The following is a 115,343-nucleotide window of genomic DNA, read 5'->3' on the forward strand; positions in this document are numbered from 1 at the left end:
CGATTCGTCGTGGTATCATTGATGAGTTCGGTACACTTTCGTCGGCGGATACCGTTGACGATGGAGTCAATCCCGCACTTCTGGCTACCCTGTACTTCGAAGCGATCGCGTCAGGAACGGCAACTGTTGTCGGTTCACCTGCCGATTCATCGCCATTCCAAGATACGTTGCTGTTCGGCGAAGATGAGCCCATTGAAGTTAGCCAGATTCGCTACGACAAACTTTCGATCACCATCGGCGGAGGATCGGGCGAAGGCGAAGCTGTGCAAAACCCAGTGCTTGCTCCAGACGTCAATAACGACGGCTCTGTGTCGCCAATCGACGCGCTTCTCATCATTAACGAAATGAGCCGTCTGCCAGCCGAAGGCGAAGCCGGCAGTAGCACACGTAGCAGTTACTTCACCGATGTGAACGGTGACCGACGCACATCGGCGATCGACGCGTTGCAGGTGATCAATTATCTCACCCGAATGAACAACTCACGTGAGTCCGAGGGCGAGGCGATTGTGGCACCGCTTGCGGCATCGACATCGACTGATTTGGGTTCGACCGTGGCCAGCGACAGCATTTTCACGGACCTCAGCCAGTCCGACCAAGTGCTATCAACGGACTCGCCATCTGTGGCGGCATCGTTGGGACCCGTAGTCGCCAGCACGGACTCTAGCATCAGTGACGATGACGAGACTGACATCCTAGATCTGTTGGCCGACGACGTTCAAGGTTTGTGGAATTAGACTCGCAAACGACTGAGTAATCCGTAGCCAAAATAGCGTTGGCTGACGGACTTGCGAAAATTGTCGTTCGACGCGATACTCTTGCCCAACAGGCCGAAGTGGCGGAATTGGCAGACGCGCTGGATTCAAAATCCAGTTGGTTCACACCAGTGAGGGTTCGAGTCCCTCCTTCGGTACTTGTTACAACAAAAGGACTTAGAGCAGCCGCTCTAAGTCCTTTTTTCGTAGGGGCTTGAGGTTGGTTGCATGTTGCATGTTGCTCGGGCCTCGGGGCTCGATGGCTGATCGCCACGAGGGCTCGGCGGACGGTTCTCGGATGCATCGCAAGTCAACCTGCGCGAGGACATGGCCAACACGGGGCGAGAGATTGCCGAGTGTGCAGAATCCCATTGGCGTTCCGCTTGTCGATTTAGGTAGGCTGGAGCGGCTGGCTGAGCGGAATACCCCAGTTTCACGGTATGGGGTTCATCAAGCATCGCTTCACTCAAACCAAAATTTCCATGCCTATTCGTCGTTTGCTAATAGCGCCCGTCGTCCATCGCCTATTGGTGGTGTGGATATTGGTATGCAGTTTCACCCAATGCCAGGCCCAGGAACCTCCGGCCAAGCCCGCTAAAGCGCAGCCTCAGGGAAAGCCACGGTATTGGACGACTCACTGGTCCTTGGACAATATCAACGTCGGAAAGTTGGCCGATCGGCTGGAGATGATCGGAATTGAAACCGGTCTGGATCTCGAGGGCGAAGTCAGTGTCGAGTTCGAAGTGGGCGTCCCCCTAACCTCTTTGCGAGACGCTGCGGCGTACCGATTTGATGGCACGCTGACGAGTTCATCTTTGGTGGTCGATGGTGTCCAGTTTCAAAACCTAAGCACCAACATTGCCTACCGTGATGGGATTGCCACACTACGTGAACTGAAGTCAGAAGTGATTGATCGAACGGCCGCGCGCAAGGTACCCGGGGCAATTCGCGGAAGCGGAACAGCAGAGCTTGTTCCGCGAGGAAAGATCGACGCGAATAGTGAGGTGACCGACGTGTCGCTCGCCCCAATAAGCGATTTGATCTCAAAGCTGACGGGACAGGTCGATGAAGACGCACTGTCCGACGGCACGCTATCGGGCAACATCAGCGTGAGCGTGCCACTAGACACCCTCAATCAAATCGAAACCTATCAACTCACCGGATCATTCCAGGGAAAAGGATTGAAAGTTCCGGGGTTGCCGACCGCAGACTTCGATGCCAAGGAAGTTCAGATTGCCGACGAAATTCTATTCATTAACGATTTTGATTTGGTCGCGGTCAATCAGGTTAGTGGTTCTCGAGTCGGCATATCCAAAAGCAATAATGGTGACAGTCCGACGTCAACGCTTGCCGGGCTAGCGGACGTTGCCGGGGCAATTCGCGTACGAGGCAAGGGACAAGTCCCCTTATCGGGCGTAGGCGAATTCCAGTTTGAAATGACAGGCGACGATGTTCCAGCGGAGTCTCTCGTTGAGATCGCCTCTCGTTCGTCGCTCGCAGATTCTCAAACTGAAACCGGTTCAAACGTCGCGTCAGGGAAGTTCGACTTTCGCGTTCTCGGCTCAGGAAAGTTGAACAACGAGATCAAAGATTCAACTTGGGAGATCCGCGGTTTAGTCGCTTCACCAAGGCTTCGAGTTGCCGGAATTAATCTCGGGACGATTGAGCACGACATAGAGCTGACACCTGAGAAGTTCACCGTCGTTCCCAGGCGGAACGAAGCCGATTTGCCGAAGTCGTTTCGGCTTGGTCGTCTTCAGGCATTCTACGCTATCACTGCTGATCAATTGGACCTTCGTTCGCTCGATGCATCGGTGTTTGGAGGCGAAATTCATGGTTCTGCGCAAATTCCATTCGCGACTGAAGGAACGCTTTCGTTGACAGGATCCGTATCGGATGTTGCACCCAAGTTGACGGTGCCGATCGCGGGACGCAACGTCGACCTTTCAGTCGTCCTGGTTGGCGAAGTGGATTGGCAAGTTCCCCTTAATGCGCTCGATCAACCCGTCTCGCACCAAGGAAATGCCAAGTTGTCGATGAAGCAGGTGCGATTGGGCGAAGCCGAGATGGGTGATTTGACCGTTGATGTGACCGCACGATCCGGTCGCATTGCACTCGTCGCTCAAGGAGAAGTTTTTGATGGGAAGTTCAGCATCGATACCATTGCCGAGATGCAGGCTGCGGATCGCTGGCCTGACCTGACACGACGGTTCGCGAAAACGGAATTCACATTTGACGGTATGTCTTTGGGAAGACTGCTGAGCGTCACGTCTGCGGCGCGCAGCGACTTAGCGGGAACAGTGTCAGGTGTTATTACGGTCTTAGCAGCGAAGGACCAGAACGATCAGACTCGACTTCCGGATGCTGACGTTCAACTGGAACTTCGTGAAGTTAGTCATCGCTCTGCGTTGTTGTCACGTTCCGCTCGCCTACGTGGAAAAGTCAGAAACAACATTTTCGAGCTAGAGTCACTCGTTGGGTCTTACGCTGGAGGCACGGCAAGAGCGACGGGGCGGGTGTACTTGGTTGATTCGAGCCAGAAGATTCATCCTCGATCTGACCTTTGGATATCGGCCAATCGAATTGTGTTAGATCGTGGTCTCTGGTTTCTGGGGGACGTCGCGGAAGACTACCGCGGTCGAGGATCGTTAACGGCAACGGTGAATGGGTATCAGGAATCTGTTCGCGTTCGAGGCAGCGCCAATGGAACTGACTTATCTCTTTTTGGACTGCCGCTGGGAAAAGCACATAGTGGAATCGCGGCGGACGCTAATTTGACTCAAATGAGTTGGACGCTGCGTTTCCCTTCGGTTCGGTCCACGCAAGGTGGCGGACAGGTTCAAGGTGAGCTTGCGTTATCCTCGACGCGTCGCGGCGGCCGTGGCGTGGATCTTGAAAGTCGCTGGAGAACGCGGCGAGTGGATTTTTCTAAACTCACCAAGCAACTCGGACGGTCTTCGTCGTTCGCTCAAGGTGAGTTAACAGGCGACCTAACACTTAACGGGAAATCAATTCAGTCACTTGACGACTTGAGAGGACGATTCGCTTTTCAACTCGGTCAGACACGCGGTGCGTCAATTCCGGGACTCGTGGGTGTCTCGCAGTTCCTCGGTCCGATTTCGTTGGTGAACCAAACTTTCGATGTTGGTGAAGTGAACGGAGTCATCGGTGGCGGTGCAATCACGATTGACGAGTTTTGGATTGGGTCGGACACGGCGCTGGTGCAAGCAGATGGAAAAGTGTTTATCCGCAGCGGACGTATGGACTTGAATGCGTTGATCGCGACAGGCGACTATCGAGACATCGCGGCCGATTTCTCGCAGCTAGCGAGACGGTATGCACTGCGGTCGTTGCTTCCCACTTCGGCAATACTGGACATTACCGAGCTGCTACGAGATCGCACCTTGGTGGTTCGCGTCATAGGTACGGTCCAAGATCCAATCGTTCGTGTGCAACCCATTGATACGTTTCGCGAGGAGGCTGCTCGGTTCCTGCTAAGAGAGGGCCAACGGCTGATTGTCGCTGGTGTGACCGCCGGGGCTGCGAGCGAACTCGACATGAAGTGAGCTGTGTGTTTCACAACCGCTTGCAGTTTTCTAGTCGTTCCGATTGTGACGGTCCTGACTGTCGCATCGCATATGTCTTATAAGCCACGCTAAGCGTGTCGCGCGCGCCGATTATTCGTGTAGGAAGGATTTCACCACACGAGGCGACATGATGCATCGAAACGGTTCTAGCAAGCTAGCAAAGATCACGACTCGAAGACTTATGCAGGGCTATGCCATGTTGGCTTGCCTATGGATGACCGGGTGCAGCACCCTAGGGTTATCCCTGTTCCCTTCGGATTCAATGTTAACGAAGGACGCCGAGTCAGTCCTTGATGCGTCGAAGATTCCATTTGGGATCGCTCGAGAGAATGCCAAGACGGTGCTACCACCGCATGCTCTCGAACCTGGTGACGCTTTGCTGATCGAACCGGTCAACCTAGAGCGAGACCTGCGGCTTCCAGCCGACCAAGTGGTTTTGGCTGATGGAACGGTTGACCTGGGACCGTACGGTCGTGTCGTTGTCGCTGGTCAGGATCTTGAGCAAGCAGAATCGTTGATCGAACGTCAGATCGCGTATCAGATTCGACTGCAGCAAGAAACGTGCAAGCCGCTGTTGGCCGACGAAACCGGCGAATTGAATCAAGCACGTGATTTGCCCGAGGATTGTGACGCGATCGCGGTCAACGTGCGAATGTTGGAACCCGTACATCGCTTCTATGTACTCGGTGAAGTCAATGCACCGGGCGCTTACCCGCTATCCGGGTTTGAAACCGTTCTCGACGCGATCGTCACGGCAGGTGGCCTGACCAGCGCAGCAAACCCGTGCAAAATTCTGCTGGCCCGTCCGACGGATCCATGTGAGTGCCGAGTGACATTGCCCGTCTGTTATCGCTCCATTGTTCAAATGGGAAACACATCGTCGAACTATCAACTGCAACCCGGTGACCGAATCTTCGTTTCATCGAGGTCGTGCATGGATGAATTGATGTTCTGGCGAGCCAGTCGAACCTGCGATCGTTGCCAGGGCTGTAATCGCGCTTGCAAGGTACCGCCTACCTACACGGCTCAACCAATGCTGGGCGTCGCGAATACCATGATCTCGCCGGGAAGCGTTGGATTGATGCGGCTATCAAACGACCCGCTGCGGCCCAATGACTTGTTGGAACGAGACTCACCTGACTTTCAAAGCAGCGAAGGCAATTCATCGCAAGGTCTGAGTGACTATCTCAATCAATCGCCTGAGGCTCCTTTTTCATCCGAACGGTCCCGCGAGAGTGACGTCGATGGTGAACTTGATTTCCGCGATAACTAACGGCATCACTGATGCTTGCTAAGTCAATCGTTCAGGCAATTGATAAGAATGAGTCCCACTGAAAACGATCACTAAGGTTGTGCACCACGCAGATGCCGCCGAGCGCATCACGCAGTTGCCGAGTGCATCACGCAGTTGCCGGTCAAACGGTGGCATTCATGTGCATTCGAACGGCGCCGGGGACGACGTCAAAACGCACTGGTTCCCGATCCACAAACTCGCCGTCGAGGGTAAACCGCATCGGTGGATTGGATTGCAATTGAAGCGATTTAACTTGCCGAAAGATAACTTGCTCGCATTCGAGGAAGTCACCCAGCAAGTTGTTCGCAACAATCTCAATCATGTCTCCCACCGTACCATCGCGAATGATAACGATATCGATCAGTCCATCGACCGGCGAAGCCTTCGGCGCGACTTGGATTCGTCCAGCATTTGTTTTTCCGTTGGCAACCAAGACCGCCCAAGAATCAAGTTTCTGAAAAACTTCTCCATCGCAATTCAGGTCGATACAGTAGGAAGTCATATCAGGCAGAACGTCGATAGCCCCGCGAACGTAGCTAAACGCTCCCCAACGCGCCTTTAATTCATCGGTCATGACTTCGCTGACCCGAACACAGTTTCCACCCGCGGCGATGTTGGCATAGTAGCGTTCCATGTTCTCACCCTGAATACGAACCACGTCGACCGGAATCGCTTCCTGCGCGAGTATCTCGACCGCCAATGAGATGTCATCGGGAATCTCGAGCGTGCCGGCGAAATCGTTGGCAGTGCCTAGGGGAATGATTCCCATGCTCGGTCGCTGAGCCGCTTCGATAGTCATCAACGCATTGACGACGGCATTCACCGTTCCATCACCACCAGCAGCGACGACGGTGGACTTCGGCGTATTAGAAGAAGCCTTGATCTCGTCCACCAAGTCCGAGGTTTCGGATAGATCAATCCAAGTAGTAGCGTGATGGTCCAGATGAGTTCGTAGTGTATCTGTTTCGCTCGCCCTTCCCGAACCAGAGTTCCAGACGACGGTTTTCATGAGGGAACGCCTTCGGAATTGACGGCCTTCTCCCCAAGCAACTCACTGATCTGGCTGAACAGTCGTTTGAAGTCGACGGGTTTGGAGTGGAACGCATCGCAACCGGCGGCAATCGCCCGCGTCTCATCATCCGGAAGCGCGTGAGCGGTCAGCGCGATCACAGGAATTCGTTTTTCAACTTCGGCAGCTCGAATTTGCATGGTAGCTTCAATCCCATCAAGTTCTGGCATGTTGACATCCATCAAAATTAACGACGGTGCAGCTTGGGCGGTCGCCAGAACAGCCTCGAGGCCGTTACTAGCCGTGACCACTGCATAACCACGCTTACGCAAATGTTGAGCCATCATCTCGCGAATATCGTCGTGGTCGTCGACTAGCAAAATTGTGGTCATGGTGTGCTCAATCAATTGAAGGTTGAAGAAAGGTAGTTCAAAGCGAACTCGTGGAAATGGTGTCAGGCGTTTCAGAGCGGTGGAACGATTGGTCTGGCGCCGGAGATTGCCGTTGCAGTATCGATTCGATCTTGGCTCGTGTTTGCGAATACGAGGTCGTCATGCCGGTCGCGCCGGCCTTGCGAAACTTCACAAACAACTTGTCGAAGTTCTTGAACTTGCCCATGCAAGCGATCAACACTGGGCCGGTGTAACCTTCGCTACGAATGGATCTGCAAAGATAGCGAGCTTGCGCGAAGCCTCCTTTGGGTAGCACAACGATGACCACGATGGAGGGTGCACTATCTGCAATCTGCCGGCCTATTTCTTCCGGGAGAGTTTCGTCATCAATGCTGGTCAGTTCGTACTTCCCACGGCCACCTATTCGAAGCAAGTTCAATAGCAAGAATTCGCTGAAGTGATGCGACGTGCAGCCGACCACCGTAGGTAAAGTCGTGGCCGTGGTTTCCTCATCCAATGGTTCGCCATCTACCGGTTCAGCCTTTGCCGGTGAAGTGTCCAATTCTTCACCCAGGCTGGCGATCAATCCCCCGGACATCGCAAATAAGCGATTGGCGTCAACATCACTTAAATGACTAGCGTCGTGGTCGAGACGGATACGTTTGAGTGTGGGAACAATCACTTCATCACTGACACCGGACAAATCCGACTCAGCGACGTATTGCCTGAGTAACTCACCAGCTCGATGTTCGTCACCGGCTAGTAGCCGCTGGTAAAACCGCATTGATTTTTTGATTTCGACTTCCTCGCCCAACAAAGTGGAAAGGATTTTGAAGCGAGGAACGTAGCGTCCGAGCACCACCAAACAAACGGTGAGCGGGGTCGAAAGGAGCAAACCGACCGGCCCCCACAACCAACCCCAAAACACGGCCGCAACAATCACCGCGACAGCCGAGATGCCGGTGCTGGCACCATACAACCATGGCTCCAAAACGTTGTTGCTGAATAATTCCATCGTGATGATTAGGACCAACACGGCTAACGCAACGCCATAGCCCGGAAAGACCGACAAAGCGATCGCGAGTGGGAAAACGGCAGCAGCGGTCGGGCCGATGTAGGGTACAAATCGGAGCGATGTCGCCAGCACACCCCATAAGATCACGTTGGGAAAACTACCGCCTGGGGTCATGGTCGCCCCGATCAACGCCAAACCAACGGTTAATACGAACCCGTACGAAGTGTTCACAATCGTTTGAGCGATCAGGTATCGGCTGATTCGCCCGGCCGCCTCGTCCAACGCTTCGGTTGTTGTGACGTAGTTTCCGTGACTGACCACCGCGATGATGCGGTCTCTTAAGTCTTCTCGGTGGATCAACATGAACAACGCGAACACACTCACAAGACCCGCCGTGGCCAGTGGCCCCAGCACGGTACCCGCTGTGGTTGCCCATGAAGCCAACGGCAAGTCATCTCGCACTTCTTGGACGTAAAGGGGCGTGCGGGTGGACGTACCGTCGTGAGGCAAGTCTTTGCGGCCGTCAGAGTTCTCTGGCAGGATTCGGTTGGTCCATGTCGTCCACAAAGACGTGTCTGCGTCTTCTTGATCATCTATCTTGACCGCTGCACCCTCTTCCATCGCCTCGGTCACTTCACTTGCGAGTTGGTCGAGGGATCCGCCAACGCCGCTTGTCATCCCCGAAAGACTGCGTGCTTTTGCGACGAGCTCTCCTTTATGCTTTGGCAGGTCGCCGACCAAGGTGGTCAGTTCGCGGCCAATCAGAGTGAAGCCGCCTGCAAGAAGGACGAACGCGAGCGCCGCAGTTGCTACAACTGCCATGACGTTGGGGATACCTAGTCGTTGCAGCCGGTTTACGATCGGACTCAGGAGGAACGACAGCAACAATCCGAGTGCCAGCGGAATGAAAACATCACGGGCGAAATACAATGCTGCGACGGTTAATATAACCGCAAGCAACTGAGCGACCGCAGAGATCATCGCAAGGTCGGATTTTTGTTGTGTCATTCAGTAGGTCAATAGTTCATTCAAGGGACTAAAAGTGCGTAGGTCGTTGGCGATCGCTTGAGTCGTCAATCAGCTAGGTCACACGAAGTGATTTTGAGCGAAATGTTGCGTTATCAATTACTACTGGGATCATCTAACTCGTTGTAACGTGCAGGTGGGCTTGTGGCTTCCAAGGCCACAATAGGTTCAAGCACGCGGTAACGGTGATTTGCACCCGCGGGCACTAACCAAGAGTCTCCCCCTTGTAACGTGACCACTTCACCGTCCAAGTCCAATTCCAGGACCCCACTGAGCAAGTAGCCAACGGTCTCATAGTCACGAGAGCGGGGCGAATCGTAATCCGCTTTACCCTCCTGCCAACGCCGTAAAGCAACGTGCTTTCCCGATGCCAAGTACTTCTGGCCCATCTCGCCAGTCTCTGCAGTCGACTTCGAGGTAATTTGAGGAATGTCCATTCGAATGTCCTTATTTGAAGGGTGTAGTTTCGTCGCAGTTCGTTTACTTGTTGCTTGTTCGTTTACTTAAATACTGTGACGCAAACGCTATGCCGTTGTCAGGCAAAGCAGCGTGTCAGCACCTGGCGCAACAATTGCTTGTACGAGCCTTCAAATTGACACGTGACAAACTTCACCGTCAGTGATGCGGGATGTCACAAGAATAGGCTGACGCGGTTGTCGCTCGCCTAGTTTCAGAGTGGTTGTTGGGACTGTCGTACAGTTCAGCAACCCTTTCGGTTCACCTAAGAGGTAATTGATCATGCGCGTCGTCGTATTAATCTTGGTTTTGGTCCTTGTTCTTGGATTGATCGGCTGGCTTCAATTCAGTTCACCCAATGGCAATCCAACCATAGAGGTCGACACGGATAAGGTCCGACAGGACACATCGACCATTGTCGAGAAAACCAAGAATGCCGTAGACAGCGCGGCTGGCAAGATCGATGCGAGCATTGATCGTGAGCCGGTAGCACCAGTCGATCCAGTGGCTCCGTAGTTAATCAATCTGTGCTGTTTCGACATTCGGCACTTTGCGATCGGCATTCGGCAAACGTTCAATTCTGTGTTTGCCTGAGCGGAGCGACGACGCGAGGTGCACGAGAGCCGTTTGGGCAGTCTCGTGAGTTAAGACTGGGGAGTTCGTTCTAGGGAATTCAGACTAGGGAGTTCAGTCTAAGTCATTCAACAACGAGCCGTTGATAGGATGGAGTGTTAGAGCGATCGTTACGATCGAACGCTCTTTGCAAATGCTCTTTGCAAAACACGCGTATCGCCTAAGTTGGCGACACGGTGTCTGCATCTAAGTACTGGACGTACTATTCTTCACCAACATCCACGTTGACTCCGCCATCACCTACTTCAACGTCGACGCCGTCAACTGCGTCTCGCAAGTTTTCGCGTCTTTCCTCACGGCGTTCCATTCGATTTTCAACCGGGGTGTCGTTGACGTCAACATTGACGCCATCAGTGTCATCAGGCAGAGTGCCACGTTCATGGACGTCAACGTCGCAACCCGCAAAGCTAAGGACTAGGGCTAGAGTAGCGACGAACAGGGAAGTCTTCATAATTCAACTTTCGTAAATAGGGTTTGCGGTGTCAGCAATCTCGTTGCTCAGCGAGCTTCCTCGATTTATCGGCGAAGCGAAGGGGCGAACAAGTTCTGGCGGTTAAATGTGTAGGCGCAAAAAAAGCCGACGCGTCGTTATTGCCGCGTCGGCCATAGGAACAATAAAGCTTACTGATTGACGTTTCGACGGTTTTCACGCATTAGACGATCCTTCTCGTCCATGTTGCGTTTGACGCCGTATCGTTTGTCGAGGTCGGCTGCCCATTGTGAGTCAGCCATGTTTGGCCAACTGTCTTCATCAAATCCCTGTTGGCCCTCAAGCTGTTGCTGGGTGACATCCAAGACTAAGACATAGTCATCTGAGTCGATGTCATCGTCGCCCACTTCATCCGGATCGGCTTGGACACGGAACGCTTCGAATGGCACGGCAAACATCTTGTTACCTACTCCCAAGAAGCCGCCGTAGGTTACCGCCGCGTAGCGAACCTTTCCGGTCTTTGAATCGAGAACAATGTCGTTGATTTCACCGACGCTCTCTCCTCGTGAATTCTGAATGTTGTAGCCAATCAATTGGCTAACCCGGATATTGGTTCCGCTTGTCTTGGAATCCAGTCTCCCAGCGTCGGTTTGCTGGTTTACACCGTTAGTTTGATAACGGTCTTGAGTAGCTGCGTCCTGGGCCATAACGTTGCCCAGGGTGACGCATGAAAGGACCGCAGCAGCGGTCGCGTATTGGAATGCACGTTTCATAGTAATTTCTCCAAGTGTTGATATGAGTAAGAAGATTCGGTTATCGAACTAGGTGTTTAGCCTGATGTTCGTTCATCTGAATTCAACTGGTTTGCGAGTTCGTTCAATGGATGCCTTGCGGCAGCAACTCTGCTAGCAGTTGCATGAACTCTCGAATTCCTTGACTTGCTTTTCTGCTTCGTCCTTGGCGATGCCATAGCGTTCTTGAACCTTGCCAACCAGCTCTTCTCGCTTGCCAGCGACAACGTCAAGATCGTCTTCCGTCAGGTCGCCCCATTTTTGTTGGGCTTGGCCTTTGACCTGTTTCCATTTGCCTTGTATTTGGTCCCAGTTCATTGTTCTTTCTCCAGACTGAGTCAGATAAGTATGCCGCTCTACTTAGCGGACATTTAATAAGAACACTTAGCTGCACGTCGTGGACCAATCAACGAGATAAGAGAGCTGGCGATGCGTCTTTCGCACGTTTTGACGCTTACTTCCTACTTCAAAAGAAAGAAGCGACGAATCAACGATTCGTCGCTAGTGGCGTGTGATCGGTTGGCGAACGAACAGGTAGCTTCCCAATCAATCGAAGAGGCTTTCGTTGATGAGAAAACTCTCCCCGTGAATCGACATTGTTGATTGCATATTGAAAAGCAAAGTGTCTGAGCGAGGCAGGCTTTTGTCTCAGCAAGAGAGAAGTGAGACGGTGCCGACTTCTCCCGCTCAACATCAAGAGGCAACCGGGAAGTAGATCAGTAGATCAACAGATCAGCAGATTCGACCGCATCGAATCGGTTACAGTGCACGCTTCCCCTACGACGCCTCTACTTGTTCTTGTACGCGTCTCGCAAATCCCGGATCTTATCGTGGCCTGCCTTCACGGCTGCGTATTGGTCAGTGAGTAGGTCGTTCATGGCGCTGCCTGCGGTTTCCTTCAAGACTTCTTCGTAGGCTGCTTTGATGTGATCTTCGCCTCGCTCGGCTTCGATCAGAATGACGTAGGGATCGCCACCGTTGATCTTGCTGCGAATGTTGATCCAGATTCGGTGAGTCTTGGCGGCTACACTACCGTCGTCTTCTGCTTCTTTTCCATTGAACTCCACGAACTTTTGAAGCTCACTCGCCATGGCGCTACGCTGGTCGCCAATCTCTTTGAACAGAGTCGTAAGTTGTGCATCGTCGATTTCCTCTGCGGATTCGTGGAAGCCGTTGTAGGAATCGATATTGGCACGAATTAGCTTTTGTAGTTTGTTAATCGTGGTTTCATTGAGGTCGGTCTTTGTTTCGAGACTCATGGTTTGCTCCTAAGTAGTTTGAATGAAATGTCTACAAGCATTCAAACGCAAACAGTGTGCCGGAAGCCGACGATCTGCTTTAAGAAGAGCTTTCAGACCCTTCAAACAGACCCTGAAGGAAAGGCACTTCATTGATGGCCGAGCCCGGCCAAAAGACCAGCATAAGAACGCCGCCAATAACAGCGACGCCGAAGGCCGCGGCCACATATAGGCTTAATTTGCGAGTGCCCAGCAGCACAACGGCGCCGGCCTTGAAGATCAGGTTCGATAGCGTTGCGATCACGATCACCCGCCATGCTGTATCTGGGTCGACGCGACCTTCGTTGAACATCTTTGCCGTTGATAGGGTGATGGCATCCACATCCGTCAGTCCTGATATGCCCGCGATTGCATAAAGTGAGTTTTCGCCGAAAATATCTTTAGCTGCTGCGACAGCGAACAAGATGATCGCATAGAGGCCACCAAAGATGATCGCTGGCTTCAATTGAGCAGGGTTGTCGTGATCGGGTGGAGTCGTGGCATGACGGCGAAGCGGCAGATACAAGACAAAACATTCTACGACCATCAGTATCAATAGCGAGGTCATAGGTAGGAACGTAAACTTCAATAAGCTCGGAGATACGATCCCAATCTCAATCAAGATGCGAACGTTCACAACGGTCGACGCGATCAGAATCACCATCGCAGCCATGGTCGTGGCGTCCGGTGAGCTTTTGGTCTGCCTCGCATAACTGACGGTGGTTGCCGTGCTAGAAATCAAACCGCCAAAGATGCCTCCCAGAATAGCTCCGGCTTTGGCTCCCAAGAGTTTATACGCTACGTAGGCAACCATACTGATGCCGACAATGAGGACAACCATTCGCCAAATGTCGTAAGGGTTCAGCACATCGTAAGGACCGAAAGTTTGGTCTGGTAAGATCGGTAAAACGACGAGGCTGATGAGCACTAGGTTCATCAACGCACGTAGATCTTTGTCGGTCATTGACGCGACTAAACCATGCAGTCGCTGTTTCCAATGCAGAAGAACCGCGGCGACGCCTGCGGTAACGATCGCTGGGCCAGTGTTCCCTGTTCCCAACGCGCAGCCAACGGCGAACATCAACAACGCTGCTATTTCCGTTGTCATGCCCGAGTCGAAGTCGCCCGAGCGAATCTTGGCGATGTTTGCGATTGCAAGCAGAACCGCAATTGAAAGAACCCCGGCGGCGATCAGCCAGCCCGACTGATCAGCCATCAGGGTTGAGAGTGTGCCAAACAATGAAATGAGCGGGAACGTCCGTATCCCCGCGATTTCCGACTCTTTCCATTGTCGTTGCAAGCCTACCAGCAGGCCGAGTCCAAGTGAGATCGCGATTGCCTGGTAGGTTTCCATTTATGCTTTGTGCCTATTTCTCAAGACCGTGTCCTAAGTTTGCGTAGTGCAGCTTTTCGGTGCTCAGAGGCATCCATTGTAAGCATGCGAAGTCGAGTGCATCGCTGTATCTAGCGGCGCAGCTTCCAGCCTACGATCACACCAAGGCCGAAGCACCACACGGCTGCAACGTCGGGACGATCCTTCGCGTAATCACGAAGAAGTCCAAAAACGTCCTTCGCGGGGCTCGCGACGTAGTGATTGCCGTACTCCTGGAGGCTTTCACCCGCCGAACGAGTTGCCTCGTCGAATTTGCTGTGCATGTCACGGTTTTGGGATTCAGTGGGTGGCGTCTTAGTTTGTGCATTCATCGTTGAAAAACTTTAATTGGTAGGGTGAAAGGTGAATGGGAAGAGATGACCGCGACGATGATTTGCCTCGTAGCGCGGGTGATCAAATCGCGGCGATCAAATCGCGAAGTTGTCTGGTGTTATCGTCCACTCCAACGCTCGCGCCACGTTGGTTCTCGATAGCGATCAGTTGCAAGCGAATACCCAATGGCGATTCCTGCCAGGATGCCGATACCCAAAGCAGTGGCAACCGATTCCATGGGGTGTCGGGCGACTGCTTTGGTCGAACGCTCGTACCCTTGTCGCAGCTTCTCACCAGTGACTTCCGCATATTCGGAAGCCCGTGAAGTCAAATGCGAACAGCTTTCGCCACATTCTTGATAGATCCTGGTGACGAAGGATTCGACTTCTTCGCGAGCAGCACCAACCTTTTGTTGGATGAGTCCGATCAATTGCTCGCTATCACCTTCGACCTCACGGAGTTCATCATCCGTAATTTGTCCATACTTTTCTTGGACCGCACCGTGAATCGAGTTCCACTTTCCACTCGTTTGTTGTTTCATAACCATCACACACCTCTTGAACGATTTATACGTGGCCGCTTGGGAGTGCATTACTCCCACCGTGAAGCGGACGGGTAAGTGAGAAAGCAAACCATGTGCCAGCAGAACAGTCGAAACAGGGCCGACCTTGACGCTCACGTAATCAACGCAAATTCAAAAGAACCGTCGGTTGGGATCCGCTGATAGCAAAGAAGCTATGCCGATTGGTTTTCGACGTTCGTGGTCGCTAACCGTTCAAGTTCACTAAGCGATTCGACAGCGATCTGTAGGATAGGTTCCAGGTCGTTGCCGTCACCGGACCGCCCCACGGTCGCCGTTTCGCCTGCTTCCGTTCGCCGCGCCAGAATATCGAGCGACATTCCCGCAGTATGCAGATGATTGCAGATATCATGACGGCGTCGTGAAAGTTCTTCGGCGGAAAGGCCGTCGCAGGAAGTCATTGTCCAGGATGACGGCTCGAACTCCCCCTCGAATAAGCCCTCTGGCGCCTCGACATTTATATCCGTCGTGATATCGCCCGATCGCACAATTTCGATCGAGATATTGAGACGTCGAAATTGGATAATTTGCGAATTTTCGCCGACCAGCGTGGTCATAATATGTCTCCCTACATTCGCGCAATTGGTTCAGCGTCTTCCTTCAACGCACCTGTGCAGGTGTGAAGGCAATTTGCGTACCAATATCGCCTGCGCTAATTGACGTGGTAACGTCCTTCGACTTCAATTTGGTGGCAGGATAAGATGAGCCGATTGATGTTTGCCACGGGAAATGAGGATATGGCGTCCTTCTCGATGGATGTTGAGTGCAACAACCTGACTTGTGATGCCTTGGTCAATGTTGCTTTGACCGATGATTCGTTAGTTAGTGGGATCTTGGTCAGTGGAATCTCGATCAGTGGAATTGCGTTGACTCGTGGGCAATCGTGTTGCTTTTTGGGCAATGGGATAACTGTTGGGACCGAGAAAGATCAAGTTGTTCGCAAAGAACACAGGGTGGATTCAAAATCTGATTTCGGATTCGATGCGTCGATATTCAAGACCGATGGTTTTGTTGGGCGCGACGCGTCACTAGTCACTAAAGGTGAATCGCAACGAAGAACTTCCGCCTCCAAAGATAGGGAACCGTCCGCAAAACTCAGGGAACGAAGTGACTAGGCCAAGGCCGCAGTCGAGCCGATATGCCGGAAGCGTGTCACGCGGTCACTCTTGGGGGACAGATACAGGGTTATGAAAAACAAGCGATCACAGTTGAGCGACGCACCCCCAAGCGTTTCGTCTCCCGGCGCCGCGCCGGTCATTGTGGGCGTTGGCGCTTCGGCCGGTGGACTCGATGCGTTTCGAGAATTGTTGAAGCACATCGGTCCAAGTGAGGAAATAGTGCTGGTCTTCGTCCAGCACCATGATCCGGCCAACGAACCTTTGCTTAGGAAGTTGCTGGCCGAGGAGTCTCAGCTTGAGGTTATTGAAATCACAGGGCGTAAGAAGCTGAAAACGGGGTGTGTGTATATCTCGCACGCTCGTCAATTTCTGCAACTTAATAATGGTGTCGTGACACCCATCATGCCCGGGGCTGATGAAAGTCCACTTACCGCGATTGATCGTTTCTTTCATTCACTGGCCGAAGACCAAGGCCAACGAGCGGTTGGCATTGTGCTCTCGGGTGCCGGTAGTGATGGGACTGTTGGAATCAAGGCGATCAGTGACGCCGGCGGATTGACCTTTGCTCAAGACCTCGCATCGGCGTCCTTCGACAGCATGCCCCGAAGTGCCGCCACCACCGGTGTCGCGGACCACGTATGCCGACCTAGCGAGATTGCGGCAGAGTTGTTGCGCTATGCTTCCCATGTACTCGAATTTTCCGACGAGAATGCGGTCGAGAGGATCCAGAAGCAAATCGGTGAAGCGATTCCAAGAATTGCTCAGCATCTTCTGAAGAACACCGGTCACAACTTTCAGCATTACAAGATTACCACGCTAACCCGTCGCATTCAGCGGCGCATGCAGATCTTGAAGATTGCAACGGCAAACGAGTACTTCCTATGGTTGCAGCAACACGAGGACGAAACAAATGCTTTGTTCCGAGAACTGTTGATCGGAGTCACCGCTTTTTTTCGCGACCCTGAAGCATTCGATGCCATTGCCAAGACAGTGTTGCCCAAGATCTTTTCAAACCGCAATAGCAGCGACCCAATTCGTATTTGGGTAGCCGGTTGCAGCACTGGCGAAGAGGCGTATTCCCTTGCGATGTTATGTCGTGAGCAAGCTGATGCCATGGAATCGCCGCCCGAGTTCCAGATCTTTGCAACGGATATCGACGAACGTGCCCTGCAGATTGCACGAGCCGGCACTTACCCGACGGGCATTGCGGATTACGTCAGCCCCGAACGGCTGAAGCGTTTCTTTGTTAAACGAGGAAAGCGATACCACATCACCAGTGAGATTCGCGAACGTGTTTTGTTCTCAAAGCACAACCTGATAAGTGATCCTCCCTTTTCACGTCAGGATTTGATTTCTTGCCGAAATCTTCTGATCTACTTGGGGACTCACCTGCAAGAGAAATTGATTCCGCTGTTTCACTACGCGATTCAGCCGTCGGGATTCTTATTCCTGGGGCCTAGCGAGACCATTTCAACGCATGGCGAACTGTTCAAGGCTCTCGATAGCAAGTTTCGAATTTCTCAGCGAAAGGGCACCGCTACCGATTCGATCAGTGCGTTGGCGATTCGGCAGGGCGAGGTGAAACCTATTCGTGTCGGAGAGAACCAACCGGATTCGACGGTCGACCTCGACTGCCTTCGCCAAAGAATCTTATTGGACGAGTTTGCTCCTAAAGCGGTCGTTATTGATCAGTCCGGGCAAGTGCTCAATGCGTCCGACGGCATTGCGAAGTACTTGGCCGTTTCCGGTGGCGATTTTCAAAACAACATCATCAAGATGGCGGTGTCGGGATTGCGGATCGGCCTGCGGGCGGCCATTAACGAAGCGACGAGGACACGTCGAAAAGTAACGCACGAAAATCTTTCCATCCGTGACGACGACATGATCCAACGCGTCATGTTGACGGTCCAGCCTATGCCAAAGTTGGGCGAGGACGACGAATTGTTGATGGTGGTCTTTCATGACGTCGGTGAGCCAATACGCCGTGAGGATGCCGACACATCGCTGCAGGAAACGACGACAGGTAGTCAAGACGCCGACGCCATCATTGCGCAGATGGAACGTGAGCTCGAAGCAACTCGCAGCGATCTAGAACGCACGCTTCAAGACATGGAAGCGGCGAATGAAGAGATGAAGTCGTCCAATGAAGAACTCTTGTCGATGAATGAAGAACTTCAATCGGCAAACGAGGAACTTGAAACGTCAAAGGAAGAAATTCGATCGGCCAGTGATGCCATTGCTCGTGCTAACACTGACTTGGAAAATCTTCTCCGCAGCACGCAGATTGCCACGGTGTTCTTGGATAGCGATTTAAACATTCGAAGCTTTACACCTGCGATCACTGAAATCTATGGATTACTAGGTACCGACGCCGGCCGTTCGCTTGAGCAGTTTGTGCCGCTGGTTGACCAGATGCCTCCGTTACCGAAACCGGAAACGCTGCACGAAGGCGAAGTGGTTGAGCACACCGTACGCGCAAAGTCGGGCAAGTATTTCATTCGACGAGTCTTGCCGTACCAATCTCACTTGGCTACCCGTGACGGTGTCGTGGTCACGTTCATTAACGTCTCGGATATCGTCGAACGAGAAGCACGGTTGGCATCGTTGATGAGTTCGGCTGCTGAAGGCATCTACGGCATCGATCACGATGGAAATTGCACGTTTGCCAACCAGGCTTGCGCTAGGCTGCTTGGATATGAAAGTCCAAGTGAGTTGCTAGGCAAGCAAATGCATGGGTTGATTCATCACACTCATCGTGACGGAACGAACTACCCTTTCGAGGACTGCAAAATTGCGAGGGCATTCAAGAATGGCCAGCAAGTTCATTCGGATCAAGAAATATATTGGCGGGCCGATGGGACATCGTTTGATGTTGAGTATTGGTCGCATCCGCAAATTCATGATGGATCAACGGTTGGTTGTGTCGTCACGTTCATTGACATTACCGAGCGACGAAAAGCGGAAATCGAACTTGCTGATGCAAAGGCGCGTCTTGAATTGTCTCTCGAAGTCGCCGACGTTGCCCCATGGAATTGGGATATGCAAACCGGTGAACCAATTTCCAATCCGATTCTCAATCGGTTGTTTGGATTTGAGGAGCATGAAAGTCCTCCGCTGAAAGAGTTCATCAACCGCATTGACGAATCCGTTCGAGAAGATATTTCCAACGCTATTGAAAACGCGATCGCGACGGGCGAAACGTACGACCAAGAGTATCCGGTTCGTTGGCCTTCTGGTGAAGTTCGCCATCTGCGAGCTCGCGGTCGGGTTCGGATGTCCAACGAAGGTGTCACACAGGACTTTTTCGGTGTCGTGCTTGATATCACCGAACGTAAGCGTCGTGAACTTCATCTTGCTGATCGCGAATCGCATCTGCGCCGCGTAATTGACCACCAGATAGGGTTGGTTGGTGTGCTTGAACCCGATGGGACCCTCGTGGAAGCCAACGCGACCGCGGTTGATGCTGCGGGCCTGCAGCGTAGCGATGTGATTGGAAAGAAATTCTGGGACTGCTATTGGTGGAACTACGACGCCAAAGTTGCCGCTCGCTTGAAGGACAAATTCGAACAAGCGCTTGCTGGCGAAATTGTCCGGTACGACGAGTACGTGCGGATGGCTGATGACGAAACCATGGCCATTGATTTCATGATTAGCCCGGTTCGAGATACTGACGGAACGATCACACACTTAATTCCTTCCGCTATGGATATCAGTGATCGAAAGAAGGCCGAAGAAGAAGTAGCGCAGCGCGAGCAGCGGTTGCAGCTTGCGTTAGATTCCGGCGGGATGGGGCTTTGGGAATGGGATTGCGGAACCGACCTTATCACTTGGTCGGATCAAATGTACGCAATGTTCGGTTACTCACGCGATGAGTTTGACGCTAGTAAGGCCGGTTTCCTCGACGTGGTCTACCCCGACGACCGTCCGATGCTCGAGAAGATGATTAAGTCGGCGTTTGCGGGCACCTGCCAAACGCACGAAGTTGAATTTCGCGTGGTTCGAGGGACCGACAAATCTATCGTCTGGACGCAAAGTCGCGGTACCATCCATCGTGATGCCGACGGTAATCCGCTATCGATTGTCAGCGTTGCGGTCGACGTTACACGGCGCAAGCGATGGGAAATGGAGTTGGTAGATCGCGAAGCGCATCTTCGTCGCGTCATCAACAATCAACTCGGTTTGGTGGGAGTGATTGATCGTAATGGCATCCTGCTGGAAGTGGATGATCGTTCGCTTGAGATAGCAAGAACTCGGCGGGAAGAGGTGATTGGTAAGCATTTCGCCGAGGCGCCGTGGTGGAACTACGATCCCGCTGTGGCTCAGCAAATGCGAGAAGCCATGCAGCGAGCCCTTAAAGGTGAGGTCGTTCGATACGACGTCTCACTGTTTGCTCACGGCAACAGTGGTGTGATGATTGACTTCATGATCGCGCCAGTATTCGACGCTGATGGAAATGTTGAATACCTGATTCCTTCGGGCGTTGATATTCGCGAGCGAGTGAAGATTGAACAAGAGCAGCGTTCGGTAACGCGTCGAATGAAGATGGCATTACGTGCCGGCGGAATGGCTGCCTGGGAATGGACCCCGAAGAAAAGTATTTGGACTCCAGAATTGTATGAGTTGCTCGGCATTGATCCGCAACAAGAATCAAGTTCGGAATTGTTTTTCTCTTTGGTTCACCCAGAGGATCTTGATCTGCTAAAGCAAGATTGGGAGAGGGCCGTCAATGGTGGCGACGCGTACGATAGTGAGTTTCGAATCATTCGCCCCGATGGCGAGGTTCGCTGGATGAATGGGCTCGGAGAAGTCGTTCGCGATGGGAATGGCAAGGTGATTCGCATGCATGGCGTCAATTGGGATTCCACCCAGGATCACTTGCACGCCGAAGCACTTCGTGAAAGTGAGCGCCGGGCGCACGAAGCTAGCGCATCGAAGAGCGAGTTCCTGGCCAATATGTCTCATGAGATTCGCACTCCCATGACCGCTATTTTGGGCTATGCCGAATTGATTCGCGATTTGGTGGACGACGAAGAAGCTCGGCAGCACCTGCAAACAATTCGACGTAACGGAGATTACTTGCTTGAGATCATCAATGACATCTTGGACCTCTCTAAAATTGAAGCTGGGAAAGTGGATGTCGATATTGAACGATTCGAGCCGGCACGAGTCATCGAAGACGTGCGAAGTATCATGGAGGTTCGAGCTTCGGAAAGCGGACTGGAGCTAGACGTTGAATACGAATCAAAAATTCCTAAGTACATTGAAAGCGACGCAAAACGGCTCAAGCAAATTCTGATCAACTTGGTGGGAAATGCGATCAAGTTCACCCGGAAAGGTGAGGTCCGGATTCGTGTACGGTTCGATGGCTCTCGGTTGAAGTTCGATGTTACCGATACTGGCATTGGAATGACGCCTGAGCAACAACAACGACTATTCAAGCCGTTTTCGCAGGGCGATTCCTTGATCACTCAACAATTCGGTGGAACCGGCCTGGGGTTGGCGATTAGTCAACGCTTGGCTTCCATGTTGGGTGGTGAAATTAGTGTCAGCAGTACGTTTGAGAAGGGCAGCACCTTTACAGTTGCGATATCAACCGGAAATTTGGATGGAGTTCCGTTGGTAAAGCCACTCGACGTTGTCGAACCAGAATTCAACGCCGGCGAAATCAAAGACATTCAAATTTCTGCTCACATCTTGATTGTCGATGATCGCCGCGACATTCGTTTCCTAAGCAAGCACATCATCAACAAGGCAGGTGGTACGGTTACTGAGGCCGAGGATGGTGTGTTGGCCATTCAATCGGTCAAGAAAGCCAACGAACAAGGTCAAGAGTTCAACCTTATTTTGCTCGACATGCAAATGCCCAACATGGACGGTTACGAAACGGCAAGGCGTCTAAGGCAACTAGGGTATGCTGGCCCCATCATTGCTCTGACGGCTGATGCGATGCAGGGAGACATGAATAAGTGCCTCGAAGCTGGTTGCAACGACTACCTTTCTAAACCCATCGACAAGGTCGCGATGTTGCGAAAGATCTCGGAGATGTTGGGCTAGGCGTAGCCCAATTCTGTATCCGCATCTACGTCGCACCTAGCGAACACCCGAGTACGGCAGTTCGCCAATGAAGATAGTACGGCAAACTCTAGGATCGAGTTTTGCTTTGAACGAATGGCAACATGACCATGTTGGTCGATTCCCAAGCAGTGCTTTCGACGAGATCGTTGGCACACGATTCGCTGCTCCCAACCAGCCAGTTAGTTACGGCTGTGAGAGCCTTACGATTCCGTCGCTTGGAGTAGTCGATGTTTGTTTTAGAGACCATTCATACCGAAGGCATATCGCAACTTTCGTATCTCGTTGCCGATACCGCTTCTGGCGTGGCGGCCGTCATAGACCCTCGCACCGACGTCGAGATTTATGAACAGGTGGCGCGGAAGCATGGCGTAAGCATCACTCATGTCTTTGAAACCCACATTCATGCGGACTTTGCGTCCGGCTCTCGATCATTGGCTGACCGCGTAGGTGGAGCAAAGATTTATCTAAGCAGCGTTGATGCCAACTATCAGTTTTCGGCTGAACTAGTAAGCGATGGCGATCGCTTTGACTTCGGATCGTTCAGCTTGATCGGTAGGCACACACCGGGTCATACGCCCGAACACTTATCTTTTTTGCTTTGCGAAGCCGATCATCCTGACCAGCCCTGGGCTGTGTTTACCGGCGACTCGCTGTTCGTTGGTTCAGCCGGTCGGCCTGACTTGCTTGGTTCCGATCAAGCCGATCAGCTCGCGACTTCGCTCTATCAGACGCTATACGATTTCTATCTCACGCTCGAAGACTACGTCACCATCTTCCCCGGTCACGGTGCTGGTTCCGCCTGCGGTGCTGACATTGGTGACCGGCTAAGTAGCACTATCGGATATGAACGTCGAACGAACAAATTTCTTTGCTTTCCCGACTTGGAGGCGTTTCGCGAGTTCGTCATAGGCGATGCCCCGCCTGTACCGGCTCACTATCCGAAACTGAAGGTAGTGAATGCCAACGGGCCGTCCATCATGGATCGGCTGCCGACCATTCCGGCATTGCCGCCAGAAGAGTTTCGAAAGGCTGCTCGCCTATCCGGTATCACAACGATTGATACACGTTCGATGTTGGCTTTCGGGGGCGGGCATGTGCCAGGAAGTATCAACATCGCGGCTCGCCCGGAGATTTCCGTTTGGTTGGGACAGCTATTTGACCTCGATCAAAAGCTCTTGTTGATAGTTGACAGCGATGAGGACGTTGAGCGCATTCAGCGACTGATCGTTCGCAGCGGGCATTGCCAGTTCGCCGGTTACCTTGCCGGTGGAATGAAAGCCTGGGAAACGGCCGGGTTACCTTTAGAGCAAATTGATCAGGTGTCGGTGCATCAGTTGCGACAGCTTATGTCGACCGGTTCGGATTTCACAGTTCTCGATGTGCGTTCGCCCGACGAATGGTCGGGCGGCCATGTCCCCGATGCCCAGCATTATTTCGTCGCTGACATGCGAGACCGCATTTCGGGTTTGGACAAAGAGCATCGCTATGTGACGTATTGCGCGAGCGGTTATCGAGCCAGCATCGCGTCGAGTCTGATGAAATCGCGTGGGTTTAAGCAAGTGTCGAATGTTCCAGGTAGTTGGTCAGCCTGGACCGCCGCGGGCTATCCCGTCGAGCAGGTGAACGAGGTGTCTCATGCTTAGTTCGTCGCCTATGTTTTTCGCAGCTATCGATGTTGACCCGCTTTCGTATCCCGGGCCTGCTTGGTCGCCCTACGTCGTAGGCGGACTCATTGGTCTGTTATCAATGTTCACGTTTTACTTCTCGAACAAACCACTTGGGGCCTCAACCGCATACGCGAGGGTCGCCGGAATCATCGGCTTGAAGATCGCCCCTGGTCATACGAAATCGCTAGCGTACTTCCGCGAAAACCCGCCCAAGGTCGGTTGGGAGTTGATGTTGGTGGGGGCTGTCATTTTGGGTGCATTCATTGCAGCCTGGACCGGCGGTGAATTGACCAATCAATTTCTCCCGGAGATGTGGCAAGCTCGTTTTGGTGAGGATAGCTACTTGTTGCGCGGGGTGACCGCACTTGCGGGCGGCGTGCTGATGGCTTTTGGTGCACGCATGGCTGGTGGTTGTACAAGCGGTCATGGCATCAGCGGGACATTGCAATTGGCGGTCGGTTCGTGGCTGTCTGCTATCTGCTTTTTCATCGGCGGCATCGTGGCCGCGATGTTGATGTACGCGACGTAGTCTCCCATCGAGTGACTTAGTCTTCCACCAAACAAATCAGAAACAAGGCATGCAGATGACCGTTACCGCTGAGAAAGAGAACGACCGAGAGGCACCTGAGTTGCCCCCGAAGTCCGCCGATTTGCAACCCAAAATTGCGACTGGTAGAGCTCTCGTGCTAGGTGTTGTGTTCGGTCTCGTATTCGGCTTTTTGCTTCAGAAAGGCGGCGTAGCAAAGTACCACGTCCTCATCGGCCAACTACTTTTGGTTGACTATACGGTCGTGAAAGTAATGCTATCCGCGGTCGTGGTTGGGGCGTTAGGAATCCACTTCATGCACCGAGCCGGTTTGGTCGAACTGCATATCAAACCTACCCGTTACGCGTCCAATGTAATCGGAGGCTTGCTGTTTGGTATCGGCTTTGCTCTGTCTGCTTACTGTCCTGGCACGGGAGCGGCTGCGCTGGGTCAGGGTAACTACGACGCCATCGCGATGATGGTGGGAATGATCACTGGATCGTATCTATTCGCAGAGATGTCGGGCTACATCACTCGTCGCGTTCATCCCATTGGTGACCGTGGCAAGATCACGTTGGTCGATGTGCTTCCTATGGGCCGAACAGCGGTTGTTCTTGGAACGGTCGTGCTGTTAGTTGCCTGCCTGCTTACGATCGAATACTTAGACGTTCGTTGAGAACTTCTTTCACACTTACTTTTTTGGAGAATAACCATGGCCATTAACCACGAATGCATTGAAGCGTGTCAACGTTGTGCGACAGCTTGTGAGCAATGTCTGAACGCGATGATCGGAATGGACAGTGATAACAACTGCCCTCATTGTTGTCGCGAATGCATCGATATTTGTTTGCTATGCGCTCAGGCAATGGCGCGAGAGAGTCGTTTTTCAGACGCGATTTGCAAGCTATGCGCCGACGTTTGCGATTGGTGTGCTCAGCAATGTGGTGCTCACGATCACGATCATTGTCAGCAGTGCGCTGAAGCTTGTCGCCATTGTGCTGAGTCCTGTCGCGCGATGGCTGCCTAGAACCGATTGTGGAGATAAACGATGGCGAATAAGTCGAAAGAACGCGGAAAGTCCGACAGTGATCAGCAGCGTCCCGCTCAATCGCAAGATCGACAACCAGGACATCAGAATGAAATGGTACCTGAACCGGTTACGCTTCCCGATGGTTATACGGGGAGCGGTAAGTTGGACGGTAAGGTGGCCTTGATCACGGGTGGTGATAGCGGTATCGGTCGTAGCGTTGCGGTTATGTTTGCACGCGAAGGTGCCGATGTCGCGATCGTTTACCTCGATGAAAATTCGGATGCCGCCGAGACAAAGCGCCTCGTCGAAAGTGAAGGCCGCCGCTGTCTCGTCTTTGCGGGGGACATTGGTGATCAAACGTTTTGCGAATCGGTTGTTGCGAATGTTGCAGCCGAGCTCGGCCGGATTGACGTTCTTGTCAACAACGCAGCAGAACAGCACCCCGAAGAGAGTCTAGAACGGATACGTGAGCAACAGCTCGTCCGCACCTTCCGCACGAATATCTTTTCGATGTTCTATATGTCACAGGCTGCTTTGCCCTTTTTGAAAGAACAGTCTGGTAGTTCGATCATCAACACAACGTCGGTAACCGCTTATCGTGGTAGCCCAGGGTTGCTCGACTATTCCGCAACCAAAGGAGCGATCGTCAGCTTCACCCGTTCGCTTTCGCAGAATCTTGTCAAAGATGGGATCCGAGTCAATGCAGTAGCACCGGGACCCATATGGACACCACTCATCCCCGCAACGTTTCCACCCGAGAAGGTTGCCAAGTTCGGGAGTGACGCACCGATGGGACGTGCCGGGCAACCTCATGAATGTGCCAGTTGCTACGTGTTTCTCGCTAGCGACGATTCTTCCTACATGACTGGTCAAGTCCTACATCCCAATGGTGGCGAGGTCATCAACGGCTGAAGTACTCAGTGCATTGTTCGAAAGTCAAGTTCTCAGCCAGTGGGAACTGGTGAGAACGGCTTTCTAGGAAGTGCATCAAGTAACCCGCGGTATTTGGGAACGCAACCAAGTCACCACGACGCACGCCACTAGGGAAATGTAACTTGCGAAGCGTCAATAGTTCGGACTCGGTGCAGTACGATCCCACCAGGTATCCGGTGATCGGATCACGCTTGCCACCACTCGGAATCAGGATTGGATCCACAAGGAAATCGTCGCTTGATGTTCGGCACTGGGTTCTATTCATTGATAATCCCACTAACCATTCACCGTCTGCATTCTGCTTGCGGTATTCGACCCTTGCGAGCGTCAAACCACAGCCATCCATTAAGCTTCGTCCGGGCTCGCAACGCAATTGAAGGTTTGAGTCTTTCAACAGTTTGGAAATCGTTTCGCCGTTGATGCGAGTGTCCAGGATCTTCTTCAACCAATCCGCACGAGTAAGGGATTGAAAGTAAGGGTAGCTGTTTGGCTTGCCAATCACGTCGTCCTTGAAGTTCACCAATCCGAGCCCATGCCCCCGATAAGTTAGAGGTTCACGCTGACCTCGCAATGCGCTTCGCAGTTCGTCCCAGAACCTCTCCCAGTTTTCGCCATCATTGAGGTACGAAATTGGAAATCCGCCTCCCATGTCAATAAAGGTAGGGAGATGACCATGCGAGCGCAGAGCCTTAACCCAATCCATTGCTGCAACGATGCCACTTACTCGTTGGTCCGCGTCATAGCCATCCAAGTGGAAATGGATACCTTCCACGCGGACAGGGTAATCCGACAATTGTGAAGCGAGGTCGATATCCCGTTCCACGTCGAAACCGAAACGCGTCGGAAGCTTCTGCCTTTGATGAACAAATCCGCCGAGGCGTAGTGCAATTTTGGCGGTGTGGCCACTCGAACGAGCGAGTTCGCCGGTGACTTCTAGTTCGTCTCGGTTATCAATCGCCACACATACGTTCTTGTCCAAACACAAACGCAATAATGATTCATCTTTAATGGCGGCTGTGCAGATTAGACTCGAAGAATCAGTGCCTCGATCGAAGCTCTGACGAAGCTCGTTTTCACTAGCTACGTCGACCCCGATGTTCAGAGCGTTTGCAGTGTCGACAAAGTGCAGGCATTTGTTCGACTTGCGAGCAAAGAACACACGAAAGTCTAATCCACGAGATGCCGCGATCTCGTTCAGTTCTTGCACGTTGTCACGCATCGGATTTGATGAGATGACATTCAATGGCGAACCATGTTCAGCGACTAGCTCCGGCAAACGTGGATGTCGCAACAACTGCTCCATCCACGGTTCCAGCCGACCCACCAACGGCACCTCACCATGACAATGTCTTCTGATGTCATGGAACGTTGGATCAGAAGGCAATGCATGATTCATAAGGTTCGCGACCGTAGTGTTGTGATTCGGCTCACTACTGATGCGAACCAAGTTCATTTCAAGGGGAAAGGATTTAAGAACTCGTTGGACAGACGACTTGGGTAGCCAGCTTTTGAGCCCAATTTTCGATCTGTTGATGCAACGTCCTCGAAAGGGTGTCGTTTCCAATAACCCACCCTTCCGTTGCCCTTCCAAATATGGCCAAGCTGCCCGCGTCACCGTTGGCGCATCCTGCTTGATCGACCACCAAGCCACCGGAAATTTGGTCGCGTTTGACCACCCCTGTTTCAACCAAATCTGCCAGAAGCCCCGACGGCTGGAACTCGGACGGAGACGCGAGAACGGCATTCAAACGTCTTTCTGATTCTAGCTGTGCGGCAAGGTTCTCGTCTTCGTTGGCTAGAACGTGACAACAGACATGTTTGCTCCGCAACAGGCTTAAGATCATACCGACGCTTTCCGCAGGTGGTCCAAACGCGATGCGTTCCATCTCGCAGCGTGTTCGATCGTAACATCGCCAACTTTCGGACTCTAATCCCCCGTAGCCGATCAATTCAACGAGTTCCGGATACAGTTTTCGCCATGATTCGCCAATGGCGAAAGGAATATCCTTGGGACGTTGTCCAGTGGCAACCCAGTATGACTGCAGCATCGCTCTTCGCGCACTTGCGGCATCCATCTTGTAGTGCAACCAACCCCGATACCAATTGTCGACATGCTGCGATTGGTAGTTCTGGCCCGCCCGATTAAGCAACGCCGCTGCAGCGGTGGTGACGATACGCCAAACGTCGTTTCGGAAATGCAGTTCGCCGTGGCGAGACTTGCGATGCATCAATTCCTCTTTAAAGGGCTGCCAGAAATCGGATGTAATAGGTTCCACCTTCGCGGTAGGCTTCGCCAGCATCGGGCGTCCTGAGCGTGAATACACGTCAATTCGTGAAGGCTCATCTAGACTTGGAACATACGAGGGCAGTCGCGGACCATCCACAAACTCACCATCTCTTCCTTGAGTCAGCATCAGGATTGCATCGATGGCGGTGAGTCCGAATCCACGGATCGAAACGCGAGATCCCGCAGGAATGCGTTCCTTTGACAATTGTCTTTCCACAGGGAATACGAAGGATTCACAAGGTTCTTCAACGTTCGAATCGCTAACCTTTGACCCGCGTATTCCTTCATGGCCGGTCGTAATGACCACGTGATCGTAGTGCCGCGTATCAGACTCGTCGCCAATCGACCAACCTTTGGAAGTCTTAGCGATTCTTCGTACGACCGTCGGTTTCCATTCCACCAAAGCGTGTTGTGACAAGTTCTTCCAAACGGTCGTGAAGCATTCATGCAAATATTCCCCGACCACTGCTCGAGGTACGAATTGATCCGCGGTCGCCCATTCAGGCCGATGCTTCGAGAGCCAGCCGATCAAAGATTCCGATCGACGTGAGGGAAGGTTCGTGTCTGTTTTCCAAAAGTCAACGAACTGTGTCGCGAAGTTCATCCGCAGGACATGCGATTGAGAAGGATCGTACACTCGGCCAGCGCCTGGCTTGCTAGCTGGTTCGAACAGTGTGATTTCTAAGCAACTTAGCTGGTCCGTTGTAAGTAGCCGAGACATCGCCTCGAGACACTGTAAGCCCCGAGGGCCGCAGCCGACGATTGCAATGCGGAAACGGTCACTATTGGATGTGGACCGCGTTGAATCGACAACGTGACGATTTGTAATTACCGAGCTCATCGTTTGCACACTTCTCTATCTACTAGGAACGAGTCTGATTGAACCAATTCAGCCAGACGATTCGAAGAGCAGCCAAGTGACTGTTCTACCCATTGATCGTTAAACACCGTATCGAGATACCGTTCGCCGGAGTCATGCAGCACTGCGACGCATCGTTTACCCTCAAGTTGATACTGCAAGCGACCGACTGTCATTAGCACTCCTCCGGCAGACCCGCCTACCAGCATCGCTTCCCGATCCGCCACTCTACGGCAACCGACGACGCACTCTAAGTCGGTGACGCGTTCGATCTGGTCAAATGACTGTCCCATCGCAAGCTTGGGAATCTTTCCAGCACCTAACCCGGGAATTCGGCGAGTTCCTGGCGAGCCACCAAAAAGAGCACTACCAATTGAATCCACCGCGATGACTTCGGTGTCGCGTCCCCGATGCCGTAGGTAATCTCGGCATCCTTGTGCGGTACCCGTGCTGCTTGTCGCGACCAGCAGCACGTCAAAGTCGCCATCCAACGCTTCGTCAATTTCTCGGATTGTGCCGTCGTAGTGTGATCGGGGGTTATCCGAGTTGGCGTACTGATTGGGCCAATAACTGTTGGGATCCTCTTCGAGTAACTTGCAAACTCGCGCAATTCTTGCTGCCAGAAAATCGCCATGCAGAGGATCGGAAACCATTTCGATTTGGCCACCGAGAGCTTTGATGATGCTGAGATTCTGCGACTGCGCTCGTGGATCGACCACACAAATAAATCGCAAGCCGTAGTATCGACAGGCTTGGGCTAACCCGATTCCCATATTGCCCGATGATGACTCAATGATGGTCGATTCGGAACCAATGTCGCCACGACGAATTGCCTCTTGAATCATCCGAAAGGCTGGTCGATCCTTTGCGCTGCCGCCCGGATTGGATGATTCCAATTTAACCAGCAGATCGATTGAATTTTGACCAAGAAAAGAATTAAACCGTATCAACGGAGTACAACCAATTGCATCGAGAACGCCATCGGAAATACGTGAACACCGCTGTTTCATTTTGGTAACGATCGCTGGGGTAGATTAACGCTTCGAAGTTAAAGCTAACCCGTTGAACGCAATCGACGTGCCAAACTGTTGGATAAGAGTAGCGATCTGCGTTGGACTCCCTCATGCCATTGACGTTGTTCAATCAAAGAACTGGCGTTTCATGGATTTCGCCTTCCGACACAATCCAGGCCTGATCGCCTTTCGCCAACTCCACCACGTGTGTACCGGTGAACTCACCGATCGCAGGAAGCACCATGCAACCTGCGGAATGCCAAAAACACGAATGCTTGCCAAACGATTCTCTGTTGATGACCAGACGCACCGCCGGGTGAATGTGACCGCATAGGAAGAGGTCAGCACCCGGGGGAACCGGTCCGGGGACGTGGCCTAAAGACACTCCTTCAATCGTGATGCCGGGTTCAACGATTTCGATAGGCCATGATGATGGTAGATCGCCAACTCGAGCATCATGGTTTCCACGCACAAGGGTGATTCCAACATCCGCAAACCGATCCATGAAAGATTCCAGTGAACGCGTCACATCGTGAGATAGTGACGATCTGGCATGAAACATGTCACCCAGAATCGTCAATCGTGATGCTTGGGTTTGCGTCAGCATGCCGGCAATCATCGCCAACGTGCCCTCGGTGCTGCCTACGGGAACGGGGATGCCGTGTCTGCGAAATGTCGCAGCCTTTCCAAAGTGAGTGTCCGAAACGAATAACGTTTGTTGATCGGGCCAATACATTCCTCGATCAGCCAAGAGCTTGAATTGATGATGAGCTAGTTGGACGTTGATCGAGCTTGGCAAAGATATTTCCCCGAAAGATTAGCAATGATAGTTCAATCGCGGCGAAGTCCTCGCCGCAACAAAGACGCGAGCGGATCGCTGATTCGGCTAAGTGCGTGCCGACTCTTCCAGGTCGGCTTGCATGCGGGAAATCCGGTCGGCCAACGTCTCGCTGCTAACTCTCTCGCGAAGTTTGTCGACCAAAAGCGGAAAAGCAAAAGGCGTGATTTTCTCAGGCGTTTCAATCACGATCCGGCTCGCCGCAATTCGATCTAATGCATCCATCATACGTGTGGCCTCAAGCTGGAAATCGAGAACCTCACGTCGACTTTGTTCGATCAGAAGGTTGCCAGGATCGTATTGTGCGAACACGTCAAAGAACAAATTGCTGCTCGCTTGCAAGTGGCTAGAAGATTTGCGTTGGCCAGGAAATCCGGGTTGAATCAATCCGGCAACGCGGGCGATTTGACGAAACTGCCGCTTAGCCATCTCGGTTGCGTTCATGCATCTAAGGATGTCGTCTACAAGGTTTCGCGGCGACAGCACCCCGTGGCTAATTGCGGCAGCAAAGTCGATGTCGTGCGGCGACTGCAGCACGAAACCATGATCATTGCACGCCATCGTGAATGTTGTCTTTCTAAAACGCGAAATACGGTATGCCAACAGCGCGGCAAGCCCCTCGTGAACAAGTCGCCCTTCGAAAGGAAAGATGAAGATCTGGAATCCGTCTCGCGTTTTGATCTTTTCCACCAACAGTTCGTCTTCGCGCGGCAAACTACTCCACCGTTGCTGCACTTCTAGCAATCCGGCCAAAGACTTCATTTCACGCCCTATAAGTTGCCCCTGCGATGCCTCATGAATCTTTCGCCGCAGCGCCGCGCTAAGTTCCGTTGACAGTGGCATTCTTCCGCCCATCCAGCGCGGTACGGTATCGGGACCACCGGTGGCAAGTTTGACGTAGGCGGCGTTGTCACGAATACGCAACATAGAAACCAAACGGCCCGCAAACAGGAAACGATCTCCCGCTTTCAGTTTCGATAGAAAGCTTTCTTCAGCCGTACCAAGTGTTTTGCCTTTTTGAAATTTGACTTGCATCGAAGCATCCGACACGATCGTACCAATGTTCATCCGATGGGCAGTGATCGTTCGACGTTCAGTCACCTGGTGCTTGGCGTCAACGATTTTGACTCGGTGAAAATCCGGGTAAGCAGTCAGGGAGTCGCCACCTCGGACCACAAAATCGAGTACCCATTGCCATTCCTCGTCACTAAGTGATTGATAGGCCACGGTCGTTCGAACCTCGCTATGCAATGCCGACGATTCGAAGCCACCACCTATCGCAATACTGACGACATGCTGGGCGAGTACATCAAGCGGTTTGTTCAGCAGTCTGCGAGCCTCGAGATGTCCTTGTTTGATTGCGTCTTGCGCAGCGGCCAATTCAATCAACTCGATGGCATTCGTTGGTACGAATGCTAATCGACTGGTTGCGTCGGGTTGATGACCACTGCGACCGGCACGTTGCAGCAATCGAGCGGCGCCTTTGGGGCTGCCGATTTGAATCACCAAATCGACGGCCGTAAAGTCGACTCCTAGATCCAAACTGCTGGTGCATACCACCGCACGTAGTGAACCACCACGAAGTCCGTCCTCTACCCAACGGCGAACAGTCGTGTCGAGTGATCCATGGTGAATCGCAATCTGTCCCGCCCAATCAGGTCGTTGCGCAAGGAGGTGTTGATACCAAATTTCAGTCTGCGATCGAGTGTTCGCAAAGACTAGTGTGCTACCAACTTGCTCGATTAGTTCAGCCACCTGCGGAACCATTTTAGTTCCAATGTGACCAGACCAGGGAAAGCGATCAATGCGATTGGGAATCACCGATTCCAACTTTAGTTTCTTCTTGCGGTATCCTTCGACAATTCGAACAGGCCCCATTGGTGAGTTGCCAACCAAAGAGTCCAACGCTTGGTTCAAATTGCCCAGTGTCGCCGATAGGCCCCAGGTCCGAAGTTGCGGATTTAGTTTGCGAAGCCGTGCAAGTGCCAACTCCGTTTGAATACCGCGTTTGGTTCCCAGCAGTTCATGCCATTCGTCGACGATTACCGCCTCAACACCAGAAAGCTGTTCAAGAAGTTTTTCGTGGGTCAGCATTAGCGAGAGACTTTCGGGAGTCGTGACCATCGCTGTGGGCAAGCGTTTCAACTGTCTAGCCTTCATGCTCGCTTTACTGTCGCCGGTGCGGGATTCCAATCGCCACGGAAGCTGCAGGCCGTCGATGGGCTGACGTAAGGAGTTTTCGGTGTCACCGGCGAGTGCACGCAATGGGGTGATCCACAGCACTTTAAGCGGTGGCGGCCGTTTCGGATTCCACTTTGACGGATCCGGGTTCTCACGCATCCATTTGATCAAAGGGCCCATCCAAACGGAGAGCGTCTTTCCCGTTCCGGTGGCGGAATGAACCAATCCGCTGAATCCGTTTTGATAAGCTCGCCAGACGCTGCGTTGAAAACGAAAAGGTTTCCAGCCGATCGACGCGAAGTAATCATCAACTCTTTGAGCTGGTTTCGCTAAGTTCGCTCGTTTCAACATCAATTCGTTGTCGGGGGAATGTTTCCGGTGGGCTACCAATGGTCTGCTCGTTGCTACGAGGTACTCGGTTCGGTAGCTGGCAATAAGTCCATTAACTCTTGCAACGTATTTGCGTCGGCTGGTTTCTTGTCGTGACGCCAGCGAGCGATCCGTGGGAAACGAGTCGCGATTCCGCTTTTGTGGCGAGTCGATCGCCCTAGTCCTTCGAATGCGATCTCCATTACCAAAGTTGGTGTCACGCTTCGAACCGGCCCAAAGGATTCCTTCGTGTTCCGCCTAACGAAATGATCGACTTGTCGAATCTCTTTGTCATCCAATCCGCTATAAGCCTTCGCAACCGGAACAAGGGTGTCACCATCCCACAATGCGAAGGTGTAGTCGGTATACAAACTCGCGCGCCGGCCGTGACCTTTCTGCGCATAGATAAGAACGGCATCGATCGTGTAGGGTGCGACCTTCCATTTCCACCATGTTCCACGAACCCGTCCAACATCATACGGAGCATCAATGCGTTTGAGCATCAATCCTTCGGCGTTAACATCGCGACTGGATTCTCGAATCGCAGACCATTCTTGCCACGTATCCCCCGCAATCAATTCAGTTGCCTTCAGGTGAGGATGTGTAACACCGTCCAGAATCGACTGTAAACGCGAGCGCCGCTGAGCAAATGTCAGCGAACGGATATCCTCGCCATCGTGTTCAAGAAGATCAAATGCTTGAAACACAACGGGGACTTCCGTGAGCAACTTCTTGCCGACCGTCTTTCGATTGATTCGTCTTTGCAACTGCGTGAATGGCAATACTTCTCCATTTGAAAGCGATGCCAAAATTTCACCATCGATCACGGTGCCATCGGGCAATTCTTCAGCAGCGGATTCGATCTCGGGCCAGCGTTTTTCCATCAACTCTTCACCACGCGACCAGATGAAGGTTTGCGAGTCGCGACGAATGACTTGTCCGCGAATGCCATCCCATTTCCATTCCGCCACGAAATCGGTCGCGGGGCCAATCGCACCGACGTCTTGCTGCAAGTCAATCGGATGAGCCAAGCAGAACGGATAAGGCTGGCTCACAATAGCATCGTCGATGTCCTGGCGAATGAGCCGTTGATAGAACTCAATCGTCGGTTTCCAGCTCCCCATCAATCGGTGCGCAATGACATCGATGGGAACTTCACAATGCATTGCAATGGCTCGCGTGACCAATCGTTTGCTCACTCCGACACGGAAACCTCCGGTGACCAACTTCATGATCACCAATCGCAACTTGGTCGGTGTTTGTCGCCAAATATCTATGATCGCGTCGCGTTGCTCGTCTTCACTCATTGATTGCAGCGGATACAAACGGTCTTCAATCCAACGAGTCAAAGAGAGATCATCGACGAGTGAACCCGGCGGAACAACCAAGCATAAGGTCTCAGCCAAATCCCCCACCGCATGATAGGATTCGTCGAACAGCCAATCGGGAATTTGGGCTTCTTCCGCAGCCCATTCGCGAAGCAACTTAGTTGGGACCAATCGGCGCAATTTGTTTCCGGCTAGAAAGTAAATCGCCCAAGCGGCATCATCAGGCGATGCTGCAGCAAAGTAGTTTACCATCGCAGCAATCTTCTCGTTCGTCTTAGTCGTCGAGTCAATCGCTTCGAAAAGATCGGCGAAGCGAATCATTGTGTGTGCCCTTTGATGCAGGGTGATGAAAATTGCGTCGATAGCGGTTGCCAAATGGGAAATAGCATGCTGACCGTCTGGTTAGTGAGATTCATCTTCGTCGTCCTCCATTCGGCTTCGAGAATCGATCACTCTGGCATCACGTCCCTGTTCTTGCAGGTAACGGGCAACGACGGCGCTGTATCCATGCGTAACCCATACCTGTTCAGGATCGCAGAGTGCGATCGCTTTAAGCAACGATGGCCAATCGACATGATCGCTTACCACGAATCCGCGATCGACCGATCGTCGCCGACGGGTGCCACGTACGGCCATCCATCCGCTAGCCATCGCGGTGCTTACGCGGCCAAACTTTCGCATCCATGGGGTGCCATGAGCACTGGGAACCGCGACGACCATTCCGCCTTTCCAATCATGCTTTCCAGTGATTGAGCCAACGTAGGTCGTTGTCGGTAAGGTAATGCCGCTTCTTCGATAGGCATCGGTGCCCTTCTCTACGGCTCCGTGCGTATAGATCGGACCAATCGTCGGATCGAGACCGGCTAGCAAACGCTGGCTCTTCCCGACGGCGTATCCATACAAAACACAACACTTTCCGTCATCGCGGCTTTCCCGCCACCAAGCATTGATCGAATCCGTGATGATTTGGTCATCATCCCAACGATAGACGGGCAAGCCAAAGGTGGACTCCGTCACAAGCAGATCACAAGCAATCGGTTCCCAACTATCGCAGGTTGGATCACTGCCAAGCTTATAGTCACCCGTAATCACAGCAACTTTGCCACGATACTCTAATCGTACCTGCGCCGATCCAAGCATGTGACCAGCAGGATGAAAGCTGACCTTCACGCCATTGATGGTGATCGATTCGCTATATGGCAAGAACTGAAACTCCGCATCCTCGTTCATTCGCATGCGAAGCAATTGTTCGCAAGAGCTTGTGGCCAAATAATGTCGGCAACCCCAGCGGGCATGATCGGCATGAGCATGCGTGATAACAGCACGATCGACCGGACGTTGAGGATCGACGTAAAAGCCACCTGCGGAACAGTAGAGCCCCAGATCGGTTGTCTTGAGTAAGTCATTCATGAACCGGGATGCCCCATCGAGGAATCGGTCGATAAACTCACTTGTCTCAAATCAGAAACCAACTGCTGCCGCATTTGCAGTTGCCGTTGATGGTCCGGCATTCGAAGGATCGCGGCTGGATGCCAAGTCGCAAGCGTGTTCAAGCACCATTCGGTTTGCCGTCGTCGGCCACGATCCTTTGTGATGCGGAAATCTCGCCCGAATAAGGCTTGAGCTGCCGTAGCACCAAGGCAAATCACGAACTCAGGCTTGATGGCAACTAGTTCCGCTTCCAACCACGGTCGACACGCAAAGACTTCACGCGAGTTCGGTTTTTGGTGAAGCCGTCGTTTTCCCCGCGGTGTGTCCGTTTCGGTGAACTTAAAATGCTTCACGACATTCGTAATGTAGATTTCGTCACGTTTAACGCCCGCAATCTGCAAAGATTCGTCTAGCAACTGTCCCGCAGGACCCACAAACGGATGGCCTTCTCGGTCCTCGCGGTCACCCGGTTGTTCACCGACGAAGACAACTCGTGCATTAGGTGGACCCTCGCCGAAAACAGTCTGGGTCGCATGCTGATGCAATGGACATGCTCGACAGCACTCCGCTGCTTTCTGCAGTGCCGGCAGGTCAACAAGTTCTGGCATGAACTTCGTCGCGGTTTCAGCAAAGCCTTCATTCTGCTCAATCATCGTCTCCACACGAGCGGGAGCCTCGCGGAGCAGATCATCAATCAACGAAGCTTCCGGCAACGTCGCCCAATGTCGCACCGGCATCTCTCGCTTCATGGTTGCGACTTTGACACGAGCAGGGTTGAAGATGGATGCGTAGTAGGTCTTCCAAAGCGTTTCCAGTTCATCGCCGCTAGGAGCTTCCGACGATGGCACCCCTGGACGATAAGCAAGAGACTTCTGATCCCAGATTGCTGATTCATCAGGTGTCATGATGGACCAATTCATCGCTTTGAATCTTCGTGCGAAAAAGGGAGCCGCTAAGCGAACGATTCGATGGTCGGGGCGATGCCATGCCACAAATTGTTCGGTAGCGTCGTCGGTGACCAATTTGCGAAAACGTACAAACGCTTTCATCTTGTGAACGTCCCGGGTTACCGCCTTGTTCATCTGGTTCAGGGCGTGAACATCATCGTCCGTCGTGATCTCAAGCAAATGACGCTGGTCGTGAAGGATCCTCCAGAGCGTGCGATAGAGCAAAGACCATCGTCCAGCATCACGATGACAAGCGACCGTTTCCGCCAAAGTGAGGAAAGTCTTGGGCACCGAGAATGGTCGAGTGCCAATCGAAGATGCCTTGGGAATTGAAGCTTCAGGCGACTCAGGCCCAAACAAGGATGGCTGATTCTCGGCGTCGGTCCATTGCACTTCCATGGGCGACACATCGTTGGAAATCAATCGTCGCGCGTGTACTCGCCACTGGTCGAAATTGTCAGCATTTACAAATTCCATTGTCGTTCTCAGACCTCTCCCGAAAGGGCTGAGGCTGCAGCGTCGAACAAAAGCAATTGTTCTTGCTTTGGTTTTGCTTTAGCACGAAGGTCCACCTTGTCTAAATCAAGTAGCGCAGCATTGTGGTCAGCGGTCAGGACGAAGAACTTGGCTCGATTCCAAGCCACCCTCAACTTCTTTAAATCCTCAGTCCGAAGCGATTGATAGCGACGCACCCTTAGGATCCGTTTAACATTACGGGCACCGATACCAGGAATACGAAGCAATTCTTCGCGACTTGCCGTGTTCACATTGACTGGGAAAAAGTGTCGATTTGCCAGAGCCCACGCGAGTTTCGGATCAACGTCGAGGGACAAGTTTTGATCTGCTTCCGCCACAATTTCTGCAGCACTGAATCCGTAGAACCGCATCAGCCAATCTGCCTGATACAAGCGATGTTCGCGAACCAACGGCGGCGATTGACCGGGTAATCTTGCATCGGCATGCGGAATAGGGCTGTACGCTGAATAGTAAACTCGTCGCAGCTTTTGTCCGGTGTACAACTGAGACGCCGTTTTGAGGATCTCAACATCGGGCGTACTGGTCGCTCCGATAATCATCTGCGTGCTTTGCCCAGCCGGCGTGAAGCGAGGTGGCTTGAAACCCGATTTACGTTCTTGAGAAGTCTCGTCGATCTTGTCTCGGATTCCCCGCATCGCGTCCACGATTTGAGGCTTCTTCTTTTCGGGGGCCAACTGAACGAGATCGCTTTCGGTTGGGAGTTCAATATTGACGCTTAGCCGGTCTGCCCACCGCCCAGCCTCCTCAATCAAAGCCTGAGACGCATTCGGGATGGTCTTCAGATGGATGTAACCACCATATTGTTCTTCGTTGCGAAGCTTCTTCGCGACGAGAATCATCTGTTCCATTGTGTAGTCGGATGTTTGAATGATGCCCGAACTTAGGAACAGCCCCTCGATATAGTTCCGCTTATAGAACTCCATGGTCAACGAAACGACTTCTTCGACCGTAAACCTTGCCCGCGGCGTGTCGCTGGAGATTCGATTAACGCAGTACTGACAATCGTAGATGCAGTAGTTCGTCAGCAGCAGCTTCAGTAGCGAAATGCATCGCCCATCCGGGGTGTAGCTGTGGCAAATCCCCATGCCCTCGGTGCTTCCAATTTTGCTTTCCGCTCTGGTCGTTCGCGACCCGCTGCTAGCACACGACGCGTCGTACTTCGCTGCATCTGCAAGGATGGCTAATTTTTCTTTGGCGTCCACAAGACCCGCATTGAATAGAGAAGTTCCTCGCTTGAGGAATACTGAGTGTCATACCGAAGTCAACGACGATAGTGGGGTGCAAGCAATCGTCAGAAATTCCGCCAAAATCGTTCGGTATTCACGTCTGCAGGACCAGCGTTTTTAACCGCAAAGTCGATCAGCGAATAACACCCCGATTTCTAGGAAGCATCTGCCGTTTCGCGGTCGGCTTCGTCGATGGAATCGGCCTCTAATCCGTGCTCATCTTCGGCACGTTCCAAGCGTTCATCGGCCTCGGATTCGTCCGCAGCTTTCTCGGGAAGCGGTTCATGTTCAGCCCGCTTGTCTTGGTCAAGTTGCAAGTCCACGAAAATAGGAAAGTGGTCTGAACCCACGAAGGGCAGTCGTTGCAGATCACGCAAGGAGAAATGCGTCGAGTGAAAGACATGGTCCAAAGGAAAACGCATCCATACGTGGTCAGCGTGGAATGAGTTGTACAAACCTCGGCCACGACGAGGGTCTAAAAGACCGCTGAGCCGCAAAAACAACCGGGTCGTTTCTGACCAAGCGACGTCGTTCAAATCGCCACCGATGACAGTAGGAAGCGGCTCGTCCGCCAACTCTTCACTCCATAGAACCAGTTCGGCGTCACGGGCAGTTGAATCGTTGTCCCGCACGGGTTCCGGCGGTCTCGGGTGGACGCCTACCACGCGAACTCGATCTCCCGACTGCAGCTCAACGATAGCATCGATAGACGGCACGTCGTCCTGGACTAGAAAACGGATATTGCTTTCGAGGATGGGGAGCCGTGAAAGCATCGCAAGCCCGTACCAATTGTCTTGAGGATAGACAATCTGATTGGGATAACTCGACCGCATTTCCTCGATTACCGCTGCCCAACGGTCGTCCACTTCGGCAACAAGGACGACATCTGCATCGGCGGAAAGAATGACCTCTCGCCAACGATCGAACTTGTCGTTTTCCATCTCAAGATTGCTAAGCAAAACTCGCAATCGTTTTTCATTGGTTTGTTGCGGCGATCCCGGTTCGGGTTCCCAAGTTTTGACCTGGGTAGACGCAAGCGGTGTGTAGGGAAGAATACGGAATGTGTGCCATGTGAAGATCGCAACAGACACCACGACAACACCAATTGCGGAAAACTTCGCGAGTTCACCCGCCAAACCATTGACCACAAGGAAAGCAAACGCCGAGACAACCGCAATGGTCACAATTTGAACGCGTGGATAATCCCAGTTCCTAATGAACCAGTGCGGGCTAGACGACAGTGGCAAGAGCGATCCCAATACCAGTACCGAAAGCAGGCTGTAGATTAGAAAGTTAAATACGGTAAGCATTGTTTTCGCTTTCGGTGATAGTGTTGCATCGTCGTGTCGCGGAACAAAAATTTACCCCCTCAAAAAATGAATCAGATCGTCCGCGAGTTGTTCCTTGTGAGTTAACGTGAGCCCGTGAGGTGCTCCTTCGTATTCTTCGTACTTGGCATTGGCAATTGCATTCGCAGCAGCACGTCCACTTGCATCAATCGGTACGGTCTGGTCATCAGTCCCATGAACAATGAGCGTAGGGACATTGATCGCTGGCAACTCGGGACGGAAGTCAGTTGTCGCGAATGAGTTCGCACAGGCAAGCGTTGAGTGAAGGCTTGCTTGCATCGCAACGCTTCGCGTCCACTGCAAATAGGGTTCGCTCACTGGATGAGATGCGACGCCAAAGAAATCCTTAAAGAACTCGCTGAAGAAACGTGGGCGGTCTTCCGTCAATTCCTTAGCTATGCCATCAAAAACCGATTGATCGACGCCATTTGGGTTGTCGTTCGTTTTGAGCATGTAAGGAACGACCGAAGCGATCAGCCCACACTGTTGAACATGACGTCCCGCGTGACGCGACATGTAACGCACCACTTCGCCGCCACCCATCGAAAATCCGATGATGGAGGCGTCCTCGGCACCGCATGCTGTCATCACGTCGCTAAGGTCGTCCGACAAAGTGTCGTAATCATAGGTCCCGTACGGCTGAGTCGAACGTCCGAACCCACGCCGATCATAAGAGATGACACGAAACCCGGCTTCAACAATCTTGATTGCGTGGTAGTCCCAACTGTCGGCTGACAGGGGCCACCCGTGGATTAAGATCACAGGTCGGCCACTTCCCCAATCTTTGGCGTAAATCGCCTGCCCATCTCGAGTCGGTATCATCGTCATGGCTGCTCCGGTGCAATTGCAGGGGACTTAGTCGGAAGGATTAAGCTACGAAAGTCGTCCAACGGATCGTTGAGCGACTAGTTTCTATCTTAGCGTTGGGGTAGGCGTTTGCGAACGCTATTCAAGCGGGTGCTCACGATCAAGCAGCCTCCACCAAACCTGTTCGACCACGATCATCAAAGTGGATGTAGTGGGAATAGCGGGGTTAACGTTCGAGGTTTGGCAAAACAAGTCTGCCGTCGAATCTCTGCTTGGCTTCACAATAGTCGATTGTCACGCAAGAAGACGGCGTTGCTTTTACCGACAACCTCGCGTGACGGATCAACTATCAACTCAATGCCGTTCTTTCCGCTTACGCGACCGGCCCACGACGACCCATCAGCAAGCCAATCACGAATAGGACCAGGAACACGAAGAACAGGATCTTCGCGATGGTTGCAGCGGTACCTGCTACCACTCCAAAGCCAAGCACACCAGCCACCAACGCAATGATAAGAAAAGTTAAAGCCCAGCCTAACATGATCGTCTCCAATATTTGAATTTCAGTTTCAGCGATTCACTCAACCGCTTTGCAGCCAAACAACCACGCGATTGTTGTGCCAAACCGAGTTCAAATCTTCGGTACCTAAGTCTCCCTCAGTTCCCACCGAAATTGGATGTTTGCAAGGTTATCTGTAAGCTCTGCATCAGCATGGACTCGGCGAGTTTCATTCGTTGGGCTGATATCGTTCACGGTGAGGGCAAAGCGAACGATTTTTCGCCCAAGGATTCTGGTCAAGATTGTTTATAGGGTTGGGCACGCGATGTGCTTTCTGTGCTTTCGATGATTCGTTGATCTGCGTTCAACGCCCCAACGACTACGCCCCAACAACGTTGTGTGTCAACGTTGCAAACTATCCGACTTAGTGCCGACCCCGGAGCAAACCCATGACGACCATCAAACCTATTGCTGTCACCCTCGCCTTCCTGTTCAGTGCAATTGCATTCTCACTATCAACTAGAGCCGACGACAAACCTAACGACACAGTCATCGAAAAACTGCAAGGTCGATGGCTCGTTGTATCAGGTGTCAATCAAGGACGTGAACTGAGCGAGGCCGAAGTAGAAGGTACCTACGTCACAATTACAACGAACACGATTGTCACGTACGATCGAGATCAGAGGCAACGATTCCGAGCGGTATTCCGAACGGACGAAGCTAAGGATCCAATCCACATCACGATGACTTCTGTTGCCGATAATGCCTCGACGGATAAGCTCAAGACAGAGCCAAAGCCGTCTCAACCGGTTGCGTCTGGGATCCTGAAGTTGGATGGCGACGACGAATGGACTCTTTGTTACGGATTGCCCGGCGCTGATCGCCCCAAGGCGTTTGAATCGACGGCATCAAACCGAGCCATGCTCTTCAAATTGAAGAAAGAGGAGGTTGATCCATCGACAATTCCTTCAGCGGGCGACGAACAGAAGTAACGGTTCGGGGGCAATGAAATGAATACCAACTTCAAATCGGTTCAGTTCTACGGTGGTCCCTTGGACGGTTATTCAGCGACCGTTCCAACTGAACCGTATCCGATCGTTACATTCGAAACGATGATCGGCAAAAAGCAGAGGCCTCGCTCACTCTTTTCTCAGGTGAGGTCGTGGCTTGGTATGGAGTGCAAGGAAGACGTTCTTACGGTCGTTGCGACCTACCGCATCGACCGTCGAAGGGGCAACAAGGGTTACATTCACGTCGGTTCTTCGACCATGTACGTACGTCAAACCTCTTCGGATACGTGCCACCGCATGAGCCGCGTCTAGGGCATGATAACCGCATGTCCTAACGTCGATTGTTGGGGTTAACGATTCCGCTTGCGGTTTCGCAGCAGGAACGACACGCAATCATTCGCAAGGATCGAACTGCGGAGGTGAATGTTCGCAGACATCTGTCGGGCCAGGTCTCGGCCGGTCACACCTAGGCCACCATATCCCGCTTCATTAACGACGGCCTGGCTTGCCCCGAACGCTATGAACTTGATTCCGGCAATTGCCGCGGTTGACAAGCACATTGGACACGGTTCGGCGGTCGCTACCAACCAATGGTTCGTAAGGCTGGGTTCGCCAATCGCTTGGCATGCCGACGCTATCGCATTAACCTCCGCATGCGCTGCGGGATTGTTGGTTGAACAAACCGTATTACAAGCGACCGATAGCTGTTCTCCTTCGGGCGTGTAAATCGCAGCACCAAACGGGTGCTCACCATTTTCGGTGCCTCGTTCCGCTTCTGCGAGGGCAGCCTTCATCCATCGCTTCAATCGAAGTTCCGTCACACTATCGAGTTTGACGTATTGGTGAGTTTCCAACGGAGACCTCTACTTTATAGCTCGGGTAAAATTAACTTCTTGTCTGAATACTGGGCAACAAAAGACTTCAGTGCTTCAGCTTGCCCAACAACGGCATCCACTGCGGATTGTTGTACTTCGCGGTCGGCCTTGGCCGTGAACATTTGAGGAACTCGCACGTCGACCTGTAGCGAAACCGAAATTGACACGTCGGTCTGGCCGCCATTAGGCCGAGCCTGCAACGTTGTCTCATAATTTCTTAAGTTCCCCGCCGCGGCTTTCGACTTGGTAATAACGTCCATCAGGTCGGCTTGTACATCAGCGTGTTGACTTAGAACCAACCTGTCAGCATCAATCGCCGGATCGTCAAGTTGGACCGTGATCTCTTTCACAGCAGTCACATCGGTTCTGGACTTTCCTCGGATAGCATTGAGGAGTGGGCGGTTGTCATTGCTGGTGTCAAGGTCCATCGCCTCGATCTGTTCATCCACGAGCGTCATTCCAGATTGAGCAACAAGTTTCGCCGTTGCATTTTTGCGGACCATAATTTGCCGAAACTTGTCATAGTCGCAATCCACCGAAAAGGTGGTGGCATGGGTTCCAGAGGCGCTGTGGTCAATCGGGTACATGAACCAAGCGAACAGCGTCGCAAGTGCAATAAGTATTAAAGCGACACCGGCAACGATGGTTCTGTGGTTCATGCTCTATTTCTTAGCCTTCGTACTATCAAAAAAGAAGGTGCTTGGCGGTAAAACGGCCGCCAAGCACTTTCGTCAATCAGTCGTTTTGGGACGAACGATTACTCGTTGTCGACTTCTTCAAGAGCGTCAGCCTTGTTTTCGCCAGCGTCTTCCAATGCGTCGGCTTTTTCTTCCCCAAGGTCTTCCTTACGGTCGGCCTTCATCTCGCCTTGTTCTTCAATCGCATCGGCTCGTTCTTCCGCAGCATCTTGAACGGCGTCGGACGCATTGTCGGTGCGCTCGCGGAGGTTCTCGGCCGCGTTCTGTGACGCGTCGCGTGTGGCTTCAGCAGCGGACTGCGAGCTGTCGCGAATGTCTTCTGCTTGTTGTTGAGTGGTATCACGAATGGCGTCTGCTTCTCGGTCGAGTGCGGTTTCATCGCAGCCAACCATGGCAAACGTGCAAAGGGCCAATACACAGGTGGCTAACGTCTTCATTGTAAATTCCTCGGTTTGAATAGGTTTCATGCTCTTCGAATCTGATGAGCGTTCGAAACAACAGAGAGAGCAACCGGTGTGCCAAAGGCGGTTCTCAAATACGCTGACATTCAACGCCGCCCCCGGTGCAATGTCGTGAATGTCGGCATAACACGTTGAATTGGTCATTGTTCCCGCGTCTGGGTGTGCCGAATCTGTTTCGTGAGCAATGCTGTGGAATGCGCGAGCATATCGACCGCAATGTCGGCGATAATCGCACGGCCTTTGGCTAGCCAGGCGGCTGCAAACGCCCAAACAGCGACCCATTCCATCCAGAACAAGAAGTTGTAGTTGTTGAGCATTCGCTTCCACTCTGGACTCAAAACGAACAGGAATCCGCCCATCGTGACTAAGCTCAGCAAAATTACGATGCCGCTAAGTTGATAGATCCACGCACGTTCGCGCAGATGAGGCTCGTGTTCTATCTGAGAATCTCTTGGAAAATGATAGAGCGAATAGAACGCGAGCGTCAGAAAGAACACGCCACCACTAAACGTATGCAAGTATCCGGTTACTGATCTCTGAAAGAGCGGATCACTGTTGTAGTCCAAGGGAAACAGGGCAACGCCTAGAGCTGAGACGCATCCGAGGTTCGCCGTCCAATTTTCAACTCGGTCGTAGCCTCGGTAACAGAACAAGAAGATGCCGATGGCGGACAACGTGCCAACGAAGATGTCCCGCATCCCCGTGTGATAGTAGCTGCTCATGTTGTCCTGGAAAGGAATCCCTACCAACCAGCCACCGGGGCCGAGCATTAACGGCAGCAGCAACCCACTGACGCCGATCGCCCGCCGAATGGTGATGTAGGAAACCACCAAGATGTTCTTGCGGTCAGGATAATCAAAGGCTTCGGGTTCATCCTTTATCACGTCATTCTTGATCACTTCATTGCACCGTAGGCTTCTCGCACTTGCGATTCACCGTAAGTTCGTTCCAATCGCCGGATCGTAAAATGTGCTCGAGCTAGGTCTTGGTAGTGATCGATGAAGTAGCTATTGATCAGTGCTCCGCCGATAGCCCCAATCACGGGAATCGCTTGAGCTGCAATTTTCTCACTGACCACGACCCCAAAACGCTTGCCGATCTGAGAAACCAATTTCACCAGCACTGGTGCGGTGGTATCAGCCATCCCGTTTTTCAAGAGGTACTGCGACGCGTCGCGGATTTGCACCGCCATCGCGGCTCGAACAGCGAAATAGCCGAATTCAGTGTCATCGTCGACATCCGATTTCTTTCCTGGGTCGAGAGCAAAGACTTGTAAGCATGCCAATCGAGACTCGATTTCCGATAAGTCTTCCCCCTCGCTTCGAGCAATGTCAGCGACGCTGCGTAGGATCAAAACGGTTGATACCGGTAGCTCGACCGCGATCGTTGCACCGCCAAACGCACCGCCGGCAGCTCCGCTTAGTCCTGCAAGCAACTTGTGCGTAAGCAAACGAGGCTTACCGAGTTCTGACGTGGGACCTGATCCGTCTTTTTTGGTGTCAGTTCCCCCACGATCATCGCCGAGGGTTCGCATGGCGACGTCCAATGCAACATTGAGCGATTTGTCGATGGCGGAGTAAACCGTCTTTTCCGCGATGTCCGGCAGCATCTTTAATGACGCTGTGATCGGCGCACCGATGAGTTCGGTCAAGCGATCCGCGATTCCGTGATGCTCAAGCACTCGCTTAGCTTCGCGGAGCTCTTCCACTGCTTCGGGTGGCAGTGTGTCAACTATCAATTCGTTTTTCATGGACCAGTGCCGTGACAGAGGATTAATGTGGCGATTGCGTGTAGGTCATGGACAGCAATTAATCAATGAACTTACCGCGTCTCGCCGAAAGGGCGAGTAAGATGACCGCTCCCACCACTGAGCCGATCCAACCGCTTGATTGAATGAGTGATCCGCCTTGCAATAGGTAACCAATGGCACCGCCCACGAAAGATCCGGCAATGCCAAGAAGGATCGTTCGCATGCATCCCATCGCTTGCTCGCCAGGAATTAACGCGCGAGCAATTAATCCGACCAAGAATCCAAATACGATCCATCCGAGTATCCAAAACATGATGTTCAATCTAAGGGTGTGAGGCAGAGTTCGCCGAAGTTCAGCTATCAGCGAGGTTGATAACTGACCAACCTGACGTCCACTAACGCAATCGCCGTGCCGATGAGCCATGACGTGATAAAGGTAAACATCGTGCGGCAAAGAGATACACGGTGCCCTGCCCTAGAAAGCTCTCGAAAGCCTAGCTTCAAGCGCGTGGGAACTTGGTTGTACAGATTCATCAACGCATTTTAATGAAACCCGATCAGCCGATCTTGATAGCACGGCCTGAGCGGATCGCGTTTTCGCATAACCAGTAGCATTTTTGCCCCCGGTCGCAGTCAGTTGATTTCGATCACGATCGGCCTGGTTGAAATCGTTCCATCACGCTTGGCACGGCAGTTGCTGAATCAGTCTGATCGACAATCGACCTGCTCTTTCCTAAGATTACATAGCCCTGGACTGCCACGATGCCTGCTAGCTCTTCGAATACCGTTTCTGACACTAGCTCGCAAAGCAAACCTCTATCAAAATGGTCGAAACCGATGCCAAGCATTCTCGTCATTGATGACGATCGCACGATCTTGGCGTTGGCAGAAAAGACGCTATCTGCAATCGCTGACGTCGAAACGGCTGCCACAGCGTCCGAAGGGCTCGCCAAACTTCGTCGGGGAAGCTTCGACACAGTTTTGTTAGACATTCAGTTACCTGACCAAAATGGTTTGGCTGTCTATTGTGAGATTCGCGAATTTGACCGACGCATTCCAGTCGTGTTCATGACGATCGAAGCCGCTAGCAGCACCGCTATCGAGGCGATGCAACTTGGAGCATTCGATTACATCGGCAAACCACTATCGGTGGAGCCCCTGCGAGATCTAATCGAAAAAGCAATCGAGCAGCGCCAAATCAGTAGCGTTCCAGTCGCGATTAGTGCCGACGATACTTCCACCAATGATTCAAGCGAATTGTTTATTGGTCGATCGCCGGCCATGCTGGACGTTTTCAAGGCGATTGGGAAAGTGAGTAAGCAGGACGTCCCGATCCTTATTCGAGGCGAAAGTGGTACCGGGAAGGAACTTGTTGCGAGAGCCCTGTATCAGTACAGCCATCGGAGTGAGGAAGTGTTTCTGGCTGTGAACTGCGCGGCCCTCCCCGACAACCTTTTAGAGAGCGAGCTTTTTGGACACGAGAAAGGCTCCTTCACCGGCGCGGAATCACGACGCATCGGTAAGTTTGAACAATGCAATGGTGGAACACTATTCCTTGACGAGATTGGTGACATGGCACCGTCCGTTCAAGCAAAGGTTCTTCGCGTTCTGCAAGAGCAACGCTTTGAGCGTGTGGGTGGTAACAAGGAACTCACAACCGATTGTCGGATCATCGCAGCAACCAATCGACCGCTCGAAGAAATGGTTAAGGATGGCGATTATCGTGAGGACCTTCTCTACCGCCTCAATGGTGTGACGATCGAACTGCCACCTCTGCGAGAGCGGCTCAGTGATGTACCGGCGTTGATCCAGTTCTTTATGTCTCAGGCGAAAAAGGAATTCAATAAGCCAGACCTTGAAGGACTATCGCCTGAAGCAGTTAAATTGTTTTCGGAATACCATTGGCCCGGTAACGTTCGGCAGTTGCGTGCTGTTATTCGTCGATGTGTTCTCGATTCAGTGATGCCGGTGATTACGCCCGATGGATTGCCAATAGAGATCACTAAAAGAGGAGCGGCTCCCACCGCAACCAACCAAGAAACCGTCGACGGAGCCGCCCTTCCCCAACTTGTTAAGCGGTTGTTGGCCGAGAAGTCGACCGACGTGTACGCTCAGTCGATGCAGTACATGGAAAAGTACGTGATCACGGAGGTCTTAAAGTCGACCGATGGCAACCAAAGCCAAGCAGCCGAGATATTGGGCATCACGCGGGGTAAACTTCGGGATCGGATTTCTACCTACAACATTTCGCTAACCAGCAATGTCCAAGTTGGATAGAGCTTTTGGCAGAACCTTATTCTGCCTCGATTAGATGACCTGCGTTTCGTCCGCGAGATGCTGTTTCCATCATCGCGTACTGCACAACCTTGCTGAGGTCGCAATCGTCAAGTTCAGGGTTGCAACCCACGACAGCTCGTTGACGATCCGCACCTGTGCCCGATTGCAGAATTTGGTTGAGATACCCTTTGATGTGCTCACCGTCTCCAGACAAATCGAGCGATGGCCGAACATGGTCCAACAGCATCGCAATTAAGTCTTTGGCCGTGTAGTTCTTGCAGTACAACGGATCGACCAGTTCTTTGGTAACGCCATACCTTGCAGCGTGCCATGTCGCGTAGGAAAGCACGTTGTCGCGAATAGGTCGGTTCAGTTTTCCTTCTCGAAGATCCCGCGTGGCTTGCATTACGATCGCTCGTACCAAACCGGTGTATCCAACGGTTTCTTCGACCGACAACATCACATCGGCACTACGGAATTCAATGGTCGGAACCTTGGTCGGCAAACGGATGTCCCAATAGATGTAGCTCTCGTCTTCGATTGCACCTGATTGGATGAGGTCAGCGACACAAGACTTGTAGTCGTCTACATCTTCAAAATGCGGTGGTGGACCAGCCATTGGCCATTGCGCCCACAGTTCGCGACGATAGCTCGCGTATCCCGTGTCCTCGCCGTCCCAGAAGGGTGAATTCGCCGACAATGCCTGAAGCAGTGGCAACCACCGTCGGGCCTGGTTCATGATCTGCAAACCATCCGATGGGTCTTCGATTGAAACGTGGACATGACAACCGAAGATCAGCATATCACGAGCGATCTGTTGAAACCGTTGACTCATGACGCGATATCGGCGACTCGGTGTGAACGATTCGACTTCTGGTAAAGGAAGTGGGTTCGTGCCCGCAGCAACCAAAGCGGCTCCGGTCTTCTTTGCCGCTTCAATTAATTGACCACGAACTTGCTTGACACGCGTCTGCACTTCATCCAGCGTGTTGCAAACCGTTGACGCCATTTCAATCTGCGTGAGATGCAGTTCATGTTGGATGTCGGCCGTCACATCGTTGCCAACCTGCCTCATGACTTCTTTGCAATTGGGAAGCAAACGACCGGTTTCAGGATCTACCAACTGATACTCTTCTTCAACACCAACCGATGGAATGAATTTACTCACGGTAAGTTTCCTGTGGAGAGTTCGATCGCAGCTAGTGCCAACACAGCAGCACCATGAACAAGAGCTGACTCATCGATGTCGAATGTCGGAGTGTGAAGGGGTTGCGAGCCGACATCCACTCCCGCGACTCCTATCCGCATCATGGCCGCTGGTACCTTCGATGCGAAGAAAGCGAAATCCTCGGCACCCATGCTGGGTTGTTCGATATCACGAACGTTGGCATCGCCCACGATCTTAGATGCAGCGAACCGAAGTAGGCTGTTGACTCTGATGTCATTGACAACAGGCGGAGTGTGCGTACCAAAAGTTAGCTGAGTCGTGACCGAATAAGTTAATTCCAAGGCTTCGGAGATTTGCATCAATTGATGTCTGGCTCGCATAGCACTTTCTGCGGACAACGTTCGCAGCGTCCCACTAAGTTTCACTTCTGCCGGAACGACATTGGCCGCGTGTCCGCCACTGATTTGTCCTACATTCACGACGATTGGTTCACGAGCGTCTTGATGCCTGGGCAACCGTTCGTAGATGGTGCTTATCCAATGGGCCGCCGCACCGACCGTATCGCCGGTCAAGTGAGGTCTCGCACCATGACCAGCCTGACCGTTGATAATCATGCAAAACGAATCACAGCCGGCAGTAAACGCTCCGTCACGGTAGCCGAAAGTACCAACCGGACGGCTCGGATCAACATGAAGAGCGATGGCACTATCGACTCCCTCCAATGCACCAGATTCAATCATATGACGACCGCCGGTACTTGTTTCTTCAGCGGGTTGAAAGATGATGCGAGTCGCGGTGCCGTCGGGAAGCAAGTTGTCGTTAGCCAGTTCGGTCAATATGGCTAGCGCGCCCCAGGCCATGGTTGCATGCGCATCATGTCCGCAGGCATGCATGACACAATCGACTCGGCTTGCGTACGATGTTTCAAGTAGTGTTTGAATGGGTAAGGCATCGATGTCGCCTCGGATCGCGACTCTGTGTTTCTGGTTGCTCACGCTGGCATCAAGATCCACCCAGGCACCCCTGCGGTCGCCGGCTAGATGCGGAGTCAAACCAAGCGTTACGATTAGATCCTCGATGAACTCCGTTGTTTCGTACTCTTGTTCGGAAAGCTCAGGTCGCTGATGCAAATAGCGGCGAATTTCACGCAAGCGAACTGCGAGCGATTGGGCATAGCGTTTCACTATGTCTTGCAGTTCGATTGCCTCGCTTTGCATACGTAACTTCCTAACTTCCGGATAAAGTGAACGCCCGAGTCTTATAGCGACACGGATGCGTTGGTTGACGCGTCGGTTTCTGGTCGTTCCCCTTGCAGGTATGCCTTGCCAGCCTTCAGCAAGTACTTGACGCCCGTTAACCCAGAGTTGTCCCAGTACTCTCCACGAGCAGGCTCCACCCGCAGCAAAGTGATCGACTGACTCGCCTTGCCTTCGGGAAACCAGACTTTCCAAGATTCGTTCCAAAGCTCGTCCAGCTTTGCACGATCATCGACCGCATGTGCGGTGCCTGATAAAGAAACAAACTTGCTCGAGCTTTGCATCGTTACGGCGACTTCGGCATCCAGCATGAGGTCAGCGATCTTTCCCGAGTGAATATCGGTGACGAACCAAATTTGGCCGTCATCTTCCAGTTGTGCTACTGCCATTGGTCGTGCATTAAGCTCACCTCGATCGCTGCGAGTCACCAGCATGGCGTTATCAAAATCTTGAAGCAGGTCAATCAGTTTTTGTTGAGTATTCATGGATCCATCTATCAAAGTTTGTGAATAAAAGTTGAGTGCAAACGAAAGCAGGAACCGCTAGGCAGATAAGCCCAGCGAGCCTACCACTCTCGTTAGCTCGGTGTTATCGAAGCTGAACTCTAAACGGTCTGCTTCGCATGCCTGCCTTCTGCGAATTCTTCAACCGCCTTCTTGCAGAAAGCTGGCAGGTCGTCCGGATATCGGCTCGTTACCAAGCCTTCGTCACACACGCATTCTTTATCAACCCAATCAGCCCCGGCATTCTTCAGGTCCGTTTTCAAGCTGGGCCATGAAGTAACGGTTCGTCCTCGGACAACATCTGCTTCGATGAGCGTCCATGGACCATGGCAGATCGCGGCAACCGGTTTGTGCTGCTTGAAGAAGTCGCGAATGAAACTCACCGAATCTTCGCAGGTACGTAATGAGTCGGGGTTGGCTACACCACCAGGCAACACGAGGCCGTCGAAATTTTCGGCAGAGGCCGTGTGGACCGACTGATTGACCTCAAAGGTGTCGCCCTTTTCGTCATGATGCATTCCTTGGATTGAACCGTCTTTGGGCGAAACCAAAACGACTTCCGCACCGGCTTCTTTGACGGCTTCCCAAGGCTTGGTCAGCTCGACTTGTTCGAACCCATCGGTAGCAAGAAATGCAATTCGTTTGCCTTGAAGGGATTTTTTGTTCATTGTGATCTCCTGATCTTTAGAGGTGTTGTGTTTGTAACAACACTGATGCAGGTTCCATGCCAAACCTGCTTTGCAGCGTTTCGGTCAATCGAATCACCGACACTTACATCAGGAAATAGATAGCTGGTCGCTCAGAGACCGTTGTGCCCTAAGTCTTACCATGCGGAGAATGAAACTACTTCTCGGTGTGTGGACGTTGGTTGATCAACACAACCTTTCCACGGTCGATACCGGACTCAACTCGGCGATGTGCTGCTGCAACATCATCAAGGGAAAAACGGCTATCAATTGTCACCGACATCTTTCCCGATTCGTAAAGCTGAATTAGCTCACGCAAATCTTCAGCATTGGGCTTAGCAAGCATGACTTTGCCGGATTTCGATAGAGGCCAAGTTAGCAGCGTGACAAGCATGCCCTTCACATCAGGCTCCGTTGAAACATATCTACCGTTTTCGGTAAGCACGTCGCGTGAATCGAAGTACCCCGACTTTCCAGCCGCGTCAAAAATGAGATCCCACTGCTTGGAAAGTTCAGTGAAATCTGTGTTGTGGTAGTCGTAAAACTTGTCGGCTCCCAAACTTACGCAAAAGGACTCGTTGTCGCCGCTTGCGACTGCGGTCACTATGGCACCGTACGCTTTGGCGATTTGAATTGCGAAGGCTCCGACGCCGCCGCTCGCACCATTGATAAGCACACGTTTTCCCGCAGCGATCTGGCCGTGATCTCTTAGTGATTGTAGCGCTGTTGTCCCTGCCAACGGAATTGCGGCTGCTTCATCGAAGGGCATTGAATCAGGTAGTTTGGCGGTCACGTCGGTTGCGCAGACCGCAAACTCAGCACACGCACCACCTCTGGCATGATCGAGGAACGCCATGACACGATCGCCGATTCGAAAGATTGAATCCGACGCACAGTCCGCAATCGTTCCGGCAACGTCATAGCCAGGAATGCGAGGAAAGCCAAACGGAAGTAGACCCTTCATCTCCCCTCGCCTCAGGCGGTAATCGATTGGATTTACGCTGGAGGCTTGAACTTTAATCAAAACTTGTCCCGGCAACCGATGCGGCACAGGGACTTCGGCGATTTTTAGAACACTCGCATCACCGTAGTCTTCATAGGTTGTTGCACGCATCGTTGATGGCGAACGAACATCCGAATCCACGATACCGGCTTGTTCAATGGAAGTAGAATGCGACATCAGAAAGTTTCCAGACTTGTCATTTCAAAAAAAAACAGGCTGGCAGTGACTGCCAGCCTGTGGAAAAAAATCAGTGCTATTTCACTGAAGTGTGGTTTTCATCAGCGATTAAAACCACTCGATCGCCCAACTTCACTGGCACTCCAGTTACGGTAAGCTTGCTGCCTTCCTTCAGTTGGTTTTGCGAGTCTGGATTGCCCAAGTCGACTGTGAGCATTTTGCCCGAATCGGTTTCTAGCTTGGCCATCATGTGTTTCTCGCCACGCACTTGGGCGGTCTTGGTCGACTTGACGGTGCCGCTATAGCGACGACCGTTTCGTTCGATCGAACGTTGTTGCCCATCCAGTTCAACAGTCGTCGCCACAAGCACTTGCTTGTTGCCACGCTTTGTGACGGGGCCATATACCGTTACGGCATCGTCCTTGAATACTTGCATTGTCGAGGCGTCTGGACCGAAATCAACCCAAATGGACTTTCCATCGTCAGCGTTGACATGCGTCAGCAAGCTTACCTCACCGTAGCGCTTAACCATCTTAGTCTCCTTTACTTTGCCTGAGACGCGTACAGCTTTTCCACTCAAACCTTTTTGGGTGGTCTGAGCAACGCTGCTGCTTTGGACGGCGTTCTTCCCTGCGATCGCATTGAAGTCGTAGTCTTCATACAAGCCATCGCCGTCGTCATCTCGGTACGTGGCATAGCTATCGTTCAAGCGATCGCCATCGGTATCGTGGTAACGAGACATTCGCTCGTAGTTGCCGTCTTTGTCGGCGTCGTAGTACCGGGCGTATCCGTGATCGTAGTCCTCGCCATAGAACTCTTCGACATCGACTGCTTCGATATCATTGTCGTTGTCGGTGCTTGTCTGCTTGTCGTAGTAGTCGAACTTTTCATCGTCCCATCGGCCGATCGCTTCGTCAGTGGGATTGTAGTCATTGCCATCAAACCACTCGCTGACGTCGTACCATGCGTCGTCTTCATAGCGACCACCGACGTCCTCAGACTCTCGCGTGGTCTGAGCCACGGCGCTGGACGCGACTAGAATCGGCAGCGCAAAAACAGTGAATTTCCAGGGTTTCATCTCTATTCTCCAAATAGGCGGGGTGGGTGAAGGGCGAAGCCTTCGTGTACATTTTCACCATCACTAACCACGCAATCGCCGTGCCAGTACGCCTTTTGGGTTAGGCGACCGCACCTTCCCACGCAAGCAACGCAACTTTGCCGGGACTATTGGTGTAGCGGACACTTGCATCGAACGGCATGCAACCAAAGCGCCCGACAATCAATCAATTCAAAGAACGAAGACATGTTTTCAGAAACCGATGGCAGCCGGAAGACAATTGGCGATGTAGACGTGCTCTATCACGATGGCCTGTACCATCTCTTTCATTTGGTGTTGCCCAACCATGATTTCATCGCTCACGCCGTCAGCACAGACGCGTTGAATTGGCGAAGAGTTAACAACGCCTTGTTCATTGGTGATCCAGGTAGCTGGGACGACTTGATGCTGTGGACGATGCATGTATCACGAGACCCCCATCACAGCAGGCGTTGGCGGATGTTCTACACAGGGCTATCGCGACGGGACCAAGGGAACTTCCAACGCTTAGGAATGGCAGTAAGTGAGGATCTGTTCCATTGGCAAAAGACTCCAGTCCACTGGGAAGACCATCGCGGTCCAAACGACCCCGACCGGGTAAAACGCGCAGTGAAACAGAGTCGATCAAATCAAGCGGGACCGTGTCATGCAATGTACGACAAAGAAAGTTGCTTCCCCTTGGAACCGGATCCACGCCATTACGAGGCATCGTTGACTGAGGGGCGGCACTGGGTCAGTTTCCGTGACCCGTTCTATTATCACGATGGCAAAGACGGTTGGTTAATGGCGGCTGGACGAGTTAACGATGGGCCAATCGTCCGACGAGGTTGCGTTGCGCTAATGAAGGAAGTGGAACCGAATCATTTCGTCAGCCAACCTCCATTGCACCATCCTCGGTTGTACGACGATGTCGAAGTGCCAAACCTTATCGAGGTGGACCAGGATCACTATTTGATCGGTAGCATTCGCGAGGACGCCAAGATCCGTTATTGGCACGCCGACGAAATCGGTGATCCGTGGCAGTCCTATCACGACAACGTGCTGCTTCCGCAAGGCAACTATGCGGGAAGAGTTTGCCGGGATGAAAAAGGTTGGCTGCTGTGGAATTTCTATTCGATGAATTTGGTAGATCGAACTGCGGAAAATCTAATGCCGCCGCCTAAACGTTTGGTGAAAAACAACCAGGGTTTACTAAGAGCCGTAACTTTCGAGGGGATCGAGGATTATCTAAGGGAGTCTGTCGAAACAAAGTGCATACACGGTTTGATAGAGGAAGGAGGTCCACACATTCAGAACTGCCGTGTCGAAGATGGCACACTTGATCTGATTTGCAAAAGTGGCTTTCAAGCCTTCGTGTTTGATGAACCGCTCGAGCATTTTCGATTTCAGGTCAAAATCAGTATGTGTGGGCTAGGTAAGTGTGGACTCGTGTTTCGGATCGATCCTGAATGCCGAGATGGATACTATCTTTCGCTGGACTTACTCAAGGGGGTCGCGCAATTGCGAGCTTGGGGTACAGGCGAAGACGGTAGTGGAGAACACATGATGCAGTTCAAGTCGCTGCAATCTGGATTTTGGTACTCCGAAGTAAGAGAAGAGGCGGCGGTGCAACTCATTGCGTTTGGTAGCTACATCGAGTTGTCGGTCAATGGGCGGGTGGTGCTGTCACTGGCGGATCAGAGTTTCGACACAGGACAACTGGGCGTTTATCTTGATACTGCCGAAGTACGCCTATCTGAGATAAAGCTCAATAGACTTGCATCGCCAAGTCAAAGCGACGAACACTTAGCCAGTGGCTAGATCAGATTCGTATCCTCGACTTTCCTAGGTGAGAAAGCTTAAGGCTAGGTGAGAACACTTAATGAATGACGCCTATTGAAGTAGTGATTGACCACCATCGATCCACACCGGCGTCCCGGTAATATGACTGGCAAAGTCGCTCATTAGAAAGGTAGCCAGATTGGCAACTTGTTCGGGTGAACCGAATTCTCCACCGGTCAGAGGAATGGTGCCGTCAGGGAAAATTGCGGGTGTTTCGATTCGTTCAAGATGTTTGCGTTTTGTCTTGTCGTGAATGTTCGACTCAATAGCGCCCGGGCAAATAACATTGACACGTATTCGTGATGGAGCCAATTCTAAAGCGAGCATTTTTGCAAAGGCGAATTGTCCGGCCTTACTCGACGCGTACGCGGATGCTCCTTCGTTACTAAACGTTCGAGTCCCGTTGATGGACGCCATAATCACGATGCTTCCACCACCACCCTTTCTCAAGTGAGGCACGCAGTGATGGACTGCCAAAAAGGTTCCGGTGAGGTTGACGTCAATGGTCTTCCTCCACTCTTCCGGCGTAATCTCGTCGACTGGTGCCCAGGTTCCATTGATTCCAGCGTTAGCAACTAAACCGTCAATTCTTCCGTAGCGTTCTATTGCCGTTTGCACGGCTGCAGCCACTTGGTCGGATTGAGTCACATCCGCCCGTGCCCATGATGCCTCTCCACCATCGGATTTGATGTCGTCAACAACAGATTGCATTTCTTCTTCGTCGCGACTGACAATCAAAACCTTTCCACCACAGGTGGCTATGCCTTTGGCAATACCAGCACCGATTCCCTCGCTACCACCGGTAACCATCACGACTCGATCATTGAGCTCGATATTCACGTTCATTCCTTTCACTATCACTCACTTGCGAAGTAGTTCCTATCGACGCCAGCTACATCTCGTTTATGCCGGCAAGGCACGTTAGGCATCACGCTGGCTGTTGATGGAACTGAGCTATTGATGCACTGAGCTATCAGCACAGAGACCTATTAACGCACGGTGCTATTAATGCACGGTGCTATTAATGCACGGTGCTACTAATGCACGGTGCTACTAATGCACAGGGCTTAAGCGTCAGTTGCCGAGCTGATGTTTGCTGCCTTTGGCGGAGTGTGTTCCTCCGGCTGCTTCGATTCCCACTGCGACAGCTCTTCAAATTGTTTGTGCCACTGCCCTGTGATGCTCGACAACGCACCACCGCGATTGGTCACTGTTTCCTGGCACTGTTTCTTCACTCTTGCTTCAATATCACTTTGAAGCATGCCTTTGCGTTTGCGTGCGTAGCCGCTCATCAACAACGTCTTTAATAGACTCTCGACTGTCTCAGCGTTGCTGCTCACCGACGCTTCTTCGCCGCTAAGTTTTTCGCAACAAATGGATGCAAGTTTGTCGAGCTGCTTCTCGATCTGTGGATTTGTATCGCTCATGACTACCCTTTGTCGTTGTGTTTCAAATGATTTTCTTGTCACTAAGAGCAAGGTTCATGCCACAGCAATTGCCACTGCAAACCAAGATTGTCAACTGAGGTTTCCGATTTCGGAAACTAGTTCGCGAAGTCTCGGCTGAGCGCTCTTAAACAGCACTGCGACTTCGCCAGAGTCACCCGACCTTGCGGCTTCGATAATTGGCTGCAGATCGCTAACGGGCTGTCCGGTTTCAAAGGTGCTTAGCAAGCCTTTCAACGCATGTCCCGTCTGTGCAACGTCTTCAAGCTTTCCTGAGTCGATCTCCGACTCTAGCTGCGCAACCATTGTGGGTGCATCTTCGGTTACCATCTCGGCGAGCATGACCAATGTGTCTTCATCACCGTCAAGTCGCGTTAACGCGGCCGAAAAGCGTTGTCGTTGATCAGCAGTCAATCCAGCCATACAACTTTCTCTTCCTTAGGCACAGGTTGCCAGCCTGTGCAATTTTCTATGACGTCCGCAAGTCGTCGGCCCTCGACTTTAAACCACAATTCACCAAGGTTACGGTTTCAGCTTCCACCCAACGAGCACTCCAATACCGAATGCCCAGCACGCAGCAACATCAGGATTATCCTTCGCGTATGCTTTCGCTAGGCTAAAGAGATCGGCTGCAGGTTCTTGAACATAATGCTTGGCCGCGTCGGATGCTATTTCGCCTGCACCTGCTGCGACACGATTCGCTGCTTCTTTTGCTTGTTCTGACATGTTTTTACCGTTCGAGGTTGGAGTAGTTGCGTTGGACATAGGATTACCGCGTGTAGGAAGTAGGTTGAGATTGGTTTGGCCGTGTTGAGGCCCAACCATCAGATTGGGATAGTTCGACATCGGTTTCTTGGAAGGTTTCCCTGCGCAATTGATTACGAGCTGATGAGTTAGGAGACACCAGTGTTGCCTTCAACCAACGTAAGTTTTCAGCAAACTCTGACTTTGTCTCGCTCATTGCTGAAGCCGCAGCTTTGGTAAGCGTTAACGCGATCCATCCGAGTACAGCGACTAGAACAAAGAAAGCAACACCGACAACGAGCATGGCACCGCCGATCGAGAGCTCAGTGAACTCGCCTAGCAATAGGCCGCTGGCAATCATGACGACGGTTAATGCTGATCCTGCAATGGTCGCTGCAAGTCCACCGAAAATGCCAGCGCGAACAAGTTTGCGTTTCGCCTCTTGGCTGTCGACCGAAAGCAGTTCAAGTTGGAGCTCGAAAAGATCGAGGACGTCCTGAGTTACTTTTTGGAAGCTTGATTGTTGGGTTGTTGCATGAGTGGGCATGGCACTTACCACTCCCTTCGTTTGACGAGCCATCCGAGTGCCAGCCCTGTCGCGAACGCGGTCGCTACAGCGATTTCAGGTTTGGATTCGACAAACTGTACAAAGCGGTTAGATAGTGAGCGTTGCTGCGCTTCGATCGCAAGCGAATGATCTCGTTGAACTTGACCTCGACCAGAATTGACTTGGTCATCGATCGAACGTTGGGGGGCAGGAGCAATCATCGTGGAGCATTCCTCATTTCGTGTGTCCTGGTGTCACTGGTTCGTGCATTGGTGCGAGATGCACCGGTGAAATGGCTGGCCAATTCTCTCGCGGCCATCGACGTCGCTTGGCGGAGTAGCAGTGTCATTGCGGCACCTGCTATTCCGGCAAACATCCCACGTTTTGCTGGAGTGTCCGCAGAAGCATCCGCACGACGATAGTGTGGAACAGCTATCTGCTTGCTCTTCTTCGGGACGACTAGAAATCCAGCAACCGCGACCGCGGCCAATATCGGTACGGAGTGACGCGACATGTGGTATTTCCAGTCCGATAGCTGCTTAACACGCTCGCGTGCATCATCCACGTCGTAAGGCAACTCAGATCGGATCTGTTGCATACGATCGCGAATCGCGGCAGCCTGCTTACGGGTTGCAAGTGTGCTAGTCATGTCTATCGCTTTCGACCAAGAAACAACAAAGCGCCCGCAGCGATTCCAAGCCCGAACACGATTGCCAATGATTCCGTCGGACGTGCACGCACGGTGTCTACCACCCGTGCTGAGTAGTCAGCAGACTGGGCGGCGAACTTTCGTGCTTGGTCTCTCGCATAGTCGCTGGCTTCGGAAGCAAGTTGCTGAGCGGCCTCGCCATACTGTTGGACGGAATCCGCAGCACGTTCGCCAATGCCACCTCGAAATACGCTATCGATGAAATCTTCGATCTCGTTGCGAGCAGCACCGGTCTTTTGTTGAACCATTCCGACCAGTTGATCGGCGGAACCTTGGACACGCTGCAAATCATCGTCGGTTAATTGACCCCAATGCTCTTTTAATCGGCCTGCGATCTCGTTCCAGTGGCCCTTAATTTGTTCTCGGTTAGCCATGGTCTTATCCTCCATCGTCGTTGTGTTGTTTTGTCGTCCTGCCAGCCATGAAGGCTGTCGAGACTCAACCAGAAAGCAATTGATGTGCCACAGCAGTATTCAGGGTGAAATTGATGCCGCTGACTAATCGGCTTGGTCAATATTGGCTCAGGCTGGTCGCTTGCCAACCAACCGCAGGTCGCTAGTGTTTGCTCATGCAGGCCTACCCAGTGAATCCATTTCGTCATGACCTCCGCCGCATTAAATGGTTCTATGAAGGCACAGTACTTGCTAATCGAGGTTGATCACCGATAGAAAGTGCATCCTCGTCGGTTCTCCCTCCTCTCTTGGTACCTGGTCCAACCATGCCGGACTCGATTCCGTTAAAACGGTGTTTAATTGCCGATGATGTGCGCGCGTCTCGAAAAGTCGTGGGATCTTGGTTGCATGAATGCCAGTTTCAATGCGAGTATGTCGAGGATGGCCGCACCGCATGGGAGTCGATCGTCGAGCAACCACCTGAACTGTTAGTGACTGACCTCGAGATGCCAGTTTTGTGTGGCCTAGAGCTGCTGTTTAAAATCCGAAACTCGGAAGACGACCGTGTTCGGCGAATGCCCGTGCTCGTGATGACCAGCCTCCAGGACAATCAAACATGGCACGTTATTGAACAAATGGGAGGCGATGGACTGCTGCATAAACCGCTCGACAAGCAATCAACACTTTCAATGGTGACCGAGATGGTCACACGCAGCAGGCGCCGCTGTGAAGCAACGCTTCCCAGCGATGATCAATTTATCCAAGGCATGGGTGTTATCTCGCCAACGCTGCGCCGGTTACTTCGAACGGTAACCGAGAATCAACAATGGTGAAGCGTTAGTTTTCGGGTTAGTCTCGTTGAACGGTCTCAACGACGCGGACTGCATTTTTGTCTGGTTGAATCCCATCACCATAAAGTGTGGCATAGACCTGAGTGGCTTCAGCACCAAGTAGCACGATGATTGCACTGTAGTAAACCCAAACGAGAATCACAGCGAGTGAGGCTGCCGCTGCACCAAGTTCCGCACCGGGTTCCGAATAAGAGAAATAGATTTGCATCGCATATCGGCCGGCGAGGAATAACGCCGTTGTGATCGTTGCTCCAACAAGCACATCGCGCCAGCGGATTTTGGCATCAGGCATGAATTTGAAAATTGCCGAGAAAACTGAAAACACAACTGCTGCCTGGACGGCGTAGTTAATTCCATCGGCGACTCCCAGGCTGGTGCCGATGTAGTCCGTGATTTGTCGACCCGCAGTTGAAAGTACGGACGAAACAGCGATCGAAACCAGCAGCAAAAAGCCGAGGCCCAGGATCATCGCAAATGATAGAACTCGCTTGCTAATCATCGTCGCCAAGCTGGATTTTTCGGGGTCTGGTTTCACCTGCCACACCTGATTAAGTGAATCTTGTAGCGTTCCGACCACGCCCGTTGCACCCACCAAGATTCCGGCGAAGCTGAGTAACGTTTTCCACCAGTTGGCTTTGGAGTCTTCGGTATCGTTCAAGATGGAAGATATCTCATCGACGGCTTCTTCGTTGCCGAGCATGTCAGACAATTGACTCGTTAGCACCGTCTGGGCTTTGTCGCGTGCCTGATCGCTCTCGTAAGCAACTGACAATCCGAACGTCATTACGGTCATCAATAAAAATAGTAGAGGTGGCAAAGCGAAGGTCGTGTAGTACGCCATCGCTGCAGCGAGTGTCGTACAACGGTCTTTCGAGAATTCAGCAAACGTTTGCTTAAGAAACTTCATTGGCTTGTTCGGTGTTACGAGGAGCGGAGTGCAGGAATGAAAAGATTCGACGGCAATAGCATCGATGTCGATCCAACCATGAAGGTCAACTCGTTTCCGTTCATGTATTACCAGCCAGTAAGCCTCACTTTGAGACCAATGCCTATCTAGAGCATTTGATATGCCGGAAGCCTGGCAATAGTCCGGCAATGCTGATCGGTGGTATTTCAAGCGGGTTCGCCCTGTGGATAGAGGTCGCATCGCAAAGGGAAAAACGAGGCGACGTCATTAAGGGGGACTTCCGGGAAGTTCCATTGGCGTCATGACGCATATTCAGGACGTCACGCTCTTCGAATCGAACGTTCATTTTGAACATCAGGCCAGTCTCGATTGGCACGGCAATCGCTTTGCTGCTGGTTTTGGCGTTTTAAACGCTGTTGGTCATTCAACATCCCTTTCAGCATCCCTTTGAAATTTGGTGAGAGAACATTATGTCCATGAAAACCCTTGCTGATGCCTTTTACGACGAACTTCGTGATGTGCTAAGTGCCGAAAAGCAACTGGTCAAAGCGCTGCCAAAGATGATCAAAAAAGCATCATGCGAAAAACTAGTCGCCGCAATTGAAAGCCACCTCGCGGAAACGGAAGCCCAGGTCGAACGGGTCGAAAAGGCGTTTGAAGAGACCGGCAAAGCGGCACGTGCAAAGACTTGCGAGGCAATGAAAGGGTTGATTTCGGAAGCCGAAGAGATGCTTAAGGAAGAAGCCGAACCCGCCGTCAAGGATGCTGTGATCATCGCGTGTGCTCAAAAGGTGGAGCACTATGAAATTGCGACATACGGAACGTTGTGCACCTGGGCCGAGGCGCTCGGCTATGACAACGCTTTAAAACTCCTCAAGCAGAACATCGACGAGGAGGAAACGGCTGATAAGAAACTGTCCGAGATTGCGAAAGCGATCAATAAGGATGCTCTATCGGTTGGTTAGCCGGCATTCTCGAACGCTTTTCAACTTCCATCACTCTCCCTCTGTGACGCTGATTTATGACGACGCATGCAGCCCGTTTCCGTCGCCGTTCTTACTGGAATCGTGCTGCGGCCGTACTCCAGGAATGGCTTCGCGAGCCCACCCAAGTGGCCTCCCTCGTTCCCAGTACCACTTCGCTAACCAGACGAATCGCCGAGCGTGAGTGCATACGAAACGCATCGGCGATTCTTGACCTGGGTCCGGGAACGGGGGGAACGACGGAAGCTTTGCTAGAAGTCGCCCAGCCGAATTGCCGAGTCTTGGCAATCGAAAAGACGGATGGCTTTATCGAATCGCTTCATGAGATCGACGATCCTCGTTTGATCGTCGAGCACGGAGATGTGATGGGGCTCGGGCGTATCCTGCTGTCGCATCAAATCGAATCACTAGATGTGATCGTATCTGGGATTCCGTTTTCGACTCTCTCCGAAACTGATGCGGTTAATTTGTGCAAGTCCATCGACCAGGCTTTGCCAGATGGTGGAACGTTCATTGCCTATCAGTTACGGAGCGACGTCGCTCGTTACGCGGATCCTCACTTTGGACGAGCCTCTACCGAAATGGTTTGGATCAACGTACCACCTCTAAGAGTTTTTACTTGGACCAAGCACGCCCATGTCTAGATCAAGTCGCATGTAATGTCCGATCGCTTGACGTAAACACCGATATTCGGTTGGTCCCTCTGCGAAGAAGACGCCGGACTTGGCGTGGCAGGTGTGGCTTGCCTCCGTTGGTTTCGCATCGCTGAGTTTGCATCCATTCAACGGATCTGTTCACATTGTCCACCTGTACCTGCATTGGTCGTTTGTGCGAAAGGTTCCTTGAACGCGAAGTCAGGGCAGCACATTCTACGGGCAGGTAGTGCAAGCGGACTGCATTTCTGAGAAGATCTCGGTGCAGATAATCTCGGTGCAAGCAATCTCGGGTAAAGAAACTCGGGCAGAGAAAAACGCTGCGTTTAATGGGGAACCTCTTGGTTGGCTACCGTGAGCTTCCGGAGGCGTGCTGTTTTTTTATCGTTCGGCGCGAGCAATTCGTTGCAACACGTCCGGGCCCCAACTCGGGCTATGTCCCCTCATCGCTTACGCTGTTTTCTAGACTCACTTCGAACGATCCCTTTGTTGAACCATAGCGAAGCACTCATGATGGACATTACGATCGCGATCGCGGTGATGACTTGTGTATCGATTTTTGCAGGCCTGATCACTGCGAACTTTGCTTACTCGGATAAGGGGCAATGGACGATGCTTGGCTTAGCCATGTCCGTGCTCGCGATGGTGTACTTTTTAATCTATGGTTCGGGACAACTCATTTGGGCTCGATTCATTGCTTCATCAGCGGCGATTATTTACACGAATGTCGCTGCCTTGTTCGCGGCAATGGCGGCCGGATGGGCATGGCGACTGCCTAAGACACCTGCTTGGCGACGCGGAGGCCTGAGTGTTCTTCTCGGATGTGCTTCGTTGGCCGTGATTTGTTGGCCTCTGCTATCGATCGCTTTACGTCCACCACCGGAAGGCGGCGATGTGTGGCAAAACGGGGTCGCGATGCAAACGTCCTGGGCTACTTGCAGTCCGGCAGCTGCAGCGACATTGTTGAAGAGCGAAAACATTCAGGCGAACGAGAGTGAATTGATACCTCTTTGTTTGACTGACTCTAGTGGCACTCCCACGCTAGGGCTTTATCGCGGTATTAAGCTCGTTGCCCAACGTCAAGGACGTTCGGTAAGCGTCGTCAATTCTAGCTTGCAGCAATTGGTTGCCGAGAAGGATTGGCCTGTCTTGATAGCCGTCGAGTTGCCGTTCGGAGTCAAAGATCGTCGCTATGCAGAGCAATGGGGATGGATTCCCGGAATGGGGCACTCCGTTGTGTTATTTGGACGCACTGAAGAAGGCGGTTTCATCATCGGCGACCCGTCGGTCGGGTTAGAGAAATGGTCCGAGAAGGACATGGAATTGCTTTGGCACGGTGATGGAATTCGCATTGACTGACGTTGTCAGCGCAAGCGTGAAGGACTGACATTGTCGTGCAAGCGTGACGGACTGAGTGTGTCAGCGAAAGCGAGAGGCCAGCAAAGCACCGGTGCTGCCTTTGGTGCGAACGTAGTCCGCAGACTTGGTTGCACGTCGACGCGCGGCCTCGCAGCCCGTTGGGAACAGCCTCACGGCGTGTTAGGCACGGCACTTGCTTAAGGGGAGTCGGCAAAATTGCTAGACAAACATTCCCCCTTTTCGCATTACCCCGTTGGCTTACATGAACACATCTGTTCTTCATCAACCTGCGTCCGTTTCAAAGCCGGTGGGCGTCGGCCCCATTCATGTTGATCAAGGCATCGCCTTTCGAGTTTGGGCACCGCATGCGGATTCCGTAAGTGTTGTGGGATCGTTCAATGACTGGAACGAAAACGCTAACCCTATGGAACGAGAAGATGGCGGACATTGGTTTGCGTTGGTAGAGAACGCCAAGATAGGAAGCCAGTACAAATATCGGATTCAAAACGGCAACAATGTCTTCGACAGAATTGATCCGCGAGTTCGAGAAGTTACTAACTCGGTCGGTGTCGGCATCGTTCATGATCCTCACTTCGATTGGCAAGGTGACGATTTCCACATTTCATCTTGGAATGAATTGGTAATCTATGAAGCTCATATTGGTACGTTTAGCCGGTCGAAAGAAGATCAGCCTGGTGGGTTTTCGAACTTCGCGAAGCGATTCGGGCACCTCAGGAAGCTTGGTGTCAACGCTATCCAAATCATGCCAATCGCGGAATTCGCAGGCGATGTTTCTTGGGGTTACAACCCGGCGCATATTTACGCAGTCGAAAGTGCCTATGGTGGTCCAGTTGCGTTTAAGGAATTTGTAAGGCAAGCCCATGCAGAAGGCTTTGCGATCATCTTGGACGTTGTCTACAACCACTTTGGTCCGTCGGACCTTGATATCTGGCAATTCGACGGTTGGAACGAGAATGGAAAAGGTGGCATCTACTTTTACAATGATCATAGAAGCTCGACTCCTTGGGGCGACACGCGACCGGACTATGGTCGCCACGAAGTGCGATCTTACATCCGTGACAACGCGGCGATGTGGCTTGAAGACTTTCATGTCGATGGATTGCGCTACGACATGACTCTGTATATACGCTCGATTGACGGGAGCCCTGATAATGAGATTCCCGAGGGATGGGGGCTTACTCAATGGGTCAACCGAGACATTCATTCGATTAAGCCAGGTGCCATTACCATTGCCGAGGACTTGCAAAACAACAGCTACCTGACAAAGTCAGATCACGAGGGTGGTGCTGGGTTCTCGACGCAGTGGGATGCAGGCTTTGTGCACCCGATACGTGAAGTATTGACCGCGGCGAACGATGAGCATCGTTCTATGGCGAAGGTGCGTGATGCGTTATATCACGGCTACAACGGTGATGCGTTTCAAAGGGTTGTCTACACCGAATCCCACGATGAAGTTGCCAACGGAAAGTCTCGCGTTCCGAGCGAGGTTTCTCCTTGGGATGATGGTAGCTGGTACGCCCAAAAGCGTTCTACCCTTGGTGCTGCGCTTGTCATGACAGCACCGGGAATTCCGATGTTGTTTCAAGGACAAGAGTTTTTGCAAGGCGGCTGGTTTCAAGACACCGATGAACTCGACTGGGAGAATGCCAAAGACTTCCGCGGTATCGTGCGACTGTTCGCTGATTTGATTCGTTTGCGTTTGAATCGTGAAGGAGTCACTCGAGGATTAACCGGTCAAGGTTTGCATGTGTATCACGTCAACGAAGTCGACAAGGTGATCGCCTACCGTCGCCACTTCGATGATGATCCGCGAAACGACGTGATAGTTGTCGCGAACTTCATGGCAGAGTCCAAAGAGACCTACCGAATCGGGTTCCCTCAGCCAGGCTCGTGGGTGTTGCGATTCAACAGCGATAGTGACATCTATAGTTCCGACTTTACGAATGTGGAATCATACGATGCGGAGGCTACGGACGATCCTTGTGATGGTCTTGACTACTCTGCTGAGGTTACGATTCCTCCGTACTCAGTATTGATTTATTCGCGAAGTGAAGCGGAACCTGGGGACACGACCTTGTAGCCAAACTTCGCAAAATTCTCCTGTGCGTGGTAGCAGCCGATTGGCTGCTGCCAGCTTTGATAGTTATGACTCAACTACCCAAAACGTCCCAGATTGATTCACGAACGGAGGCCCTACCGCTTGCAAATTCCATTGTCGGAATCGGAGCCTCGGCGGGAGGGCTGACGGCTTTGGAATGTTTGTTTGAGCAGCTCAGGGATGACGCCGGTGCCGCGTATGTTGTGATCCAGCATCTATCGCCTGACTACCAAAGTCATATGGCGGAGTTGCTTGGACGTCGAACGAAAATGCAGACCGTTCAAATGACCGAAGGCGTTGCTTTAAAACCCAATACGGTCTACCTAATGCCGCCGGATAAGCATGTGGAAGTGGTGGGCAGTCAGTTGAGATTGCAGGAACGATCGGACGATGGTGAACTGAATCTTCCCATCGATAGGTTCTTTCGATCACTCTCGGAGCAGACCGACCGATCGATTGCGGCTGTGGTGCTATCAGGTACGGGCAGCGACGGTAGCGCTGGGATTGTTGATGTTCACGAAGCCGGTGGTCTAGTGCTATGCCAGGACGAAGATTCCGCTCAGTTTAATGGAATGCCGCTCAACGCCATTAAGACTCAAAAGGTCCACGTGGTCGGATCAGTCCCTGAGATTGCCGAAGCGCTGACATCTTACGCTGAAGGGCATTCGATTGAAGAGATCGTCGCTCATCAATCCCCCACCATTGAACGCAATCATCTGGATGCAATTTATCAGCGACTCGAAAGTTGTTGCGGAGTGGATTTTGGGCAGTACAAGCACGGCACGTTTACTCGACGTCTTTCGCGTCGAATGATGCTGAGCAAGACCGACGAATTAGATAAATACGTCGAGCTGCTTGATAGCGATCCGGATGAATTGCTGCGTCTAGCCGATGACTTAATGATTGGTGTGACTCGATTCTTTCGTGATCCAGATGGCTTTCACCGATTGTGCGGTCGTTGTATTCGTACCCTTATCGGATCCAAGAGCGAAGGCGATGAGTTAAGGGTTTGGGTCGCAGGTTGCGCAACTGGCCAAGAAGCCTACAGCATCGCGATGTTGATCCAAGACGAGAAACAAAAGCGCAACGTTGATTTCACGACTAAGATTTTTGCCACGGATGTTCATCCTGAAGCGATTCGATATGCCCAACAAGGAATCTTTCCACGCGAGGCGATCGCAGAAATTCCAAGGCACCTTCGTAATCAGTTTGTCGTTGATAATCCCGAGGGCTTTGAGTTCACGAAGAATGTTCGAGACTCTGTGGTGTTTGCGCGGCACGATGTGCTGCAGGATGCTCCGTTCACGAACATGGACTTGATTACCTGCCGCAACTTGCTGATCTACCTTGTCGACGATGCCCAGGCTCGGGTGCTATCGGCCTTCACTCATGCTTTGCGAACTCGAGGGGTGTTGTGGCTAGGTCCCAGCGAGACACCAGGCGATGTCGAAGATCAATACGCCACCCTTGATAAGCATTGGCGATTGTTTCAGAAAGAGCGAGAGACGCGACTTCCATTGGATTTGAAATTACGCAAACGTCCGCTGTCCAATGTCGCTTTATCGATACGTCCTCGGTCGTCGTCAGCACCGTCTCCTGGATTGGTGATGACGTACGACCGAATTCTAGCGAAGTATGCGCCCCCGGCAATTTTGTTTGATCAATCGCTTCATCCCTTGCAGGTCTTTGGCGATGTTTCGCGGTTCACGGTTCGACCCACTGGACGTCTAAGAGGAACCGTCGAAGAGATGCTGGCCGAACCGTTGCGGTTGCCGCTAGCTATTGGTCTGCAACGAATGCAGTCGGATCAGCGCATCACCGAGACGGAATCAGCAATCTTTGATGGTGAGCGAGTCGAATTGCAGATTCAAGCGTTTCACCATCCCAGTCTGACCGAAACTCACTACTTGCTCAGCTTCGATGCCGAGGATTTCATCGCACCGACAAAGCAACCGTTGCTTCCCAATGAGGGTCTGGCACCAGAACGGAATTTGCGGAAACCAAATGTCTTGGAGGCTGCAGTCGATGGTAGTGAATCCACACGTATCGCGATGCTGCAAGAGCAAGTTCGTATGTTGGAGATGGAGCTCGACTATACCCGCGAAAACTTGCAGGCAACAATCGAAGAGGTAGAAACAACGAACGAGGAACTGCAATCCAGCAACGAAGAGTTAACCAGCAGCAACGAGGAACTTCAAAGCACCAATGAAGAACTGCACAGTGTCAACGAAGAACTGCATACCACTCATACGGAAAGCACGCGGCGGTTGCAGTTGTTAACGGAGTTGACCAACGACCTTGAAAGCGTGATGCGAGAAAGCAACGTCGGTCTCGTGCTTGTTGATCGCGACATGACGATTCGCCGCGTCACGCCTGCTGCCGCAGACCTTCTGTTGATCCGGCGTCGCGATGCCCAAGGCGAATCACTGCAAGATTATGCCGGCGCGTTCGACGATCTTGACTTGGTCGAAATAGCAAAGCGGGTTCGCGATACGAATCAGCCGGTTGAAATGGAGGCAACTGATCGTCGTGGCGATCCAGTGCTGTTGCGAGTGACGGCCTATCGTGATCGCACCGGTGTCCTGATGACATTCACGAACTTGCGATCCGTGAAAGAAACGAACGAAAAGCTGCGTAAGTTGACATCCATCGTGGCCGACAGCACGGACGCCATCATCGGCGTGGAACTCAATGGACGCGTGACTAGCTGGAACCGTGGTGCGACAAAGCTCTTTGGTACCGAGCTAGACGTTGCCAAGAATTTTGAACTCGCTGAGACGCTGCCCCAGTCGGTGTATGAATCATGCGACTCGTTGATCAAAGAGCTTTCCCGTAAGGGTGACGTTGCACCTCGGGAAGTCTCGGCAACCATTCGCGGTCGAACGCTTACGTTGCTCATTCGCGTTACGCCAGTGCTTGATGAGTATGAGCGCGTCTCCGCCGCGGCAATCACCCTTTACGATGTGACTTTGCTGCGCGCTGCGGAAGAGCAATTGCGGCTTAGGACACGGGCCATCGATGCAGCAGTCAACGGTTTTGTAATCGTTGATGCGTTAGCAAAAGATCACCCTATCGTGTATGCGAACCAAGGTTTTTATAGCCTCACGGGGTTTCGACCTGAGGACATCGTGGGACGCAATTGTCGATTCCTGCAGGGCCCGCAAACTGACCCAGAGGATGTCAAGATTATTCGCGAAGCCATTGCGAAGAAGCGAGAGTGCAGGGTCACGTTGCTGAACTACCGACGGGACGGAAGTGAGTTCTACAATGACCTTGTGATCACCCCGGTCGCGGACGAACACGGTCAAGTCACTCACTTTGTCGGTGTGCAGAGTGACGTGACCGACGTCGTTGCTGCAAAACGCATACTTGAAAAAAGCGAGGCGGAGTATCGCAGCACGTTCGAGAATGCCGCGATTGGAATTGCTCACATCGGACTCGACGGCGAATGGCTGCGAGTGAACCAGAAGTTGTGCCAGATTGTTGGTTATTCTCGTGATGAGCTTCAATCGAAAACGTTTCAAGAGATCACTCATGTCGACGACCTTAACAGCGACCTTGTTCAGTTTGCGAGAATGAAACGAGGAGAAATTCCCGGATACACGATGCAAAAGCGATTCATTCATCGCAACGGTCACGTCGTTTGGGTAAATCTCACTACGTCCTTACGCTCTGACGTCAAAGGCAATCCCGAATGTTGCATCTCGTTGGTCGAGGATATCTCGGAACGTATCGAGACTGAGCAAAAATTGTCGGCGTCGCGGGCCATCATTGCCGAAGTTATCCAACGTAGCGACGATCCCTTTATCAGCTTTGATTACGATGGCGTGATTCAAGTTGCGAATCGATCGGCTCATCGTTTGAGAGACATATCCGGCGATTTGCGAGGACGTTCTTACGAAGAATTGTTCGTTGATGATGCGGAGTCGCCTCTACTATCGGCGCTGGATCGTGTGCGTCGGTCTCAACAAGGGGAAACAACTGAGTATTACTCTCGACATCTCAGTCGATGGTATGACGCTCGGGTGTTTCCTGTCGACGGCGGTGCGGCCCTCTACATGACGGATGTAACAGGTCGCAAGGAAACAGAGACCTACCTGGAACGCGCTCGTGTCGCAGCCGAAGAAGCGAGTGTGGCGAAAAGTAAGTTCTTGACCAACATGAGTCACGAAATTCGCTCGCCAATGTCGGCAATCATTGGCTTCAGTGATATCGCGTTGCGTGACCTCAGTGATGGCAAACCCGTGGAGCCAGAGCACCTCGAGACAGTTATCCGCAATGGGCGTTTCCTGTTGGGGATCATCAACGACATATTGGATTTGTCAAAAGTCGAAGCCGGCAAGCTCGAAGTGAGGAAGTCTCGGTTCGGATTACTTCCTATGTTGGCCGATATTAATGAGCTCATGCGTCATCGCAGTGACTCGTCTGGCATACCTTTAACTTTCGAGTTCGCCAGTCCGGTTGTTCAACGCGTGTATAGCGACCGATCTCGGGTCGAACAGATTTTGGTGAACCTAATTGGTAACGCGATTAAGTTCACGCCAAAAGGAAACGTCCGAGTTGTGGTGGACATGGACTTAAGTGACGGCGAACAACTGCGTTTTCGAGTGATCGATACAGGGATTGGGATATCCGACGCGAATCTGTCCCGCTTGTTTCAAACCTTCAGCCAAGTGCATGACAATAAGATTGTTGGGGTCGAAGGCACCGGTCTAGGGTTAGTAATCAGCAAGCGTTTAGCCAAGATTTTGGGTGGTGACATCACTGTCGAAAGTCGCGAGGGCAAAGGCAGTTGTTTCACGCTGTTATTGCCGGTCCAACACTCTGACAACCTGATCACTCCAACAATCGCGGACTTGAAGCCTGAAGCAACAAGTTCCGCAGAATTGGACCGATTGGATTGCCGCGTTTTGGTCGTCGATGATGCTCGCGATGTCAGGATGGTCACAACACGCTTCTTGTCACGATGCGGTGCGGACGTAGTAGAAGCGGTCAATGGCGCCGAAGCCGTGAAGGCGGTTTCGAAAGCCGAAAGCGATGGACGACCATTCGCATGTATCTTGATGGACATGCAAATGCCTGAACTTGATGGCCGCGCCGCGACTGAGCGACTTCGCAATCAAGGCTTCATGATGCCTATCATAGCGCTCACGGCTGGAGCCACCTCCGAAGAGGTTCAAGAGGCTATCGCGGCAGGCTGCACCGAGTTCATGGCAAAGCCCGTTGATGCTCCTAATCTCATTCGTCGAGTTGCTGATCTGACGAGATAGTGCAGTGATACGTCGCTAGCTGGACTCGTGAATGATCTTCAGAGCAATCCATTGCCAAGGGGTCGAAGCCTTTTGGCATACGACGTGCTTCGCTATCAGTCTCTTCTAATGTGTAGCTTCAGTGAAGTTACACAAATTCAATAGGCACATAAAAGGATTAACCGTAATGATAAGCCAATGGATATCTTCGACTTGGCCAGAAATTGGGATGGTCTTGATTTCGAGTGCCTCGGTCTATGTTGCCATTCTGCTCTATACACGCTTTGCAGGGCTCCGCAGCTTTTCAAAAATGTCCGCCCCGGATTTTGCGATGACGGTAGCCGTCGGGTCTCTGTTCGGTTCAACGATATCGTCGCCCAGTCCGACGCTGGTGTTGGGATTAGTGGCGTTAGCGTCGCTATACTTTGGGCAGTGGATCATCTCGGCACTACGCCAGAAGTTTGAAGGTTTCGGCAAGGTGATAGATAACCAGCCATTGTTGCTAATGGCGGGACGTGAATTCCTTGACGATAATCTGCGTCAAGCGAAAGTGACGCGCTCGGACGTGTACGGCAAACTGCGAGAAGCCAACGCATTGAACTACGACGAAGTATTGGCCGTCGTGTTCGAAACCACCGGTGATATTTCAGTGCTGCACCGTAGTGATAGCAATGCGGTGCTGGAACAGGACTTCATTAAGAACGTTATCGGAAACGAACATTTACAACGAACGGCCTAGCATGGAACAAAAAAACGTGCTGTTGAGCTTGTAACTCGACAGCACGTTTTGCTTTGTCTATCCGTTCAAGATTCTATGATCAAGATACCTTTTTAGGATCGTACCTTTGGTTCACGGTCCCAGATCCGGTACTGCTTCGCCGCGTCGATGAAGGACGCTACATCGGTCGAAGTAATATTCACGACGCCTTCATCACTATCGGTGTCGACTGATGCTTTCTCGAACATTGGCATGGCTTGATCAGTAAAACCGATGACTTTGAGGTGTCCAAAGGCATCGCGGATCCAATCGACCGCGGCCGCTTGGGACATCAGGGCATCAAGCTGATCTTTGCCAGGCGCAATGACCACACAGTCGAATAGAACTGATGGGGCTCCCGATAGGAAGTGATCGGGCGTAATCTCTTTACCGCCAGTAGTCTTAATCGGTCCTGCTTTCAGTGCAACGATTTCCATCATCGCGCCCTCTTTCTTCGCCGCTTTTTCCAACGCATTGTAAAGTGACGAATCCAATAGATTAGTAGTTAGAACTCCAATCTTCTTGCCCGCGAGGGTCTTGGGAGCATCCGTGTATTGGGACAACGCAGGCGATGGTTCTGGATTGCCGACGGATACCAACGGCTTGATGGAATCGGCTTCACCTTCCATCCCCAAGGCAGATGCGACACGTTCGCAAAGTTCTTGATCCACATTGCTTAAGTGCCCCAGCATCCGCTTGCGAATTTTGAGCTCATCGCATTTGCCCAATTCAAAGGCAAAGCCTCCGACAATGTGTCGCTTTTCCGGTTCCGTCATCGAGACCCAAAACAAACGGGCTTGGGTGTAGTGGTCAGCAAAACTCTCGGGTCGAATGCGGAGTTTCTCGCCGCTTTCTTTTGCGGGGAAACTGCCGAATCCGGTAATGGGACACTCCCGCGGACTTCCACTGTCAAGCGAGTTTGGTTCGTTGGCAACATTACCGGTGGGCACTTCCATCTGCATATGTCCGTCACGCTGGAAGTTGGCAAACGGACACTTAGGCTTATTGACCGGGATTTGATGGAAATTGGGACTGCCCAGACGAGATAATTGCGTGTCTAGGTAGGAGAACAACCGTCCTTGCAGCAGTGGATCGTTGGAGAAGTCGATTCCAGGAACGACGTGCGATGGGCAGAATGCAACCTGCTCTGTTTCAGCAAAGAAGTTGTCGACATTTCGATCCAGTACCATCTTGCCGATCGGAGTCAACGGAATCTGTTCTTCGGGAACCAACTTGGTGGGATCCAAGACGTCATAGTCGAACTTGTTTGCCTCTTCCTCGGTGAACGCTTGAACGCAAAGTTCCCATTCGGGATAGTCGCCTGATTCGATCGCGTTCCACAAGTCTCGGCGGTGAAAGTCAGGGTCTGCACCGGAGATTTTCACTGCTTCAGGCCAGATCAACGAGAAGGTGCCGAGCTTGGGACGCCAATGGAACTTCACAAACCGCGATTCACCCTTCTCGTTAATCATTCGAAACGTGTGAACACCAAAGCCTTCCATCATCCGGAACGATCGTGGAATCGCGCGGTCTGACATGATCCACATCAGCATGTGCACGGATTCTGGATTGAGCGATACAAAGTCCCAGAACGTATTGTGTGCCGACTGCGCTTGGGGGAAGTCGCGATCGGGTTCAGGTTTGACGCTATGAATGAGGTCGGGGAACTTAATCGCGTCTTGGATAAAGAACACTGGGATGTTGTTGCCAACTAAATCGTAGTTACCCGCACTCGTATAGAACTTCACCGAGAAGCCACGAACGTCCCGCGCCGTATCCGGTGATCCCGCACTTCCGGCAACGGTTGAAAACCGGCAGAAAACGGGTGTCTTTTCGGAAGGATCTTGCAAGAACGCTGCTTTAGTCAGCTTTGAATTTCCTTTGTAGGCCTGGAAGTAACCATGCGCTGCATAACCCCTGGCATGCACGACACGCTCGGGAATTCGTTCATGGTCAAAATGCGTGATCTTCTCACGCATCACGAAGTCCTCTAACAATTGCGGACCTCGGGGGCCAACCGTCAGCGTGTTCTGGTCGTCTGACACAACGACGCCCTGATTTGTCGTCAGACGCTGGTCCTCAGCACCCGCGGTTTGATGGAGTTCACCACCATTTCCGATTGTCTGCTTCGCATCGGGTTTCTTCTTCTTTGCCATAGAATTTCTGTCCAAGTTTTAAGTGTTTTAAGGCGGACGTTCAGGTGTGGAGGGTTCGAGCCGACCGCTGGTTCGTCCAGAGAGCAACAATACCGTGGGACGCTGGGACCCCGGCAAAATGTGTTGATCTCTGAACAGCCGAGCTGGTCGTGTTTAGATCAGGTAAGGCAGCCCTCTCGCTGAAGCGCGAGAAGACTGAGGTTTGATACACATGAGAGGTTACAGATCTATCGTTTGCCATTGCCTGATCGATGGACTCGATGGTCGCAAACGCTGCGAACATCTTTCATCCGTGCAGCCTGGCAAAGCAATTGGCGTGCCGTAAACCACATCGCCACGTATAGCGAACATCGCTCGCAGAGACAGCCTGTCGACATATGAGACATGCTCTAAAGGACTCAGCAATTTCCGAGGCTAGGTTTCGAAAGATCAAATCACTCGACGCACTATGATTCGTGATCGGTCGAAGGCGATTCGAGGTAGTCGTCGATGTAGAGCATCTCGACCATCGTTTTGCCCGCAGCTAGAAGAGGCGAAGCGACAGCAGCCCCGATGAAACCGAAGAGAACGCCCATGATGGCTTGAAAGGAAATTAGCAACGCAGGCGGAAGCGAGACGGCCTTTTGCTGAATCAACGGAGTGACGACATAACTTTCAAAAAGTTGCAGGCCCATGTAACCGCCGACAACGAACCCGACGGTCCCTGTTCCCTGCGGTAGAGCAAACATTACCGCCAAGAACAAAGCCACTGCCGCCCCAATGTTTGGAATGAACGTGAGTAGCGCAGTGAGAATGCCAAGGGTAGCCGCCATCGGAACGCCCAGTACTAGCAAGAGTAGAAACGCGCCCGATCCCGTGGCCAGCATCGAGCCGAACCGTCCTATCAACCATCGCCAAAGCGTGTCCCCTGTCCTGTCGAATACTTCTCTATACCGCTCGCGCTTGGGTACAGGAACTAAGCTCACCAGGCCATCGCGGTATGTCGTTGGGCTGATCGATAGAAATAGGCCCACGAAGAAAATCAGCAAACTATTGACGATTAGCCCAAACGTTGTTTTGAATATTTGGCCGACGGTTGACGCTACTTGCTTGACTGGTTCCGGGATGCTCTCGAGCTGAAGACCCGATTGGTCACTGGAGTTCTGATCCGACGTTCCTTCTTTATTTTTGTTTTCGGCTTGGTCGTCTGTGTTGTTGGAGCGATTCGACCCTTGTCGTTTTTGCTTGATGTCGAGTGCATCCGAAAGAAAAGGTGTGCCTGCGATTGTGGTCCGAAGCGTTGGGTACTCACTGATGAGCGTCCCGAGTTCACTCATGCCCTCGTCGATTCGGTCACTTGCTTCGTCGATCTGGCTGTTGATTTGAACAAAGAAAAATGCGTGGGCTAGGACGATTGCGATCAGCAGGGCGGAGACTACCACGGCTAACGTTCCCCGATATCCGACGGGACTGTATGTGCTAATCCAGCTCGCAAGCTTCGTCAGAAAAACGCCGAACAGGATACCCAGGAACAAAATCATGATGATTTCATTCGCAATGATAAAGACACTGCTCAGAGTCGCGATCAGCAACAATAGTCCTATCGGACGGACTAAATCGACCGGCAGTCGGTCTTCGGAGTGCTTAGTCACGGTTGATTGTCACCATCAATAGTTGAGCAAATTGATCGGCAGTAACGTTATCGATCGGAACGGTGATCGGAACAACTGACGTTTAGTACGCACTCGGCTCAAGTAAGCCAATAGAACAGTGCAAAAGCCATCAGAACAATCGCCAACACAACGGGATAGGTGAGCCCCACGACAGCAAACGGAGCACCTGGAACTTCTTCACCAAGCTTCTTGTCTTCGTCGATGACGGCGTCTTTCAGCGTTTCTATTTGACCTTTGTCACTGCTCATTCTTCTATCTTTCTCTAGAGGCTATATCGGTCGAGACCAGAACGGACAGAACGGACAGAACGCAAACATGATGCCAAAGCGACCAACGCGCATTTTTAGCGTGCATGCGTGATCCAGTACGAAATTGGTTGCGGGAAAAACTGTCAGTATGGTGCAACGGCGACCACTTCATCTTGGGAAGACGAGGATCGAATCATCGGAACCGACATTCGAAGATTGGCATGCGACATGCGTTGAGGGCTCATTAATCTCGCCCACTGACAATTCAAGACTTTGCTTAACAGATTCGAGCAACTACGTATCTCAATGAAAGGCTGTACCATGACCATCACGAGTGTTAACCCTGCGACGAACGAGACGCTCCAAGAATTCGAACCGCTCACGAAGGACGACGTTATCAACGCGATTGGGGTTGGGCGTGATGCCTATCTAGAGTGGCGACAAACCTCGTTCGATCAACGGAATTCCTGCCTATTAAAGTTTGCCGAGCTTCTGAGAAGCGACTCAGACATTTATGCCCGAATGATCACCCGGGACATGGGAAAGCGTATTTCCGAGAGTCAGTATGAAATCAACTATTGTGCTGACATCGCTGAATTCTACGCGAATGGGGCGGAACAGTTCTTAGCTGATCAGCCAATGAACGTAGAAGGTGTCAACGCTTACATCCGGCATGAACCGCTTGGAGTGTTGATGGGTGTCATGCCATGGAACTTTCCATTCTATCAAGTGGTGCGGTTCGCTACTCCTAACATCATGGCTGGTAACACCGTGATGGTGAAACACGCGAGCAACGTTCCACAGTGTGCAGAAGCGATCGAAGAGCTGTTCGCCGACTGCGGATTACCAAACGGCGTCTACCAAAACTTGTTCATACCTTCGGAGTTTGTCGACGCAATTGTTTCAGACTCGCGGGTCCAAGGGGTGTCACTTACCGGTAGCGAAGCTGCCGGTGCAGCCGTTGCCGCCTTAGCCGGAAAGAACCTCAAACGTAGCGTCTTGGAACTAGGCGGAAACGATCCGTTCATTGTTCTCGAGGACGCGGATCTTGACCAAGTGATCGAGCATGCAGTGAAAGGGCGGATGGTTAACGCCGGACAATCCTGTGTGGCATCAAAACGGTTCATCGTGGTCGAAGCGCTCGCCGAAAAGTTCATCAATGGATTTCGATCAGAATTGGAATCGCTGAAAATGGGCGATCCTATGGATGAGGAGACGACGCTGGCACCTTTGTCGACCGAAGATGCCGCGGTAAAGCTGCAGAAGCAGGTCCAATCGACCATCGACGCCGGTGCAACGGTGGTGCTCGGTGGAGATCGCCCCGACCGCAAAGGGGCCTACTTCAATCCGACCATCTTGACGAATGTGACACCCGACATGCCGACGTTTGACCAAGAACTATTTGGACCGGTTGCAACGGTTTATGTTGTCAAAGATGAGGCTGAAGCTATCAAGCTTGCCAATGACTCTTCCTACGGACTCGGTGGCAGCGTGTTCACGAGCGATATCGAACGAGGCCGTCGTGTTGCAGAGCAAGTGGAAACCGGCATGATGTTCATCAACCAGCCCACGAAGTCCCACGCTGAGCTGCCCTTCGGCGGAATCAAGAATTCCGGATACGGACGAGAACTGTCGCACTTGGGGATTCTAGAATTTGTGAACAAGAAGCTGATCCACTTAGGTCCAGCCGAGTAGTTGCGACTAAGGGCGATTAGTCCTTTGGCACGCATACCCATGACTACGCAAACAAAGAACGCGTCGTGATGACAATGAGATTGTCGTCACAACGCGGTAAAGTTTGCTGAGCTAAGAAGCGATTTGATCTATCAGATCGTAAGCATAATGCATTTTGATCGCTTGGCCTTTTGACTAGCGAACAAACGCTAAGCCACCGGTCGTGGCACCATCAAGTTTGAAAGTGAAGCCATTTGCGTTGGCGATCCAGGTTCCAGTCATTTGTTGTTGGTCGTTTGAACGGACGAGCGTCAATTGGTTCCCGGTCAGATCGAAGGTGCCCGCGAAACTGCTCGTCACGCCCGACTTGGTTGCGGTCCAAGAAAATTGGTTGTTCTCTTTCAGATTTAGCTCGACGGATTGATTTCCCGGAAGCGATACCTTCCAAGTTCCCAAATTCTTGTCTGACTTTTCAGACGCCGCCGACGTGAACTCAGGAATGCTCGATGCGGTTTCAACTACTGAGTCAGACGTTTCAGGCGTGGACGTTTGGGACGCCAGTGATGTCAGCATTTGAAGCGCCGATGGTGCAGCCTGTTCTGCTTTTTTCGACGGTGCTGAGGTCGGTGCGGCGACAGTCGTTTGAGTTGGCTGTGCCGAAACGCTTGGCGAGGTCATAGGTTGTGAAGGTTGAGGACCGGTCGACTGAAGGCTTACCGTTTGTGATTGCGAGTTCGTTACGACAACTGGAGTAGGTGACGAGGGCTGGGTGTAGACGGGCTGAGAAACGGCAGGTTGAGAGATGGTAGGTTGAGCATAAACAGGTTGCGAGTAGGTTGGTTGAGAGTATACGGGTTGTGGGTACACAGGTTGCGGTTGAACCGGTGCAACGTGGCGTCGATGAGACGAGAACGACGATCCATAGGATCGGCTGCTGCCGAATCCGATGCTAATTCCGCCACCGATTCCGCCACGGCTTCGGCCACCGCTGCCACCTCGTCCACCGCATGCTGAAGCGGTGACGGCTTGAAGGGTGCTAACGGCGATTACGCCTGCGATCATCATTCGTTTGAAATTCTTGGACATCAGTTGGGTTCCTTCGAAAGAGCGTGTGTTTGGATTGAGTTTGGGTCGCTGGCGAACATTCGCTCGCTAAGAGTCCAAGCGTCGGCAGTTGGGCTCTGTTACAAGCTTTCTTAAAAAAGAAAAAGGGACACGATTCGCTTGGTTTAATCCAAGCGTCTCGTGTCCCTTTCCCGAGCGAACCCCTCGCGTCACACGTCCCTCGGCGGTCGATAATTTTGACCGCTCATGACTATTGAGCCAGCCAGGAAGCCAGGGTTTCGGCTGCCGTTTTCTCGTTCTTTTTGGGTTCAAGTTCCTTGGCCATCGCCGACGAAATGCGGGCCACGTACTCGATCGTTCCTTTGATCGCTTCGTCCGGTGCAGTAGCGTCCAGCTTGGCGACGTAGATCACCAGATGTTCACCCGCATCGTTCTTTTCGATCGCCCAGGCTCCAATCTTGGTCACGGAGCTTTGGCGGAGCAGGCGATTCATCAGGTCAGTGCCTGGGGCATCCTTGCTGACTTGTACGAGTGACCAGATTTTCCGAACGTCCGCACGCTCGAAGTACTCGGTGTCTTTCGCGACGTAAACCGTTTGGATCTTGTCGTCGGCCAGCTTGTGTTCGACTTGATAGTGCCCGGTTGAGCTAACCGTGTGTTCGATGTCAGCATCCTCGAGCAGTTGTTTGCTGGGAATGGGCGCGGGTTTCCAACTGCTGGACATCAAAGATCTAATTTCCGTAATATCGACGCAGAAGCTGATGAGCGACGTTTCAGGGGAAAAGGACTGAGCCAGCGCGACCAGCTTGCCCTCACTGTCCACAATTGGACCACCGCTGTCACCTGGTTGAATGGGGCTTTGCGTTTCGACTGCGCGGAAGTTGTGTTCACCATGGTTGGACTTGAACTTCTTGTCGTACACGGCTCGCACGGAACCAGATGTCGATACCCACATCACGTCACTGTTGCCCGGATTTCCTACCAATTCGATCGACGAACCGGGCTTGATGCTTTTCTCCGCCATCTCGATGGCTTTCACGTCCTTGGGGATTTTGGGCAGTTGAATCAACGCCAAGTCGCGACGGCGATCGACCGCGACCACTTTCCCAGGTTGTGCAAGTTTCAAAACGTTATCGAGGTAGTGTTTGCGTTTTACGTTGGGAATGCCATCTTCGATATCGGCGAAGAAAACCACTACCGTGCGACTATCACCCACGACGTGTGCGTTGGTCAGGACGATTCGCTTCTCCGAATCGACCAAGACGCCGGTACCGGTCGCGGTTTCATTGTCAGCATCGCTGGTAACGATCCAAGCGGTGGATTGGACGACTCGAGCGTAGGTTTCCGCATCACCGCGTGCAGTGATGGCCATGAGGCTCATGAGAGCGATAACGGCGTAACGATTCGCTAGTGCTGTGGCGAGCGGAATGACAGGCATGAGACCTTTAGGATGGATAGCAGACATGATTGGGTACCTTGAACAGTGTGAATGGGGTGGTTCGATGGTTATCCAAGCGAAATTCGCTAGTGGATGTTACGAGCTTGCTTTCGAAAATTGCAGCAAAGTGCCTGGATTGTTCGATGAGTCAACGATTCGCAACTTCATGGAGGTGGCTGTGACAGATTCGATTTGGAATTGCACATCGGCTTTTCCAGGCTCTGAGAGCGTCAATTGCGATGCGTTTCGAATCATGGTTCCCGAAGAAACAGCAGCCTTTGAACCCACTAAGTGGACCATCTTGAAGGTCTTATCGGCCTTGAATTCGATCGCGATCGAAACGCTTGAGGGCAAGCTGGCCGACCACTTTCCGACGAAAGGGGCATAGTCAGACGAACCGCTAGACGTTGATGAAGTTGCAGACGACGTGGAGGTGAGCGTTGAGCTCGATTTTAGCTTGCGCCACGTGTCCGAATGAGCGATCGCCGTGTCCGCTAGGCTCGCCATCTCACTTTTCAGAAACTTGGTAGTAATGTCGCGATTGGTGAACGTGGTACGAAGCTGAAGCATCATGTCCGAACTATCGAGAACAAAGGAAGCGTTCGCGGTTTGATTGCTCGCGGACATCAGGGCGAGCAGCGTCTTGCTGGAATTTGCCATGTCTTTCTCGATTTTTACCAGCGACATTTTGCAAGTGATGCGGTCTTGTTCGACGTCAACGGTCATTGAAACCGGCAGTTTCCATCCTGCACGCTCGACCTTCATCGAAACGGCTTCCTTGTTCGGTTGAGGATTGAAGCCTGCTGATTTCAGTGCGTTGGTTAGTGATGTGGGACCGGTGATCCGGTCAAGGCTCGTCGATCCGTTTGGGGTGGCAACATCCGCCGAAGTCGGTGTCGATTGAGAGAACACGGACTCCATCGCGATCTCAGAGAACAGTGCATCATCAGCTTTCACGGTGCCGGCGAGGGCCTGGCAAGCGAACAACAGAAGGCAAAGAGTTTGGTTTTTCATGGGACTGCTCACGTTAAGGAGGAAGACGAATAGGGGTTCGACTTTTCCTAGCGTGAGCGGCGCCATTGTGTTACCGCTCAAGGCTGATTTCAAAAGATTTCAAACTTTCTCGTAACACATCCGAGCTGTCGTCGCTTGGTCGGTTAGTCAAGTGACGCCCAGCGACGATGAGACACGGCAGACTCACGATCGCTTTCTCAACAAACCCTGCCATGTATCGGAGAAACCTACGATGTTCAAGAACGCCCTTTTCGCAATCGCTCCCATGATGTTGCTCGCCTGCTCGGTTCAAGCTGATGACGATTTGCTTTCGGCAATCGCCAAGATGGACGCCGGCAACGACAAAATCGCACAAGTCGAGTCCACCAACGACCAACTTGGTCAAGCTGACGTTGACGCTCTTCTTGGTGATGATGAAGAGAACAGCAGTGACGCGATTGCAGCCTGCTTCCGACGATTTGGTGGCTACGGTCGCAGTTACGGAAGCTACGGTCATCGCAGTTTCGGCTATCGTTCGTACTCGAGCTGGCACCGCCCTTGCTACACCAGCTACTCAACGTACAGCCACTGCTACACGCCAACGTTCACGTACTACACACCTTCCTACTCTTGCTACACGCCTTGTTACACCAGCTACTGGGGTTGTTACTAGGCAAAGCGACCGCAGCTTTCGCGGCAGATGACTCTCTCTCCATGCCTGGCGACTCTCGATGGGGTTGCCAGGCATTTTTCGTAAACAACCAACTAACTTACTTAAAGGTCTTCTCATGTTTCCTTTCAAAGTCCTTCGTTACGCAGTCGCTGCCTGTGTGACGACCACCATCGCAATCTGCTTCGCCGCGGTGGCTCATAGTCAAACCATTGATACATCGCAGGTACTCATAGGTAGCACTCGTTGCGATCACGTGATTGCTCAAGTGATGCGTCATGGAGTGAATCGCAGTGTCGACCAACCCGCCATGCATCCGATGGTGGGATCAACCCCGTTTGGATTGGCTTCAATTCCATCAGGCGATATCGGAGACTTGCAAATTGTGTCAGTGCACCGTCGACCTGAGATCGTCGAAGGGTGTGGCCCGTGCTTTACCGTAGTTGTAATGAACCAGAGTCAACACAAGGTCGATGGAGTTGACGTGTCTTTAGTGGGATTGCTGGGGGCGATTCACCCGCATGCTCCTAACGCAACCGTTCGAACTTGCGAGATCGCTCCTGGCACTGCCGCCGAAGTAGAGGTCACGCTGCCCATCGGTGCGTTGGCGATGGGTAACAACAATGGCAAGATCATCGGTTTTCAAAAACTGATCGTTGCCATCGACAGTCATGACGAATGGATCGAGATGAACGAGGCAAACAATGTTCAAGCATTGGCAACTTCATCCATTCCAATGCTGGCGGATGCTGTTGATCAGGTCGGGATTTCTAGCTTGCCAACGGAGATTGTCACTAGCGAATCCGCGTCCGCAATGGTTACTCAAGTCGACGTCCCGAAACAAATCGCACCGGAAGCGACGGATGCATCGGAAGCATCGGAAGCACCGGGCTCGACTGATTTGGACGAACTGCGTCGAGCTGTGGAAAAGCTCGGAGCCAACGTTACCGAAGTCGCTAGGACCTCGCCCTAATGGATCGACTCGCTTCGTTTCTCGCCAAGCCCTGCGGTGTTTGCTCGCGAGCGACCGAGGGCTTGGGGACGAAACGACTGGTGATAGGGGAAGGCACTGTGCTGCACCGGACCTATGTGCAGCACCGGTTCTATGTGCTGCACCGAACCTACTCGGGGAAAGCTGAATTTTGGGTCGATAAGACTTGCCCCATTTGTGCCCACGCTTTGACGACTCGATGGTGAATCGAGGTCGCAACGAGCAATCCGAGCATGCCCGCTAGCACGGCCGCTAACATGAACCATCGCGAAGACGAAGGCGTGGAAATCATCAGTGCTCCGCCAACGAGTGGTAAGATCGCCGCGATCAATGTGTAAACTTCGCCTCGATTAGTAAACCGAGTTGCCCTCTCGTCGAAGTCCGAATCCTGCATCGTGTTTCGTAAGCACAGGGGATAGAAGACAAATGTGGCTAACCATGCCATTCCAAAGTATGGGTATGCCATCGCGATGCCTCCGCAAATCAACGACGACAGAAACAACTGCAGCGATGCCATCCAATGAAAGTCGGGATCTAGATAGTGAAACACCAACGGAAACAAAATCCCAGACGAAAACCAAAGCGAACCACCGATGGTCGCGGCGCGATTTCCCAATTCCAGCATGTTCCCTAAGTCTCGGCTATCAACGCGTTGATCTTGGCGAGCGTTTTCGACAGCACGAACCATGCTGCGAGTCATCCAAATAGCGCACACCGTTGCGAAGGGGAAATAGGTGAGGTTGACGATCCAGGAAACGGATCGCAGCACGTGTTCTAACTGAAGTGGCTTCATCACTTCGTTCATGTTGTATTGGTAGTTCAACCCACCAGCAATCGCGTGTGGGATCAATAGTACCAAACACGCCATCACCCAGGGCGATTGACGCGAAAGCCACGCTCGCCAGGACTTCTCTGGCGGATCGAACAGCGTTGCTGCTTGCGGATACAGCGACAAACGCAACCGCCCCGCCATCTCAGCCCCATCGCCGAATCGATCCGAGGGCTCCACCGATAGGACTCGGCGAAGCGTCTTTTCTAGAACACGCTCTGCGGCGGCGTGGGGAGCCAATTCGTCGACAATCGGAGTTGCGAGCGGGCGTTGACGCGAAGCGAGTTGCTCGGCGGCAGCGTCGTTCCAAGAAAGTTGCACGCTGCCGCTTTGGAATGGCCGTTGTCCCTGCCAAAGTTCCCACAACAAAACGCCGAGCGAATACAGATCAGCAGGTTCGCGAATATTGGCTTGATCAGCATGGTTTTTGTCGATGATAGCGCCAATGTGCTCTGGCGACATGTAGGCAAGCGACCCACCAAGCGATGCAGCCTTGCCAGCTTGGTCGGGCGATTCAGAAACACTTACGTTGAAATCCGCGAGCTTAGGTATTGCTTCGGCCGAGAGCAGAACGTTGGCAGGTTTAACGTCTCGGTGAAGGATCTGTTGGGCATGAGCCTCGTGAAGGGCACGGCATACATGGATGCCGACCCATGCGACGACCTGAGGCCAAGGTGAGGTGGCGATCCAGTCACGGGTTGCCGATTGATCGGGAACCACTTGCGCGGCTTCGAGTAGTTGTTCATCAACGGACTGCAAGAGCAACCATCCTCCCCGTGGATTCAAGCCGTCATCGCAGGGGTGCGAGCGGAGGGTCTTGACGACGTCGGCCAGCGTTCCGCCCGGCACGAACTGCATGTACAAAAGATGCAGTGACGACTCGTCGAGCAATCGCTGATCGAATACGCGAACGATGTTAGGGTGATCAAACTGGGCTAAGGATTGAGATTCACCCCCTTTGCCCCTAGAGATTTTCAGCGCAACGAGGCGTCGCATCGAAATTTGCTGAGCTAAATAAACTTGGGCGAACGCTCCCTGGCCAAGCTTCTGCAATATTAGGAAGTCATCGATCTGTTCACCCGCGTCGATCTCGGGCGGTGCACCTTGCGTCTCTACGGACTCGATAGCGTTGATGGACTGCTCCAGCGGAGTCAGTACGGTAGCCAACTGCGGATAACGAAGTTGATACTCCGATGCCTGCGGCGATTCGCCAACATCCCTCCGAAGTTGCATTTCTTCCATCACCAAGTCGATTGGCACATTAGTGGGCGACAATAGATCGGGCGCGACCGCAAGGTAGTCCTCGATGCGACGAATGGTTCCTGCTTCGGCCGACATTGCCATGTCTAGTTTGACTAACTCGACCAACAACATTCGCCGCAAATCGTGGTCGAGGTCTGGCACATACGCCAACAACTCCGCCGGCTCGGAAACACATCCCTGTTCGGCGAGCCTTTGCAAACATTCGCTCAGCCAATCGTCTGCGTCCATCGGTGATGGATCCGAGGAGATCGAAGAGTTCACGGAAGAATCGCTCGAAGGTCGTAATGAACAAAAGATTGGGTATTCTAATAGAGAATCTAATGCCTCAGGGTAACTGTAGATTCACAAGCCTTAGACTCCAAGCATCGTCAAATAGGGAATTCTGTCATGCCATCAATCGATTCAACCAACAATGACGGTGATTCCGAGGACGCAGCGGACCATGAACTTGTCGCTCGGATCAAGCAACACGATGCCGAAGCATTGGGACGCTACATTGAACGTCACCGCAATGAACTAACGGGATTCCTTCGCTCCATTACGACTGCTCGTTTGTTAAGTGCTATCGAACTTGATGATTTGCTTCAGGAAGTTGCTGCGACCGCGATTGCTAGTTTGGACACTGCACCGTTAGAGCAATACGAGCCCAAGCAATGGTTGCAGCAAGTTGCTCGTCGGCGAGTGGTCGATGCCCACCGATTTCACTTTGGCGCGCAACGACGCGATTCACGCCGACAACAATCGTTGCACGCGCCCGCAGGCGGTGGCGACCAGGACATGGGACTCGAACAATTGCTCGCTGCCAGCATGACTTCGCCCAGCGCAGCTTTCAGCCAGGACGTTCGCCTTAGCCGGATGCAACAAGCAATTGCAAGTCTCGGTGATGAACAGCGCGATGTTATCCGTCTACGGTATGTCGATGGACTCGCAACGAAGCAAATCGCCGAACAACTCGGTAAGACTGACGTGGCCATTCGAGTTCTTTTGTCGCGAAGCATGCGACAGCTCGAAAAGTTGCTTGAAGACGTCAAGCCGACACGTTAACGGTCGCGGTGGGCACATCGAAGCGATTCGCCGCTACTTCGCGGGCTGGACCATGACCGGCTTGAGCGGCGTTGGAAGGTTCTTTGGATCCACGACATATTGGGCCTGATGCGATTCCAAACTCGCCAGCAATTCTTCCATCATTCGCTGGAGTTCATCGGGATGCGAATCAGCGAGGTTGCGTTGTTCAAACGGATCCGAGGCAAGATTGAAAAGTTGGTACCGAACATTGTCAGAGTCCTCGCCAGGAAAATCGTGATGAACGACTTTCCAGTCGCCGTTGCGATAGCTTGTAAAGTAATTCGTGCGATGCTCATGGGGAAAGTGCATCAAGAACTCAGTCGAATGAGAATCATCCGGTTTACCGGTAAGCAGTGTAGCGAGCGAACTTCCGTCCATTTGGAGACTTGAAGGAGGGGCGACCTTCGCGACTTCTGCAATCGTCGGTAACAAGTCGCAAACGTTCGCCATCTGAGTTTGGATGCCACCGACAAGGATAGGAAGTTCTTGCTGTGTAAGATTCTCTGGATTGGGTGTGACCCATGCAGCGATGAATGGCACTCGCATCCCGCCTTCGTAGTGCGAGCCTTTCTTGCCACGCAGCGGTTCAGCACATGCGACCGTGTGCTCGTGTCCAATCGGAGCATCGGTTCCGTTATCACCCAAGAACAACAAGAGTGTGTTCTCGCCCACGCCAAGCGAGCGAACATGGGTTACTAAATCACCAAGCGACTTGTCCATACCTTCAATCAGTGTGGCAAAGTTTTGAACACGCTTCGGTCGTCCTGAGTCCGCATAATGGCTCGCAAAACGTGGATCGGACTGAAAAGGAGCATGGACAGCATAGTGAGCTAGATAAAGGAAAAACGGTTGACCCGCCGCGACGGAATGGTCTATCTGCAGTTCTGCTTCAAGGGTTAGAGCTTCGGACAAATGCGTATCCGTTCCGTGATACTTGTCTAAATGCGGCACCGCTCGGTCTTTGCCTCTTATACGCCCGTTCCCATAGTTTTGCTGACCCGAGTAAGAGCCTGGTGCCCCAATTTCACGACCGGCGATGTTGACCTCAAACCCAAGATTCAAAGGATCAGCGCCTTCGGTACCATGAGGTCCAAAATGTCCTTTGCCGACGTGAATGGTGCGGTAGCCAGCGGACTGCAGCAAGCGAGGTAGTGTGACGCTATCCTTTTGCAGCCCTTTCCAGTTCCAATCAGGTGGACCGAACTCGCCGCGATTGTTTGCCTCGCTCATGATCCACTGAGTGGTGTGATGTCTGGCAGCGTTCTGGCCGGTGAGCAGTGAGATTCGCGTCGGCGAACATACGCTCATCGCATAAAAATTGCTAAACCGAATACCGCTTGCCGCCAATTTTTCCATGTTCGCTGTGCGATAGAAATCATTCAATGGATAACGTTTGGGCCGGCCCCGATCATCGGTCAGGAACGGTAGCGAGGTATCCATGACACCCATGTCATCGACTAAGAACACGATAATGTTGGGGCGTTTGCATTGATCGGCATAGGAGGTTGCATCGCTGATTAACGCTCCGGTAACCACCAGCGCAAGCAGGCATAGTCGCGATGGGAGTGCGTTAGAGTTCATTGCAAGCACTGGTCTGTCTATCTGATGGGTAAAGGGATCGTTTGCAATGTTTGTTGCGACATCATGGAATGGTCGACAAACGGGGTGCCGAATGACCTTGCTCGCGGATTTGCGTGAGCAAACGTTGGAGTTCAGTGACCTTCTCTGGATGCTGGTCCGCCAAGTTGAAGCGTTGCCCGATATCACTCTTCAAGTCATATAGTTCGACGGTACCTTCATCGTCTTCGCCGTAGCCATGACGCTGCTCCCATTGTTGGTTTCGTCCTGACAGGTAGCCGTTCTTCGCATCCACCAGCAACCAGTCGCCGTGTCGGATGGCGTACTGGTTTTTTCGCGTGTTGTGAACATGTGTTTGTCGAACTGACGCTTGCTCATCTTTTAACAGTGGTATCAGGCTATGGGAGTCCTCAGCAGCGTCATGGGGCAGTTCAAAGTCCAATGCGTCGGCAAAGGTCGCCATCAAATCAATCTGGCTGACCAACGCATCGCAGACTCGTCCCGATCGAGTCACACCCGGCCACTTAACGATGAAGGGGACATGATGCCCACCTTCGTAGATGTCGCGTTTGAGTCCGCGAAATGGTTGTGATGACCAGTGATCAAAAGCTTCATCTCGCGCGTATGCGTATCGTTCTGGACCATTGTCTGAAGTGAAAACAACGATTGTGTTTTCGGCTTGTCCACTGGACTCCAAGGCACGCAGCAATCGACCGCACGCATCGTCGGTTTCGACAACAAAGTCACCATAGGGACCCGCCTTGGACTTCCCGTCGAATTCGTCGTTGGGGACGATGGGCGCGTGCGGCGAAGGGAACGCGAAGTAAAGGAAAAACGGTCTTTCTTGTTTCGCTTGTGAGTTGATGAAATCAATCGCGTGATCTGTTGTCGTGGGGATGTTTTGATAGGGATCCCAGTCGGACAACATGGGGCCGGGGCGGCATTCCCACGATCCTTCTTTGTTAGCCCGCCACTTGGTAGTATCCAACATTGCGTCAGGAGCCCGTACCACTCGGTCGTCTTTGATCCAGCAATAGGGTGGGAAATTGATAACGGTATCACCAAAGTAGTGATCGAAGCCGTGTGCGAGCGGACCATCGGGAATGGGTAAAGTCCAATCAAAGTCATCTGGTTGCACTCCCTTATCGTTCACGACACCCTCGCTATTCGGCTTGCGAATGGCGTTCCAATCCCAGCCAAGGTGCCACTTGCCAATCGCCGCCGTGTGATAGCCTTTGGCCTGCAACATCTCTGGCATCGTCAAGCGTTCATGTTCAAACAAGGACCGTCCAAAAGACTGCACGATACCGTGGAAGTCACGCCAATGATGCCGACCTGTTAAGAGTGCGAATCGGCTAGGCGAACAAATCCCCGAAGACGAATGTCCGTCTGTGAAACGAATTCCTTGCGAAGCTAGGCGATCCAAATTGGGTGTCGGTATCTTCCCGTGATCGTTGTAGCAACTCAGGTCCCCAAAACCGAGGTCGTCGGCGTAGAGGATCAAAATGTTGGGCCGCGTACCAGATGTCGGGACCTCTTCTGCGACCGCATGTTGGCAATCAAACCCCAAGATGACGGCAATCACTGCAATGATTAGATTGACGGTCGTGCTGTTTTGGTAATCGGATTCCGGCATCTCAGTTTTCATTTTCCGTATTGGATTATCACTGCGGACGCAGCGGGCAGTTTATCGACAAGTGCTTGGACGCAAGTCTAAGTTAATCGATAGAGAGATCGCGAACGTAGTTCTCGCTGGAAAGTGCGGTACGTCAGCGGGAACTTCATCGCGGTCCAGACGCTCGAACTACCGGGCGTAGATAGAGATTGCGGTAGCGTACCGCAGTATGGTCACCCTGAAGGTAGATAGGACCGGGAGCCTCGTCGTCGGCACTCAGTGCCCCGTTAGTAGCACCAACGATGGGTTGATTGTCGATCACTTTTGTGCCATTGAGAATGACCGTTACATGACGGTCCACTAATGTGATGTCATAGGACTGCCATTGCCCGCCGAGTTTGCCCGCATTGGTTGACGGAGCCATGCGACTAAAGATGGCACCTACACCTTGGATGCCCTGCATTGGACTATCTCGGTCAACCACTTGGGCTTCATAGCGACCTCGCAAGTAGACGCCACTGTTGCCGCCCTTGGGTACGTTGAACTCGAGTATGAGGTTGAAGTCGTCAAACTCGCGGTCGGTGCGCAAGTTTCCGTATTGCGAGAACGGATCAAAGCTAAGCTTAGGAGTTGTGTTCACCAACTCACCATCTTCTGCTTTCCAACCACTCATTTGGCTTGGGTTCGTCAGTCGCCAACCGGTTAAGTCGCGACCATTGAAAAGCTCAATCGTTTCTCCGTACTGCACTTGATCAAGATTCGGACGCGGAGGTAGTGGCCGCAATCGCTTGCCATGAAAACGCTGTTCTTCAATGTCACCAGCCGAATTTGGCCATTGCATGTCAACCGTGATGCGATCACCGTCGATGGTAGCGATGTGCTTCACGTTCACCTTTGGACCCGTTGGTGGACCGCCTGCGTATTCGGGCGCGCCGACGGAGATCTTTCGGTAGAACGTAAGGGTGTTTCCATCGTAGCGAACGTTGTCAGTCGCTCGGCCCATTCCCACGGTCCACAATTCAGCCTTCAATGCTCCTTCATGTTGACCGATGGTCATCCAACCCGCAGCGCCATTTGGCAGTACGAGGCTCCAATTCCCCAACGCGACGTTAGTGTTGACTGTGGGAGATTCCTGGGCCTTTGCCGAATAGGACATTCCCGAGAATAGCGTGAGCGCGAATATGAACGCTGTCTTGAGCTTGTGAATCATCGTTCCGTTGCCGTTTGTGATCAATCGCCATGATCGAAGTAGGGAGTTGGAAGTACGTCGCTTGAAAACCTTTTAGAGCATTCAGGTTAACTAGTACTTGCCGTTGGTATGGAACATTTCCTGCTTCGATGGACGGGGCCGAACGCGGACATTGTGATCTGGTTCCCCCGTGACTCGGTCAAACTCATCGGGAGTTCGTTTAGTCGGTATGTAATCGTCTGTCTTGAGTGTCCATTGATCGAGAGCTCTGGTAAGACGCTGCTTCACCGATTGATAAGCGGGGTCGTCGATTCGATTGCTCAGTTCGCCAGGGTCCCGTTGCAGATCGAACAGTTCCCAGTGAGGACGAGGTGAGCGGAAGCAGGATTGTTGTGCTTCGGTTAGTTCTTCCGATTGATTCAATCGCAGCATGTCTTGCCAAGATAAACCTCGACCCGCATCAGCCGATGGCGTCGCAGGCAGATCGACGTAGTCGTTGCGTATAAGTTTGAATCGTTGGTCAACAATGCATCTTGCGTGATCTTCGTAGTCGTGCCAATGATCTTCGGCAAAAGCAAATTCGCGGGTGCTCACCAATGGATTCGTCAACACATCGGCGAAACTTTGACCATCACTTTTTAAGTCGCTTTGGTCGCCGCCCGCGAGAGCTAGGAACGTTGGGGCAATGTCGACGGCACTAACAAGCGAGTTAGTTACCACGCCCGCAGTGACCTTCCGAGGCCACCGGACGATCCAAGGCGTGCGGATACCTCCGTCGTATAACGTCGTTTTGTCACGAGGGAAGGGACGCCCATTGTCGCTTATGAACAAGACGACTGTGTTCTCGGCAACGCCTTGCGAGTCCAATTTGTTCATCACCTTGCCGACGTATTGGTCCAGTCGTCCGATTTCGTCGTAGTACAGTCGCAAGTCCTCACGCACATCTGGCGTGTCGGGCAAGTGTGCTGGGACAATCACGTCCTCACTGCGGTGTGGCGGATCAAGTGACCCGTCGGTGTATTCACGGTGCGGATCGAGCGATGCCAACCACATGAAGAATGGCTTTGATTTGTCGCGTTCATCGAGCGCTCTTTCCCAATCCTCACAACCACTGGGTTGCTGTGCAATCATCTTGGGCGGCTCGCCGTCTTTACCAGACGGAAGTACGAAACCGGCGGTCGACGCTTCGTAGACCTTGTCAAAGTGATCGCGGATATGATCACCCATGTGCCACTTGCCGGCCGCAGCAGTGTAATAACCCATCGACTTGAGTTGACGCGCAACGGTATGACTACCCGCCGGTATCGGCCAATGCAATTGTTCGGCACCAGTGTTATGAGGGTACTTGCCCGTGATGATGCTGGCTCTCGATGGGCTGCATGAATTGGTGGTCAGGTACGCGTGCTGAAAACGCAGGCCTTCGCTGGCAAGTTGATCTATGTTGGGGGTTCGAATTGCTGGGTGCCCATAAGCTCCACAATCATCCCAGTTCATATCGTCAGCGATGATGAGCACCAGGTTCGGCTGTTCAGGTTGGGTTGGACTTAGATTGTCAGCCGCAATAGGTTCGCCGAAGGCGTCCACCAGAGGCGGTTCGACCACGCCGTCCATCGCGACTTCAATCGAGTGTTTCAATTTCGCGATTGCAGTTCGATCCTGTCCACTAGCCGTCACAAGATCAACGGGAACTTCTTCGAGTGGGCGGTCCGTGAACTTGAACAGCCGTCCGTCGCGAAAGTATTTGTAGTCATGGTCCAACGCAAACACACTTCGTGTGAATTGAGTTTTGTCATGGCCGGGGCGAGGATCGTACCAACAAAAAACTGATTCTCGTTTCCTGCCCGATCGACCAAATAGCTCGGGAGCAAAGCTGATCCCATCGCATGTCACTGATCTCGGCAGTTCGCCGCCAGCAAGTTCCAGTAGCGTGGGAAGAAAATCAGATGGATCGACGAGCGAGTCACTGGTGGCAGGCGGGATGTGGTCCGGCCACGAAACGATCAATGGAACGTGAATTCCTGTCTGCTTGGGTAGGCCCTTCCCACCCTGGATCGTGCGACCGTCCGCCAGTTGCGAGGACACGTCTAAATGAGTCCCGTTATCACCGTAGAACATCACGATCGTATTGTCGCGCAGTCCCTTCGCTTCAAGGTTGCTGATCAGATTTCCCACGGCGGTATCCATGTACTCGATCATGTCGCTTGCATAGTCGAGCGATTCGATGACGGGCTCTTCGGGATCCCAGTCGTCGCTGTTGGGTGTGGGAACGAACGGCCAATGAGGCAGCGCCATGGGATAGTAAACGAAGGCGGGCTGATCGCGATGACGGTCCAGAAAGTCCGTCGTCTTATCCACCCAAATGTCTTCGCCGAACTTGCCGGTATAAGTCTTCAATGTTCCTTGCTCGCTCGCTTTTCCTTCCAACATGCTTGGGTTAGCGTACCGAGAGCCCTTATCCTCGGTGTTTAGAGCATGGTAGAGCGCGTACTCATCAAAGCCCGCGTCTTTAGGATGCATTCCCGTACCACGACGCCGGGTCGCGCCGGGGTAGTCCGGCGGATCGTAGGATTGTAATTGCCACTTGCCAAAGATCGCTGTCGCATAGCCCGCGTTCTGCATGTGATGGCCAAATGTTCGCTCGTTAGGATCGAGAATGCCGAACGATTTCCAATTGCGATGGTTGTACTTTCCGGTCATCAATTGCACGCGAGTGGGCGTACAGAGCGGTGTGGCGTACGCATGCGTGAACCGCACGCCGCCTTGGGCAAGTTTGTCGAGTACCGGTGTTTGGTAGGACACACCCCCATAGCAGCCAAGGCCTTCGATACCGATATCGTCGGCCAAGATCAGCACGATATTGGGGCGGTCATCAGCGAGAGCGGTCGAGAGGTTGGCGATGAATGCGATGCACACGATCGCCAGTTGAAAATAGGTAGGTCTAATCACTCGGAAATCCTTGCCAGAAAAACGCACTTGAAGAAGGCGTTTACATTGATTGAGGTAGATAAGCGGCAGTGTGATGGTGCGGGCATGCTGCAGAAGCGATTGCTACGGTGCAGCTTGCAGAGTCGTAACTCATCATTACTTCTTCGCTTTTGACTTAGCCTTGAATTTAGGTTTCTTCTTCGTCACGTGAACCAAGTTTGGACGTCGCATGGGATCATCGACGCTTCGGAAGACCCACGGTTCCCAAGTTGCTTTCGCTTCTTGCCACTGTTCCAACGTGCGTGTTGGATACCACGCCGGCCAGCCGTGTTTGTGAAAGTCGAAGTTCTTCTCGTTAGCATTGACCCAATCGTCGACAAGCCCTTCAGGACGCTCGCTCGGGTAAACGCCTTCCGCTCGAAACTGGGCACTGACACCCTGGTCGTCGATCACATTCATCCGCCAATCTTCTAAAGCGGCAAGCATCTCGGTTCGGACATCAGCATAGTTCGGATCATCCGCGACGTTGTTGATCTCGTGTGGATCTCTAGTCAGATCAAACAATTCGATCTCAGGCTTTGTCGGAGCGAAGAATGCGGATTGAGCTGGTGTCAATGCACCCTGCATGTGCAATGCATTCATTTCAGCCAACGCGGGATACGCACCTTCCTTGTAATGATTGTACTGACACCACGGACGCTCGGGCATCAAGTTTAGTATCAGCTTGTGGTCTTTCGAACGGATGGCCCGCATCGCATCATGAGTTTCATCCATTTTGTCGCGAGCAGCGAATACGTATTTTCGTTGGTCCAGCGTTTTGTCAAACAGACTTTGCCCATGCAGCGGCACAGCGGATTTCGCGTCTGCGACGTCAAGGATGGTCGCACAAATGTCGATCGACATTACAAGTTCATCACTGACCTGACCCGCAGCAACCTCGCCAGGCCATCGGACGATCATGGGGACGCGAATACCGCCATCGTACAAAAACTGCTTTCCGCGAATATGGCATCGCCCGTGGTCGCCGATGAAGAATACGAGGGTGTTCCCCGAAAGGCCTTCGTCTTCGAGCCGTTTAAGGATGGTGCCCACTTCACGATCGACCAACTGCATTTGTTCCAGTCCATTAGCCCAATCGCGGCGGATCAATGGTGTGTCGGCGTAGTAGGGTGGTAGCTCAATATCTGCCGCATCGATGGGGCGTTGTGGGTCACGTTTCCAACTGCGATGGGTGCCACTGAATGTGATGCGTGCAAAGAATGGTTGATCCGGCCGACGTTGGTTCCAATCGGTGCCCTCGAATAGTTCGTCCTTTTGGTCGGGCAAGAAATTGCAGTCCGTTTTGTTGCTCATCAATGCCGTGAAGTAGCCCGCCTCCTTCAGCAAATGAGGGATTGGCTTGATGCCATGTGGCAAAGGCTGCTTGTGGTTTTCACGATGTTGGTTTGCACGAATGTAGTTCTGGTGAAAACCAGTCATCATCGCCGATCGCGATGTCGAACATACCGGCGACGTCGTGAATGCTCGTTCGTAGCGAATGCCTTCGGAAGCAAGTTGGTCGACGTAGGGTGTCTCGATACCTTTGGTGCCATAGCAGGATAGGTCCGGCGACCAGTCTTCGATCGTAATCCACAAAATGTTCGGTTTCGCGGTCGCGTCTTTCGTCACGAAAATGGTGCTCACGATCGCCAGTATCAAAAGAGATGCAAGTCGATGATTCGAGTTGGTCATAGGTGGTCGTTGTTAGAAGCTAGGGGCGTCGGGTGTAAGGATGGGTGTGCCGTTCGGTGCTCGCAGTCCGATCAAAGGATCCATCGGCGAGTAGCTCGAACTATCGTAGTCATTGCGTTGGTAGCTTGCATTTGCATCGGCGGGAAACTTCGAAATGCCGTTGGATCACGCGTCCAAATCACTTTTCTTCCCGGCGGAAGGCAACGTTGTCAGCACGATTGCAGACAATGGCATGTGAGCAAACAAGCGTCTGAGCAAGGTAACGAGATAGATCGCCAACGAGATTGTCTCGTTCGAGTGGATTGAAGGTAGGAAATGGTATCGAGCCAAATCCGCTACATTCAAGTCAAGCATTCACGCAAATGCGCACGTCGTATCAATCGACGATTCTACTCGAATTAACGAGTAAGGGATTGCATGGCGAGTTCTGCGGCGGCTCGATTGGGAAAGCGTTTAATACTCACTTTTCCGAACGAAGAACGCTGGATTTCTTTCACCGATTCGGGCGAGCTGGTCATGATGACTCGACCACCGGTGATCACCAAATAATGGGTTTGATTTGCGACAGGATCAACATAGTTAAGGCTCAGTAAATGCTTTTTCAGTTCTTGTTCGAGTTCCGAGTACTGGTCGCCAAAGTGCTTTGAAAAAACATCGTCGGAATCAACGACCCCGGTCGTAGCTAAGTCAGTTCCATCGAGCGGCTTGAGTTCGCTGCATTGAGCGATGCATGCGAACAGCTCTTTTTGATGTCGACGAGAGAGCATGTGGACTAAGCCCCAAGAGTACGCGTAGTCAAGCGAACTTAGCTCGTTAGCGTTCGTAAGATCTCGGACAACTCTGCCACTTCCAAAAGAACGATCGGACTCCCAACTTTTCGAGATTTCGAACATCCGCAATTCATTGGGTGATCCCAAACCGCTCCACTTAACACCCTTGGCCACAGAAGTAGGAGCATAGAATTCCGCCAGACCCTCGCTGAGCCACATTGGCCACTTCGAAAGCCGTTGTTGAACGCCGATGTTATGAAGGATCTGATGAGCCCCTTCGTGGGCGATCGTTGAGATTGCGTTCTTGACTGCGATCTCGGGAGCATGCTGCGAGAGTGCAGATCGTTCGTAGAACATCACTGCGTTGCTGATCCCGTCGTAGTAGGCCACGACACCGCGGGGCATTCGGCGATACTCTTGGAACTGATCTTCCGTCGCGAAAGCGATCACGACAAGCGGCAATTCCGGTTCGTGCACATCCACCTTTGATCGTTTGAAGTACTTCTGAACTGCCGGGTACATCGACTCGAGAATGGTTCGCGAGGATCGCACGAACAGTTCGCTGGTGTTGTAAACATACAGAAAACGCCTGCTGCGGATGGTTTTGAAACCGGCCAATCGAGGATCTTGCAACAGTCGCTCTTCGATCGCATCCATGTCTAAGGGAACAAAGTTGTCTTCCGTAGGCGTAGCTTCTGTATTGCTGAACACCTTCAACATGCCGTCGGGCAACATCACAATGTTGGAATCACCCACACGAACGTGCAGTTTGCCGACAACCGAGTTTCCATCTTGATCACGAACCTTTAGACGTTCGCCCTGCGAATGTTTGATATCGCCTCGCGGCAGCATCAATCCACCCGAATCAAGATCATTTTGCGAAAGCGGCGAGGCAAAAACAGGTGACGAGCCGGGACGTTGAATAGCGCCCTCTTGGCCTAGTGCGGTGGCAGCCTCCTGCATGGCTCGATTCATTTCCTCGCGATCCTTCTGCATGCGTTCGTTCATCTCTCGCATTTGATCTCGCGAGCGGCGAACCTGTTCTTCCATGCGCTCAAGCGCTCGCGAGATTTGGGCCTGACCAAGCATCGGTGTCAGGAGTAAACACAGCACGGCAATGGGCAGACGCTGCATGAGAACGCTCTGGGAAATTGGGGGTCGATCTAAGGCGTTTCGATTTCGTAAACATCGCGCCAACTGAGGCAGCCACGGCTGCCGGCCTGAAAGTCGCGGCAAACACTCGGTCGATGATGATGATGCTTGCACAAACGCGTTTCTTGATTGTACCAAACGCACGGACCATCGATGTCGGATTCGGGGGGCTGGTACTGATCGATGTAGGCCAGCAGTTCTGCCCTCAGCGGTTCCGGCATCTCTCGCCAAGCAGGTTCGGGCGTGGCGTGTTCCCTTGGTTCGCCAGCTTCAAATGGTGGCCCGCCGACATACGGTGGGTAGCCCATGTGTAGGCAGCAGACGCCGCAATCACTGCAGTCGTTTACCGTCACTTTACGTTTTTGGCTCATTCGGTCGGCTCGTTCCGTCAATTCACACGCGAGGAATTACGAATTCGATCTCACGTTACTCCACCGAATGCGAGCGGCGTCGAGCAAGACTGCCACGATAATAACAGCTCCGGTGATAATTTGCTTGTTCGCATCGGAGACGCCAATTTGAGCCAGCCCGGTCTGCAAGACTGCGATGATTAGCACGCCAATGAACGAACTGATCACGCTACCACGTCCGCCCATCAAACTGGTTCCTCCGATCACACACGCGGCAATCGCGGAAAGTTCGATGCCAATGGCCGCGTTGGGGTCCGCGCTGGCAAGTCGTGATGTTTGGGCTAAACCGGCTAAGCCACACATGATTCCGCTAATTACGAAAACAGCAATCGAGTAGGGTTGAGAGCGAATGCCAGACATCCGCACCGCCTCTTCATTCGTTCCGATCGCGATTAAATAGCGGCCAAAGACGGTTTGCGTTAAGACAAACTGGCCGATCACGACACAAGCTAGCGCCGTCAGAAACGCAGCGGACAATGAAATGCCGGGCAAGGGTTCACCGAATGATTCGATGCGAGACCCAATGTATAGCGTTTGCGAATCGGTGATCCATTTTGTCCCGCCTCGCGCCATTTCGAGCATCCCTAGCGTGACGATGAACGAAGGAATTCCAAACTTGATCGAGATGCCGCCACTGATCAATCCGCACAACGCTCCCGTGCCCATGCACGCCAGAATCGCGATCGGTAGTGGCCAGTTCCAGCGGACCATCAATACACCCAAGACAGCCGAGCAGAGTGCCAAGACCGAACCGACCGACAAATCGATGCCACCGATGATCAAAACCAGCGTCATGCCGACGGCCAGAAACGTCAAGTCTGGGATTTGGTTCGCGATGGTGATGAGCGTGGCAGTGCGGAAGAAGTTCTCGCTGTTGACCGAGAAGAATGCGACCAGCAACATCAGTACTGCGACTAAACCTGCGTACTCAAGAAAAGATCGTTTCAGGAATTGTCGGTTCACGAGCTTGACTTCACTATATCGCTAGAGGTTGTGGCATTGGAGTATCCCGCAAAGGAGGCTCGCATGATGGCATCTTGATCAAAGGCTTGTGGAAACTTCAAGTTCCGTTCGAAGGTCGCCACGATTCGTCCGGCCGACATCACCGCAATGCGATGGCAATTATCCATCAGTTCATCAAGGTCACTGCTAACGATGACAACACCTTTCCCCCGGTGAGAAAGCGTCCGCAGCAGTTCGTAGATGCGATGACGCGCTGAAACGTCTATTCCCCGAGTTGGTTCGTCAAAGAGGACAACCTCGCTATCGCGAAGCAGCCACTTCGATACCGCTACCTTCTGTTGGTTGCCGCCACTGAGTGTGCCGACGGCCTGTTCCATGTTGTTGCATCGAGTATCCAAACTATCGATCATCTGCATTGTCGATTCGCGTTCCGCACGACCTTGGATGACGTTCCATTGGGAATAGTCTCGACTCAATGAGGCAAGTGTTGAATTGACTCGGATTGATTGCGAAAGCAGCAGGCCATTTTGTTTTCGATCCTCGGTTATCATCGCCAAGCCAGCGCTCACGGCATCGGCTGGGTGGCGGAAACGTTGAGCCTTGCCCGTTTGACCTACTTGAACCGTTCCCGAATCGGCGACGTCGGCGCCAAAGATTGCCCGCAGCAGTTCGGTGCGTCCAGAGCCGACCAGCCCAGCAATTCCAAAACGCTCGCCCCCGTGAACGTCAAAGCTGATGTCTTGCACCCATCGAGCAGATAGGTTGCGAACGCTCAATGCAACGTTGCTCGTGCGAGATTCGCTTGACCCATCGTCGATGGCATGTTGGTTGTCATGCGAATCACCACTCATCAATTCCACCATTCGATCCGTCGAAACGTCCTGCGTGTCATGAGTGCTAATCAGCTTCCCATCACGCAACACGGTGACGCGGTCCGTGATATGGGCAACTTCATCAAGCCGATGGCTGATGTAAATCATGGCAACGTTTTTACTTCGCAGTTGTTCGAGTTGCTCGAACAATCGCTGTGTCTCGCCCGCGCTAAGTGCAGCGGTCGGTTCATCAAGGATTAGAAGCTGACATTTACGATCCAAGGCAGATGCGATCTCGATCATCTGTTGACGTCCGACGCCCAGTTTGCCAACGAGCATGTCAGGGTCGATGTCGTCGAGTCCAAATCGTTCTAGAACACGTCGAGCATCGGTCCGCAACTTTCGTGACCGCACGATCCCGGCGGTGGAAGGTAATCGTGTTAGGAATATGTTTTGCGCAACTGAGAGTGTGGGGATGAGGTTGAGTTCCTGCTGGATAATTTCAACGCCCCGTTGTTCGGCGTTTTGTTTGCCAGTTGGATGGTAATCTTCCCCGCTTAGCATCATCGTTCCATCGGAAGGACTGATCAGTCCAGCAATGATTTTGCAAAGCGTACTCTTTCCCGCTCCGTTAGCGCCGAGTAGTCCGTGGATCTCGCCCGCTTGAACGTCGAGATTGACTTGGTCAAGAACGGTGACGGGGCCATAACGTTTAGTCAGCCCGTTCGTTTGCAGCAGCGTCATACTCAAGGTCGCTTAAAGATTGTCGGCGGTGACTAGGTCGACGGGAGTTTCGACATCTTCGACTGCTACATCGGGTTGCGAAAGAATTCCTAGCGCCGCTTCGATTCCAAAGATCGCTAATTGGTCACCATGTTGATCCGCGGTTGCGAGGATCTTGTGCTCGCGAATGGCTTGCTGGACGGCGGCGATGTTATCAAAACCCACAACCTGCACTTCGCCGGTTCGTCCGGCACCCTTAATGGCGGCCATCGCACCAAGAGCCATTGAATCGTTTGCGGCCAAGATCGCTTTGGCTTCGGGGTGCTCGCTCAACAATGAGGACGCAATGGTGTTCGCCTTGCTCATTTCCCATTCGGCTGTTTGGCTACCGACAATGGTGATTCCGGCCTTCTTCATGGCGGCTTCGAAGCCTTCGCGTCGCTGTTGCGCATTGAACGACGTGCGTATTCCTTCCAGCAGAACCACTGAATCGCCGGGGGATAATTTCGATGCTAAGAAATCGCCGACTTTCTCGGCACCCGATTTGTTGTCGGGGCCGACGAAAGGAATTTCGACATTCTCGGTGGCCAAAATTTCAGCATCGAGCCGATTGTCAATGTTGACGACGACGACGCCAGTCTTCTTGGCTCGCCGCAACGCTGGTACAAGAGCCTTCGAGTCTGCTGGAGCAATCACGATCGCGTCAATGTCGGCGGCGACCATTTCTTCGATCAAAGAAACTTGTCTTGCAAGATCTCGCTCGTCTTTAATGCCGTTGACCAACAGGTCGTAATCATCGGAATGCGTCGCTTGATGTGCTTTTGCACCGTCGGCCATCGTCGAAAAGAACTCGTTGGCTAGCGACTTCATGATCAACGCGATTTTGGGTTTCGATGTCGCTGGGTTTCCATTGGCTTCGTCGCTGCGTGTGCTATCCAGTCCAGCGGTTGGTCCTTCGTCAGGGGACGGATTTGACTTTCCGCAACCGATGACGGGGACGAACAGGGTCAGTGCAATTCCAAACGTCAATGCGAGTTTCATGGGTGGTGTTGCCTAGTCAGTGCGTAAGTCTTGATTCAGTGTCAATTGCGTTGAGATATTAGCGGCGAGTGTACGTTGCGACTAGGGAAGCCAATCCCACATCACTTTGCCAAGTGTTTGACGCAGTGATGCGGTGACTTGTTTGCTGGTTCACCAACGCAAAGCGAACTCAACGCGCAATGTTCTATTCACTCGCCGTCTTGTTCTTCTTTTGCTTCCCTTTTCCTTTACCCGGCTTGTTCAAGAATTTGGTTAGCTGCTCGGGAAGCTTGGTTTTCTGTTCGTCGCTGAGCAATGCGATCGCGGAAGTGCGGAACTGTCTTTCTTTTGCCATCGATTGGTTGAACGCTTTGGCTTGGTCTTCGGTCAAGCCGGCCGCTTCGTTGACGGCAGCCATTCGCTCCTTTCCTTTTAGTTCTGAGTCCTTCATCGACTTCATCGCTGCACGTCGCTTTTTTAGCAACTCGCTCGTTAGGGACGCATCTTCCTTCAGGGTCTTGGTTTGAGCATCAAGCTCTTCCCCCATCGCGGTGATCTTTTCGGTTTGAGTGTCGTCGAGTCCGACGGGTTCGAGCAACGCGAGAAGACTCTTCGCAACATTCGATTTCTGTTGACGTTTAAGCTGCTTACCGGGTTTTTCAGCAATTGCTGATGCGGATGAAAAGAACGCTGCCGTGAAGATGAGTGCTCGGCAAAGATTGTTCATGGTCGTACCATCGAAGAAGGAATTAGGAAGCAAACCGGGAAGCCGTTCCCCGCTACAAGCAGTTCATCGTAGCTTCGCGGTGACAGGCAATGTTGTGCGGTTAACCACTATTCGGGCAGGAGATGGTAGTGAAATTTTGCATTCCCTGCGGTCGTGATGTCGTTTAACCGCCGTCTCGGACCTGCTAGCCTCGTCAGTGCGAACCATCCGCGTCAGTTATAGTGACTCAGGCGTTTCTACGTCGTTAGTCCTAACACGTCCTATCTTGAGTCATTCGATGAACCTTGCGTCCCGATGTTTTCGCTCCTCTTCGTCGATGTCATTCTGGTTGTGTGCAGTCATAGGGATGTTGGTGGGGTGTCTCGTCACGAGCGAACGCTTAATGGCGGACACCGACAAGCGACCGAACATAGTGATCATCGTTGCTGATGATATGGGGTTTTCGGATCTCGGATGCTATGGCAGTTCCATTGAAACGCCCAACTTGGATCGCTTAGCTGCGAACGGATTACGCATGGTTGATTTCCACAACAATGCGAAATGCAGCGAAACTCGTGCGTCAATCATGACGGGACTTTGGCATCAGCAGTCCAAGAACCTTGCGATTGCAGGACCGGTCACGATGGCCGAAGTACTAAGTGACTCGGGATACACGACACTGATGAGCGGCAAGTGGCACCTTAAAGGAACGCCTCGCGAGCGAGGGTTCGATCGTTACTTTGGGTTTCTCTCAGGCGCCATCAACTTCTTTACCGGCCTCGATTGGCAATCAGGTGAGAATTTCATGCGACTTGACGACGAAGTGTTCGAGCCGAGCAGTGATTTCTATTCGACCGATGTCTTCACTGACTACGCGATTGAGTTTCTTGAACAAGCTCGGCAGAACGACCAACCTTACTTTTTGTATCTCGCCCACAACGCACCTCACTTTCCTTTGCACGCGTTGCCCGAGGATATCGCCAAGTACCGAGGCAAGTTCGACGATGGTTGGGATGTAATTCGTGAGCGACGTTATCAAAAGATGCTGAAGTTGGGGATCATTGACGAACGTTGGCGGATGTCACCGCGAGACTCTCGCATCGAACCGTGGGATGAAGTGAATGACTCTCATAAGAAGTTCTTGTTGCCAATGGTCGAAGTCTATGCCGCGATGATTGACCGATTGGATCAAAACATTGGCAGGCTGGTCGACAATCTGGAAGCCAACGGAGAGCTTGATAACACTTTGATCGTCTTCTTTTCTGACAATGGAGCGTGTCCCTATCATCATCGACGTCACCCCGAGGCTGCCTTGGGGCAAACCGAAAGTGCGACTGCTTACGATGCGCGATGGGCGAACATGTGCAATACGCCACTGAGGCTATACAAGCAGTACGCTCACCATGGCGGTACGCTAACACCGATGATCCTGCATTGGCCTGCTCGTATTGCGAACCCAGGGTCGGTGTCTGAGCACACGGGACACATTGTCGACCTCATGCCGACCGTCGTAGAAGTTTCTGGCGCATCGTACCCAGTCGTTCGCGGTGAACGTGATGTTGCGCCCATGGAAGGCGTTTCGCTAATGCCGGCGATCATGGGGCGTACGACATCGGTACAGCGACCGCCGATCTTCTGGGAATACAATGGCAACCACGCCATTCGCGACGGTGCGTGGAAGCTTGTTGCCGAGCGAGGCAAGGAGTGGGAACTTTACAACGTTGATGAGGATCGTTGCGAAACCGAAGATCTTGCCACGACCCTACCTGATGAGGTGACGCGTCTGGCGGAGGCGTACAACGCATGGGCCAAACGCTGCAGAGCGGTGGGGCACCGCCAAGCGGCCAAAAAGAAGCCAAGTTCTCAATCTCAAATCTTCGATCTTGATGCCGAAATCGCAGAACAGAACGAGTAAGAACTCGTGCGAGCTCAGCTCTTTCGCTCCATGTTCCTTCGAGGCGTTTCACTTAGGTGAACAGAGATTGCTGGGAAACGGAGAGCGATAGGAAACAGAGAGCGATAGAAAACAGAGGGCGATAGGAAACGTCGAAAGAGACAACAGCTTACCAGCCTACCTAGCCGCGATCGTGTTCTCGTGCCGCGCCAGTGGCAGCGCGGAAGGCACATGACTATTTCGTGCAACTATTGAAGCAGCGATGAAGCTTCAGCATCGAGCACAAACGTAACGTCAGGATGGTATTGAAGAAGTGATGCAGGGCATGATTCGTTGGCATCACCCTGGACTGCGTCTTTCACTGCCTGGGCTTTGGCGGGGCCAGTCGCCAGCAGAACAATGCGTTTGGCTTCAAGGATCGTACCGATCCCCATGCTAATGGCTTGACGTGGAACGTCTTCGGCACGATCGAAGAAGCGAGAGTTCGCTTGGATTGTATCACTGGTGAGTTCCACCACGCGAGTTCGGGACGTGCGCGAAGATCCTGGTTCATTGAAAGCGATGTGCCCATTGGAACCAATGCCGAGCAGTTGTATGTCAATGCCACCCGCAGCAGCGATCGCCTTCTCGTAGGCTTTCGTATGAGCATCCAGATCCGTTGCCAAACCATCGGGAATGTGAATTCGCGACACGTTCATGTCGACAAGACGGAAAAGGTGCTCGTCCATGAAGGCACGGAAGCTTTGCGGATGATCGCCTGCTAATCCGAGGTACTCATCGAGGTTGAACGAAGTCGCCTCGGCGATGCTAAGTGTGCCATCGCGATGTCGTTGAACAAGGTCTTGGTAAACCGGAATTGGGGTGGAACCCGTCGCCAGTCCCAGTGTTATCCGCGGTGTTGCGACTAGCATCTCAGCGATCATGTTTGACGTTTTCTCCGCTGCTTCGCTGGGACTGTTGACGGATACTACCTTCGGGCGATGGAGCGAATGGTTCACGCAATTTCCTTGTCGATCTGTTGGATGGAATTTTGAATTAAGCGACCCCAGTCTTGGGTATTGAGGCTTTGAGCGAGCGGTTTGCGAAGTTCCGGACGGACAAAAATCCGAACTCGTTTGACATGGTTGTCGAACTGTTGATTGGCTAGCACTGAGGCCACTGGGGATACTTCGCCGAGCGTTCGCCGTGTTTGATCTCTGGCGATAACGTCGATATTGATATCCACTTCTAGCTTGACCGGTGGTGCATCAATCAGAACGTCTTCCGGGTGAATGGGTAAGCCTGATTCATCCGAAAGTAACGTTGCCAGTTTTTCCGAACAGGCCACCAGCCACCAGTAGGGGCGTCGGGCGAGAGACTGGTGAATGGTAGGGTCTGCATCGAGCACACTGTATTCGGACGCACGTTTGAATAGGTGTCGCTGCGCGCCAAACAAGCCTTCGACCATTGTTTCGGCGACGGTTCCCTCCGCTGCTCGTCGCAGTCCGCTTATCCAATCCGAATCGCCCAGTCGAAGCGTCGATTCTAAGTCGATGCGGTTTTGCAGCAGGAAAACACTTCGCTGTAGCATCGCCGTGGCGGATCGGACGGCATGGTGCCAGTAGACCTCGCTGAACATCACGTATCGGGCAAAGACCATCATTTCGGCCGCGGTACGTCCTTTCTCGCTGATCGCAAGCCTGCCCGTTTCGGGATGTCGGCACAGTGAATTGATCAATCGGCCGGCGTCGAAATTTTGCCCGTACGGGACACCTGCGTGCAAACTGTCGCGTTGTAGGTAGTCCAGTTTGTCCACATCGAGCGGTCCGCTCATGCAGCTCACCAGAAACGTTTCACCATCGGTGAGCGTTTTGTTCTGAGGTGGGTCCAGCAGTCGACAAACCTGGTCGGCATCACAATTCCAGTCACTCGCCAGTAGTTCTGAAAGTGACGTCGAAGCAAGGTAGCCCGACAATCGTGTTTCGTGTTCGCCCAAGTGCGATAGCCGCATGTCTTCGATCGGATGGCAAAAGGGCCAATGACCAGCATCGTGGAGCAAGGCGGCGAGAAGAAACGCCTCGGCTTCAGTTTCCGTGATGAAACCTTCTTCGTCGAAGCGAGAAAGCAGTCGAACTGCGTTGTGGTAGACACCCAAAGAATGTTCAAAGCGGCTATGGGTCGCGCCGGGGTAGACCAGTGCTACCATCCCAAGTTGACTGATCGAAGCCAAGCGTCGCATGGGAGCCGAATCGATGATCCTTTGCACTCGTGGCGTAACGGGCACATCTTGGGCAGGCGGAATTCGAATCAACGATTTGCTGCGGCGAAGGGCCGACACTTCAGGCAACATATTTGCGATTTCTTCAAGAGGCAAAACGGCAGGCTGGTCGCGTTCGCTGGGCTACCGCCAAGCGACACCAGTCTCTAAACGGGAAATAATAGCTAGACGGGAATAACGCCCGCGAAGGTGACCCCTGCTATCACGCCCAGCAGAATCGTAGCAATCAGGTACAGTCCTGCGTGAGCCAGTCCGCTCGCAAACTCGAGTTCAAACGCGGCGACGGAAATGAACGCTCCTATGACCAACATGACGGAGAAGATAATCCCAAAGACTAGGTAGCTCATTTCCGATGGCGCTTCCAAGTCGAACAGGTACGACGGGATGAACGCGTAGAGGAGCCAGAGTGCGGCAAAAAGGACCGAGCAAATTAAGACCCGGTTGCGAAGTTCAGGGCCGACGTAGGGTTCAAGCTCGGAATCATGCACAAACGAGTATCCTGCCCAAACCAAAGGTGGAGCGATTGCGATCGCGCCCAGGATCAGACCCGCCAGAGGCAGACCACCGGTAAGCCGCATTCCAACGGCGACCGCAATCGCTGCCAGTATGGCTCCGCCGGTGATCAATAAGCCTTTTTTGGTGACATCCGTTTCTTTACGTTTGATAGGCTTGAGAACACTTTTGCCGGTTCGATCCTTCGGTGCTCCATCATCGGGGACGTGGATGGTAACTTCTTCACTCTTGTCCGGAACCTTCAATTGGCTTTTGCAATTGGGGCACGGCCCCGTTTTGCCAGCGAACTTATCGCTGACCTGAAATCGTTTCAGGCATTTGGGACAGGTGACTTGAATCGGCATGAAGAAACGGTCTGAAAAAAATATGAAGAGTTCGAACGACGCACACAGTTTGTCACGATCGGCAGGGCAATCGCAACCGCCAAACGTAAATCAGCCCCGAGACGATTCATCTGGCCACGCTTCACCCGAACAAAAACAGCGCAGTACGGTGGCCAAAGACGATGATCTACGGATCCCGACCGCTGACAAGCCCTCTGCTCATGTTGTTCTGTACCAGCCGGAGATTCCACAGAATACAGGAAACATCGGTCGAACATGCGTGGCGGTTAACGCGAAACTATGGATCGTGCGTCCAGCAGGTTTCCGCATCGATGACGGCAAACTCAAGCGTGCGGGCCTGGACTACTGGCAGCACCTGAAACTTGGCGAAGCACGCAATTGGGACGATTTGGTCGACCAGCTCGCCCCGCGACGTTTTCATTTTCTGTCCCGATTTGCGAAACGTACGCTGTGGGATGCCGAATTAGCTGAAGATGACGTGTTTGTTTTTGGACGTGAGACATCCGGGCTTCCTGAGTCGATTCTGGATCCCGAAGACCCTCGCAGCATTCGATTGCCGACGACCGACGAAGTGCGAAGTTTGAACTTGGCGACCACCGTCGGCATTGTGATGTACGAGCATCAAAGGCAGTTAGCGATGGCTGCCAAAGGAATGCCAGAGAAGTTAAGCTAGAAGCTATGAGCGAACTCAGTTCCCCGGCATCCGCCACCGATACTCAATCACTTCGTCGACGTCCGCCTCAGTTCAGCTTAGGGTTCCTGATGTTGATGACGATTGTCTTTGCGGTCATGGGGGGAGGCTTGTTGTACGCCTCGCGGGTTGCTGCAGTGCAGGATGAAATCAGCGTGCTGACGGGAGGCAAGGTTGGTGCTGGTAACGACGTCGGTCGCTTGGCACACATCACGTTCATCATGTTCACGTTCACTTCGCCGCTCATCCTGGCGGGTGTGCTTTCCACGATGCTTGCCGTTTTACGGTGGTTTGAGCGACGCCGTCGATGAGTGACGCAACTTCATCAAAGGTCGATCGTAAAACTATTTTGCAGAGCGTCGGCGGCGTTTCGATTCCGGGTGGGGTGGAGGCGATGGTGGACGCGATGTCGCAGCGCCATTTCAGTGTCTTGCGAATGCATCGCAACCGGTTTCGCGATCATGGCGACGAGACGTTGTCACTGGCTAACCGCGCCCCCTTTTCGACGAAGCCCATCGATTGGTACTCCTTAGGGCTTCGCGTCACGGATGCAGACGCACGTCCCTCTCGTCATCTCGCCTATGCCGGCGGGGACTACTACTTGCAAGACGCCGGTTCGTTGTTGGCACTCGCAGCCGCGGGATGTGACGGTGATTCGCTCAAAGGCAAAATCGTTTGTGATCTTTGCGCCGCCCCCGGTGGCAAAGCATCGGCGATGCTCGAAGCCGTTGGTGAGACAGGTTTTTTGCTTGCCAATGAACCGATCCGATCGCGACTGGCGCCGCTGAAATACAATTTGGCGAGGACGGGTTCGGATCGCTACGCCATCAGTTCCCTCGATCCAGATGTTCTAGCGAAGCGACTAGGCGGAGTGTTCGATTGTGTGATCATTGACGCGCCGTGCAGCGGGCAAGCATTAATGTCGAAAGGTCGGCAAAGTGAAAGCGCAATGTCGATGAAGCAGATCACGCATAGTGCGGCAAGACAAAATCGGATCTTGGATGCGGCGATGGCGTTGCTTCGGCATGATGGACGATTGATCTACAGCACTTGCACCTTCGCACACGCGGAAAACGAATCGCAAATGCAGCGATTGATCGAGCGAGGCGACGCTCGGCCGGATCAAGTTGCCTCTCTGACGCCCTATCAATCCGACGATGGCTGCTATCGACTTTGGCCTCACGTTCATCAATGTGCTGGTGCGTTCGCGGCAGCATTTCGATCGTGTTTAGATCCGATCAAAGCAAAGGCAACTAAGTCAGGTGGAAAGAAATCACAACGCAACAAGTGTGATGCCAAGACCATCGAAGAACTTGGTCGCTGGTTTGACCCCTCGCTGATCGATGGACTGAATGTGGCGATCGACGGTGCGGTTATGTTCGCGTATCCAAGCGACATGCCGATTTGGATGGGTCGGGTAGCGGTGGCGGGACCCGAGATCGCCTATCGAACCGGTAAAACATGGAAACCGTCTCACGAGGCCGCGTTGCGAACAGGGCCATCGCGGCTCGCCATCGAAAGTGCGGCGCTAAGCTGCGATCAAGCTCAGGCATTCGTAACTGGGAACGCGGTGAATTCAATCGCGCAATCCACGACCGCGGCCCAAGGATGGATGGTAGCGAGATATCAGGGCCGCCCACTCGGGTGGGTGAAGTCCGATGGACGCATTGGCAAGAATCATCTGCCAATGTCAGCGAGGATGTCTGGCGAAGTGATTGGCTGAACTTTAATTTTTGGCGGTGTCTTGCGAGCGCTAAGAATCCAAGTCGTTTCTCCATCGTGACTCGGGTTACCGTTAGACTGGATGTTTTCTCATTCGAGTGTTCGTTGGGATCGTCTGTGCGCGGTCTTCCCCACGAGGAGCAATTTTATGTCCATTGATGATGTGTTGAAGAGTCCGATCCAGTCGGACCGTTTGAGTTGGCTAAGGTGTTGGAGTCGACTTCGATTCTCAATTGCGTTGACAGCAGTGTCGTTGGTTGGTTTCACTGCAGGCTGCTCGAAAGATGAGATCAAGCAAGCTTTCGAAGATGCCAAGGCGAAGACTCAGGAAGTAACCGAGTCGACGGTGACCGCGGTGGAAGCACATTTGCCGGAGTCCGGAAAAGTGTCGTTGCGCTCGACCAGCCCGATCGAAGAGGCATCCCAGGCAACTGTCGAAATTATCTCAGTCGGGGATGGACGTCCGTCATCGCTTCAATTGTTCACGTACAACCCGAATTCAGAACGATTCACCTATCCTGCAATTCATCTGCATGGACCCACAACGGTTTCCGATGTCGCATCCTTGACTGGAGTGACCGTTCCCTGCGACATGTACATGTTGACAAGCAACAGTGGGCAAGTCGCGATGACCAAGCCAGGGGAATCGGCTCAGGTGACCTTCGGAGTTTTCAATCGAGATGAAGGCACTATTTCGGCCACCATGTCGCAAGTGGAATTGATGACGAGTGATGATCAAACGATCGCGATTAGCGGTGGTGAGATCCTTGCCGTGGTGAAGGAGGTGACCCAATGAACCATGCTAGTAAGAAATTAACGAACAAACTGCGATGGATTTTGGTTGCCGTCGTGTTCTCCGTGTTGCCGGGGGCCACGTCACTGGCAAATCCCTCGTCGAAGAACCCTCAGGCAGACCTAGCGGTTCACGGGACGATTAGTGAAGCGACTGCACTCGCGAAGCGAACGAGCGAAGCCTGTGAGGAAGCGGAAAAACTGATCATCGAAATGCAAGAAAGCGGTTCCGATCTGCGTCGGTTTTCAGGAAAGAAAAATGCCGAATTGTTAGGCAGGCTGTGGCAAGGAAAGTACGACGCGATTCATCTGCAGTTGATGGGCGAACCGATTGGGTTTGATTTGGCTGCCGAATTGGAGACGAGCTTTCCGGTTTTGACATCGTTGACGCTAAAGTTGTCAGGTACCCCCGAAGTTCAGCGTTATCAAACGCAAGCCGTTAAGAAGTTTCAGAAGGGCGAAGCCAAGATGAACAAGTTTCTTGATGCGGCGTTGAAGGCGTTAGATGATGGGAAGGTAGAGGCAGTCGGGAAAGAGATGCTCAAGCGGGGAGCTGATGTTCATGCTGACGCGACCTTTATCGGTATCAAGCTTCAACGTCTTTACACCACCCGGTTTTACACCGTGATGTCCAAATGCGACGACATGTTGAAGATTAAGCGTCGTGAGCAATATTCAAAGATTGGCGAGGACAAAGCGCAGGCCGAGATGGCGTTAGTGACTAAGTTCCAAAGCGAAGCGTTGCGAGTGGTTTCGGAGATTTCAGAATCTGGCCAGGTGGGACTTGATGCAGAAGCCGAAGTAGCAGGAAGTGCTCCGATTGGTGGACCAGTCGAAGCGTTTGACTATCTGATGACTTTGTGGGGGAATGCATCAGCGGGTAACGCTCGCGCGTACGCTTATCGAACTGCCCTGCATCAAGAAGGGTATGACCAAGCAAAGGCTACCACCCAACAACTTCGCGACAACGCCATTGAAAGCCTTTCGGGGCTCATCCAAGCGGCATCCCGGAATACTCCCGTTGATCAAGTGCCGACCGTCCATCCGCAACTTTTGCAGCGTGTCGCGACGGCGCAGCGACGGATGAATTCCCCGTTGAATGAATTGGCTGCGGCTTGTGAAGGTCCGCTACAGGAGTTGGCTTCGAAAGATTCAACATATTCACAACAGCGGGATCGGTATGAACGAGCGGTTCGAGAGCCACTGCGATGGCGCAGAATGTTCGCATCAAAGCGCGGGGAGGCATTGCGGGCGGTGACACCTGATCTCACCGGTGCAATGCAGGGAACGGCTCCTCAGGAAAAGATTGTTCGTCCGCCCTACCAATGCAGAACTGGCGGTCAAACGGGAGTGGCACCCAGTGCCCTGGGTTTGCCTAGCCATTGGATCATGCCACAGACCACCGGAATCATGCTGGGGAATTTGTACCATGATCAAACGCTGTTGCGTCTTGCCCCCGGCGTACGTGTCGCGGTGGTTCCGTGTCATGCGAACCATTACGTCAACGTTGCATTGCCTATTCCGTCGGATGCAGCGGTCGATGACCTATTGGGTGCCGTCTTGGTTTCGGAAGCTCATCCTGCGCTTTCTTACGATGCCAGCAATGCCGTGTCGTCAGCTCAATTGCACGACTACAAAGCGCTAGGCGGCCAAGTAAAAGCGATCTACATGGAAGGGATGGTGACGCGGTTCATCACGCTCACCAATGCGGCTCACCTATTGACCCCATTGGGAAAGATTCCGGACTTTGGCGACAAAAGTAGTCGGTCGAGAGCGCTATGTTGGCGTTTCGACGTTCAGCCGGTATGGGTTCAGAATGAATACTTTGCGTACGGTGGATCAGTAAGGTAATGACAGCGAGATAATTGCGGCTCGCTAGATGGCTTCGGAAAGCAGCAGCGACGCCTGTCGATCATGGCTATCGGCGTCGGCCGTAGTTTCCGCTGCTGCTATCACCACCCCATTTGCTGCTGCCCTTGGCGCGATGGTCCCACGGACCGCTGTCTCGCCGGCGTTGACCTGCTCTTCTGGCGTGAGCTTCCATGGCTCCGCCAGCGGCGTGCGCCATCGCGTTCAGTAGCACCTGCGTCATCGGGTGAGTTGCCACCGCAGTGATTTTCTCGATCGCAGTCGGCCCCCATCGTTGATCACTTCGAATTCGTTGCCAAAGCATTTCGATGTCACCCTCGCTGCGTGCTCGGCCGAGTTCTTCAAGGATATCCAACGAACCCACAAACTGAGACCTCGATGAATCGAAACCCGCGGCGCGAAATCGTTGAATCAATCGACCAAAGCCTTCCAAGAACGATTGCATTCTGGTTAGATCTTCGTGTTGACGACGAGTGGCATCATCAAACGAGTCGATTTGCTGATCCACGCCCATCAATCGGGCAACGATCTGATCGTCCGTGATTTCGACGGTTGAGCGAGCTTTTCTTTCAAGCGTACGAGTGTCGACTTCGCTTAACATTTTGCGAAATGTATCGATAGCTTCACGGTAGAACGGGCCGCGTTGATCGTCGACTTCGTTGAGTTCTTTTTGCAGCTCGTCGGATTCGATCAATGTTTGGTCAATGTTGGCAAGCAAGTCATCGCGACGAGCGTGCAGCTTTTCAATCTGTTCGATTTGCTTGGGGAGTCCATGCTTATCGGCGACGCGGTCACGACGAAGTTTTAGGTCCTGCATGACAACGTCGAGTGATGCGCGATCTTCAGCGATAATCTGACGCATGTGATTGGGGGTGTCGCGAAGAAAGTCGTAGCTCTGCTTCGCTTTGTTGTAGTTCACCATCTTGGCGACCCAGCGGTCCATGCGCCGCGTGAATCCACGGCTCTTGTAGTTGCCGGTTCCAAAGTCACGGTTCTTGAGGTAGTTGAACAAGGCACTTTGTTCGTAGGCAGGTAGCTTCCTTGCCGAGTCCTGATCAATCTCTTGCAGATTAGCTTCCCCTCGTTCGATGGCGGCCTCCGCAATCGCTGCTCGGTCAGATAAACGCACGAACTCGGGGTCTTCGCGAAGTTCTTGCTCAACGAGCGATGCGACTTCTTCCTGAGCTTCCATCGCTTGATCAAGCGATGCGTTAAGTGTCATCAATTCCTCGTTAAACCTGGAACGATTGGCGATGGACCGTTCCAGTTCCGTGCGGATCTTTTTGCATTGATGTTCTTTACGAAGCAAGACTTGCGAAATGGCAGGCCGAACCTCAGCCCAAGTATCTCGAATGGCTTGTTCGCTTAATTCAGGCAAGTAGTGCTCGGCAAGTTCGACGAGTGATTCACCACGGTGATCGAGTAGCTCATCGCGTTTGGACCCCGCTTGCGAGACCCGTGCGTGGGCTTGTTGCAAATCCGATTGGACTTGCGCATACGCATCCATCAATTGCTGGTGAACGACGGGACCTGAAATCGGCATGGGGAATCAATCCTAGGTGCAAATCAAACTATGCGAACATGAACCAAAACGCACCGGCGACGGCTGATGCGGCAACCAAGCCTGTGGCGATGCGGGCTCGCCAGACCCAAACGTGGGCCATGAACCGTCCGAGTCCTGCTTCGGGCTCTTCAAAAGTATGGAGCCGTTCCATGTATTGACCAATGGCGGCATCAATTTCAGCTTCCGTTACATTGTCGCCCGACATTCGAGCAGTTCGCATTAGCTTCGCACGAAGATTGGCTCGCAAGTCATCACGCCGAAACATCTCCTCAGCCGACTGCCGGTTCTCTCGCATTTCCCTCGCCACATCCATCACTCGCAACGTCTCTTGCAGCGTCAAGTTTTCGAGCGGATGTTGGATCTCTCGCGATATTGGCGAAGGGGTTGCCAAAGTGTCTCGCTGGGGCGCCGGGGCTTGTTGAGCGGATTGCTGGGGCATGATGAGGTAGTTTCCGAAGGGGAAATCGGTTCGCGGAACGCTTCTTCTTATCTTAACCTGCGCTCCTGACCAACCACGCAGGGGACACAGGTGAAGGTGAATTCTGGTCTCGCGAGCTGGCATGATTGCAGCGAAGCCAGTGAAGCGCTACGATTAA

98 protein-coding genes, 1 tRNA gene and 1 pseudogene (1 of these 100 only partly in view) are annotated in these 115,343 nt (G+C 52.5%); 31 read left to right on the forward strand and 69 right to left on the reverse strand.

Features of this window, described 5'->3' with window-relative positions; all coding sequences use genetic code 11:
- The 4 genes from Pla22_RS06675 to Pla22_RS06690 all read left to right on the forward strand — a co-directional run.
- A protein-coding gene (locus tag Pla22_RS06675; RefSeq protein ID WP_146513919.1) for an Ig-like domain-containing protein crosses the window boundary here: on the forward strand, nucleotides 1–734 show its 3' portion. Its footprint begins 4,330 nt before the window's first position; 734 of the gene's 5,064 nt are visible here — the last part of the coding sequence; the start codon falls outside the window, past its left edge; the stop codon is at nucleotides 732–734.
- A gap of 92 nt (nucleotides 735–826) precedes the next feature.
- A tRNA-Leu gene (locus Pla22_RS06680) sits at nucleotides 827–910 on the forward strand.
- Nucleotides 911–1,234: 324 nt separating this feature from the next.
- Nucleotides 1,235–4,318 carry an AsmA-like C-terminal region-containing protein gene (locus Pla22_RS06685; RefSeq protein ID WP_146513920.1) on the forward strand — a complete coding sequence of 1,028 codons (3,084 nt, stop codon included), beginning with the start codon at nucleotides 1,235–1,237 and terminating at the stop codon, nucleotides 4,316–4,318.
- A gap of 148 nt (nucleotides 4,319–4,466) precedes the next feature.
- Complete coding sequence (locus Pla22_RS06690; RefSeq protein WP_242631842.1) at nucleotides 4,467–5,612, forward strand: polysaccharide biosynthesis/export family protein; 1,146 nt, start codon at nucleotides 4,467–4,469, stop codon at nucleotides 5,610–5,612.
- A gap of 142 nt (nucleotides 5,613–5,754) precedes the next feature.
- Here the strand turns inward: Pla22_RS06690 and Pla22_RS06695 are convergent, their stop codons facing one another.
- The 4 genes from Pla22_RS06695 to Pla22_RS06710 all read right to left on the reverse strand — a co-directional run bounded on the left by Pla22_RS06695 (nucleotide 5,755) and on the right by Pla22_RS06710 (nucleotide 9,512).
- The gene (locus Pla22_RS06695; RefSeq protein WP_146513921.1) at nucleotides 5,755–6,642 is read right to left on the reverse strand and encodes a diacylglycerol/lipid kinase family protein; all 888 of its coding nucleotides are present in this window, start codon (nucleotides 6,640–6,642) and stop codon (nucleotides 5,755–5,757) included.
- Nucleotides 6,639–7,034, reverse strand: coding sequence for a response regulator (locus tag Pla22_RS06700; protein ID WP_146513922.1), 396 nt, complete (start codon nucleotides 7,032–7,034; stop codon nucleotides 6,639–6,641). Before Pla22_RS06700 ends, Pla22_RS06695 begins: the two co-directional genes overlap by 4 nt.
- Before the next feature lie 37 nt (nucleotides 7,035–7,071).
- Complete coding sequence (locus tag Pla22_RS06705) at nucleotides 7,072–9,057, reverse strand: AI-2E family transporter (RefSeq protein ID WP_146513923.1); 1,986 nt, start codon at nucleotides 9,055–9,057, stop codon at nucleotides 7,072–7,074.
- A 113-nt stretch (nucleotides 9,058–9,170) separates the two neighbouring features.
- Entirely contained in the window at nucleotides 9,171–9,512 is a 342-nt protein-coding gene (locus Pla22_RS06710) for a cupin domain-containing protein (protein ID WP_146513924.1), read from the reverse strand.
- 301 nt (nucleotides 9,513–9,813) lie between these two features.
- On the opposite strand from Pla22_RS06710, the gene Pla22_RS06715 reads away from it, so the two are divergent.
- Nucleotides 9,814–10,047, forward strand: a complete 234-nt coding sequence (locus tag Pla22_RS06715; RefSeq protein WP_146513925.1) for a hypothetical protein — start codon at nucleotides 9,814–9,816, stop codon at nucleotides 10,045–10,047.
- A gap of 319 nt (nucleotides 10,048–10,366) precedes the next feature.
- Here Pla22_RS06715 and Pla22_RS06720 read toward each other — a convergent pair whose 3' ends face one another.
- The 8 genes from Pla22_RS06720 to Pla22_RS06755 form a co-directional block, all read right to left on the reverse strand.
- Nucleotides 10,367–10,615: a hypothetical protein gene (locus Pla22_RS06720; protein ID WP_146513926.1), complete on the reverse strand. Its 249-nt coding sequence runs from the start codon at nucleotides 10,613–10,615 to the stop codon at nucleotides 10,367–10,369.
- Between the two features lie 170 nt (nucleotides 10,616–10,785).
- On the reverse strand, nucleotides 10,786–11,367 hold the full coding sequence (locus Pla22_RS06725; protein WP_146513927.1) for a PRC-barrel domain-containing protein: 582 nt from the start codon (nucleotides 11,365–11,367) through the stop codon (nucleotides 10,786–10,788).
- A 132-nt stretch (nucleotides 11,368–11,499) separates the two neighbouring features.
- Nucleotides 11,500–11,703, reverse strand: coding sequence for a CsbD family protein (locus Pla22_RS06730; protein WP_146513928.1), 204 nt, complete (start codon nucleotides 11,701–11,703; stop codon nucleotides 11,500–11,502).
- A gap of 470 nt (nucleotides 11,704–12,173) precedes the next feature.
- Nucleotides 12,174–12,644 carry a PA2169 family four-helix-bundle protein gene (locus tag Pla22_RS06735; protein ID WP_146513929.1) on the reverse strand — a complete coding sequence of 157 codons (471 nt, stop codon included), beginning with the start codon at nucleotides 12,642–12,644 and terminating at the stop codon, nucleotides 12,174–12,176.
- Between the two features lie 79 nt (nucleotides 12,645–12,723).
- The gene (locus Pla22_RS06740; RefSeq protein ID WP_146513930.1) at nucleotides 12,724–14,016 is read right to left on the reverse strand and encodes an MgtC/SapB family protein; all 1,293 of its coding nucleotides are present in this window, start codon (nucleotides 14,014–14,016) and stop codon (nucleotides 12,724–12,726) included.
- A gap of 110 nt (nucleotides 14,017–14,126) precedes the next feature.
- Complete coding sequence (locus tag Pla22_RS06745) at nucleotides 14,127–14,366, reverse strand: hypothetical protein (RefSeq protein WP_146513931.1); 240 nt, start codon at nucleotides 14,364–14,366, stop codon at nucleotides 14,127–14,129.
- Nucleotides 14,367–14,485: 119 nt separating this feature from the next.
- Nucleotides 14,486–14,908: a CsbD family protein gene (locus Pla22_RS06750; protein ID WP_146513932.1), complete on the reverse strand. Its 423-nt coding sequence runs from the start codon at nucleotides 14,906–14,908 to the stop codon at nucleotides 14,486–14,488.
- Nucleotides 14,909–15,102: 194 nt separating this feature from the next.
- The gene (locus tag Pla22_RS06755) at nucleotides 15,103–15,504 is read right to left on the reverse strand and encodes a hypothetical protein (protein ID WP_146513933.1); all 402 of its coding nucleotides are present in this window, start codon (nucleotides 15,502–15,504) and stop codon (nucleotides 15,103–15,105) included.
- A gap of 651 nt (nucleotides 15,505–16,155) precedes the next feature.
- On the opposite strand from Pla22_RS06755, the gene Pla22_RS06760 reads away from it, so the two are divergent.
- From Pla22_RS06760 to Pla22_RS06785, 5 genes are all read left to right on the forward strand, one after another.
- Entirely contained in the window at nucleotides 16,156–22,119 is a 5,964-nt protein-coding gene (locus Pla22_RS06760; protein ID WP_165440549.1) for a PAS domain S-box protein, read from the forward strand.
- 248 nt (nucleotides 22,120–22,367) lie between these two features.
- Nucleotides 22,368–23,783, forward strand: a complete 1,416-nt coding sequence (locus Pla22_RS06765) for an MBL fold metallo-hydrolase (RefSeq protein ID WP_146513935.1) — start codon at nucleotides 22,368–22,370, stop codon at nucleotides 23,781–23,783.
- Nucleotides 23,776–24,336 carry a YeeE/YedE thiosulfate transporter family protein gene (locus Pla22_RS06770; RefSeq protein ID WP_242631843.1) on the forward strand — a complete coding sequence of 187 codons (561 nt, stop codon included), beginning with the start codon at nucleotides 23,776–23,778 and terminating at the stop codon, nucleotides 24,334–24,336. The genes Pla22_RS06765 and Pla22_RS06770 overlap by 8 nt, the downstream gene beginning before the upstream one ends.
- Before the next feature lie 49 nt (nucleotides 24,337–24,385).
- Complete coding sequence (locus Pla22_RS06775) at nucleotides 24,386–25,009, forward strand: YeeE/YedE family protein (RefSeq protein ID WP_146513936.1); 624 nt, start codon at nucleotides 24,386–24,388, stop codon at nucleotides 25,007–25,009.
- A gap of 372 nt (nucleotides 25,010–25,381) precedes the next feature.
- A complete protein-coding gene (locus tag Pla22_RS06785; RefSeq protein ID WP_146513938.1) occupies nucleotides 25,382–26,275 on the forward strand; it encodes an SDR family oxidoreductase in 894 nt (297 codons plus the stop codon).
- Here the strand turns inward: Pla22_RS06785 and Pla22_RS06790 are convergent.
- The 12 genes from Pla22_RS06790 to Pla22_RS06845 form a co-directional block, all read right to left on the reverse strand.
- Nucleotides 26,265–27,587 carry a Y4yA family PLP-dependent enzyme gene (locus tag Pla22_RS06790; protein ID WP_315854150.1) on the reverse strand — a complete coding sequence of 441 codons (1,323 nt, stop codon included), beginning with the start codon at nucleotides 27,585–27,587 and terminating at the stop codon, nucleotides 26,265–26,267. The genes Pla22_RS06785 and Pla22_RS06790 overlap by 11 nt on opposite strands.
- A 178-nt stretch (nucleotides 27,588–27,765) precedes the next feature.
- Nucleotides 27,766–29,424 (reverse strand): FAD/NAD(P)-binding protein, encoded by a 1,659-nt coding sequence (locus Pla22_RS06795; RefSeq protein ID WP_146513939.1) that lies wholly within the window; start codon nucleotides 29,422–29,424, stop codon nucleotides 27,766–27,768.
- Nucleotides 29,421–30,452 carry a 2,3-diaminopropionate biosynthesis protein SbnA gene (gene sbnA / locus Pla22_RS06800; protein WP_146513940.1) on the reverse strand — a complete coding sequence of 344 codons (1,032 nt, stop codon included), beginning with the start codon at nucleotides 30,450–30,452 and terminating at the stop codon, nucleotides 29,421–29,423. Before sbnA ends, Pla22_RS06795 begins: the two co-directional genes overlap by 4 nt.
- A 133-nt stretch (nucleotides 30,453–30,585) precedes the next feature.
- Nucleotides 30,586–31,254, reverse strand: coding sequence for a ligase-associated DNA damage response endonuclease PdeM (pdeM, locus tag Pla22_RS06805; protein ID WP_146513941.1), 669 nt, complete (start codon nucleotides 31,252–31,254; stop codon nucleotides 30,586–30,588).
- A gap of 87 nt (nucleotides 31,255–31,341) precedes the next feature.
- Nucleotides 31,342–33,825, reverse strand: a complete 2,484-nt coding sequence (locus tag Pla22_RS06810; protein WP_146513942.1) for a ligase-associated DNA damage response DEXH box helicase — start codon at nucleotides 33,823–33,825, stop codon at nucleotides 31,342–31,344.
- 53 nt (nucleotides 33,826–33,878) lie between these two features.
- A complete protein-coding gene (locus Pla22_RS06815) occupies nucleotides 33,879–35,492 on the reverse strand; it encodes an ATP-dependent DNA ligase (RefSeq protein ID WP_146513943.1) in 1,614 nt (537 codons plus the stop codon).
- An 81-nt stretch (nucleotides 35,493–35,573) separates the two neighbouring features.
- On the reverse strand, nucleotides 35,574–36,581 hold the full coding sequence (locus Pla22_RS06820; RefSeq protein WP_146513944.1) for a ligase-associated DNA damage response exonuclease: 1,008 nt from the start codon (nucleotides 36,579–36,581) through the stop codon (nucleotides 35,574–35,576).
- Nucleotides 36,578–38,026, reverse strand: a complete 1,449-nt coding sequence (locus Pla22_RS06825) for a UdgX family uracil-DNA binding protein (protein WP_146513945.1) — start codon at nucleotides 38,024–38,026, stop codon at nucleotides 36,578–36,580. The genes Pla22_RS06820 and Pla22_RS06825 overlap by 4 nt, the downstream gene beginning before the upstream one ends.
- Before the next feature lie 8 nt (nucleotides 38,027–38,034).
- The gene (locus Pla22_RS06830; RefSeq protein ID WP_146513946.1) at nucleotides 38,035–39,288 is read right to left on the reverse strand and encodes a putative DNA modification/repair radical SAM protein; all 1,254 of its coding nucleotides are present in this window, start codon (nucleotides 39,286–39,288) and stop codon (nucleotides 38,035–38,037) included.
- Between the two features lie 179 nt (nucleotides 39,289–39,467).
- Entirely contained in the window at nucleotides 39,468–40,622 is a 1,155-nt protein-coding gene (locus tag Pla22_RS06835; protein WP_146513947.1) for an endonuclease/exonuclease/phosphatase family protein, read from the reverse strand.
- 51 nt (nucleotides 40,623–40,673) lie between these two features.
- The gene (locus Pla22_RS06840) at nucleotides 40,674–41,489 is read right to left on the reverse strand and encodes an alpha/beta fold hydrolase (protein WP_146513948.1); all 816 of its coding nucleotides are present in this window, start codon (nucleotides 41,487–41,489) and stop codon (nucleotides 40,674–40,676) included.
- Nucleotides 41,490–41,841: 352 nt separating this feature from the next.
- Nucleotides 41,842–42,009, reverse strand: a complete 168-nt coding sequence (locus tag Pla22_RS06845) for a DUF1328 domain-containing protein (RefSeq protein WP_146513949.1) — start codon at nucleotides 42,007–42,009, stop codon at nucleotides 41,842–41,844.
- A 407-nt stretch (nucleotides 42,010–42,416) separates the two neighbouring features.
- Between Pla22_RS06845 and Pla22_RS06850 the strand changes: the two genes are divergently transcribed.
- Both Pla22_RS06850 and Pla22_RS06855 read left to right on the forward strand, forming a co-directional pair.
- Entirely contained in the window at nucleotides 42,417–42,959 is a 543-nt protein-coding gene (locus Pla22_RS06850) for a TIGR03067 domain-containing protein (RefSeq protein WP_146513950.1), read from the forward strand.
- Between the two features lie 18 nt (nucleotides 42,960–42,977).
- Complete coding sequence (locus Pla22_RS06855) at nucleotides 42,978–43,289, forward strand: hypothetical protein (protein ID WP_146513951.1); 312 nt, start codon at nucleotides 42,978–42,980, stop codon at nucleotides 43,287–43,289.
- Between the two features lie 38 nt (nucleotides 43,290–43,327).
- On the opposite strand, the gene Pla22_RS06860 is transcribed toward Pla22_RS06855, so the two are convergent.
- From Pla22_RS06860 to Pla22_RS06885, 6 genes are all read right to left on the reverse strand, one after another.
- The gene (locus Pla22_RS06860; protein ID WP_242631845.1) at nucleotides 43,328–43,831 is read right to left on the reverse strand and encodes a nucleoside deaminase; all 504 of its coding nucleotides are present in this window, start codon (nucleotides 43,829–43,831) and stop codon (nucleotides 43,328–43,330) included.
- Nucleotides 43,832–43,845: 14 nt separating this feature from the next.
- Complete coding sequence (locus tag Pla22_RS06865) at nucleotides 43,846–44,511, reverse strand: hypothetical protein (protein WP_146513952.1); 666 nt, start codon at nucleotides 44,509–44,511, stop codon at nucleotides 43,846–43,848.
- 98 nt (nucleotides 44,512–44,609) lie between these two features.
- Nucleotides 44,610–44,987, reverse strand: coding sequence for a hypothetical protein (locus Pla22_RS06870; protein WP_146513953.1), 378 nt, complete (start codon nucleotides 44,985–44,987; stop codon nucleotides 44,610–44,612).
- A 164-nt stretch (nucleotides 44,988–45,151) separates the two neighbouring features.
- A complete protein-coding gene (locus Pla22_RS06875) occupies nucleotides 45,152–45,895 on the reverse strand; it encodes a hypothetical protein (protein WP_146513954.1) in 744 nt (247 codons plus the stop codon).
- Nucleotides 45,896–45,906: 11 nt separating this feature from the next.
- Nucleotides 45,907–46,761, reverse strand: coding sequence for an EcsC family protein (locus Pla22_RS06880; protein ID WP_146513955.1), 855 nt, complete (start codon nucleotides 46,759–46,761; stop codon nucleotides 45,907–45,909).
- A 58-nt stretch (nucleotides 46,762–46,819) separates the two neighbouring features.
- Nucleotides 46,820–47,074: a GlsB/YeaQ/YmgE family stress response membrane protein gene (locus Pla22_RS06885; protein WP_146513956.1), complete on the reverse strand. Its 255-nt coding sequence runs from the start codon at nucleotides 47,072–47,074 to the stop codon at nucleotides 46,820–46,822.
- Between the two features lie 524 nt (nucleotides 47,075–47,598).
- Between Pla22_RS06885 and Pla22_RS06890 the strand changes: the two genes are divergently transcribed.
- Nucleotides 47,599–49,038: a sigma-54-dependent transcriptional regulator gene (locus tag Pla22_RS06890; protein WP_146513957.1), complete on the forward strand. Its 1,440-nt coding sequence runs from the start codon at nucleotides 47,599–47,601 to the stop codon at nucleotides 49,036–49,038.
- A 16-nt stretch (nucleotides 49,039–49,054) separates the two neighbouring features.
- On the opposite strand, the gene Pla22_RS06895 is transcribed toward Pla22_RS06890, so the two are convergent.
- The 6 genes from Pla22_RS06895 to Pla22_RS06920 form a co-directional block, all read right to left on the reverse strand.
- Nucleotides 49,055–50,206: a carboxylate-amine ligase gene (locus Pla22_RS06895; RefSeq protein WP_146513958.1), complete on the reverse strand. Its 1,152-nt coding sequence runs from the start codon at nucleotides 50,204–50,206 to the stop codon at nucleotides 49,055–49,057.
- Nucleotides 50,203–51,423 (reverse strand): amidohydrolase, encoded by a 1,221-nt coding sequence (locus Pla22_RS06900; protein ID WP_146513959.1) that lies wholly within the window; start codon nucleotides 51,421–51,423, stop codon nucleotides 50,203–50,205. Before Pla22_RS06900 ends, Pla22_RS06895 begins: the two co-directional genes overlap by 4 nt.
- A gap of 41 nt (nucleotides 51,424–51,464) precedes the next feature.
- Nucleotides 51,465–51,947 carry a pyridoxamine 5'-phosphate oxidase family protein gene (locus Pla22_RS06905; protein ID WP_146513960.1) on the reverse strand — a complete coding sequence of 161 codons (483 nt, stop codon included), beginning with the start codon at nucleotides 51,945–51,947 and terminating at the stop codon, nucleotides 51,465–51,467.
- A 119-nt stretch (nucleotides 51,948–52,066) separates the two neighbouring features.
- Nucleotides 52,067–52,633: a type 1 glutamine amidotransferase domain-containing protein gene (locus Pla22_RS06910; RefSeq protein ID WP_146513961.1), complete on the reverse strand. Its 567-nt coding sequence runs from the start codon at nucleotides 52,631–52,633 to the stop codon at nucleotides 52,067–52,069.
- Between the two features lie 175 nt (nucleotides 52,634–52,808).
- Nucleotides 52,809–53,765, reverse strand: a complete 957-nt coding sequence (locus tag Pla22_RS06915) for an NAD(P)-dependent alcohol dehydrogenase (RefSeq protein ID WP_146515280.1) — start codon at nucleotides 53,763–53,765, stop codon at nucleotides 52,809–52,811.
- 142 nt (nucleotides 53,766–53,907) lie between these two features.
- Nucleotides 53,908–54,909 (reverse strand): hypothetical protein, encoded by a 1,002-nt coding sequence (locus Pla22_RS06920; protein ID WP_146513962.1) that lies wholly within the window; start codon nucleotides 54,907–54,909, stop codon nucleotides 53,908–53,910.
- Between the two features lie 225 nt (nucleotides 54,910–55,134).
- On the opposite strand from Pla22_RS06920, the gene Pla22_RS06925 reads away from it, so the two are divergent.
- Complete coding sequence (locus Pla22_RS06925; protein WP_146513963.1) at nucleotides 55,135–56,727, forward strand: glycoside hydrolase family protein; 1,593 nt, start codon at nucleotides 55,135–55,137, stop codon at nucleotides 56,725–56,727.
- A gap of 72 nt (nucleotides 56,728–56,799) precedes the next feature.
- Here Pla22_RS06925 and Pla22_RS06930 read toward each other — a convergent pair whose 3' ends face one another.
- The 8 genes from Pla22_RS06930 to Pla22_RS06965 all read right to left on the reverse strand — a co-directional run bounded on the left by Pla22_RS06930 (nucleotide 56,800) and on the right by Pla22_RS06965 (nucleotide 60,567).
- Complete coding sequence (locus Pla22_RS06930) at nucleotides 56,800–57,588, reverse strand: SDR family oxidoreductase (protein WP_146513964.1); 789 nt, start codon at nucleotides 57,586–57,588, stop codon at nucleotides 56,800–56,802.
- A 227-nt stretch (nucleotides 57,589–57,815) separates the two neighbouring features.
- Nucleotides 57,816–58,175, reverse strand: a complete 360-nt coding sequence (locus Pla22_RS06935) for a hypothetical protein (RefSeq protein WP_146513965.1) — start codon at nucleotides 58,173–58,175, stop codon at nucleotides 57,816–57,818.
- 90 nt (nucleotides 58,176–58,265) lie between these two features.
- Nucleotides 58,266–58,616, reverse strand: a complete 351-nt coding sequence (locus tag Pla22_RS06940; RefSeq protein WP_242631847.1) for a hypothetical protein — start codon at nucleotides 58,614–58,616, stop codon at nucleotides 58,266–58,268.
- Between the two features lie 99 nt (nucleotides 58,617–58,715).
- Nucleotides 58,716–58,958, reverse strand: a complete 243-nt coding sequence (locus Pla22_RS06945) for a hypothetical protein (protein ID WP_146513966.1) — start codon at nucleotides 58,956–58,958, stop codon at nucleotides 58,716–58,718.
- 4 nt (nucleotides 58,959–58,962) lie between these two features.
- Complete coding sequence (locus Pla22_RS06950; RefSeq protein WP_146513967.1) at nucleotides 58,963–59,484, reverse strand: phage holin family protein; 522 nt, start codon at nucleotides 59,482–59,484, stop codon at nucleotides 58,963–58,965.
- Between the two features lie 5 nt (nucleotides 59,485–59,489).
- Entirely contained in the window at nucleotides 59,490–59,705 is a 216-nt protein-coding gene (locus Pla22_RS06955; protein ID WP_146513968.1) for a hypothetical protein, read from the reverse strand.
- Nucleotides 59,702–60,133, reverse strand: a complete 432-nt coding sequence (locus tag Pla22_RS06960; RefSeq protein ID WP_146513969.1) for a hypothetical protein — start codon at nucleotides 60,131–60,133, stop codon at nucleotides 59,702–59,704. The genes Pla22_RS06955 and Pla22_RS06960 overlap by 4 nt, the downstream gene beginning before the upstream one ends.
- Nucleotides 60,134–60,135: 2 nt before the next feature.
- Nucleotides 60,136–60,567 carry a CsbD family protein gene (locus tag Pla22_RS06965; protein WP_146513970.1) on the reverse strand — a complete coding sequence of 144 codons (432 nt, stop codon included), beginning with the start codon at nucleotides 60,565–60,567 and terminating at the stop codon, nucleotides 60,136–60,138.
- Between the two features lie 344 nt (nucleotides 60,568–60,911).
- On the opposite strand from Pla22_RS06965, the gene Pla22_RS06970 reads away from it, so the two are divergent.
- On the forward strand, nucleotides 60,912–61,418 hold the full coding sequence (locus Pla22_RS06970; protein WP_146513971.1) for a response regulator: 507 nt from the start codon (nucleotides 60,912–60,914) through the stop codon (nucleotides 61,416–61,418).
- Nucleotides 61,419–61,434: 16 nt separating this feature from the next.
- On the opposite strand, the gene Pla22_RS06975 is transcribed toward Pla22_RS06970, so the two are convergent.
- Nucleotides 61,435–62,343: a YihY/virulence factor BrkB family protein gene (locus Pla22_RS06975; RefSeq protein ID WP_146513972.1), complete on the reverse strand. Its 909-nt coding sequence runs from the start codon at nucleotides 62,341–62,343 to the stop codon at nucleotides 61,435–61,437.
- A 470-nt stretch (nucleotides 62,344–62,813) separates the two neighbouring features.
- Between Pla22_RS06975 and Pla22_RS06980 the strand changes: the two genes are divergently transcribed.
- The 6 genes from Pla22_RS06980 (at nucleotide 62,814) to Pla22_RS07005 (ending at nucleotide 73,445) form a co-directional block, all read left to right on the forward strand.
- Nucleotides 62,814–63,308: a YciE/YciF ferroxidase family protein gene (locus Pla22_RS06980; protein ID WP_146513973.1), complete on the forward strand. Its 495-nt coding sequence runs from the start codon at nucleotides 62,814–62,816 to the stop codon at nucleotides 63,306–63,308.
- 56 nt (nucleotides 63,309–63,364) lie between these two features.
- Complete coding sequence (locus Pla22_RS06985; protein ID WP_146513974.1) at nucleotides 63,365–63,970, forward strand: class I SAM-dependent methyltransferase; 606 nt, start codon at nucleotides 63,365–63,367, stop codon at nucleotides 63,968–63,970.
- Nucleotides 63,971–64,489: 519 nt separating this feature from the next.
- Nucleotides 64,490–65,338 (forward strand): cysteine peptidase family C39 domain-containing protein, encoded by an 849-nt coding sequence (locus Pla22_RS06990; RefSeq protein WP_146513975.1) that lies wholly within the window; start codon nucleotides 64,490–64,492, stop codon nucleotides 65,336–65,338.
- 262 nt (nucleotides 65,339–65,600) lie between these two features.
- Nucleotides 65,601–67,439 (forward strand): alpha-amylase family glycosyl hydrolase, encoded by a 1,839-nt coding sequence (locus Pla22_RS06995; protein ID WP_146513976.1) that lies wholly within the window; start codon nucleotides 65,601–65,603, stop codon nucleotides 67,437–67,439.
- A gap of 65 nt (nucleotides 67,440–67,504) precedes the next feature.
- The gene (locus tag Pla22_RS07000; protein ID WP_146513977.1) at nucleotides 67,505–72,727 is read left to right on the forward strand and encodes a PAS domain S-box protein; all 5,223 of its coding nucleotides are present in this window, start codon (nucleotides 67,505–67,507) and stop codon (nucleotides 72,725–72,727) included.
- A 166-nt stretch (nucleotides 72,728–72,893) separates the two neighbouring features.
- Complete coding sequence (locus Pla22_RS07005) at nucleotides 72,894–73,445, forward strand: DUF421 domain-containing protein (RefSeq protein ID WP_146513978.1); 552 nt, start codon at nucleotides 72,894–72,896, stop codon at nucleotides 73,443–73,445.
- Nucleotides 73,446–73,537: 92 nt separating this feature from the next.
- Here the strand turns inward: Pla22_RS07005 and Pla22_RS07010 are convergent, their stop codons facing one another.
- From Pla22_RS07010 to Pla22_RS25175, 3 genes are all read right to left on the reverse strand, one after another.
- Entirely contained in the window at nucleotides 73,538–75,619 is a 2,082-nt protein-coding gene (locus tag Pla22_RS07010) for a catalase (protein WP_146513979.1), read from the reverse strand.
- A gap of 446 nt (nucleotides 75,620–76,065) precedes the next feature.
- A complete protein-coding gene (locus Pla22_RS07015) occupies nucleotides 76,066–77,250 on the reverse strand; it encodes an AI-2E family transporter (protein WP_146513980.1) in 1,185 nt (394 codons plus the stop codon).
- Between the two features lie 98 nt (nucleotides 77,251–77,348).
- Nucleotides 77,349–77,519: a hypothetical protein gene (locus tag Pla22_RS25175; RefSeq protein ID WP_165440550.1), complete on the reverse strand. Its 171-nt coding sequence runs from the start codon at nucleotides 77,517–77,519 to the stop codon at nucleotides 77,349–77,351.
- Between the two features lie 321 nt (nucleotides 77,520–77,840).
- On the opposite strand from Pla22_RS25175, the gene Pla22_RS07020 reads away from it, so the two are divergent.
- Nucleotides 77,841–79,214, forward strand: coding sequence for an NAD-dependent succinate-semialdehyde dehydrogenase (locus Pla22_RS07020; protein WP_146513981.1), 1,374 nt, complete (start codon nucleotides 77,841–77,843; stop codon nucleotides 79,212–79,214).
- A 174-nt stretch (nucleotides 79,215–79,388) separates the two neighbouring features.
- Here the strand turns inward: Pla22_RS07020 and Pla22_RS07025 are convergent, their stop codons facing one another.
- From Pla22_RS07025 to Pla22_RS07035, 3 genes are all read right to left on the reverse strand, one after another.
- Nucleotides 79,389–80,279 carry a hypothetical protein gene (locus Pla22_RS07025; RefSeq protein ID WP_146513982.1) on the reverse strand — a complete coding sequence of 297 codons (891 nt, stop codon included), beginning with the start codon at nucleotides 80,277–80,279 and terminating at the stop codon, nucleotides 79,389–79,391.
- Between the two features lie 229 nt (nucleotides 80,280–80,508).
- Nucleotides 80,509–81,723, reverse strand: coding sequence for a S1 family peptidase (locus Pla22_RS07030; protein WP_146513983.1), 1,215 nt, complete (start codon nucleotides 81,721–81,723; stop codon nucleotides 80,509–80,511).
- Between the two features lie 69 nt (nucleotides 81,724–81,792).
- Complete coding sequence (locus tag Pla22_RS07035) at nucleotides 81,793–82,710, reverse strand: hypothetical protein (protein ID WP_146513984.1); 918 nt, start codon at nucleotides 82,708–82,710, stop codon at nucleotides 81,793–81,795.
- 232 nt (nucleotides 82,711–82,942) lie between these two features.
- Between Pla22_RS07035 and Pla22_RS07040 the strand changes: the two genes are divergently transcribed.
- Nucleotides 82,943–83,362 (forward strand): hypothetical protein, encoded by a 420-nt coding sequence (locus Pla22_RS07040; RefSeq protein ID WP_146513985.1) that lies wholly within the window; start codon nucleotides 82,943–82,945, stop codon nucleotides 83,360–83,362.
- A gap of 115 nt (nucleotides 83,363–83,477) precedes the next feature.
- Complete coding sequence (locus tag Pla22_RS07045; RefSeq protein ID WP_146513986.1) at nucleotides 83,478–84,332, forward strand: hypothetical protein; 855 nt, start codon at nucleotides 83,478–83,480, stop codon at nucleotides 84,330–84,332.
- Nucleotides 84,333–84,480: 148 nt separating this feature from the next.
- Here Pla22_RS07045 and Pla22_RS07050 read toward each other — a convergent pair whose 3' ends face one another.
- The gene (locus Pla22_RS07050; RefSeq protein WP_242631848.1) at nucleotides 84,481–86,703 is read right to left on the reverse strand and encodes a serine/threonine-protein kinase; all 2,223 of its coding nucleotides are present in this window, start codon (nucleotides 86,701–86,703) and stop codon (nucleotides 84,481–84,483) included.
- Between the two features lie 126 nt (nucleotides 86,704–86,829).
- Here Pla22_RS07050 and Pla22_RS07055 point away from each other — a divergent pair, with 126 nt between their 5' ends.
- Nucleotides 86,830–87,486: an RNA polymerase sigma factor gene (locus Pla22_RS07055; RefSeq protein ID WP_146513987.1), complete on the forward strand. Its 657-nt coding sequence runs from the start codon at nucleotides 86,830–86,832 to the stop codon at nucleotides 87,484–87,486.
- 33 nt (nucleotides 87,487–87,519) lie between these two features.
- Here Pla22_RS07055 and Pla22_RS07060 read toward each other — a convergent pair whose 3' ends face one another.
- The 12 genes and pseudogenes from Pla22_RS07060 to Pla22_RS07110 form a co-directional block, all read right to left on the reverse strand.
- On the reverse strand, nucleotides 87,520–89,088 hold the full coding sequence (locus Pla22_RS07060; RefSeq protein ID WP_146513988.1) for a sulfatase: 1,569 nt from the start codon (nucleotides 89,086–89,088) through the stop codon (nucleotides 87,520–87,522).
- Between the two features lie 61 nt (nucleotides 89,089–89,149).
- On the reverse strand, nucleotides 89,150–90,721 hold the full coding sequence (locus Pla22_RS07065) for a sulfatase family protein (RefSeq protein WP_146513989.1): 1,572 nt from the start codon (nucleotides 90,719–90,721) through the stop codon (nucleotides 89,150–89,152).
- Nucleotides 90,722–90,866: 145 nt separating this feature from the next.
- Nucleotides 90,867–91,910: a 3-keto-disaccharide hydrolase gene (locus Pla22_RS07070; protein WP_242631849.1), complete on the reverse strand. Its 1,044-nt coding sequence runs from the start codon at nucleotides 91,908–91,910 to the stop codon at nucleotides 90,867–90,869.
- A 90-nt stretch (nucleotides 91,911–92,000) separates the two neighbouring features.
- Complete coding sequence (locus Pla22_RS07075; RefSeq protein WP_242632024.1) at nucleotides 92,001–93,383, reverse strand: sulfatase family protein; 1,383 nt, start codon at nucleotides 93,381–93,383, stop codon at nucleotides 92,001–92,003.
- A 426-nt stretch (nucleotides 93,384–93,809) separates the two neighbouring features.
- Nucleotides 93,810–94,862 (reverse strand): annotated as a pseudogene (locus Pla22_RS25645) (sulfatase-like hydrolase/transferase); the annotation flags it as partial.
- A gap of 108 nt (nucleotides 94,863–94,970) precedes the next feature.
- Nucleotides 94,971–96,545 (reverse strand): sulfatase family protein, encoded by a 1,575-nt coding sequence (locus Pla22_RS07080; RefSeq protein ID WP_146513990.1) that lies wholly within the window; start codon nucleotides 96,543–96,545, stop codon nucleotides 94,971–94,973.
- Between the two features lie 398 nt (nucleotides 96,546–96,943).
- Nucleotides 96,944–98,449 carry a DUF1570 domain-containing protein gene (locus Pla22_RS07085; protein WP_146513991.1) on the reverse strand — a complete coding sequence of 502 codons (1,506 nt, stop codon included), beginning with the start codon at nucleotides 98,447–98,449 and terminating at the stop codon, nucleotides 96,944–96,946.
- 29 nt (nucleotides 98,450–98,478) lie between these two features.
- A complete protein-coding gene (locus Pla22_RS07090; RefSeq protein WP_146513992.1) occupies nucleotides 98,479–98,838 on the reverse strand; it encodes a YkgJ family cysteine cluster protein in 360 nt (119 codons plus the stop codon).
- A gap of 36 nt (nucleotides 98,839–98,874) precedes the next feature.
- A complete protein-coding gene (locus Pla22_RS07095; RefSeq protein WP_146515285.1) occupies nucleotides 98,875–99,780 on the reverse strand; it encodes an ABC transporter permease in 906 nt (301 codons plus the stop codon).
- Nucleotides 99,781–99,836: 56 nt separating this feature from the next.
- Nucleotides 99,837–101,396, reverse strand: a complete 1,560-nt coding sequence (locus Pla22_RS07100; RefSeq protein WP_146513993.1) for a sugar ABC transporter ATP-binding protein — start codon at nucleotides 101,394–101,396, stop codon at nucleotides 99,837–99,839.
- Between the two features lie 12 nt (nucleotides 101,397–101,408).
- Nucleotides 101,409–102,416 (reverse strand): sugar ABC transporter substrate-binding protein, encoded by a 1,008-nt coding sequence (locus Pla22_RS07105; RefSeq protein ID WP_146513994.1) that lies wholly within the window; start codon nucleotides 102,414–102,416, stop codon nucleotides 101,409–101,411.
- A 184-nt stretch (nucleotides 102,417–102,600) separates the two neighbouring features.
- Entirely contained in the window at nucleotides 102,601–103,122 is a 522-nt protein-coding gene (locus Pla22_RS07110; RefSeq protein ID WP_146513995.1) for a hypothetical protein, read from the reverse strand.
- A 277-nt stretch (nucleotides 103,123–103,399) separates the two neighbouring features.
- Here Pla22_RS07110 and Pla22_RS07115 point away from each other — a divergent pair, with 277 nt between their 5' ends.
- Complete coding sequence (locus tag Pla22_RS07115; protein ID WP_146513996.1) at nucleotides 103,400–105,016, forward strand: arylsulfatase; 1,617 nt, start codon at nucleotides 103,400–103,402, stop codon at nucleotides 105,014–105,016.
- A gap of 227 nt (nucleotides 105,017–105,243) precedes the next feature.
- Here Pla22_RS07115 and nagB read toward each other — a convergent pair whose 3' ends face one another.
- The 3 genes from nagB to Pla22_RS07130 form a co-directional block, all read right to left on the reverse strand.
- Nucleotides 105,244–105,993, reverse strand: coding sequence for a glucosamine-6-phosphate deaminase (nagB, locus tag Pla22_RS07120; RefSeq protein WP_242631851.1), 750 nt, complete (start codon nucleotides 105,991–105,993; stop codon nucleotides 105,244–105,246).
- The gene (locus Pla22_RS07125; protein ID WP_242631852.1) at nucleotides 105,990–107,348 is read right to left on the reverse strand and encodes an HD domain-containing protein; all 1,359 of its coding nucleotides are present in this window, start codon (nucleotides 107,346–107,348) and stop codon (nucleotides 105,990–105,992) included. Before Pla22_RS07125 ends, nagB begins: the two co-directional genes overlap by 4 nt.
- A gap of 68 nt (nucleotides 107,349–107,416) precedes the next feature.
- The gene (locus Pla22_RS07130; protein ID WP_146513997.1) at nucleotides 107,417–108,109 is read right to left on the reverse strand and encodes a hypothetical protein; all 693 of its coding nucleotides are present in this window, start codon (nucleotides 108,107–108,109) and stop codon (nucleotides 107,417–107,419) included.
- Nucleotides 108,110–108,131: 22 nt separating this feature from the next.
- Between Pla22_RS07130 and Pla22_RS07135 the strand changes: the two genes are divergently transcribed.
- The 5 genes from Pla22_RS07135 (at nucleotide 108,132) to Pla22_RS07155 (ending at nucleotide 113,165) form a co-directional block, all read left to right on the forward strand.
- On the forward strand, nucleotides 108,132–108,782 hold the full coding sequence (locus Pla22_RS07135) for a tRNA (cytidine(34)-2'-O)-methyltransferase (protein ID WP_146513998.1): 651 nt from the start codon (nucleotides 108,132–108,134) through the stop codon (nucleotides 108,780–108,782).
- Nucleotides 108,783–108,787: 5 nt separating this feature from the next.
- A complete protein-coding gene (locus Pla22_RS07140) occupies nucleotides 108,788–109,111 on the forward strand; it encodes a hypothetical protein (protein ID WP_146513999.1) in 324 nt (107 codons plus the stop codon).
- Nucleotides 109,108–110,523 (forward strand): methyltransferase RsmF C-terminal domain-like protein, encoded by a 1,416-nt coding sequence (locus Pla22_RS07145; protein ID WP_242631853.1) that lies wholly within the window; start codon nucleotides 109,108–109,110, stop codon nucleotides 110,521–110,523. The genes Pla22_RS07140 and Pla22_RS07145 overlap by 4 nt, the downstream gene beginning before the upstream one ends.
- A 147-nt stretch (nucleotides 110,524–110,670) precedes the next feature.
- Nucleotides 110,671–111,318 (forward strand): hypothetical protein, encoded by a 648-nt coding sequence (locus Pla22_RS07150; protein WP_146514000.1) that lies wholly within the window; start codon nucleotides 110,671–110,673, stop codon nucleotides 111,316–111,318.
- A complete protein-coding gene (locus Pla22_RS07155) occupies nucleotides 111,315–113,165 on the forward strand; it encodes a hypothetical protein (protein ID WP_146514001.1) in 1,851 nt (616 codons plus the stop codon). The genes Pla22_RS07150 and Pla22_RS07155 overlap by 4 nt, the downstream gene beginning before the upstream one ends.
- 67 nt (nucleotides 113,166–113,232) lie before the next feature.
- On the opposite strand, the gene Pla22_RS07160 is transcribed toward Pla22_RS07155, so the two are convergent.
- Together Pla22_RS07160 and Pla22_RS07165 are read right to left on the reverse strand one after the other, a co-directional pair.
- Complete coding sequence (locus Pla22_RS07160; protein ID WP_207310310.1) at nucleotides 113,233–114,726, reverse strand: hypothetical protein; 1,494 nt, start codon at nucleotides 114,724–114,726, stop codon at nucleotides 113,233–113,235.
- A 28-nt stretch (nucleotides 114,727–114,754) separates the two neighbouring features.
- On the reverse strand, nucleotides 114,755–115,186 hold the full coding sequence (locus Pla22_RS07165; RefSeq protein ID WP_146514002.1) for a DUF6384 family protein: 432 nt from the start codon (nucleotides 115,184–115,186) through the stop codon (nucleotides 114,755–114,757).
- Between the last annotated feature and the right edge of the window lie 157 nt (nucleotides 115,187–115,343).

Origin of the sequence: Rubripirellula amarantea, assembly GCF_007859865.1 — a bacterium.
In the GTDB taxonomy this organism is placed as follows: Bacteria; Planctomycetota; Planctomycetia; order Pirellulales; family Pirellulaceae; genus Rubripirellula; species Rubripirellula amarantea.

Excerpts from the sequence above, each read along its gene's own strand:
- Pla22_RS06885 (WP_146513956.1), bottom strand. The coding sequence starts at position 47,074 with ATGTTTTGGATACTCGGATGGATCGTATTTGGATTCTTGGTCGGATTA.
- Pla22_RS07090 (WP_146513992.1), bottom strand. The coding sequence starts at position 98,838 with ATGAGCCAAAAACGTAAAGTGACGGTAAACGACTGCAGTGATTGCGGC.
- Pla22_RS07030 (WP_146513983.1), bottom strand. The coding sequence starts at position 81,723 with ATGTCTGCTATCCATCCTAAAGGTCTCATGCCTGTCATTCCGCTCGCC.
- Pla22_RS06980 (WP_146513973.1), top strand. The coding sequence starts at position 62,814 with ATGTCCATGAAAACCCTTGCTGATGCCTTTTACGACGAACTTCGTGAT.
- Pla22_RS07000 (WP_146513977.1), top strand. The coding sequence starts at position 67,505 with ATGACTCAACTACCCAAAACGTCCCAGATTGATTCACGAACGGAGGCC.
- Pla22_RS06970 (WP_146513971.1), top strand. The coding sequence starts at position 60,912 with ATGCCGGACTCGATTCCGTTAAAACGGTGTTTAATTGCCGATGATGTG.
- Pla22_RS06810 (WP_146513942.1), bottom strand. The coding sequence starts at position 33,825 with ATGTTGAAACGAGCGAACTTAGCGAAACCAGCTCAAAGAGTTGATGAT.
- Pla22_RS07005 (WP_146513978.1), top strand. The coding sequence starts at position 72,894 with ATGATAAGCCAATGGATATCTTCGACTTGGCCAGAAATTGGGATGGTC.
- sbnA (WP_146513940.1), bottom strand. The coding sequence starts at position 30,452 with ATGAAACAGCGGTGTTCACGTATTTCCGATGGCGTTCTCGATGCAATT.
- Pla22_RS07075 (WP_242632024.1), bottom strand. The coding sequence starts at position 93,383 with ATGAACTGGGATGATTGTGGAGCTTATGGGCACCCAGCAATTCGAACC.
- Pla22_RS07115 (WP_146513996.1), top strand. The coding sequence starts at position 103,400 with ATGAACCTTGCGTCCCGATGTTTTCGCTCCTCTTCGTCGATGTCATTC.
- Pla22_RS06755 (WP_146513933.1), bottom strand. The coding sequence starts at position 15,504 with ATGACCACGCTGGTCGGCGAAAATTCGCAAATTATCCAATTTCGACGT.
- Pla22_RS06690 (WP_242631842.1), top strand. The coding sequence starts at position 4,467 with ATGATGCATCGAAACGGTTCTAGCAAGCTAGCAAAGATCACGACTCGA.
- Pla22_RS06910 (WP_146513961.1), bottom strand. The coding sequence starts at position 52,633 with ATGAACAAAAAATCCCTTCAAGGCAAACGAATTGCATTTCTTGCTACC.
- Pla22_RS06975 (WP_146513972.1), bottom strand. The coding sequence starts at position 62,343 with ATGAAGTTTCTTAAGCAAACGTTTGCTGAATTCTCGAAAGACCGTTGT.
- Pla22_RS06965 (WP_146513970.1), bottom strand. The coding sequence starts at position 60,567 with ATGGCTAACCGAGAACAAATTAAGGGCCACTGGAACGAGATCGCAGGC.
- Pla22_RS07020 (WP_146513981.1), top strand. The coding sequence starts at position 77,841 with ATGACCATCACGAGTGTTAACCCTGCGACGAACGAGACGCTCCAAGAA.
- Pla22_RS06725 (WP_146513927.1), bottom strand. The coding sequence starts at position 11,367 with ATGAAACGTGCATTCCAATACGCGACCGCTGCTGCGGTCCTTTCATGC.
- Pla22_RS06945 (WP_146513966.1), bottom strand. The coding sequence starts at position 58,958 with ATGTCCAACGCAACTACTCCAACCTCGAACGGTAAAAACATGTCAGAA.
- Pla22_RS07155 (WP_146514001.1), top strand. The coding sequence starts at position 111,315 with ATGAACCATGCTAGTAAGAAATTAACGAACAAACTGCGATGGATTTTG.
- Pla22_RS06700 (WP_146513922.1), bottom strand. The coding sequence starts at position 7,034 with ATGACCACAATTTTGCTAGTCGACGACCACGACGATATTCGCGAGATG.
- Pla22_RS07130 (WP_146513997.1), bottom strand. The coding sequence starts at position 108,109 with ATGCCGATTCAAGTCACCTGTCCCAAATGCCTGAAACGATTTCAGGTC.
- Pla22_RS06845 (WP_146513949.1), bottom strand. The coding sequence starts at position 42,009 with ATGTTAGGCTGGGCTTTAACTTTTCTTATCATTGCGTTGGTGGCTGGT.
- Pla22_RS06775 (WP_146513936.1), top strand. The coding sequence starts at position 24,386 with ATGCAGATGACCGTTACCGCTGAGAAAGAGAACGACCGAGAGGCACCT.
- Pla22_RS07065 (WP_146513989.1), bottom strand. The coding sequence starts at position 90,721 with ATGCCGGAATCCGATTACCAAAACAGCACGACCGTCAATCTAATCATT.
- Pla22_RS06705 (WP_146513923.1), bottom strand. The coding sequence starts at position 9,057 with ATGACACAACAAAAATCCGACCTTGCGATGATCTCTGCGGTCGCTCAG.
- Pla22_RS06820 (WP_146513944.1), bottom strand. The coding sequence starts at position 36,581 with ATGAATGACTTACTCAAGACAACCGATCTGGGGCTCTACTGTTCCGCA.
- Pla22_RS06870 (WP_146513953.1), bottom strand. The coding sequence starts at position 44,987 with ATGAAGACGTTAGCCACCTGTGTATTGGCCCTTTGCACGTTTGCCATG.
- Pla22_RS06740 (WP_146513930.1), bottom strand. The coding sequence starts at position 14,016 with ATGGAAACCTACCAGGCAATCGCGATCTCACTTGGACTCGGCCTGCTG.
- Pla22_RS07165 (WP_146514002.1), bottom strand. The coding sequence starts at position 115,186 with ATGCCCCAGCAATCCGCTCAACAAGCCCCGGCGCCCCAGCGAGACACT.
- Pla22_RS06685 (WP_146513920.1), top strand. The coding sequence starts at position 1,235 with ATGCCTATTCGTCGTTTGCTAATAGCGCCCGTCGTCCATCGCCTATTG.
- Pla22_RS07055 (WP_146513987.1), top strand. The coding sequence starts at position 86,830 with ATGCCATCAATCGATTCAACCAACAATGACGGTGATTCCGAGGACGCA.
- Pla22_RS07140 (WP_146513999.1), top strand. The coding sequence starts at position 108,788 with ATGAGCGAACTCAGTTCCCCGGCATCCGCCACCGATACTCAATCACTT.
- Pla22_RS06815 (WP_146513943.1), bottom strand. The coding sequence starts at position 35,492 with ATGATTCGCTTCGCCGATCTTTTCGAAGCGATTGACTCGACGACTAAG.
- Pla22_RS06835 (WP_146513947.1), bottom strand. The coding sequence starts at position 40,622 with ATGCTTACCGTATTTAACTTTCTAATCTACAGCCTGCTTTCGGTACTG.
- Pla22_RS06905 (WP_146513960.1), bottom strand. The coding sequence starts at position 51,947 with ATGAATACTCAACAAAAACTGATTGACCTGCTTCAAGATTTTGATAAC.
- Pla22_RS06825 (WP_146513945.1), bottom strand. The coding sequence starts at position 38,026 with ATGGAATTTGTAAATGCTGACAATTTCGACCAGTGGCGAGTACACGCG.
- Pla22_RS06995 (WP_146513976.1), top strand. The coding sequence starts at position 65,601 with ATGAACACATCTGTTCTTCATCAACCTGCGTCCGTTTCAAAGCCGGTG.
- Pla22_RS06770 (WP_242631843.1), top strand. The coding sequence starts at position 23,776 with ATGCTTAGTTCGTCGCCTATGTTTTTCGCAGCTATCGATGTTGACCCG.
- Pla22_RS07035 (WP_146513984.1), bottom strand. The coding sequence starts at position 82,710 with ATGAAAAACCAAACTCTTTGCCTTCTGTTGTTCGCTTGCCAGGCCCTC.
- Pla22_RS06735 (WP_146513929.1), bottom strand. The coding sequence starts at position 12,644 with ATGAGTCTCGAAACAAAGACCGACCTCAATGAAACCACGATTAACAAA.
- Pla22_RS07110 (WP_146513995.1), bottom strand. The coding sequence starts at position 103,122 with ATGAACAATCTTTGCCGAGCACTCATCTTCACGGCAGCGTTCTTTTCA.
- Pla22_RS06950 (WP_146513967.1), bottom strand. The coding sequence starts at position 59,484 with ATGCCCACTCATGCAACAACCCAACAATCAAGCTTCCAAAAAGTAACT.
- Pla22_RS06715 (WP_146513925.1), top strand. The coding sequence starts at position 9,814 with ATGCGCGTCGTCGTATTAATCTTGGTTTTGGTCCTTGTTCTTGGATTG.
- Pla22_RS07105 (WP_146513994.1), bottom strand. The coding sequence starts at position 102,416 with ATGAAACTCGCATTGACGTTTGGAATTGCACTGACCCTGTTCGTCCCC.
- Pla22_RS07045 (WP_146513986.1), top strand. The coding sequence starts at position 83,478 with ATGTTTCCTTTCAAAGTCCTTCGTTACGCAGTCGCTGCCTGTGTGACG.
- Pla22_RS06855 (WP_146513951.1), top strand. The coding sequence starts at position 42,978 with ATGAATACCAACTTCAAATCGGTTCAGTTCTACGGTGGTCCCTTGGAC.
- Pla22_RS06925 (WP_146513963.1), top strand. The coding sequence starts at position 55,135 with ATGTTTTCAGAAACCGATGGCAGCCGGAAGACAATTGGCGATGTAGAC.
- Pla22_RS06915 (WP_146515280.1), bottom strand. The coding sequence starts at position 53,765 with ATGCGTGCAACAACCTATGAAGACTACGGTGATGCGAGTGTTCTAAAA.
- Pla22_RS07095 (WP_146515285.1), bottom strand. The coding sequence starts at position 99,780 with ATGTTGCTGGTCGCATTCTTCTCGGTCAACAGCGAGAACTTCTTCCGC.
- Pla22_RS07010 (WP_146513979.1), bottom strand. The coding sequence starts at position 75,619 with ATGGCAAAGAAGAAGAAACCCGATGCGAAGCAGACAATCGGAAATGGT.
- Pla22_RS06745 (WP_146513931.1), bottom strand. The coding sequence starts at position 14,366 with ATGAATGCACAAACTAAGACGCCACCCACTGAATCCCAAAACCGTGAC.
- Pla22_RS25175 (WP_165440550.1), bottom strand. The coding sequence starts at position 77,519 with ATGAGCAGTGACAAAGGTCAAATAGAAACGCTGAAAGACGCCGTCATC.
- Pla22_RS07070 (WP_242631849.1), bottom strand. The coding sequence starts at position 91,910 with ATGATTCACAAGCTCAAGACAGCGTTCATATTCGCGCTCACGCTATTC.
- Pla22_RS07040 (WP_146513985.1), top strand. The coding sequence starts at position 82,943 with ATGTTCAAGAACGCCCTTTTCGCAATCGCTCCCATGATGTTGCTCGCC.
- Pla22_RS07025 (WP_146513982.1), bottom strand. The coding sequence starts at position 80,279 with ATGTCCAAGAATTTCAAACGAATGATGATCGCAGGCGTAATCGCCGTT.
- Pla22_RS06920 (WP_146513962.1), bottom strand. The coding sequence starts at position 54,909 with ATGAAACCCTGGAAATTCACTGTTTTTGCGCTGCCGATTCTAGTCGCG.
- Pla22_RS06935 (WP_146513965.1), bottom strand. The coding sequence starts at position 58,175 with ATGAGCGATACAAATCCACAGATCGAGAAGCAGCTCGACAAACTTGCA.
- Pla22_RS06940 (WP_242631847.1), bottom strand. The coding sequence starts at position 58,616 with ATGGCTGGATTGACTGCTGATCAACGACAACGCTTTTCGGCCGCGTTA.
- Pla22_RS06900 (WP_146513959.1), bottom strand. The coding sequence starts at position 51,423 with ATGCAAAGCGAGGCAATCGAACTGCAAGACATAGTGAAACGCTATGCC.
- Pla22_RS07160 (WP_207310310.1), bottom strand. The coding sequence starts at position 114,726 with ATGCCGATTTCAGGTCCCGTCGTTCACCAGCAATTGATGGATGCGTAT.
- Pla22_RS07060 (WP_146513988.1), bottom strand. The coding sequence starts at position 89,088 with ATGAACTCTAACGCACTCCCATCGCGACTATGCCTGCTTGCGCTGGTG.
- Pla22_RS06710 (WP_146513924.1), bottom strand. The coding sequence starts at position 9,512 with ATGGACATTCCTCAAATTACCTCGAAGTCGACTGCAGAGACTGGCGAG.
- Pla22_RS06730 (WP_146513928.1), bottom strand. The coding sequence starts at position 11,703 with ATGAACTGGGACCAAATACAAGGCAAATGGAAACAGGTCAAAGGCCAA.
- Pla22_RS06750 (WP_146513932.1), bottom strand. The coding sequence starts at position 14,908 with ATGAAACAACAAACGAGTGGAAAGTGGAACTCGATTCACGGTGCGGTC.
- Pla22_RS06695 (WP_146513921.1), bottom strand. The coding sequence starts at position 6,642 with ATGAAAACCGTCGTCTGGAACTCTGGTTCGGGAAGGGCGAGCGAAACA.
- Pla22_RS06840 (WP_146513948.1), bottom strand. The coding sequence starts at position 41,489 with ATGACGATGATACCGACTCGAGATGGGCAGGCGATTTACGCCAAAGAT.
- Pla22_RS07150 (WP_146514000.1), top strand. The coding sequence starts at position 110,671 with ATGTCCATTGATGATGTGTTGAAGAGTCCGATCCAGTCGGACCGTTTG.
- Pla22_RS07080 (WP_146513990.1), bottom strand. The coding sequence starts at position 96,545 with ATGACCAACTCGAATCATCGACTTGCATCTCTTTTGATACTGGCGATC.
- Pla22_RS06985 (WP_146513974.1), top strand. The coding sequence starts at position 63,365 with ATGACGACGCATGCAGCCCGTTTCCGTCGCCGTTCTTACTGGAATCGT.
- Pla22_RS06865 (WP_146513952.1), bottom strand. The coding sequence starts at position 44,511 with ATGAACCACAGAACCATCGTTGCCGGTGTCGCTTTAATACTTATTGCA.
- Pla22_RS06880 (WP_146513955.1), bottom strand. The coding sequence starts at position 46,761 with ATGAAAAACGAATTGATAGTTGACACACTGCCACCCGAAGCAGTGGAA.
- Pla22_RS06890 (WP_146513957.1), top strand. The coding sequence starts at position 47,599 with ATGCCAAGCATTCTCGTCATTGATGACGATCGCACGATCTTGGCGTTG.
- Pla22_RS07145 (WP_242631853.1), top strand. The coding sequence starts at position 109,108 with ATGAGTGACGCAACTTCATCAAAGGTCGATCGTAAAACTATTTTGCAG.
- Pla22_RS06720 (WP_146513926.1), bottom strand. The coding sequence starts at position 10,615 with ATGAAGACTTCCCTGTTCGTCGCTACTCTAGCCCTAGTCCTTAGCTTT.
- Pla22_RS06960 (WP_146513969.1), bottom strand. The coding sequence starts at position 60,133 with ATGACTAGCACACTTGCAACCCGTAAGCAGGCTGCCGCGATTCGCGAT.
- Pla22_RS07135 (WP_146513998.1), top strand. The coding sequence starts at position 108,132 with ATGAAGAGTTCGAACGACGCACACAGTTTGTCACGATCGGCAGGGCAA.
- Pla22_RS07100 (WP_146513993.1), bottom strand. The coding sequence starts at position 101,396 with ATGACGCTGCTGCAAACGAACGGGCTGACTAAACGTTATGGCCCCGTC.
- Pla22_RS06765 (WP_146513935.1), top strand. The coding sequence starts at position 22,368 with ATGTTTGTTTTAGAGACCATTCATACCGAAGGCATATCGCAACTTTCG.
- Pla22_RS06795 (WP_146513939.1), bottom strand. The coding sequence starts at position 29,424 with ATGAGCTCGGTAATTACAAATCGTCACGTTGTCGATTCAACGCGGTCC.
- Pla22_RS06990 (WP_146513975.1), top strand. The coding sequence starts at position 64,490 with ATGATGGACATTACGATCGCGATCGCGGTGATGACTTGTGTATCGATT.
- Pla22_RS06850 (WP_146513950.1), top strand. The coding sequence starts at position 42,417 with ATGACGACCATCAAACCTATTGCTGTCACCCTCGCCTTCCTGTTCAGT.
- Pla22_RS06785 (WP_146513938.1), top strand. The coding sequence starts at position 25,382 with ATGGCGAATAAGTCGAAAGAACGCGGAAAGTCCGACAGTGATCAGCAG.
- Pla22_RS07085 (WP_146513991.1), bottom strand. The coding sequence starts at position 98,449 with ATGCAGCGTCTGCCCATTGCCGTGCTGTGTTTACTCCTGACACCGATG.
- Pla22_RS06955 (WP_146513968.1), bottom strand. The coding sequence starts at position 59,705 with ATGATTGCTCCTGCCCCCCAACGTTCGATCGATGACCAAGTCAATTCT.